Genomic DNA, 114,038 nt, shown 5'->3' with positions numbered 1-114,038 from the left:
CAGGACCACGTACAGGACGCGGGGTCACCCCGCCCGAGGCTCCTCCCCTGCTCACAGTTCCTCCCCTTGGCGGCGCAGCAGCCGCAGATAGCCGAGCGTGACGGCGAGCAGGATCAGCAGCGTCACCACGCCGATCGCCGAGCCCAGGCTGTACTGCGAGGACGCGAACGCCTTCTGGTAGGCGTAGACGTTCAGGACCAGGTTCTGGCCGGCGATGCCGCCGCCGTCGGTCATCACGTAGATCTGGGTGAAGACCTTGAAGTCCCAGATCACGGACTGGACGGTGACGATGACCAGGATCGGCCCGAGGGCCGGGGCCAGCACCGAGCGCCAGATCCGCCACTGTGAGGCGCCGTCCAGGGCGGCGGCCTCCAGTACCTCGCCCGGCACGGCGCGGATGCCGGCGTAGACGGTGACCATCACGAAGGGGAAGGAGCACCACACCACTTCGAGCAGGACCAGGAGAAAGGCGCTGTAACGGCCGTAGGTCCAGGAGAAGTCGCCGAGCCCGAGGAGACGGTCGACCGGGCCGAAGTCGGGGTCGAAGAGGAACAGCCAGACCGTGGAACCGGTGACCGTCGGCGTCGCCCACGCCCCCAGCGCGGCCAGCATCAGCGCGAGTCGCGGGACGGCGCGGACGCGGGTGAGCAGGACGGCGAGCGCGCAGCCCACCGCCAGCGTGGACAGCACGCAGGCCGCCGCGAAGCCGACCGTCGCCAGCAGCACCTGCCAGAACTGGTCGTCGGCGAACAGCTCGGTGTAGTTGGCCAGGCCCCGGAAGCTGGTCGGTTCGCCGCCGCTGACCTGGGCCTGGGTGTAGTGGAGCACGGACATCAGCCCGAGCTGGTAGACGGGGTAGACCAGCAGTCCGCCGAGGACGAGGAGGGCGGGGGCGAGGTAGAGCCAGGGGGTCCAGCCCCCGCGCGGGCGTGGCCACCGGCGGGGCCGCTCGGGAGCCGGAGCGTACGGCCGCGCCGACTTGCCCGAGGCGGGGACGGACGCCGTCGTCCGGCCCGGCCGCGTGACCCTCGGCCGTCCGGCGGTGGTCGTCGGGCCGCCCCGCTCCGGCGGGGGAGCGGCGTCGGTCAGCCGCGTCATCCCACGGATCCGAACGCGTCGTTCATCTTCTTCGCCGCGTCGGCGGAGGCGGCGGTCACGTCCTTCTTGCCGCTGACGATCTCCTGGAACATGGTCGGCAGCACCAGTGAGGAGTCGATCTGTGCCCACGCGGGCGAGGCCGGCACGAACTTGGTGCCGGCGGCGAGGGTCCGCACGAACGGCTTCACGTACGGCTTCTTGGCCGCGGCCTGCTGCCGTACGTCCGCGAACGTCGGGAGAAAGCCCATGGCGTCGAAGAGGCGGCCCTGCGTCCGCTTCGAGGCCAGCCGCTTCATCAGCTCCACGGCGAGGGTGCGGTGCGACGTGCTCTTCAGGACGCCGATGTTGTTGCCGCCCGCGAACGCCGGCGCGATCGAGCCGGGCTTCACCCCCGGCAGCGGCACCACCGCGTACTTCCCCCCGACCTTCCCGGCTTCCACCGCGGCATGGCTGAAGTCGCCACCGATCGCCATGGCCGCCTTGCCGGAGGCGAAGGCGGTCACCGTGTCGTTGCCGCCCATGCCCGCGCACTTGGCGGCGGGACAGTTGTCGTCGCCGAAGAGGGAGGTGTACGCCTCGATGCCCTTCCGGGCGGCAGGGCTGTCGATGACGGAGGCGTACGAACCGCTCTTGCCGGTGGCCAGTTCACCGCCGTGGGCCCAGATGAACGGCATCGCGCCGTACGTGTAGGCGCCGCCGACGGCGAGACCGTACAGGTCAGGTCTGGCGGCCCGGATCCGCTGCGCGGTGGAGACCAGCTCGGCCTGTGACCTCGGTACGCCGAGGCCGAGTTCGCCGAGTATGTCGGTCCGGTAGTACAGCGCCCGGACACCGACGAAGTACGGCGCCCCGTAGACCTTGCCGTCCACGGTGACCGACTGCCGGGCGGTCGGATCGGTGTCCTCGGCCTCGCTCCAGGCGTTGAAGTCCCGGGTGCCGTCCGCGAGTCCGCCGTCCCGTACGTAGCCGGCGGTGTCGGTGTTGCCGTACTCGATCACGTCGGGCGCGGACTTCGGGTCGTTGAAGGCGGCCTTGATGCGCTGGGCGCGGGTCTCCACCGGGATGTACTCGACGGTGACCTCGGCGCCCTTGTGCGCCTTCTCGAAGCCGGCGAGGACCGCGTCGACGACACGCTGCTTGGGCCGGTTGTCGACCTCCTGGAAGAGCCAGACGCGCAGAGTGCCGGTCTTCTCGTCCTTGCCCGAGGAGGAGTTGCCGGAGGTCTGGGGCGCGCAGGCGGTGGCCAGGGTGACGGCGAGCGCGGTGAATCCGGCAAGACGGACGGACAGCTTCATCGAGTACTCCTCCGAGGTGTATTGCAGTATGTGCAATGACGGTTTCGCTCTGCACAACACCAAGGAGGCTAGAGACATCATGAACACGCCCACAAGAGGTCTCAACCACTCTGTGACCGGCCGACGCACACCGTGCAACGCCCGAGCGGCACAAAGGGGTCAGGGCGCGCGAAAACCGCCGTCGCCGGGCGGCCGGCCCACTGACGGCATCGGTCGGCCGGGTGTCCAGGGTGCGGGGTGGGGGCCGGCGTGCCGGGGCCAGGGGCGTCGGCGTCGAGGCCGGCGAAGGCGGGCTCGCGCCCTTCGTGGCGAGCCGCGAACGCCAGTGACGCGGGTCGCCAACGCCCATGACGCGGATCGCGATGGCCGAGCGCGAACGCAGACGGGTGACGCCCGCCGGCTCTACGGTCACGCCGTCCCCGACCTGGCTCAGCCCGGTCACTCCGCATGGCGGAGAGCCAGATCCGTCCGTTCCGGGTAGTGCCGTAGAGAACGCCACCGCGGGTGGCCGACGAACACGAGGATCGGATGCGCGACATCGCGGGCACCGGCGGGCAGGCCCCCGGTCATGGCACACCTTTGCAGGGACGCGTCGCCGTCGTCACCGGAGCGGCCCGGGGAGTCGGTGAGGCGCTCGCCCGGCGCCTGTCCGGCGCCGGGATGAAGGTGGCGCTGCTCGGCCGTGAAGCGGAGACCCTGCGGCAGGCGGCCGCGGCCCTGCCCTCGCCGAGCCTCTGCGTCGAAGCGGACGTCACCGACCGTGCCGCGCTCGACCGTGCAGCCCGGCAGGTCGCCGAACAGCTCGGCCCGGCCAGCGTGCTCGTGGCCAACGCGGGCATCGCCGTCGGCGGCCCGTTCAGCCGCACGGAAGCCGGCCTGTGGCAACGGGTCATCGACGTCAACCTGGTCGGCGCCGCCAACACCGCCAGGGCCTTCCTGCCGCAACTCACCCGCACACGGGGCTACTTCCTCCAGATCGCCTCCACCGCGGCCTTCGGCTCCGCCCCCATGATGAGCGCCTACTGCGCCTCCAAGGCGGGCGTGGAATCCTTCGCCCAGGCGCTGCGCGGCGAGGTCGAACCCGACGGCGTCGCCGTCGGCATCGCCTACCTCCACTGGACCGGCACGGACATGATCAGCGGCATCGACGACCATCCCGTCCTGCGGGCCCTGCGCCAGAACCAGCCCTGGTTCGCACGCCGGGTCCACACGCCCGCGCAGGTGGCCGACTGGCTCACCACCGGCGTCCTGCACCGCGCCCACCACGTCTACGCCCCGCCGTGGCTGCGCTGGTGCCAGCCCTTGAGGCCGCTCTTCCCCGCCCTGGTCGCCCGGCTCGCCCGGCGCGAACTCCGGGCACGTTCCGGGGCGGGACTGGCGGACGACGTGGAAGTGCTGGGCGCCGGAGGGCACGCCGACTGGGACGCGTTCTCCGCCGCGCACCCGCGCCCCGGCCCACAGCGGTAGGAACCGTCCGGTCCCGTTCCCGGCCGACCACCGGCGCCGAACGGACACCGAACCGGTGTCCCGCCTGCCGGTCCGTTCCCAGGGCGCGCGCCACCGCCTGCAAGGCAGCGGCAGCGGGGCCGGCCACCGGCATCGCCTGCGGGACCGTCCCGGCAGTCCGCGTTGTGTGGGTGAACGCCGCCGGGGGCCACACGTACGACGACGCGGACGCCGCCGCGCGGACCCGGCTGGACCCTCCCTTCCCCTACGGCCGGCACCCGCACACCTGCGCTGCACTGCCCTGACGCACCGGCGAGTCGGTGATCTCGGTCGACGACGACGGCACCGTCCGCCGCTGCCACTTCGTGCGCGCCGGCCTCGGCAACCTCTACGACGGCTCCTACCGCGCGGCCCTGCGACCGTGCCCCTGCCCCCTGGCGGTGCGCGACTGTCACATCGGCTACGTCCACCTGGAGACGCTCCCGCTGTACGACGTCTTCGCCGGCGGTGTCCCGGAACGTGTCCCGGCGCACCGGAACGACCCTGCGCGTCCGCCCGTTGACGTAGCGTGGCCGGGAAGCGGACAGCGGCAACTCCACCACCCGGGAGAACGATGAGGGATCGTACGGAAGCGGTCGAATCGATGGAACAACTCACCGTCGTCTGGCGGGCGCTGGTGCTCGACCGCGACGCGGGCGCCGATGTGCGGGACCTTCCGGGCATCGCCGTCCGCTGGGCCGACTGCCGGTTCCCCTTCTGGAACTGCGTCACCCTGACGGACGTCGGCGCGGACGCCGCGCTCGCCGGGCGACGACTGAGCCGGGCCGCGGACATCATGCGCGCCAAGACACACCCCGGATTCCTGTGGCTCTTCGAGGACCTCCTCGGTGACGGGGCACTCGGGCACGTGCGGACGGCGGCCGAGCGGGCGGGCCTCGTGTACGCCTTCTCCGGCACCGGCATGGCCGGAGACCTCCTCCCCGTCCCCGAACCGTCCCACCCCGAGCTGACGTTCGTCCGCGTGACCACGGACGAACACCTCCGGGCGTACGCGGACCTGAACTCACGCGCCTACGGGTTCCCGCTGGAGGCCGGCCGCGACGGGCTGCTCGGGTCCGCGGCGTGGAAGAGCCAGGTGCACGCCTACCTGGGGGTACGGGACGGTGTCCCGGTGACGTGCGCGGGAACGGTCGAGGCGGAGGGCCGGCTCTTCGTCGTCCTCGTCGCCACCGCCCCGGGGTGGGAGCGCAGGGGCTACGCAGAGGCGGTGACGCGCAAGGCCCTGTACGAGGGCGCCCGCGCCACCGGCCTGACCCGCGCCACCCTGCACGCGACCGCGGCCGGGGCTCCCGTGTACCCCCGTATCGGCTTCCGGCCGAACTCGCCCGTCCACTTCTACGCCCTGAGCGAGACGAAGGTCTCGCCCACCTGACGGACACCGCGTTCAGCCCTCGCGGACACCCAGGGGCGGCGGACCCGGTCGGCGGGGCTGTGCGGGGATCATCGCCCGGTACCAGCGGTAGCTGTCCTTGGGGGTGCGTTCCTGGGTGTCATAGTCGACCCGGACGATCCCGAACCGCCTGCGGGGGTGTGGCGGTAGGTGTCCCGGATCGACGGGCCGCGGCCGTCCTCCCGCACCGCTCCCTCGATCTGGTACGAGGCGGTCGCGGCGCCGAGGACGAAGCCGGGCGGGAACATGGGGAAGTCACTCATGAGAGGGGCCCGTCCCGAAGGAGGTGCGGGTCACTTGACGGAACCGCCGGTGATGCCGGCGGCGATGTACTTCTGGGCGAGGACGAGCAGGATCGCCGCCGGCACCGCGGACAGGACGGACGCGGCCATCACCGAGCCCCAGTCGCCGACGTGCGCGCCGATGTACTGGTAGATGCCCAGCGTGACCGGCTTGACGTCGTCGGTGGTGTTCAGGGTCAGGGCGAACATGAAGTCGCTCCACGAGAACAGGAACGCGAACAGGCCCGAGGTGATGAGCGCGTTGCGGCTCATCGGCAGCACCACCCGCACGAACGTCCGCACCGGCCCGGCACCGTCCATCTGCGCCGCCTCGACGACCTCCCCCGGGATCGACAGCATGAAGGACCGCATCAGCACGATGGAGAACGGGATGCCGAGCGAGGAGTCCGCCAGCATCAGCCCGAAGTAGGAGTTGACCAAGCCCAGTTCGACGTACGAGTCGTACAGCGCGTTGGCGATGACGATGCCCGGGACCATCTGGGTGATCAGGGTGCCGAACACGATCGTCCGGGTGCCCCGCAGCCCGAACCGGGCCAGTCCGTACGCCGCCGGCGCGGAGACCGCCAGGCAGAGGACGACCGCGCCGAGCGAGACGGCCAGGGAGGTCAGCAGGTGCCCGCCCTGGTCACCGAGGGCCTTGGAGAAGCCGGACAGGTCCGGGCGGCTCGGCACCGGATCGACCTGGAGCAGTCCCGACGCGGGCTGGAGAGCGGTGTCGAGCATCCAGTACAGCGGGAAGAGCATCACGCACAGGATGAGCACACCGGCGAGGGTGGAACCCCAGCGGCGACCGGAAGTCGTGGGCGTACGGGAGGCCATGGACGTCACTTCCCCTCGCTGCGGCCGGCCCGCAGGTAGATGACCGCGAACACCGCGGAGACGAGAATCAGGACGTTGCCGACGACCGCGCCCGCCCCGAAGTCCAGTTGCACGAACGAGTTCTGGTAGGTCAGCGTGCCCAGGGTCTGGGTGGCGTCGGCCGGGCCGCCGTCGGTGAGCGCGAGGATCAGGTCGAGGATCTTCACCGTCGACATGAAGCCGAGGACCAGGACGACGGTGATCACCGGCCTGAGCATCGGCAGGGTCACGGAGCGGAACGTCCGCCAGGCCGAGGCACCGTCCAGCGAGGCGGCCTCGTACAGCTCCGCGGGGATCTCCTGGAGACCGCCGTAGAGGATGACCATGTTGAACGGGACACCGATCCAGATGTTGACCAGGATGACCGACAGCAGGGCCAGGTGGGGACTGGTCAGCCACGGGGTGTGGCCGCCGAGGCCGAGCGTGTCCAGGAACGAGTTCAGCACGCCCGTGTCCTGGTCCAGGATCCGCCGCCACACGATGCCCGACACCACCATGGGCACCAGCCAGGGCAGCAGGATCAGCGACCGCAGGACGCCGTTGAGCGGGAACCTGCGGCTGAAGAACACCGCGAGCGCGAGACCGGCGCAGAACTGCCCGAGCAGCGATCCGGCGGTGAACACGAGCGTGTGCCACAGCGCCCTGCCGAACAGGGCGTCCCGCAGGACGTGCGACCAGTTGTCGACGCCGTTGAAGGGGGCCCTGCCGGTGAAGAACGTCTCCGGTGTGTAGTGCTGGAAGCTCATCACGACATTGCGGACGAGCGGGTAGCCGAAGAACAGCAGCATGAAGACGACCGCGGGGGCGACGAACCCCCACTGTGCCAGGCGGCGCCGCAGGCGCAGCCGTCCCGGACCCGGGGCGCCGGCCGCCCCGCGCGCCGGGACGGTGACGGTGGACGTGGTCATGTGCGCGTACCTCAGTTCCCGCTCGTGGCCCGCTGCTGGGCCCGTGTCAGGGCGGCCTTGCTGGACTCGCCGGTCAGCGCGGACTGGAAGGCGCTCTGGAGGGCGAGCGACACGCCCGGCCAGCCGGCGCCCAGCTCGGCCGTGCGGGAGCGGGCCGTGGCCACCTGGTCGGCGAGGGCGTCCAGCTCGGGCACCCGCTCGCGCCACACCGCGGCGGCCTTCTCGGCAGCCGGCACCATCCAGCTATTGAGCGCGTACGTCAGCTGCTCCTTCGCACCGGACAGACATGCGACGATCCGCCCGGCCATCCTCTCCCGCGGCCTGTCCCCGGTGTTCGGGACCGTGAGAACCGCACCGCCGAGGGGACCCACCGACCTGTCCCCGGCCTTCGGCACCGGAATCCGTGCGATGCCCCAGTGCAGCGACTTGTGGGTGTTCAGCGTCTCCACCTGCCACGGCCCGTTGATCATCATAGCCGCGTTGCCCGCCATGAACCGGTCGTTGACGTCCGCCTGCGTCCAGCCGACCGTCGACCTCGACAGCGAACCGTCGTCCAGCAGGGACTTCCAGAAGTCCAGCGCCTCGACGACCCGCGGCCCGTCGAGATGCCTCTCGTCGCCGCCGTTGGACCACATGAACGGGGTGAACTGGAAGACGCCGTCCTCGGCGCCGCCCGCGCTGAGCGCCAGACCGTACCGCTTGCCGTGGGTCAGCTTCTTCGCCGCCGCGCGCAACTCGGCCCAGGTGCGCGGGACCCCGAGCCCCGCCCCGGCGAGGGCGTCCTTGTCGTAGAACAGCGCGAGCGTGTTCACCGAGCGGGCCGCGCCGTAGTACGTCCCCTTGTAGGAACCGAAGTCGACGATGCCCCGGGGGATGCCGTCGGTGCGCAGGCCCAGGGTCCTGAGGTCGATCAGCCCGCCGGCCCCGGCGAACGTCGGCATCTCGGAGGCGTCGAACTGGACGATGTCGGGCAGCGACTCGGAGGACGCCATGCGCAGCGCCTTCGTCATCACCTGCGCGGCCGGGACGCTTCGCTGCTCGACGGTGACGCCCAGCCGCCGGCCGCAGCGGGCCATCGCCCGGGCGTCCCAGCGATGGTAGGACTCGTCGGTCGAGGAGTTCATCACGGTGTAGACGTCGCTGTCGCGCTGCGAGCCGCATCCGGTCAGGGCCGCCCCGGCGACCAGGACGCAGACGGCGGCGAGCGGCGTCACGGCCCTGCGGGAGCGTGCGCGGCGCGCGGCAGCAGGAGTGGGTGCTGTCACGTGGGTGCCCTTGCGTGGGAGGGGGAGGGACGGGCGTCAGTGGGCGCCGCGAAGGCGGTGACGCATTTCGTTGAAGCGCTTCGACATGCTGCGGCCCTTGCTGTCGTGTCGTCGGCATCCTCACCGGTGCTTTTGTTCGCTGCGATGACTAATACGTCAGAACCCAGCCGTCCCGCTAGTCCCGTGCACGAATCCGTTCTCCCGCCCTCCGCCCTCACCCCTGTTGTCCATATCCGAATAAGCCCAGCTCCCACCGGGTTTTTCCGGCATCGGGTGCCGACGGCCCCCGCCCGCCGTGTGTACGATCCCCACGCCGGGACGACAGCCTCCGCAGTCCCCGCCGAACAGCCCTGCTCCCCCGAGGAAGACCATGAAGTTCACCAACGGGTTCTGGCGCGTCCGCGATGGCGTTCACATCGCCTACGCCGCCGAGGTGCGCGACGTGCGCATCGAATCGAAGCGCTTCACCGCCTATGCCGCCACACAGAAGGTGACGCGCAGAGGGGACACGCTCAACGCGCCGCTCCTCACCGTCGACTGCTTCTCGCCCGCCGAGGGTGTCATCGGTGTGCGCGTCACCCACCACGCCGGCAGGACGCGGCCGGGCCCGGAGTTCGACCTGGCGGCCGGGCCCGGCGGCGCGGGTACGGGCGAGATCCGGCGGGACGGCACCGTCACCGAGCTGACCAGCGGCCCGCTGACCCTGCGCCTGGACCGGGCCGCTCCCTGGGCCCTGACCTTCCACGACGCGGACGGACGGGAGCTGACCCGGGCCGGCCGCAAGGGCACCGCGTTCGCCACCACCGACGACGGTGCCCACCACGTCCTCGCCCAGCTTGCGCTCGGCGTCGGTGAGCAGGTCTACGGCCTCGGCGAGCGCTTCACACCGTTCGTCAAGAACGGCCAGACCGTCGATGTCTGGCAGGCCGACGGCGGCACCAGCAGCGAACAGGCCTACAAGAACATCCCGTTCTACCTGTCCTCACGCGGCTACGGCGTCTTCGTCAACCACCCGGGCAGGGTCTCCTTCGAGGTCGGCTCCGAATCCGTGGGGCAGGTGCAGTTCAGCGTCGAGGACCAGACGGTGGAGTACCACATCGTCGCCGGGCCCTCCCCTAAGGACGTCCTCACCCGCTACACCGCCCTCACGGGCCGCCCGGCCCTGCCGCCCGCCTGGTCCTTCGGCCTGTGGCTGACCACCTCCTTCACCACCGACTACGACGAGCCGACGGTGATGTCGTTCGTCGACGGCATGGCCGAGCGCGGCATCCCGCTGTCGGTGTTCCACTTCGACTGCTTCTGGATGCGCGAGTACCAGTGGTGCGACTTCGCGTGGGACCCCGAGGTCTTCCCCGACCCGGAGGGCATGCTCGCCCGGCTGAAGGCCAGGGGGCTGCGGGTCAGCGCCTGGATCAACCCGTACATCGCGCAGAAGTCCCCGCTGTTCGACGAGGCGGCCGCGCTCGGCCACCTCGTGCGCCGGCCCGACGGCGACGTGTGGCAGTGGGACCTGTGGCAGGCCGGCATGGGACTGGTCGACTTCACCAGCCCCGACGCCCGCGCCTGGTTCCGGTCCAAGCTGAAGCCCCTGCTGGAGCAGGGCGTGGACTGCTTCAAGACCGACTTCGGCGAGCGCGTCCCGACCGACGTCGTCTGGCACGACGGCTCCGATCCGCAGCGGATGCACAACTACTACACCCACCTGTACAACCGGACCGTGTTCGAACTCCTCGAGGAGGAGCGCGGAGCGGGCGAGGCCGTGCTCTTCGCCCGCTCCGCGACCGCCGGCGGCCAGCAGTACCCCGTGCACTGGGGCGGCGACTGCTGGGCGTCCTTCGAGGCCATGGCCGAGTCGCTCAGGGGCGGTCTGTCCCTGTCCCTGAGCGGCTTCGGTTTCTGGAGCCACGACATCGGAGGCTTCGAGGGCACCCCCGACCCGGCGGTCTTCAAGCGCTGGCTGGCCTTCGGTCTGCTGTCCTCCCACAGCCGCCTGCACGGCTCGTCGTCGTACCGCGTGCCGTGGGAGTTCGGTGCCGAGGCCGTCGACGTCGCCCGGCGGTTCACCCTGCTCAAGCACCGCCTCATGCCCTATCTGTACGGCGCCGCGTCCGAGGCCCACCACACCGGCGTCCCCGTGATGCGCCCCATGGTCCTGGAGTTCCCGCGCGACCCCGCATGCCGCCCGCTCGACCGGCAGTACATGCTCGGCCCGGACCTGTTGGTCGCCCCCGTGTTCGGTGACGACGGCCAGGTGGAGGTCTATCTCCCCGAGGGCACCTGGACCCACCTGCTCAGCGGCGAGCAGGTCACCGGCCCGGTGTGGCGCACCGAACGGCACGGCTACGACAGTCTTCCGCTCTACGTACGTGAGGGCGCCGTCCTGCCGCTGGCCACCGACGACCAGCGGCCCGACGGCGACTGGCTGGACAACCCCACCCTGCTCGTCCACCCGTCGGCCACCGCCGAGTACACCCACGAGGTCAGCGTCCCCGACCTGACCGGCTCGCCGGCCGCGCGGTTCCGCGTCCGGCGCGAGGGCGGCCTCCTGCGCGTCACCGCGGACGGTTTCGACCGGCCCTTCACCGTGCGGGTCGCCGGCGGCGCGCACACCGACGGCACGGGTGAGGTCACGGTCCCGCTGCGGTGACCGGCCGGCCCGGGGAGACCACCGCCGGCACCGACGGCAGGCGGGCCACCCCGCCGCGGGCAACACCGGCACGGGTATGGGCACCGGCATCTGCACCGGCACCGGGTGTCGGCCCGGCGGGTTCGTTCCGGCCGCCGGCCGCCGGCCGCCGGCCGCCGGCCACCGGTTTCGGGGGTCCGGCGTCCGGCTACCGGCGGTCGGGGCCGGCCCCGACCGGCAGGGCGCAGGCCGCCGTACCGCCCGGCAGCCGGTGCCGGTTGCGGGCGACGAGGCGGTAGACGCCGTGGGCGATCCAGCGCATCGGGGGGAGCCGCAGCAGTGCGCCGAGAACGCCCCAGCCGCCGCCCCGGCTGGACAGCAGCCGGGCGACCGCCTGGGCACCCCCGTACACGGTCCCGTCCGGGGTGACCCACAGCGCCTCGTACGCGGCTCGCCGCGTGGTGACGCCCAGTTCGTCCAGCGGTGCGTGCTGCTGGGCCACCACCTCGCAGCGAGGCTCGATCCACTTCCGGGCGAGCGCCAGGGAGGCCGTGCAGAAGCCGCAGTCACCGTCGTAGACCAGTACAGGTTGCGTCCGCATGCGTCCATGGTGCCGCACCCGCGCACCGGAACACCCGCGGCCACCGACGGAAGGGCACCACCGGTCCGGCGGAGAGTCCGCCGGGCCGGGGCCCTGTGGGCGGGAGGCCCTTCCCGGTGTCCGAGAAGGACCTCTCTCGCGCCCGACCGGGTCGCCCGGCGGGGCGCGCCGGTCAGGCGCGCGGTGCCGCTCCCTCGTCGACGGGCAGGGAGACGGGCTCGTCCGGCGCCGGGGCGCCCGCGCGGGGAGCGGCCGTGGCGCGGGCCTTCCCGGCCGGGGTATCGCGCCGGCCGGTCCGGCGCAGGGCCAGGTGGAGCGCCGGCATCACGACGCCGGTGATCGCGGCGCTGTACCAGAGCAGCGCGTCCAGTCGCCCCGCCGCCAGACAGGCACCCGCGGCCACCGCGGCCGCCGCGCACACGCCGCGGTCCACGATGCTCTCCACCGACAGCAGCGTGGCCCGCGGCGCGTGCACCGGGATGGCGTCGTTGATGAGCTTGCGCTGCACCGGATAGACGAACCCGGTGATCGCGGCGAACGCGCACAGCAGCGCGACCACGGTCCACGGGCCGCCTACTACGGTGCCCGCCAGAACGGCGGCCAGGGCCACGCTCAGCAGCGACACCCAGCCGGCGGGCGGCAGCCGGCGGCTCAGCCACTGGGGACGGGCCGACGCCACGGCCTCGGCGACCGTCATCGCCGCGAGCACACTGCCGTGCGCGCTCTCCTTGATGCCGTGCTCCAGCAGCACCGGCTGGAACAGGTTGACCTGGCAGATCCGCGACAGCGTGAACACGGCGACGCCCTGGACCATGAGCAGCGCCAGCCACGGCGACGACCACAGGGCGCGCAGGGCGGCGCCCGTGTCGTGCAGGACGCCGCCGCCGCGCCGCGCCGGGTCACGGCGGCGGGTGTCCGTGCCGCCCGTGGCGAGCCGCGGCAGGGCGAGGGCGCAGCCGAGGGAACCGGCCGCGCACGCCGCGCTGAGTACGTACGGTGTCTGCGGGGCCAGGGTCATCAGCGGCCCGACGAGCGGCCAGCACACGACCTTGGCGGCGAGCCCGAGGGCGCGCGCCGTGCCCTCCGCCTTGAGATAGTGGGCCTCCGCCCGCTCGGCGCGCAGCCCGTCGTACAGATAGGCGCTCGCCGCGCCCGACGCCAGGGAACGCCCGGCCGCGATGGCGAGGAAGTGCGCGAGGAAACCGGTGTACGTCGGGGCCAGCACCGGCGCCAGGTTCGCCGCCGTCATGACCACCGCTCCCGCGCGCAGGCAGTTGCGGGCGCCGATGCGGTCGGCGATGGCTCCGGTCGGTATCTCGAACAGGCAGAAGGCGATGTAGTAGATGCTCTGGATGCCGAAGATCTGCCCGTCGGACAGACCCGCGTCACGCTGGTAGGCGTAGAACACGGGCATCCACCACAGCAGGTTGAACAGCAACTGGAACCCGTTGTTGAGGCGGATGACGTGGCGCGCGGCCGGGGGCGGCGCCGGTACGGGGGGCGAGGACCGCAGGAGGGACATACGGCGCCTCACCGGGCGTAGGGGCGGACCTGGACCAGGTGGAAGGCCCCCTCCGCGGTCATGAGCCACTCGATGTCCAGGGCGCCGTCGGGATCGTCCTCGCTGAAGTGGGACTGCAGCAGACGTCCGACGAGGGCGAGTTCGGCCAGCGAGGCGCGTGTCGCCGCCGGGAGGTCCTGTCCCGACGAGCCGATGCCGACCGTACGCCCGCCGCCCTCCACGGTGTTGTAGAGGTACTGCTGCGGTAGCACCGTGCCGTCGACCACCTGCTCGGGCGAGCCGGGCGTGCAGTTCAGGTACACGTTGCGGAAGTCCTCGGGGCGGGTGGGATCGCAGGTCACGAGCACGCCCCCCAGACCGGCGGGCACGTACTCCTGGACGATCACGCCCATGTAGGTGTCGTCCAGGGGGATGCCGACCTGGTGCCGCAGGCGCACGCTGCGCGGCGACAACAGTGACGCCCACACCTGTCGTACGGCGTCCATGAGCTGGTCCGTGCCGCGCACGGTGGTCACCGAGTCGTAGATCCCGGCGGCCGAGAAGCCGGGCAGGTCCTCGGCATTGGAGGAGGAGCGCACGACCAGACGGCGTCCGTCGGCCATGAGCGCCGCCACGGAGGCGGTGATCGCCCGCGTCACCTCCTCGGGCATCGGCGTGCTGCACGTCAGGTGCTGAAGGTGCAGGGACAGCGGGTCGATCACGTCGAGGGCGTCGAGTTCGAGCGCCATCTTCAGCTTGCCGATGCCCTGTTGGAGGGCGGGGGAGGAGGTGAGGAACAGATGGTGCAGCCGGAACGGCAACGCCACGCCCCGCGGGGCGCGGACCGTCCGCGCCACGCGTTCGGCCGCCGCGGCGCGCAGCCGCCGAGGTGACGCTCCCGACTCGCCCAGCCGGGCGGCGAGGTGGCCGAGCAGATCGGGCCGCGGCGGACGCGGGCGCGCGTAGAACGCCGTCAGGTCCGCCGTGCGGCTGTCCAGGACGTGGTGCAGCTCCCCGAGGTTGGCCGCCTTGGTGCCGTAACTGTCCCGGTCGGCGCACCGCAGCCGGTGCAGCTCCAGGATCGGGGCCTCCTCCAGCAGCGGTGTCTCGATGCGGATGCGCTGCTGGTGCCAGGCGGGCCGTTCCAGAGCCGGTGCGTGGGGCAGCCGCTCCAGGGTGACGGCGTCCTCACGCACTCGGTAGCGCACCCACGCGCCGTCGAGGCCGTCCTGCCGGACGAGGGCGTCCAGGTCGCGGACGATCGCGTTCGGGATCCCCCAGCCCGCCGCGAGGACGTTGGTGTGCGAAAGCGGTGTCGTGGGGACCGTGTTGACGAGGCCGGCGGTCCGGGGCACGTCGTCGGGCAGCCGGGGCATCGCCACGATGTCCGACCAGCCCAGCTCCCCGGCCGCGCTCTCGTACTCCGCCGTGGTGCGGAAGTAGCGCAGCCGCCCCTCGGCCTCGCCCGGGTTGAGGCAGGTGCGGGTGCGGTTGCCGAACAGCTCGTGGCTGAGGACGCGCGGCACACGCGCCTCGCCGATCGCGGCCAGCTCGTGCTCCTGACCGTGGTTGGCGGGTTTGAGCAGCAGCGGCAGACGGCCGTCCACCCGTCCGCGCACGTAGTGGTAGAACTCCTCGAGCAAGGGCCCCGGCATGGTGTCCGCCTCGGTCGTCTCCAGCACGAGGAAGGGCCGCTCGGAGCCGTCGGCCTCCTCCTCGGTGTGCAGGGACACCACCCCGAGGAGGAACCGGCGTCCGGGGTCCATGTACACCGACGCGTTGAACGCGTCGAGGTCCGCGTCGAGTTCGTCCAGCGTCATGCCGAGGACGCGGGTCGCGATGTAGTCGACGTGGAAGGGATGCACCCGGGTGTCGAGCAGATGCCAGGTCTTCTCGGCACGATCCACGACGACCTTGAGGTAAGGGTGTCCGGCCAGTACCCCGGACAGCGAGCGGAACAGCGGCAGCGACAGGTTCGCGCCGACGACGGTACGGTCGCCGGTGGCGTCGGGCACGACCGCCCCGGCCGGTGCGTGCGTCATGCGCGGGCCTCCTCGGTGACATCCGTGGGCAGGATCCGCGGCAGGGCGTCCACCACGGCGGCGAAGTCGCGGACGACGGTCTGCGGCCGGTCGGCCGACAGCAGGCACACGGCCGCCATGGTGTTGGCGCCGGCGGCAGGGTCGTAGACCGGCACGGGCGCACCGTCGGGCAGGGCGCTCTCGGCCACGACGGACAGCGTGCTGCCCGCCCCGAGGGGAGCCGAACGGACGACCGTCGCGGAGTCCCACAGATGGCGACGGGTCCAGGGCGAACCGTCACCGTTCACGGCCAGCACCACCAGGGACCCGGCCGCGCCGACGGCGTCCTGAGGCGCCAACGCCCGGTCCGGCCAGGCGGGTGAGCCGCCGAGCAGGTGATCGGTGAACATGCCGGCCAGGTCCAGTCCGAAGACCTGCTCGATCTGCGGCACCGTCATCGCGCCGCCGAACCGCGCCGCCGTCTCGATCACCCACATACGGCCGTCCGAGCCCAGCTTGATCTCCGTGTGCGTGCCGCAGTCCTCCAGGCCCAGGGCGTCCACGGCGCGCCGGGCCAGTTCCACGATCCTGTCCTGGGCCTCGCTCCCGAGCGCCGCCGGGGTGATACCGGCGCGTTCGGTGAACGGCGCCACCGTCGGCATCCGGCCGCTCACGCAGACCGGGCGGAACACACCGCCGACGACCACGCCCTCCACGCTGACGTAGTCACCCCAGCCGGAACCGTCGAACCACTCCTCGGCGCATCCGCTGACGATCTCCTCGACGATGAAGTCCTCGCCGGCCCCGGCGACATGCAGCTCCGCTAACCCGAGCAGCGCCGACTCCGCCATCACCGCGCGCGACCGCTGCCAGGCGTTCTGCACGTCCCCGGGCGTCTCGATGATCTGGTGGGCGGTCGATCCGGCGCTCCACGCGGCCTTCAACAGCAGCGGGAACGACAACTCCGCCGCGGCGCGCTCCAGTTCGGCCGCGGTCGTGACCGCGCGGAACCGGGGCTGTGGTATTCCCCGGCGCTCCCACGCCGCGCGCATCAGCCGCTTGTCCCGGGCGAGCGCGGCGGCGGGCCCGGCACCGCGCAGTCCTGACCGCCGGGACGCCTCGGCGACCGCCACCACCGCGTACTCGGAGAAGGTGACGACCGCCTCCGCGCCCACCTCCCGGGCCCGGGCCGTGATGGCGTCCACCAGGTCGCGCCCCTCAGAGGCGGCGTGCGTGACCACCGAGTCGCACAGGCCGGCGGCCCGTTCCGCCACCGTGGCGGGCAGTTCGCTGAGTGCCAGCAGGTGCACCGCGGACCTCGCGGCCACCCGCGCGAGGGCATGTCCCACCGGGGGGCCGCCCTTGGCATGCACGTACAGCACCTTGCTCACCGATACCCAACTCCCTTGGTCGTCCCGAAGGCCCGGACGCGGGCCGCGCCCGGACGGGAAACGGCGGCCGGCGGACACTTCCGCCGGTGTGAAGCCAGTCGACCCGCCGTCTCCTTCAAGCGAACCAGCCCCAACTGCCCCCCGACACACGCTGCTAGGCGCTCCGTTCAGGCAAATGCCGGACTACCGCGACCAGTTGGCGACATGTGGAGACCGCGTGATGCGCTAGTGCCCGGTCGGTGCGCACGCGCACGGCATCCGCCCGCTCCGCATGTCTGCTCCGCCACGGGATACGCATGCTGTGTCACTCAACGTAATGTGGTGGACCATTGAAGGAGTTGGGTCGTGGACGAGGCCGATTTCAAGACGCTGCTCGCCCCCCTTCCGGTGTCCTGGTGGGAAGCCGACGGCGGGCTGGAAGTGGTCGACAGCGGGGGCGGCGCGTTCGACGACGACCGGACCGCACGCCGCTTCCTCGAAGCCCTCCGCGCCGACCGCGACGGGCCGTCCGGCACCCCCGACGCGCCCTACCGGGCGTGCTTCGAGGGCCGTACCTTCCACGTCAACTGGCCGGCTCGCCACGACGGCGCCGACCGCGACGGCAGCAGGGGGGTGGCGGTCGAGGTGAGCGGCCGGCCGGAGGACAACCCGTACGCCGCGTTCGCCGACCTCACCCCGGCCGCGGCCTTCGTGCGCGACGTCACCGGCCGCTACCTGTGGGCCAACCACGCCTACGCCCACCTGTACGGCACCACGCGCGACGCCGTGATCGGCCGCCACCTCGCCGACGTCGACGAACCGGGCGACGTCACCCGGTTCCTCGCTCTGGACCGGGCCGTCCTGGCCGAGGGCAGGCCCGTACGGCACACCCTCACCTACCGGCGCCCCGACGGAACCTCCGGGCAGGCCGCGGGGTACCGCTTCCCCGTCCGCTGGAGCGGGCGCCGCTGCGTGGCCGGCATCTACGTCGACGTCACCGACCACACCCGGGCGCTGGACCAGCGACGCCGGGCCGAGGAGGAGCTGAGGACCCTGCGCGACCACAGCGGCCTCCTCTGCGTCCGCCTGTCCACCGACGGACTGGTGGGGGAGGCCGGCACCGCGGTCGCCGAACTCCTGCGCGTCCGCCTCTCCGACCTGATCGGGCTGTCGGCCGACGCCCTGCTGGCGAGGACACCCGAACGCACCGCTGTGCACCGGATCTGGCACGACCTCGTCGGCGGCCGGCGCAGAAGCGCCCGGACCACGGCGGTGCTCGTCGACGGGGACAGCCGGCAGCGCCGCGTACGGGTCCATCTGAGCGCCGTGTGCCACGCCGCTGACCGCGTGCCCGGTGTGTGGGCCGTCATCACCCACGTCGGCCCGCGCCACGAGGCGCAACCGCCCCTGACGGCCAGCCAGGTACGCATCCTCGCCCTGCTGGCCGCCGGGCACAGCAACGCGGACATCGCGGGAACGCTGCACCTGTCACGGCAGACGGTCGACTACCACCTGAGCCGGCTGCGCGACCTGCTGGGCGCCGCCACCCGCCCGGCCCTGGTCGCCCGCGCCTACGTGCTCGGCATCCTCTCCCCCCAGGCCTGGCCGCCCCGGTCCGCCACGGCGGCCCATCCACTGAGTCCGGTGTAACCATCGGAGAATCGTTCATGCAGGTCCGGCCCGGCCGTCGGCACCTACTCGACGGCCGGGTCCTCCTGGCCCTGCCGGACAGCCTTCTGCACGGCCTGTTCCAGCTCGTGCTCATCGGCCCCGGTGGTCTCGGCGCGCCGGGTGACGGCCGCCCGCGCCGCCTCGGACGCCGCCCGCCAGCGGCGCCACTGCGCCTCGTACTCGTCACCGGTGAGGCCGGCGAGCGCGGCCCGTTCTTCCTGCGCGCTTCGTTCCAGCCTGATCAGCTCATCGGGGACGTCTGCCACGGGGACGTATCCTAATCGGCGCACGGGACGCGCCGACCGTCGGACGTGTCGCCCGATCGGGTGGACCTGCGGTCGCTCCCGGTGGCCGGCCGGTGCGGTCCGGGCGGGGGAGTGAGACACGGCCCGCCGGGCATGTGCTTCTGCGGGCTCGTCCGGCGCGGCCCGTACCCATCCGTCTCCCCGGCCCTACGGAGTACCTGCGTGATCCTCGACGGCATACCGGCAGCTCCCACCCGTGGCCCCGCGCCCGACGCGGCTGGCCGCAAGCAGCGCCTGCGCCGCCGCCTGGAGCGGCTGATCGGCATCGCCGCCACCGAGGGCAACGAACTGCTCCCCCTGCGCAACGGCGACAAGATCTTCCCCGCGATGCTCGGCGCGATCCGTTCGGCCCGGCACACGATCGACATGATGACGTTCGTGTACTGGCGGGGGCAGATCGCCCGTGACTTCGCCGCCGCCCTCGCCGACCGCGCCCGTGAGGGGATCCGGGTGCGCCTGCTGCTGGACGGTTTCGGTGCCAAGGAGATCGAGCGGGACCTGCTCGACCTCATGCACACGGCGGGTGTGCAGGTGGCCTGGTTCCGCAGGCCCGTCTGGCTGTCGCCGTTCAAGCAGAACCACCGCTGCCACCGCAAGGCCCTGATCGTCGACGAGCACACCGCGTTCACCGGCGGGGTCGGCATCGCGGAGGAGTGGTGCGGCGACGCCCGCGATCCCGGCGAGTGGCGCGACACCCACGTCCAGGTGCGCGGTCCGGCCGTGGACGGCATCGCGGCCGCGTTCGCGCAGAACTGGGCCGAGTGCCACGACGAACTCTTCGACGACCGCGACCGCTTCACCGAGCACCGTCAGGCCGGCTCGTCCGTCGTGCAGGTCGTGCGCGGTTCGGCGAGCATCGGCTGGCAGGACATGCAGACCCTCATCCGGGTCATGCTCACCTCCGCCGAGGAGCGCTTCCGCCTCGCCACCGCCTACTTCGCCCCCGACACGTACTTCATCGACCTGCTGTGCGGGACCGCCCGGCGCGGTGTGCGCGTGGAGATCCTGCTCCCCGGCCCCCACACCGACCAGCGTGCCTGCCAGCTCGCCGGCCAGCACCACTACACCCGCCTGCTCGAGGCGGGCGTGCATATCCGGCAGTACCAGCCGACCATGATGCACGCCAAGATCATCACGGTGGACTCGGTCGCCGCCCTGATCGGTTCCACCAACTTCAACCGCCGGTCCATGGACCACGACGAAGAGGTCATGCTCGCCGTCCTGGACGAGACGTTCACCGCCGAACTCGACCGTGACTACGACGAGGACCTGCGGCACAGCGTGGCCATCGACCTCGCCCGCTGGAGACGGCGCGCGGTCCTCCAGCGCGCCAAGGAGGCCGCCGTCACCCCGGTCCGACGGTTCCTGTGACCCCCCGGCCGCGTCCCCGTCCGTATCGAGGCCCCCGGACGGGATCGGCCCTGCCTCTTGCCCGGGCACGGGCGGGCGGGTACGAAGAAATTTCCCTCAGACAATAGTTGTCGGACCGTAACGGGCTCTTTCGGTCACCTCGGCTCCTACGATGGCCCGGCCGGCGGTGCTTGCCCGGCGGCTCGTCGGGTAACCGCGTTTGAATGAGGGTGGTATCCGTATGGGCAGGCTATTACTGAAAGCGAAGTGTTCGTGACTCGTCTCAGTGGCTCGGGGGACGACCGGCCGGGCGGACCGGGGGACGACGACCCTCTGTCCCTCGCGCTGGAGATCGCCGATGCCGCGGACGGTCTGGCGACCCTGTGGTCGGTGGCCGCCCAGGGGGCGAGCCTGCGGCTGTCGCCCCACCAGCTACGGGCCCTCAGGATCCTGGAGTCACAGCCGGGGCTCAATCTCACCGCTCTGGCCATGGGAATGGAGATAGGGCCACCGACCGCCAGCCGGCTGTGCGACCGGCTGGAGGCGGCCGGTCTGCTCGAACGGCTGCTGCATCCGCACAAGCGGCGAGAGGTGCGGCTGGTCCTCACCGGCCACGGCCGCAATGTCCTCAGCGAGGTGGCCGCGCGCAGGGCGCAGGCGCTCGCCGCGATCCTCGCGGCCATGGCGCCCGGCGAGCGGGACGCGCTGAGCCGGGGGATGCGGGCATTCCTGGCCGCTCAGGCCGACCCCGGCCGGGTGCCCGACGGCCCCGAGCCCTGAAACGCGCCGCGCCCGCCCCGGTGCTCCTCGGTGTCAGCTCGGGGGGCCGTGCCAGTCGAGACAGACCACGGCGGCGTCCGACATCAGCTCGCTGCTCCCGTGGTGCTCGATCAGTCCGGCGACGACAGCCCGGGCCGTCTCGTGCGGCGGTGCGGAGCGGGTGGCGCCGAGGATCAGACGCAGGGCCTGTTCGCCGAAGAGGTCACCGCCCGCGGAACGGGTGCTGTGCACACCGCTGCTGACCACGAGCAGCCGGTCGCCGGGCTCGACCTGGAAGGCCTGCTCCTCGTAGACCGTCTCCTCGAACATCCCCAGCGGCATCTGGGCCTCCAGCTCGATCCGCTCGGTGTGGCCGTCGCGCTCGCGGAACAGCTGGGGCGAGCCCGCGTCCACCGCGCGCGCCGCGCCGGTGGTCAGGTCGAACCTCAGCAGCAGGGTGGAGGCGTACATCTTGCCGCCGTACTGGGCGTAGACCGCCTGGTCGGCGAGGGACGCCTGGTCGGCCAGGCCGATGCCGGCGCGGCGGGCGTTGCGCAGGGCGCCCACGGTGAGGCTGGTGAGCAAGGAGGCGTCGATACCCTGCCCCATGCCGTCGGTGACGGTGAGGACGAGGTGGTCGGCGTCGGTGGACCAGTCGAAGTTGTCCCCGCCGATCGTGTAGGCGGGTTCCAGGTGGGCGCCGATGACGTACTCGTCGCGGGCACAGCCGCGGCCGGGCAGAAGCTGCCACTGCATCTCCGCGGCGAGGGTGAGACGGCGGGTGCGGCGGGCCTGGAGGTAGAGGTCCGTGTCGCGGCCGGCGGTGGTGACCTCATGGCCCAGCGCCGTGGCGAAGCGACCGAGCTGGAGCACCGTGTCCGGGCCCGCGGCCCCCGCCGGCAGGCGTACGGACAACACGCCCAGACGGTCGCCGCGCACCGTGATGGGCAGATGCACCAGATGGCCGGCCGGCTCCTGGAGGACCTCGATCACCGGGTTCTGGGTGAGGAAGGCGCTGCCCGCGGGGCCGTCGTGGGCCGATACCGGGGTACCGGTGTGCGGCAGGTGGGACACCGGCTGCAGAACCGTCAGGCCGTAGTCGGCGAGAAGGAGGGTGACCTCCTGCGCTCCGACACCCTCGGCGAGGATGCGGCGGGAGGTGGCGACCAGCGCGTGGGGCGCGGCCGCGCGCAGAAGCGCCTCCGCCGACGGGAGCGGTTCAGAAGCTTTCACGGCATCCACCCTCTCGCCTCGTGTCCTCCACGCTACCCCGAGGAGACCCACCTCCAGGACGCCGGGTGGGAGACGGGCCCCCGTCCCCCTCCCACCGCGGTTCCCCTCCGGCCGGCGTCATGGTGTGGCACATCAGCACGCAGACGTCGTCGTCGCGTTCGGAGTCGTGCAGCAGGGGCTTGAGCAGGGCGTCGGCCGCGGCGTCCAGGTGCTGTCCCAGTTCCGCGGTGGTCAGCGTGCCCAGTGCCCGGCCCAGACGCTCGATGCCCGGGTCGATGCCCTGCGCCCGGCGCTCGACCAGACCGTCGGTGTACAGCACCAGGGACGAACCGGCGGGCAGGTCCGCCCGTTGGTCCGCGTACGCGTAGGGCACGGGGATGCCCAGCATCACACCGGGCTTCGCGTTCAGCACGCGTACGGTGCCGTCGGCGTCGCGCACCACGGCGGGCGGGTGACCGGCCGAAGCCCAGACCACCCCCGGCTCGCCCGGCCGGAAACGGGCGATCATGGCGGTGGCGTACAGCTCCGGTTGCAGGTGCCGCAGCATGCGGTGCAGGTGCGTGAGGATGTCGCCCGGGCTGTCGTTCTCGACGGCGTACGCGCGCAGCGCGGTACGCAGCTGGCCCATGACCACGGCGGCGTGCAGACCGTGCCCGGTGACGTCGCCGATGACGGCCAGCAGACTGCCGTCGGGCTGGAGGAAGGCGTCGTACCAGTCGCCGCCGATGTTCAGGCCCCGGGTGGCGGGGAGGTAACGCGCGGCCAGGAGCAGACCGGGCACGGTGGGCAGATCGGTGAGCTGGGCGTGCTGCAGGGTCTCGGCGGTGTCGCGGTACTGCTCGTAGCGGCGGGCGTTGTCCAGGGCGACACCGACCCGGCGGGCGAGTTCGACCAGCATCACGGTGGTGTCCGCGTCGAAGCGCGGCCCGGGCGCGGTGAGGGTGAGGACGCCCAGTTGACGGTGCGCCACCAGGGGGATGGCCAGTACCGGGCGCCGCGGGGGCGGCGCGGAGGACGGGAGGTCGTCGGTGCCGGGCAGCTTCCCGGCGTGGGCGGCGGCGTGCTGGGGACGGCCGGTGCGGGCGGCGGCCACCGCGACGGCCGGCCGCTCCCGAAGGTGCTGCGCGTCCGCTCCGTACTCCTGCTGCTCCGCGTCCTCCTCGTCGAAGAGCCACACGTCGAGGTGTTCCGCGTACTCCGGGACCAGCATGCCGGACAGGCGCCGGAGGATGGCCGTATGGCTGAGCGACGCCGTGATGGCGGCGCTGGCGTCCCCGAGGAACGTCAGCAACCGCCGGGCCCGCTCCGCCTCGGCGCGCGCGGTCCGCTCGGCTTCGAGGAGTTCGCGCTGGGCCAGTACCGCGGCCTCCAGGTCGGAGTGCAGCGCCAGGACGCCCTGGTTGGTCTGGTGCAACTCCTCCAGGTGCAGCCGGACGAGGCGTTCCTGTTCGTCCAGGACCTCCAGTACGGCCGCGGTGTTCTCGTCGGCGCGCAGCAGGGCCTCGGGCAGCGTCCTGTCGACGGCCGGGCCGTCCGGGGCGGGCCGGTGCGGCAGGGCGCAGGCGAGGGCGGATTCGACGTCCGGGTCCGGCACCGGTGAGTCGGCCGGCCGCAGGGAGACCTCGAGCCGGCCTTCCCCGGCGGCCGCGGTCGGCCGGGCGTGGAGCCGGAGTTCCCACGTGCCGCCCTGGTCGAGGCAGCGGCGCAGCCGTGCCGTCAGGGACGTCAGCAAGCGGGCGCGGTCCAGCGCCGGCGCGCCGCCGGCCGTGGCGACGCGGTCGACGGCTGCGCGAGCCCGGGCCGCATCACCGACGGACGCGATCTTCCAGACATCGGGGGTTGCGGTCATGGACGTCCGTCCGGTGGGTCAGGGGTCAGTACGGCCACACTGCTGGCGTCGTCGTATGGGTGCACGGCGCTGCCGGCGTCCCGCGGGACGCGTAGTGCCACCGGCGCGTCCATGCCACGGTCGGGCGGGGCGATCCCCACGCACGGGGCGTTCTCCGCGAGGATGCCGGACCGGCCGGCCGTGCGGATGACGAGGTGACCGCCGCTCGCGTGCTCGACGAGGCCGGACGCCGGCCCGGTGGCGACCGGCACCGCGGCCGCCCTGGAACGCGCGTCCCGCCCGGTGCGGGCGCAGGCGTGCTCCGGGGCGACGCGGACGTCCCGCACCCTGGTGCCGCCCCGGACCGGAATGTGCCGGACCCCGCTCATGACGCACCCGTGCGGGGCGAGGGCAGGCCGGTGGCCCAGTCGGTGATGGTGACGGTGGTGCCCCGGCCGGGGCGGGTGTCGAGGGCGAACTCCCGGACGAGCCGCCGGGCCCCGCCCAGGCCGAGACCCAGGCCGCCACCGGTGGAGTAGCCGTCGGTCATGGCCCGTTCGACGTCCGGGATCCCGGGGCCGGTGTCGACGAAGGACAACCGCAGCCCGCGACGGGCACCGTCCCCGAGCAACGTCATCTCCATGTGTCCGCCACCCCCGTGGACGAGGGTGTTCCGGGCCAGTTCGCTGGCCGCGGTCACCAGCTTCGTCTGCGGAACCAGCCGGAAACCGAGGTCGGCAGCGGCCTGGCGCACCCGCTGGCGCACCCGCGAGAGATCCGCGTCCGAATCGATGGGCAGGCGCGTGGTCGGGGAGAGGGGATCATGCATCACGCACCCTCTTCCGTAAAAGCCGGGTGAGCCGGATGACCGGGGAGCGTCTGCGAGGGCGTGTCCTTCAGCAGCGACAGGGCACTTTCCACGTCCAGGGCCGTGACCAGGCCGGGCAGCATGAGCCCCAGCTCGACCAGGGTGATGGCCACGGCCGGGCGCATGCCGGACAGGACGGTCCGCGTGGCCAGCAGGCGCGCGCTCCCGGCGATCTCGGCCAGGACGCGGCCGAGGAAGGAGTCGACCGTCTCCACACCGGAGACGTCGATCACGACACCGCCCACCGGCGACGGGCCGGCCCCGATGCGACGGACGATGTCGTACCGCAGTTGTTCGGCCGCCTCGTCGCGCAGCTCTCCTTGCAGCGTGACCAGCAGGACATCTCCCAGCGCCAGTACCGGCACCGGACGGGTGGCGGGCGAGCGGGTCACCGCGGGATCGCTCCCGCGGCCGGGGCCGGAGAGACGACGATGCCCTGCCGGCCCAGCGCGTACGCCAGCGCGTCGGCGAGGCCGGCCCGCGTGATGATCGACCCGAGGTCGATGCCGAGCTGGACGATGGTCTGCGCGATGGCGGGACGTATACCCGAGACGATGCACTCCGCGCCCATCAGACGGGCCGCGGCGACGGTCTTCATCAGGTGCTGGGCCACGAGCGAGTCGACGGTCGGCACCCCGGTGATGTCGAGGATGGCGAACCGGGCCCGCTGGTCCACGATCGCCTCCAGCAGGCTCTCCATCACGGTCTGACTGCGGGCGCTGTCCAGGGTGCCGATCAGCGGTACGGCGACGACGCCGTCCCACAGCCGGATGACCGGAGTGGCCACCTCCAGCAGTTGATGGCGCTGCCGGGCGATCAGTTCCTCGCCCGCGCTCACCGCCGTCTCCATGACCACCAGGCGGAGCGTGCCCATCAGGACCGTCAGCGCGAGCCTGCACGCGTGCGCCTGCTCGTCGCCGGGGTCCGCGAACTCGGCGTCCAGCAAGGCGATCACCGGCTCGCGCAGGCCGGCGACCTCACCCGCGATCTGCGACGGGCTGGACCCGGCCCGGGCCCGGGAGGCGGACATCCGGCCGAGCTGCTCGCGCACCGCGGCGAAGCCGGTGGCCTCGATGTCCTCCAGCCGTCCGGTCCGGGCCACCTCGGCCAGGGCGTCGACCACAGCCTCGCACGCCTCGACCGCCTCGCCCCGGGAGACGATGAAGACGGTACGGAACAGGGTGGCGTCCGCCCACCGCTGGGCGATCTGCTCGCGGCGCCGTTCCAGGAAGCCGCCCAGCCGCTGCGGCACCTCGGAGGCCGCGTCGTGCTCCGCCACCTGCATCGTCTCCCTGCTGTGGGCTTCTGCGGCCGGCCGAACGACGAGCCATCAGACAATTATTGCTTTATGGCAAACATTAGCGCGAGGCCAGGAGGGGAACAACACGCGATCGGCGCAACCGCGCGGTCACACCGGTCACACCGGTCACCTGCCGGCCGGCCTCCCGTGCCGGTCCGGGCAGACGGTCACGGCATCGTCCAGCGGCCGGTCCCCGGGCTCGACCTCCCGCACCACGTAGTCGGTCCCCTCGACCATATCCAGCGGCAACTGGCCCTCGGAACCGACGTGTTCGACGACGCCGTACCGCAGCCTCCACAGCCGGGCCGCGGAGGACCGGTCCAAGCTTTGTGAAGGGACTGCGCCGGTCGCCCTGGAACATCTGTAGCCAGCGCATGTGCCTAGTACGCTGACAGGCGCCCCAGTGCCTGCGAGAGTGTGACCGTGACTGCCTTCCGCCGCCGTCCAGAGCCCGAAGAGGTCGCGCGTGTGACCACAACGGCCGTCGAGCTGCTGGAAGTCGTGTGGGGCCGCGCCTCCACCGCGCCCACGTCCGCGTCCCAGCTCCGCGTGCTGCACATCCTCGAACACCACGACGGCATCAACCTGCGCACCCTCGCCGAGTCCCTCGCGTCCACCCCGCCGTCCACCAGCCGCCTGTGCGACCGGCTGGTGGCCGCCGGGTTCGTCGAGCGGGCGGTGAGTGCACAGGACAGGCGTGAGGTGCGGCTTCATCTCAGCGGCCGGGGCCGCGCGTTCCTCGACGACCTGCGCGGCCGCAGGGAGAGGGAGTTGCGCAAGGTGCTGGCGGACATGCCCGCGGCCAAGCGGACCGCGCTGCTGGAGGGGCTGGAGGCGTTCTGCGCCACCGCGGCGACGCAGGTACTGGGCCACGGCGCCCCGGACTCCGGCAGCCGGACCGCCTGAACCGCCCGTGGCGGCCTCACCGCGGTCCCCGCCCGCCGGCGGCACGCGGAGCCCTGTCCGTCCGACGGGGCCACGCCCCGCCCTTCCGCAGTATCGGTCCGACACGGTCCCATTGTTGCCTGAGGACCATTATTGTCAAACACCAAGATCATGCCCGATACCGGACCCGTTACGCCCCCGGCCCGCGTACCCGTGCGATGTCGGACGCGGGACAACGCCAAGGAGACGGCCACGTGTCCGGCCCGCCGGGGGAGGGGCGTCAGACCCGCTTCAGGCGTCGGTGCGGCTGGCTGGGAAGCTGCACGCGGATAGCGTCGCCCGGACGCACCGCACCACCGTGCCTCACGACGCTCATGATCCCGGCCTTGAGCACGACGTGCCCGGTTTCGTCACGGCCGACGACCCGCTTCAGCAGTCCGTCCTGGAAGCGGTCGATCTGCCGGCACGGGTTGCGCAGGCCGGTCACCTCCAGCACCGCCTCGTCGCCGACGCGCAGCAGCGTGCCGACCGGCAGGCTGAGCAGATCGATGCCGCTGGTGGTGATGTTCTCGCCGAGGTCACCGGGTGCCACCCGGAATCCCTCCGCACCGACCTCGGCGAACAACTCCTCATGGATGAGGTGGACCTGACGAAGGTTCGGCTGGGTGGGGTCCTGGGCGACCCGGGAACGGTGCTTGACCGTCACGCCGGCATGTACGTCGCCCTCCACCCCGAGCCCGGCGAGCAGCGTGATGCTGTCCCGGTTCGGCTTGGTGAACGAGTACTCGCCGTTGCTGCTGACCGCCGTCACTGTCCCGTTCATCCTCGGGGCCCCCTCCTCGGTGACAATGCCCAGCCACGACTCTAACGCCGGTCGCGGGCCCCGCACCGGGGTGGGACGGCACGCCCGGGTGCCGTCGGCCGACGCCAGCGTGACGGCTTCGTTCGCCTGGCGTGATCGACAAGCACTCGCTCCCGGCCCTCGCCCTGAATCCTGGTGATGCTCTGCGCCTCCTGGGCCGCCCCGGCCGCTGAGGAGGCGGCGCGGGGTGCCAACTCGACGTCGTACCCGAGGGCGCTGCGGTCGTCGATCGAAACGGCGGCAACCGTCGGCTACGGGGACTTCCTCGAGGTCACTCTGTGGGGCAGGGTCGGTGTCGGCCGGCAGATCGCGCCGTGCGGCCAGGAGCATCCGCACCGCCGGTTCGGACGACGTGGACAGCTCCTCGACCTCGGCCGGAGTGGCGGCAGCGAGGCGCGGCAGCAGGGCCGGTCCGATCCTGACGGTGGCGGCCAGGTGGGCGAGGATGTCGAGCGGTACATGGGGATGGTGGGCGAGTCGCCCGCCTTTCTCGACCTCGGCGAGCTGCGCTCCGGCACCGCCCGCCGAGCCTGTGCCGCGTTCTGTGCCGGCCGGCTCCCTAACCGGCCCCTGGTGCGTCGGAGGAGAAGTCGTAGACGGCCCAGCCGGCAAGCGGGACGTAACCGATGCGCTGGTACAGGGCGTTGCTGGTGGGGTTGGCCGGGTCCGCGAAGAGCACGACGTCCGTCGCGCCCGCGGCCAGCGCGGCCCTGCTCACCTCGGCGGTCACGGCGCCCGCATAGCCGCGGCCCCGGAGGTGGGCCGGGGTGTACAGGGGTCCACCCGGACCATGCCGGCCACCATCGATGTCGCGGCAGCCATGGAGACGGGAGTGCCCTCCGGAGTCTCCCAGAACGTGAAGCGCCTGTCGGCGAAGCGCGAGCCGGCCCAGGAGTCGGCGTCCACGGCGGGAACCTCCCCGACGGCGTCGACGCCCCTGGCTCCTCCAGCCGGCCGAACACCGGGGCCCCGGCGCCGTGCCCACTCGCCCCGTTCGTGCGCAGCTTCTCGGTGACCGTCAGCGGCATGGTGTGCAGTGCGGGGCGCGAGCGCAGGAAGATGCCGGCGCGGGCGTGGAAGTCGTCGACGTCATCGGTGAGGTGCCAGTCATCCGGGCGCATGCCGCATGATCCCCGATGTACCCGGCTCGGGGGAGCCCCCGGCCGGAAACGAGTCGTGGCCGCGACCGGTCCGCTGTCCGGCGGCACTGTCCGGCGGCCATGTGGGCTGGGGGTCATGTGGGCTGGCGGCCAGGTGGGTGACCGGGGGGAGAGCCGCGCTGTCTGCGCATGCGAACCGTCCGCGGCGTCCATAGCCTGGTGGTGCTCGGGGTGCCCGCGAAAGGACAGCCATGCCCCGAACGATCTGGTCCGGCGCGATCTCCTTCGGTCTGGTCACGGTGCCCATCAACGTGGTCAGCGCCACCGAGGACCACAGCATCCGGTTCCACCAGTACCACCTGCCCGACCAGGGCCGGGTCCACTACCGCAAGGTGTGCGAACTGGAGGACCGCGAGGTCGCCCAGGAGGAGATCGGCAAGGGGTACGAGCTGACCAAGACCATGGTCATCCCCATCACGGACGAGGACCTGAGCAATCTGCCGCTGCCGACCGCGAAGGCGATCGAGATCGACGCGTTCGTGCCGCTGGACTCGGTGGATCCGATCCGGATCGCTGAGGGCTACTACCTCCAGCCGGCCGGCCAGGTCGCGGCCAAGCCGTACAAACTGCTCGTGAAGGCGCTCAGCCGTTCGGCCAAGGTGGCCGTGGCGAAGTACGCCTGGTCCGGCAGGGAACGGCTCGGACTGCTGCGGGTACGCGACGACGTCCTGGTCCTGCACGCCATGCGCTGGCCCGACGAGATCCGCGAGCCCAGCGAGCTGCTGCCGCCGCCGGTGGAGGTGTCCGAGGCCGAGATCGAGGGCGCGCTCGCCCTCATGGACACCATGACCGTCGACAAACTCGAAGGGGAGGAGTTCCAGGACCGGTACACCGAGGCCGTCGCGCGGATCATCGAGGCCAAGCGCGAGGAGAAACCGCTGCCGGAAGCACCGGCGCCGGAGCAGCCGGCCCAGGTACTCGACCTGATGGCGGCGTTGCAGGAGTCGGTACAGAAGGCCAAGGCGTCCCGCACCGGGGAGGCGGGGCCGGCCGACGTGCACGAGCTTCCCACGCCGAAGAAGAAGGCGGCCGCGAAGAAGCAGCCTGCGGCCAAGAAGACCGCGGCCAAAAAGGCTACGGCCAAGAAGACGACCGGACGCCGGCCGAGAAGTGCATGACCGCACGAGCGTCCCCGAGTCGGGCCGACGACGAGGACGCCACCGCACATGGGGCTCGCGCACATGGGACCACCGGACGTGGGGCCGCTGCACATGGGGCTGCCGCACACGGGGCTCCCGCACATGGGACCACTGGACATGGTGCCAACGGACATAGGGCCACCCCACATGACCGACCCCGGCCGCTACCACCTGCGGCTCTTCGCCGCCGGCAGACCGGTGCAGCACGGCTGGTGGGGCCGTGAGGAGACCGCGCGGGACAAATTCCGGCGCTGGGTCGGCGAGTACGGTGCCATGCCCGACGCACGCGTCACCCTCACGGACGAGGAGACCGGCGACGTGCTGGCCACCTGGCCCGGCCAGCGGTAGGCCGGGCGGGCCTCACCACGCCCCGCCCGGGCGCACCGCACCGCGTCAGCCTGCCCCGCCGCCCCGCCGCCCCGCCGCCCCGCCGCCCCGCCGCCCCGCCGCCCCGCCGCCCCGCCGTCCCGCCGTCCCGTGCGGTCGAGGTCAGTAGCGCTGCGCCTTGGCGAGAACGGGCGTGAGCTTCGGCTCCGGTGGCTGATGACTGAACGCGATGGGCTGCTTCTTCTCCCCGGGCTTCAGGTGTTCCGCACCCACGTACCGCGTCTCGACCACCTTGCCGGATGCGTTCTTGAAGTCGATCTGCACGGCATACGAGGCTTCGCTGTCCGTCGTATTGGTGATTTTGACCAGGACGGCGAGTACTCCGCCGGTCTGCGCTTTCGGCATCCCCGTCATGGCGACGTCGGACAGCGCGTTTCCTCGGCCCTGGACATCTTTCAGCGCCTTTTGCGCTGTCGTGCTCCTGCGCTGGGTCTCGGCGTCCACGGATGCCTCGAACTCGGAGGCCCGAGCCGAGGCCGACGACGCCGCGGCAGAGGCGGCGGCACGGGCAGAGCTGATCGCCGAAGAGGCGGCAGACGCCAATGCCGACGGCGGTGTTCCGGAGAACGACGAGGCATTCGGCGTGAGGGGAGTACTCGCCTGAGCCGAGGAACCGCTGTCCTGACCGCTCCCGCCGCCACAGCCCACGAGCCCACCCACGAGCAGAAGGATGCCGAGGGCACTCCCCATGGCCATCCGGCGCCGGCCCCCTCCAGAACCTCTGAGTCGTCTCACCGACATGCTGCCGTCCAAGGAATAGATGGTCGCGTCGCTCCATCCTCAGGGCCCAACCGACCCCTCGCGAGTCGGCCGCCCGGCACCGGACCCGCACCGGCCTGGCCACTCCGTCCGGCCAGGCCGGCGAGGGCGGGACCACGATCGAGTCCGAACGGGGCGCCAGATGGCCCAGTCGCCGCCGGTGGCACTGCCGCGCCACCCGAATTCGGTTGCGGTGGGGCCGGTGGGCCCGGTGAGGTGTTTTTGTGGGCGGTGCGACGGAGCAGGTTCGGCAGGCGCGGACGGGACGTGTCCGCGCGGACATGACGCGACCGGCTCCGTGGCGCAGGGCGGCGGTGTTCGTGGCCCTGATGCTGGCCGCCTTCACCTTCAACACCGCCGAGAATCTGCCGGTCGGCCTCCTGGAGCCGATCTCCGAGAGCCTGCGCGTGTCAGTGCCGGCGGTGGGTCTGCTGATCACCGGTTACGGCGGGACGGTGGCCGTCGCGTCCCGCGGCACCTTCCTCGCCGGGGAGCTGCTGACCACCGGCGCCGGTGCGGTGCTGTCCTACCCGGAGCTGCGGAGGATCTCCCTGATGACGTACCGGGCGTTGGCGGAGATGATCGGATTGGTCGTCCGGTAGTACGACAACTGGGTGACCGCCATGGACAGCGCCCAGCCCCGGCCGCGCGCCCAGGTCGCGTCGTCCACATCCACCGCCTGGCGGTACGCCCGCCGCGCCGGGGCGGGCAGCAGGTTCCACGCGGGGATGAGGTCGGTGGCCGGTTCGCCCATGCCCACGGCGCCGAAGTCGATGACCGCCGAGACGCGGTCGCCGGTGAGCAGCAGATTGCTCGGCATCAGGTCGGAGTGTGTCCAGCAGGCGGGGCCCGTCCACCGTGGTGCCGCGAGTGCCTCCTCCCAGGCCGCGGTCATCTCGTCCGCGTCAAACGGTTCGTCGGTGCCGCGCAGCGCCTCGATCGACGCCCGCGTCTCCCGATCCTCGGTGGTCAGCGGCTCGCCCCGGTGCGCGGGCGGACCGCCGGGAAGACCGATCTTGCGGAGGGCGACCGCGAACTCCGCGAGGTCACGGGCGACGAGTCCGGGCTCGGCCAGGTCGCCCTCGACCGGGGTGCGCCCCTCGATCCACCGGTGCACCGCCCAGGCCAGGGGATACCCCTCACCCGGGGCGCCGGTCGCCACCACCTCCGGGATCGGCAGCGGCAGCAGCGGGGCCAGCCGAGGGAGCAGACGTGCCTCCAGCACGATGGCCTCGGCGCCACCGGGACGCAACGGCAGCCGGACGGTCAGGTCCTCGCCGAGCCGGTAGATCGCGTTGACCGTGCCTCCCGAGGCGAGCCGGGAGACCGGCAGGTCGGCCCACCGGGGGAACTGAGCACGCAGCAGCCTCCGGACCAGACCGGCGTCGGTCTCCACCTCGTCCGCGTGCATCGTGCCCATCCGCCCACCAGATCACTCGGTTCTCCCGGTTCCTGCCGGGATCGTTGCACAGTCGGCCCGCGGCCCGCAGCCCCTTTCCGTCCGCCTCGTCGGAGCGTCCGGGCCGATCTGACGCCTGGTCACTTCCTCCAGAACAGGTGGTGCGTCACGCCGCTCGGGCTGGGAACGACGTCCAGGTGGAACCGGTCGAGCAGTTCATCAGGTGACTCCCACAGTCGTAGTCCGGAGCCGAGTTTCATCGGTGAGACCGCCACGTGCATGGTGTCGACGAGGCCGGCGTCGAGGAACTGCCGGATGGTGGTGACCCCGCCGCCCAGCCGGACGTCCTTGCCCTGTGCCGCCTCCCGCGCCCGCTGGAGGACCGCGGCCGGGTCGCCGGCGACGAAGTGGAACGTGGTGTCGGAGAGCGTGAGCGAAGGGCGCTCGTGGTGGGTCATGACGAACACCGGGGTGTGGAAGGGGGGTTCGTCCCCCCACCAGCCACGCCACTCGTCGTCGCGCCAGGGCCCGCGCTGGGGCCCGAACTTGTTGCGCCCCATGATCTCGGCACCGATGTTGCGTGCGTAGTCTCGGGTGAAGTAGTCGTCGAGGCCCCGGCTGCCCCCGGGATCGGTGCGCATGGGCCAGCTCGCCGTGGCGCCGGCCCAGGCGAACAGCCTTGCGGGATCGACGTGGCCGAACGGACGCTCGATGCTCTGGTCCGCGCCGGCACCGATGCCGTCGCTCGACACATTGAAATTCTGGACTCTCAGCAGCTGAGGCACGAGTTCCTCCTTCGATGGCGATGACGGTGAAGGGACTCTCCGGTCCGGGAAAACTCATCGTCTCCGGGAACCTCCTCGTCTCTGGGGGGAACACCGTCGCCACGCACGGCCGCCGGCGCGCGTCACGCTGCGCGAGTGTCACCCCGGCCGGCCGTCACCCCGCGGCCGGCCGGCGGCGTCGAGGCCGTCGGGTACGACGCCGACCCGGTCGGCTCACTGCATGCCCCGGAGCCGACGGCTCAGGCGACGACGACGAGGCCGGGGCCGGGCCGTCACTGCGGCCGAAGGTTCAGGACGAGGTCACGCGGCAGGCCGTAGGTGTCGTGGAGGTGGTGGAGGTCCTCCTCGCTCAGCGGGCCCCGGAACCGCGGTCGGGCCAGTACCTGCCGGCCACGTTCCAGGAGCCGGCCGAAACGGTGCTCCTCGTCCAGCAGCACCCGGCGCACGACGTCCGGATCCTCGTCCTGGCGGAAGCGGTCCAGGGTGTGCCGCACCAGCTCGTCCGGCAGATCTCCCAGGCCGCGCGACGGATCGTCCCGCCGCAGCACGGTGAGCACCCGCCGCAGCAGGCGGCGCAGCACGTAGCCGCGGCCGGTGCTGGCCGGGCGGACCCCGTCGCCGATCACCACAATGGCTGAGCGCACGTGGTCACAGACCAACCGCAGCGACACTTCGTCGAGCTGCCACAGGGCCGGCAGGAGGCGACGCCAGGGGTCGAAGACGTCGCACTCGAACACCGACGTCCGGCCCTGCAAGAGCGAGGCCAGTCGTTCCACGCCGAGTCCGGTGTCGACGTTGTGCTGGGGGAGTGGCACGAGTGAACCGTCGGCGAGCCGTCGGTAGCGCATCATCACGTGGTTCCATACCTCGACCCAGCGTTCGTCACCTGTGGGTGTCGACTCCGGCGGGGTGTCGCCGGTCCACAGGAAGATCTCCGAGTCGGGGCCGCACGGGCCGGTCGGTCCGTTGGACCACCAGTTGTCCTCGACGGTGAGTTCCACCGGCACCCCGCGTCCCTGCCACACCTCCAGGGAGGCGGTGTCCGGCCCGGTCAGGTCGTCGCCACCGAAGACCGTGACATGCAGCAGACCCGGATCGATTCCGAGGCCCTCGGTGAGCAGACCGTAGCCCCAGTCGAGGCTCGACGGGCCTCCGTAGTCCCCGAGGGACCAGGTTCCGAGCATCTCGAAGACGGTCAGATGGGTCCGGTCGCCGACCTCGTCGAGGTCTGTGGTGCGCAGACACCGCTGTACGTTGGTCAGCCTCCTGCCGAGGGGATGCGGGCGCCCCTCCAGGTAGGGGGTGAGCGGGTGCATGCCCGAGGTGGTGAACAGCACGGAGTCTCCCGGCGGAGGCAGCAGAGTCGAACCGGTGATCCGGCGGTGGCCGCGGTCCTCGAAGTACTCGAGGAACGTGCGTACGATCTGGTCGGTGTTCATGGGGTGGCTCCTTCGCGTGTGCAGCGGGGGAGGCACCGGACAACACGTCCGCACGGGCGTCGGAACCGGGGCGGAGAACGCCGAGGAACCACCGGCAGACCGTGTCCGGTCGCCGGTGGAACGGGGAAGTACGTCAGACGGCGGCAACCGGCGAGCTGGTCGCTCGCGCGGTCGCGGTGATGCTTCGGCCTGTGACGTTCATGACAGTGAAGATAACGCGTCCCGTCTGCCGGGGCACCCGATTACTTCGCGGGGGTACGGCGTGCGCCACCGCTGACCGGCACTGGGTGCCGTCAGTGGTGATCACTCACCGGCCGAATTGGGGGGACGGGTGGACCCAGCCACGACGCGCTGGTCGTCTCTCGGTGGCAGTCCGCTGACGGGCCTCCCCTGGAGCTTGCGGACCAGCACCACCAGCAGCGCGTAGAGGCACATCAGGCCGATGCCCACGAAAGCCGCGATCACGTGCGCCACCTGAGGGTTCAACTGCCCCAGCCAGCTCATCATCGGGCCGCCTTTCGGGCGAGGTTCATGCTTCCAGGGTCGTACCGCCGCGGTCGGACGCCAACTCCAGACCGGCCGGACACCCGCTGAGCCGGCACGACCGATGAGGCCCGACGCCTCGCCCGCCGCCCCGACCGGACCACCGGGCCGGTGATCGAAGTCGCCGCAGGCGCAGATCAGGCGCAATATCGGACCACGCCCGTCCCTCGGCCCGAGGCGGTGAGAAGTGAGGTGAGACGTCGCTCGTTCCGGAGCGCGGCGCAGTGGTTCGACGAGCCGCGGCAGAAGGAGCGCGTCGGTGTGCGTCGTCCTCGGTCCGTGCGCGAGATATGGCCGGCGCTCACCGTCTACGGCGCGGCCACGCTCCTGCACCTCGTCGTCCTGGCTGTCATGAACCCGCCGGACGGGCCCGGCCTCCGCGACCGCCTGCTCGCCTGGGACGGCCGGCTGTACACACAGATCGCCGCACATGGCTATCCCGACGGTTTCACCTACTCGTCCACGGGCTTGCTCACCGGTAACAATCTCGCGTTCTTCCCGCTGTTCCCCTTACTGATCCGCGCCGTCCACACCGTGACCCGCCTCGACTACGGCAACGCCGCGATCGTCACCGCCAACCTGGCCTTCGCCGCCGCGCTGATCACCGTCGACCTGCTGCTGACCCGCCTCCACGGACGGCGTACGGCCCTCATCGCGGTCGTACTGCTCGCCGCCGCACAACCCATGGCGCTCGTCTTCGTCATGGCCTACAGCGAGTCACTGTTCCTCGCCCTGTCCGCCGGCACCCTGCTGGCCGTCCATCGGCGGGCGTGGCTCACCGCGGGCGTCTCGGCCATGCTGGCCGGCCTGACGCGGCCGGCCGGCGTGGCGGTGGTGGCGGCTCTCGCCGTCGCCGTCGCCCTGTCCTTGGCGAGGACCCGCAGACCCGCCTGGCGCCCCCTCGTGGCGGTCGCTCTCGCCTGCGCGGGCACGCCCGGCTACCTCTGGTGGGTGGGTCGCCGGGCCGGGCGGCCGGATGCCTGGTTCAGCATCGAGCAGGCCGGGTGGGGCACCCGTTGGGACAGCGGCAGGTCCTTCGTGCGCTTCCTCGGCGAGACGCTGGCGCACGGTGACGGATGGGTGCCCGTCAGCACCGCGGTCCTCCTGCTGGCCCTCGTCGACGCCACGGCCGTCACCTGGCGCCGGGACACCTGGCCACCCCTGCTGGTCTACGGCTCCGGCATCCTGGTCCTGACGCTCGGGCAGACCAGCTTCTACCACTCCAAGCTGCGCCTCATGATCCCCGCCGTGCTCTTCCTCATCCCTCTCGCCCGTGCACTGGCCCGGGCACGCACCACCACGGCCGCGATCGCCGTGACCGGCGGCGCGCTGTTCGGCTGCTGGTACGGCGCCTACATGCTCACCGTCTGGCCGTACGCGATCTGAGGGGCGTGCCCACGCTGCTGCTGTGCCACGGCGAACTCGTACGCCGGCGGATCGACGCCGCACCCCTGCCGTCCCTCTCCGGCACGGCACCGCTCACCGATCACCCTATGAGGGCAGTTGTTCGCGTACCCATGCGGGATCGGGGTTGACATGCGGCCGGCCCGCCACGATGACGGTCGGCACGGTCTCATCGCCGTTGTTGACCGCTCTCACCGCTGCCGCGCCCGCCGGGTCCCGCCAGATGTCGACCCAATGCAACTGGCGGGCGCCGCGGCCCAACCGCAAGCGCAGCCGCAGGCAGTACGGGCACCCCGGCCGCCAGTAGACGACCGGCCGGCCGTCGTCCGCGCTGCGGCGTCGTGCCTCCAGCGCCCCTATCGATCTCGGGAAGACCAGAGATGAATTCAGGCCTGCGAGGAGCACGAACACCAGCAGGACCGATCCGGCCTCGCCGAGGCTGCCTTTGAACACCAGCCCCGTCACAACGACTGACCCGCACAGGAGAACCACTATCGGTAAGAACCAGGCTCGCGTCATGGTCAGGCAGGCTAGCGCGCGAAGCGCCCCGAGGCGGTCCTGCCCTGCGGCAGGGTGGCGTCCCGGGACGGATCCGCTGACGGCTCAGGGCATGAAAAGGGCGAGGAGTACAACCACCACGACTATCAGGAGGATCACCATCCACACTGACTTGCCACCCCGGCGGTTCCTCCGGTGGGTGTCTTCCGGTCCCCCTCCTCTCGGGCGGTCCTCCACGTACTGCGGATCGTCCGGGCGGTCACGTGTGTAGAAGTCGTCGTCAGCCATCTCGGGCTCCCCTTCGTCTCTGAGGGCCGAGTTCCCCATCAGGGACGGCATGCACATCGATGCATGCGGGCCGATGGTGGTGGTCAGTCGGGCAGTTCCGTGTGGAGGCGGACGGTGGTACCGGTCTGTGGGGTGGACCGTATCTCGACGAGGTCGCACAGCTAGTGCACGAGCCACAGGCCGCGTCCGCCGAGCTGGGTGCGGGTGGGCCTGGAGCGTCCCGCGAGGGGATCCTCGATGTACCCGGCGTCGCGGAACTCGCAGATCAGCCGGCGCTCCTCGCTCCAGGTGCGCAGCACGCCCTCGCCTCCGCCGTGCCGGATGCTGTTGGTGGCGACGTCGGTAGCGGCGAGGTGGAGTTCGTGCAGCCGCCGGCCGCCCAGCCCGTGGCGTTCGGCACAGGCCGTGATCTTCTCCCGCAGCGCGGGAAGGCTGCCGCGGGCGTAGGACAACTCGTCGTACGGGTCGCAGGGGTCGGTCAGCGCGGCGAAGTCGAAGGAGGCATGCGGGCTGTAGTCCGCGCACGCGCTTGTGCGACCGTCCGCGCGGATCTCGGGGTGGCAGCGGGTCATGCTCTCCAGCGCGGCCCTCTCGCCGCCGGTGTTGTAGGGGCACAGCAGCCACCAGGCGGGGCTGTGCGCGAAGGCCTTGCTGGGGCTCCGTTCGCGACGAAGGCCCGGCTGCGGTCCATGACATCGTCCGCTGGACCCAGTAGCTGGCAGACGTGGTCACCAGTGCCGACCTCGTCGAGTCTCGCCAAAGTGCGCGCCGCTCTCACCGCTCCTTCCCTCGGACCTCTCACCCTACTGGCACGCACGACACACCCAGCCGCCGAGTCGTCGTCCCTGTTCATCGTCCCCGCACGCTGGGCACCGGGGTGCCTGTCGGGCGCCGCCGCACCTCGGCTCCGCCCGCCCGTCCGCCGGACCCCCCTTCGGACGTGGTCCTCGGCGCGAAGCCGCCTGTCCGCGCGATCAGGCCACCTCGCTTCCGGGAGCGAGGGAGACTCCGCTGTCACGGTCAGCGACCGGGCCGGTCAGAGGCCGCTGCGCTCGGGGGCGTCGCTCCCGGCCTCCCGCGCGGCCTCCGCGCCGTCTCCCGGCAGCTCCGGGACGGCCGGTTCGGGCAGGGTGCGGAACAGCAGCCAGCTAATGGCGGGCATCGCGATCAGGGGCATCAGAGCTGTGCGCAGCGAGGTGGCGTCGGCGAAGCGGCCGATGACGGGACTGGTCAGGCCGCCGACGCTGACCGTGAGGCCCAGGGTGATGCCGCCGGCCGTTCCGACGCGCGTGGGCAGATAGTCCTGGGCGAGGGTGACCTGCAACGAGAAGGGGACGTACAGGCCGACCGAGGTCAGTGCCACGCACGGGTAGATCGCCGGGCCGGGCACGAAAACGACGCCGGCGACGGCCGCGACCGTGCTCAGGTAGGACGTCCTCACCACCGCGACCCGGTCCCAGCGGTGGGCCAGCCGGCTGCCGACGACCGTGCCGACGGCACCGCCGAGATAGAGGACGAACAGCGCGACCGTCCCCGCCGCCGTACCGCCGCCCGTCCGTGCCCGGACGTGGAAGGCGACGAACGTGCTCATCCCGACGAAGACGACCGACCTGCACACCACCGCGAGCGACAGCCGCACGAAGGACGCCCAGTCGTCCCGTCCCTTCGCGGCCCGCTTGTCACCGGCGGGGGACGGCGCCTCGTCCAGCGCCCGCAGCACCGGCAGCGTCAGCACGCTGCCGATCAGCGCGGGCAGGATGAGCAGGGGTGAGAACCGGAGTCCACCCGTGGCGATCACGACACTGACCAGGAGGGGAGCCGCCGCGAAGCCGACGTTGCCGCCCAGGGAGAACCACCCCATGGACCTGTGGCTGCCCCGACCGACGACCCGCGCGACCCGCGCGGACTCCGGGTGGTACGCGGCGACCCCGACTCCGGACAGCGCCACGAACAGCAACGTGAGCGGGTACGAGCCGCTGACCCCGCTCAGAGCCATGCCGAGCCCGCCGAGGACTGTGCTCACCGGCAGCAGCCAGGGGACGGCGTAGCGGTCGGTGAGCACGCCGAACAAGGGCTGCGCCACCGAGGACAACAGGCTGGCGGCCAGGACGAGGCCCGAGGCCGCGGCGTACGTGTAGGCACGCTCGGCGACGAAGAACGGAACGAGGGCCGCCACGGCGCCCTGGTAGACGTCCACACAGGCATGTCCGGCGGCCAACAGAACGATCGACTTGTTCTTCGGCATGGCGCCATGGTTGCCCGTGGCCGCCCTGTCGCACTTCCGATAATCTGCCAACCGATGACGCAAGTCCGCCACGAGCCGGTGGCACCGACCAGCGCCCGCCGGCTGGCAGCGGGGACGGGGATCGACGCCCACCGGCACGACGACCACCAGCTCGTCTACGCGGGCCGGGGCGTGCTCGTCGTCACCACCGGCGCCGGCTCATGGACCGCCCCAGCCACCCGGGCGATCTGGATACCGGGCGGCACCGTGCACTCCCACCAGGCGCACGGCGAGCTGGAGCTGCACCTGATCGGCCTCCCCGCGGACACCCACCCGCTCGGCACGGACAAGCCCACGGTGCTCCTCGTCAGCCCGCTGCTGCGGGAACTGATCTTCGCCTGCACCCGCGACCCGGCGGACGACAGCCCGGAACACCGGCGCCTGCGCGCCGTCCTGTGCGACCAGCTACGAATCGCTCCCCGGCAACCGCTGCACGTGCCGGCTCCGACCACGCCGCAACTGAAGGCCCTGTGCGAGATCCTGCACGCCGACCCGGCTGACAACCGCACCCTGGGGGCCCTGGGCAGACAGGTCGGCGCCAGCGACCGCACACTGTCCCGGCTGTTCAGGACCGACCTCGGAATGACGTTCCCGCAGTGGCGCACGCAACTGCGGCTCTCCCACGCGCTGGTGCTGCTGGCCCAGGACACGCCGGTGACGGTGGTGGCGCACCGGTGCGGGTGGTCCTCGGCGAGCGCGTTCATCGATGTCTTCCGCCGCGCTTTCGGTCACACACCGGGCCGAGCCGCGGACGCGGCGCGTAGCGCCCCTCTATGAGACGCGGAAGCCATCCTCAACAGCCCGGCCCCTGACAGCCGGTGGCAGACGGGCACAGTCGGCCCGTCCCGCGATGCGTCGTGTTCAGCGGCGAAGCCGAGGCAGACGAGCAGGGCCGGGAACCCTCGGAACGGCAGACGGCGCGCGGACCGGCATACGTGCTGCCCGTCTTCCCGCGCAGGGCCAATGGCGGGCCGGGGTCGGTGATCCCGCTCCCCTGAGGCCCGCGCCTTTCCCGCGGTTTCCGGGCCGTCCGGCCGCGCTGCTCGCCGTCCTAGCCACGGAGCGTCACCGGGAGCGATTCGAGTCCGCGCAGCATGGTCGTGTTCCGCCACGGCAGGTCCGCCTGGTCGACCGCCAGTGCCATCTGCGGGAACCGGCTTATCACGCCACCGAGCGCGATCTGGGCCTCCATGCGGCCGAGGAACGCACCGAGACAGCGGTGGATGCCGTGGCCGAACGCCAGGTGGCCCGGGTCGTTGCGACGCAACAGCAGCCGGTCGGGGTCGGAGAACCGCCGCGGGTCCCGGTTGGCGGCGCCCAGCGAGAGCATGACCAGTTCACCGGCCGGGATCTCCACACCGCCGATGTCGACCGGCTGGTCGGTGAACCGGACGGTGGCCATGCACACCGGTGCCTCGTACCGCAGGAACTCGTCGACCGCCAAGCGAGCCCTGCCGTCGGTCGCGGATCTCGACGAAGCCCGGACCGCGCCGGTAGACGCACTTGCACGGCAGATACTGTTCCTGCCACCGCCGCGTGACTTGCGGCGGGGCTCCCGCGATCGCCGCCGGCGGGAACAGGTGGAACAGCGTGCGGGTGCCGGCGCAGCCGTCATCGCAGGACGCGGTCCACCGCACCGCGGCGCCCAGACCGGTGAGCTCGCGCACGACCATCAGAGCCCGGACATCGCGCGCGTCGGCGTCCGTGCAGAGCCGGACCGGATCGCACAGGCGCACACACCGTCCGCCGGACTCGTACAACGCGGGCACACTCACGCTCAGCGGCGCGGAGAGCACCACCGGGCCGAGCGAGGAGCCGGGCAGCAGCCGGCTGCCGTGATCCCGCCATGCCTCGACAGTGATGTCCGGCATCGCGGTGGTGGCGGTCTCAGGTGCTGCGGCGGTCGCAGCCGGGCGGACTTCGGAGGCGATGTCCGCCTCGGCCGCTGGCACGATCGTGGTCGTCGGCTCAGTCATGGAGAGTCCCGTCATCGATCGAGGGCGTCACCGGCGAAGGCCGGACTCGGCGCCGAACCCGCGGCACAGGCGACTCCCGTGGTATCCGAAGGCGCCGGCGCGTCGAATTCGCCGGCCGTCCACCAGTCGTCGCGGCGTGCCTCGCGCTGCCGGGCCCGCATGAACAGCGGGTTGTCCGCGTCCACGGCCACATGCACCACGTGCCCGTCGTCGTGGAACAGCAGCCCGAGTACGGTCCAGCGGTCGAGCAGCACTTCGGCTTCGTGCTGTCCGCCGGGCACCCGGGCGCCGAGCGTGGCCGGATTCCGCGGCCGGGCCAGGGCCCGGAACAGTGCCAGCTCACCCGGCTCGCGCAACTCGAGCACCCGCCAGGAGTATCCGGGCCTGGTGTTCACCAGCACGATCCGGTCCCCGTGGTCCTCCTGGGTGAGTGAGCTGTACGGGTGGTTCGCGACCCACGCGTTCACCGCCGTGCCGAGCCGTTCCCCGAGCACCTCGTCGATGCCGCGCGGGGGCGCCACGAAGAGGTAGGCGAGCTGCGCCAGTTCCGATTCGGGCAGCCGGTAGGTGTGCCGGTACTGCACCGCCGGCTTCAGGAGGTCGAAGCCCAGCTCCGGTCGGGCCAGGGAGCCACCCGGTCGACAGCACGGAGTACGACTGCGCTGCCGCCACGCCATGCCCCGGTGCCCCGGACCCTTGAGGCGGCGCGCGAAGATCACCCCTGACATGCCGGGCCGGACCGCGGACGGGGGAGAGGCGGTCCTCGACTCCGGTCGGGAGTCCGCACGTGCTCGGGTCAGCGGCGGATGAGCCCGAGGTCGGTGGCGGTGGCGACGGCGGCGGTGCGCGAGTCGACGCCGAGCTTGACGTAGATGCGGGCCAGGTGGGACTTGACGGTCCCCTCGGTCAGGTGGAGCCGGCCGCCGACGGCCTGGTTGGACAGACCGTCGGCGACCAGGGCGAGGACTTCGGTCTCGCGCCGGGTCAGGGCAGTGCCCGGTGTGCGCAGCCGGTGCATCAGCCGATCCGCGACGGCGGGCGCCAACGTGCTGCGTCCGGCGGCGGCGGTGCGGACGGCGGCGGCCAGGTCCTCGGGTGGGGCGTCCTTGAGCAGGTAGCCGGTGGCGCCGGCCTCGATGGCGGGCAGAGTGTCGGCGTCGGAGTCGTAGGTGGTGACGATCAGCACGCGGGGTGCGCCCGGACGAGCGGTGATCCGGGCGGTGGCTTCGGCACCGCCCATGCCCTTGCCGAACTGCAGATCCATCAACACGACGTCGATGTCACCCTCGGCGGCGCGGGTGACGGCGTCCTCGGCGGTGGCTGCTTCGGCCACGATGACGAGGCCGCGTTCGGTTTCCAGCACGGCGCGCAGCCCGGCGCGTACGACGGGATGGTCGTCGGCCAGGAGGAGGCGGATAGGCGCGTCGTCGGTCACGGGCGGTCCTCGGACTCGGTCTCGGTGGGCGGGGGGAGGGGGAGCCGGGCGGCCAGGGCGGTGCCGTGGCCGGGCGCGGATTCGATGGTCAGGGTGCCGCCGAGGGCGCTCATGCGGGCGCGCATGGCCGCCAGACCGAAACCGCCGTTCTCGGGGTCGGGGGCGGGGAGTTGTCCGGGGTCGAAGCCGTGCCCGTTGTCGACGATGTCGAGGGCGATGCGGTCACCGAGGTAGCTGAGGGTGATCTCCGTGGCGGTGGCCTGGGCGTGGCGGACCGTGTTCGCCAGGGCGGATTGGGTGACGCGCAGGAGGGCGACCTCGTGGGCGGTCGGCAGCGGGGTGGGGTCACCGGTGAGGTGGAAGCGTGCGGTGAGGCGGTGGCGGGTGCCGGTGGTGGTGCACAGGCGTTCCAGGGCGTCGGCCAGGGTGGTGTCCTGCAGGGTGGGCGGGGTGAGGGCGGCGACGAAGCGGCGGGCCTCGGCGAGGTTGTCCACGGCGGCCTGGCGGGCCGCGTCGACGTGGAGGGCGGCGGTGTCGGGTCGGCCGGGCAGGGCTCGTTCGGCGGCGCGCAGCAGTAGCTGGATGCTGGAGAGGCCCTGGGCGAGGGTGTCGTGGATCTCACGGGCCAGACGCTCGCGTTCGGCGAGTACCCCGGCGGTGTGCTGGGCTTCGGCCAGGTCGGCCCGGGTGGCGGTGAGTTCTTCGATCAACTGCCTGCGCTGTTCGCTCTCCCGGTACAGGGCCTGGTACCCCCACACCACCGCGACGGCGACAGCGGCCCCGAGCGCGGGCCCGATCGCCATGGCCGGGCCGAAGGAGTGCCGGTGGGCGGCGAAGCCGGCGACGGCCGCCGCCGCGGTGGCGGCCACGGCGGCGAGCCCGGCCCGGCGCGGCAGCAGGTGGAGCTGGAGGAAGTACAGCGGGAAGGCCACCCATACCGCATCGGGGGAGAGGACCAGCAGCACCAGCCACACGGCGCCCACGGCGGTCAGCCACCAGGTGGCGGCGCGCTGGGAGAGACGGATGTGGGGCAGGAGCGGCCCGGCGGCGTACACCAGGCCGCACACCGCCGCCGTGGCGACGACCAGTCCGGCGTGGGGCCGGCCGGCGGCCACGGCCCGGCCGGGCGGCCAGAGCGAGCAGGCCGATGACCAGCAGGTGCAGGCACCAGGCCAGGGCCCGGGTGGTCGGGGTCAGGGCAGGGGCAGCGGTGTTCACAGTGCGTCCCAGGTTACGGAGGCCGCCACCCGGGGGCCTCCATCGAAAGTGAGAACCCGTGTGCCGCCCTTCGGCCCGCCAAGTGCTGTCCTGCGCCGGACGCGCACACGGGAGGGTGGCCGCGACGGTGGAGTCGTACCGCTTCCCCGTCGGAAAGGACAGACCGAGGCCGTGTTCGTCGCCTGGAGAGACCTGAAGTTCGCCAAGGGGCGCTTCGCCCTGATGGGGACCGTCATCGTGCTGATCACCCTGCTGGTCGGGCTGTTGTCCGGGCTGACGGCCGGACTGGGCCGGCAGAACATCTCCGCGATCGCGGGGCTGCCCGCCGACAAGGTCGCCTTCCAGGCTTCCGGCGGCAGTCAGGACCCGTCGTACTCCACCTCCACCGTCACCCGGCAGCAGTGGCAGCAGTGGTCCGGGACGGCCGGCGTCGAAAGCGCCGAACCCCTGGGCATCACCACGACCAAGGCCACCGCCGGTGACAGAAGCGCCGGGGTCTCGGCCTTCGGCGTCCGGCCCGGCTCCCGACTCGCCCCGGACGGCAGCAAGATCAATGGGAGCGCGGTGGTGCTGTCCGCCGCCGCCGCCGACGGCCTCGGCGTGAAGACCGGCGACTCCCTCACCCTGGCCGGTCAGCGACTGAAGGTGGCCGCCGTGCGGGGTGACGCCTACTTCAGCCACACCCCGGTCGTCTGGACCAGCCTCGGCGTGTGGCGGAGGACCGCGCCGCCCTCCGCCACCGGCGACGGCCCCATCGGCACCGTCATCGTCCTGAACACCACTGCCGCGGCCGATGTGGCGGCCGCCGACCAGCAGGCCGGCACCAGGACGCTCTCCATCGAGGACTCACTGTCCGCGATCGGCTCCTACACCTCCGAGAACGGCTCCCTCCAACTGATGCGCGGTTTCCTGTTCGCCATCTCCGCGCTCGTCATCGGGGCCTTCTTCACCGTGTGGACCATCCAGCGCAGCGGCGACGTCGCCGTCCTGAAAGCACTCGGCGCCTCCACCGCCGGCCTTCTCAAGGACGCCCTCGGCCAGGCCGTCGTCCTGCTCGCCGGCGGCACCCTGATCGGCAGCGGCATCGCCGCCGCCCTGGGCGCCCTCGTGGCCGGCTCGGCCGTGCCGTTCCTCCTCACACCCGCCACTGTCCTGCTCCCGGCCGCCGTGATGGTCCTCCTCGGCGCCGCCGGAGCCGCACTGTCCGTCCGCCGCATCACCTCCGTCGACCCGCTGACCGCCCTGGGGAGCATCCGATGAGCCTGTGCCTGACCGACATCACCCTCACCTACCCCGACGGCGGCACCACCCTGACCGCGCTCGACCAGGTGAGCCTGGAGGTTCCCAGGGGCAGCCTGACCGCCGTGGTCGGTCCCTCCGGCTCCGGCAAGTCCAGCCTGCTGGCCGTCGCCGCCACCCTGATCACCCCCGACGCCGGCACCGTCACCATCGACGGCACCTGCACCGACGGCCTGACCCGCGGCGAGCTGACCGAACTGCGCCGGCACAAGATCGGCGTCGTCTTCCAGCAGCCCAACCTGCTGCCCTCCCTCACCGCCGCCGAACAACTCCAGGTCATGGCCCAGATCGACGGCCGCGAACCCCGCACCGCCCGGAACCGCGCCCTGGAACTCCTCGACTCGGTCGGCCTGGCCGACCAGGCCGGCCGCCGCCCCCACCAGCTCTCCGGCGGCCAGCGCCAGCGCGTCAACCTCGCCCGTGCACTGATGAACGACCCCACGGTCCTCCTGGTCGACGAACCCACCAGCGCCCTCGACCACGAACGCGGCGCCGCCGTCATCGACCTGCTCACCCGCCTCACCCACCGACAGGCCACCGCCACCGTCCTCGTCACCCACGACCGCACCCACCTCACCGCCGCAGACCAGACCGTCGAAGTCCACGACGGCCGCCTCCACCTGCCGGCACCGGCTCGGGCATCGGGGTGCCTTCCGTGGCCGCGCCCCTAGAGGGTCCAACCTCCGGACACCGCAGCCGGGCGTCGCGCCGATCCGCTGCCGCCGAAGCCCCCGGCGCCGCCGGCCGGCCGAGCGCCACGCGGACGCGGTCGGGGCTTCCACGCCTTGCGGAACCGGTAGCGGCGTCGGCGGACCGTGCCGCGCATCGCCAGCCGGGGCACGGAGGCCCCCGGTCGCCTTGGCCGGCACCGCCGGGTCGTCGAACGCACCCTGTCCTGGCTCTCCGGTGGTCGCGGCCTTCACCGCCGCCACGAGCGCTACGTCGCCTTTGTCGGCGTCGCTGCGGCCTTCATCCGCTACCGGCGACTCGCCGCTGGGATGAGTTCCTGAAGCAGCTTGATCGCAGGCTGGTGGTCATAGCGCTCTGCCACGTCCATGGGAGTGTCCCCACAGGGGTGGCGCAGCTCAGGATCCGCTCCGAACGCGAGCAGTATCGCGGTGGTATGCACGGTCAGCGGCTGACGGCTCCGCAAGGCTCCGCAAGAGGCTCGCTGTGCCGCACCACCACAGGCAGCACGCGATGACAGGCCCGGTCGGCCTACGACGCCAACGCGCGCTCGGACGACCCGGGTCAGCCGGTGACCGTTGCGACCTGGGTGAGCCGCCCGGACGTACACGACAGGGTGCTCACCGTCCTGTGCGGCCGGACCGGAGCACGGTCGCGCGGAACGACGCGACCACGGGGCGCAGATCGACTCGGTGCCATGTCGCCCACAACTGGACGCACCTGCGGTGCCAGGGGAGTTCGCGTACTGCGACCGATTCCGACATGCCGCGGACCATGCTCTGCTGCACGAGCGCGAGTCCGAGCCCGGAGGCGACCAGACCGAGCGCGGTCAGTGGCTCCGCGGCTTCCATGCGGATGTCCGGAGTGAACCCGGACGCGGCGCACGAAGCGACGAAGGTGCCGCGCCAGCTCGGGTCCTGGGGGTTCTCGACGGCGATCCACGGCCGGCCGTCGAGGTCCTGCGGGCTCAGCTCCGCCCGGTCGGCCAGAGGATGGCCGACCGGCAGGGCGAGCAGCAGGGGGTCCTCCAGCAAGGGCGCGGCCAGCAGGTCGGGGTCGTCTCCCGGCGGGGGCGCGCTCGCTGAGACCGTTCCGGCGGCCTTCTGGACGGCGCTGCGCTGGGAAGGGCTGATCGCCGAGGACGCCCCCGTACCCACTGTCTGACCCCTTCCGTTCTCCCAGGAGGCGACCATGGCCCACACCACCGCGTCCCTCGGCATCCCCGCCGCTCCCGACCGGGTCTGGCAGCTCGTCGGCGGCTTCGGCTCGCTGCCGGACTGGCTGCCGTACATCCCGCAGAGCAGGCTCGGTGAGGGCGGTCGCGTCCGCACCCTCACCAACGAGGAGGGCGGCGTCATCGTCGAACGTCTCGAAGCGTTCGACAACGAGGCGCGCACCTACAGCTACTCCATCCTCCAGGCGCCCTTCCCCGTCACCGGCTACCGCTCGACGTTGACCGTGCACGGGGTGCCCGGCTCCGGGGGGTCCCGAGTGGAGTGGTCCGGCACCTTCACCCCCGCGGGGGTCGGCGACGACGAGGCGACCGCCCTCTTCCACGGCATCTACACCGAGGGGCTGACCGCGCTGAAGCAGACGCTCGGCGTCTGAGGACGTACGCGGGCAGCGCCCGTGCCGCCGGGCAGGCGACAGCCGCCCGGCGGCCGAGCCCGGTCTGCCGGACTCGGCGCTAGGCGTGCAGGGGTACGGAAGCCGTCAACTCCCCCGATGACCTGGTGCAGACGCGAGCCGACCAGGAACGCCACCTGCGCCGCGCTCGCCGCGCCCCACCGCCGTGACACCACCGGAGCCGCTGATCCAGCCGGTTCCGCGCATCCATGCTTGACGAGGGCTTGGCATGCGCATGCTTAGTTGGGTGTCGTGGTGCGGTTCCACCCGGAGTCCGCCGCGCATCTGCCGTTTCCTCCACCCCACAAGGAGACATGGTGTTACGACCACGAAGACTGTCCCTGGCGGGCCTGGCGCTGGCCACGGCCGCCGCGGGCCTCACCCTGCTGCCCGCGAGCGCCGAGGCGGCCCCGGTGAGCCACCTCCCCACGGCGGCCCACGCTCCCGCCCCGGCCGCCACCGCGCCCGACATCGACGTCACCAAGGTGCAGGCGCACCTCACCGAGCTGAACGCCATAGCCAGCCGCAACGGCGGCAACCGCAGGTCGACCGGGCAGGGTTACCGCGACTCGGTCGCCTACGTGAAGGGCAAGCTGCAGGCGGCCGGTTATACGGTCACCGAGCAGGCCTGCACCTCCGGCTGCGCCAGCGGCGCCGGACCCAACCTCATCGCCGAGTGGCCCCACGGTGACACGTCGAAGGTGTACATGTTCGGCTCACACCTGGACAGTGTCTCCGCCGGCCCCGGCATCAACGACAACGGCTCCGGCAGCGCCACCCTCCTGGAGGTCGCGCTGAAACTGGCCCAGAACGATCCGTCGATGGCGGCACGCGTCCGCTTCGGCTGGTGGACGGACGAGGAGCAGGGCCTGAACGGATCGGACTTCTACGTCCGTTCGCTCACCTCCGCCCAGCGCTCGGCGATCAAGGCGTACTACAACTTCGACATGGTCGCCTCACCCAACGGCGGCTACTTCATCAACCACATCACTTCCTCCGCCGCCGCGCCGATGAAGGCGTACTGGGACTCGCTGAACCTCCAGCCCGAGGAGAACACCGAGGGCGCGGGCCGCTCCGACGACTACTCCTTCGAGAACTACGGCATCCCGACCTCCGGCTACGCCATGGGCGCGAGCGCCGTCAAGACCTCGGCGCAGGCGGCCAAGTGGGGCGGTACGGCGGGCGCCGCGTACGACAGGTGCTACCACTCCTCCTGCGACACCACCAGCAACATCAACGCCGCCGGCCTGAACCGCAGCGCGGACGGCGTCGCCTACACGCTGTGGAAGCAGGCCGTCTCGGACACCGTCCCGGCGAATGACTTCTCGGTCTCGGTGAACCCCGCCACCGGCAGCGCCGACCCGGGCACCACGCTGACCGCCACGGTCTCCACGGCCACCACCAGTGGCTCGGCGCAGACGGTGAACCTGTCCGCCACGGGCGCCCCGGCGGGCGTCACGGCCTCCTTCAGCCCGGCCTCGGTGACCTCCGGCGCCTCGTCCACGATCACGGTCTCCGTCGGCTCCTCCGTACCGCCGGGCACCTACCCGCTCACCATCACCGGCACCGGCACCGGCACGCACAGCGTGTCGTACACGCTGACCGTCAAGGGCGCCGGCGGCTGCACGCCGTCCCAGGTGATCTCCAACGGCGGCTTCGAGAGCGGTACGGCACCGTGGACGGGTGACACCGGTGCAATCGGCACGTTCAGCGGCCAGTCCGCACACTCCGGGTCCCGGTACGCCTGGCTGGCGGGGTACGGCTACGCGGCCACCGACAGCGTCGGCCAGACGGTGGTCGTCCCGGCGGGCTGCACGAAGGCGACCCTGAGGTACTGGCTGCACATCGACACCGCCGAGTCGGGCACGACGGTGTACGACACCTTCCAGGTCAAGGTCAACGCAACCGCGAAGCAGACCTACTCCAACGTCGACGCGGCCACCGGGTACACCGAGCGCACCCTGGACCTGAGCCAGTACGTCGGCCAGCAGGTCACGCTGACCCTCACGGCCACGGAGGACTCCGGCCTCCAGACCAGCTTCGTCGTCGACGACGCCACCCTGACGACCGGCTGACCGCACCCGTGAGTCGAGGGGGAGCCGGACCACCCTGGCCCGGCTCCCCTTCCGCGGGGCCCCCGCACACCCGGCCGCACTCCGGCCCGCCACCGTCCCGGTCGGCCCAGCAGGCGCAGCGCCCGTCACCAAGGGCTCCGAGCCGACCGTCTCCGGCAAGCTGACCCGGGCTCACTGGGAAGACCTGACGTACTACGGGTTCACCGGGCAGAACGCGCAGTTCCAGTTCGAGGCAGCCGCAGCCGCCCGCTACCGCACCGTCAAGACGGTACGACGGGTACGTCCGGGCTGCTCGACGCCAAGGTCGCCGCCGCCTCGGCCGGCAGCCGGCGCTGGTACTTCCCCGGCACGACGACGACCGCACGGGTTGTGCCGGCCGGGCCGCGGGCCCGGCGGCTGCCGGCCGCTGCTCGCCTTACGCCTCAACAGCGTCCGGCTCCGAGGGCGGGTGATGCGTCGGAAGATCACCCCGGCAGGGTCGCGCTCCTGGAGCTGCTGGATACCGCTGACCACGATGGGCACCTGTGGCGTCGTACCGTCCGGGCGGTGACGAGGCGGTTCAGCAGGCGCCGAGGTCCTGCCAGACGCCCCATTGGCCCGTGGTGCCGGGCTCCTCGCCCGTCGTCCACCACTTGGCCTTCCAGGTGTGGCTCTTGTACGAGACCTGCTGACCGCCGGTGTAGACGGCGTCCTTGGCCCACGGGGTGGCCGTGCACTGGTTGCCGGAGCCGCCGGTGATGGTCAGGGAGTAGGTCGTCGAGTGGCTTCCCGCGGCGCCCGCGCCGGTCACGGTGACGGTGTAGGTGCCCGAGGGCGAGGCCGAGGTGGTGGCCAGGGTGAGCGTGGAGGAGCCGCCCGCGGTGACCGACGTCGGACTGAGAGAGGCGGTGACGCCCGCCGGGGCCCCGCTGACGCTGAGCTTCACGCTCTGGGCGGCACCCTTCGTCACGGCCGTCTTCACGGTGGCCGTGGCGGACTGGCCGGCCGTCACGGACCCGGAGGCGGGGCTGAGCGTGACGGAGAAGTCGTTGGACGGGGTGGTGGTGCCGCCACCGGTGAACGGCGCGAAGATGTGCGTGAAGTCCCACGTGTTCTGCTCGATGCCCGAGCAGTTGTCCGCGGCGGCCCCGCCCGCGCAGCTACCGTTGTCCCGCTGCAGCGCCCAGAAGGACAGGGTGTTGATGCCCTTGGCGACCGCCCAGTCGTACACGGTACGGGCGTTGGCCAGGGTGAAGGTCTCCGCCTTGCCGAAGTCGTCGACGCCCGGCATCTCGGTGACGCCGACCATGTTCCACAGCTCGGCCGGGGTCTTGCCCGGGTACAGTTGGGCGAGCAGGTCGTACAGGCCCTGGGCGGCGGTCTGGGTGTCCTTCGCCATGTCGTGGGCCTGGTTGTCGTAGTAGTCGAACGTCATGAGGTTCACGACGTCGACCCGGGCGCCGTTGCTCACCGCGTTGCGCAGCAGTGCCTCACCGTTGTCCGCGAGGCCGTGGGTGGTGGTCGGCAGGGTGTAGGAGATCTCCACCTTGCGCCCGTTGGCCGCCGCCCAGTCCTGGACCAGCTTGATGGCCTTGTTGCGGCGGTCGATGGCGGCGGTGTTGTCGAGCGAGTCGACCTCGATGTCCATGTCGAGTCGCGAGATGTCGTAGGTGGTGATGACCTTCTCGTAGGCCGCAGCGATCTGCTGGACGTCGGTGCAGCTGTCGGCGATCTCGGTGCCGGTGGTGTCGGCCGTGTAGCCCCCGAACGAGGGGATGACGTCGCCGCCGTTGCCCTGGATCGTCTTGATGTCGGCGCCGAAGGTCGAGGCGGCGACCGGCATGCTCGTGTCGCCGTTCCAGTACGGCGTGCAGGAGCCCTTGGAGGCGGTCTGCAAGAACGCCATCGTCAGGTGCTTGGCGCCCGACTGGGCGGACAGGGCGGCGGGGCTCTCGCCGGTCCAGGCCTCGAAGTAGGGGGCGAAGACGTGGTTCGGCAGTGGTGTCGCGGCCTGGGCGGTGCCGGTTCCCGTGAGGGCGAGGCCCATTGCGGCCGCCGTGGTGGCGGCTGCGGCGAGGGCCGCGCGGAAGGGAAGCACGAGTCTCATGTCAGTCCCGGTGTGTGGTGGGGTGGCCAATGTCCCTGCGCGGGGCAGGTGTTGCCGACTACTGGAATAACGCCCGCCAGACGGGCGGGTCAATGGTCTGGACCAAGAAGGGACTAGACCAATTTGCCGAGCCTGTGTGCCCAGTGCCTGTACAGGACGCCCGGCGGTGGACTGGACCACTCGCGAATGTTCTGCCAGGGCGCGTCGCCGACGACACGGCGCGGGCGGTACGGACGCCGGCCCGGGTCGGCTCGCGGGGACGGCCTGCCGGGTTACGGCGGTTACGCAGGTTCCGGCGTCGGAGCGGTTGCCCGACGCGCAACTGTCGACGGTGACTCCGGCCGCCCGCTCACGCGGCTGTCGGCGTGTTCCTGGACCACGTCCCGGTCGGCCCCCCGGTGCCCGACCGTCGTCGGGAGGGAAGCAGGGATGCCAGTGCCCAACGCCCCGGTCCGAGGGCCGCGATGAGGAGGAAGGACCAGCAGAACATGGCCGCCGGTTCGCCGCCGTTCTGGATGGGGAGGAGCCCGTGCGCCTGGTGCACGTCGAAGTAGGCGTACGCCATGGACCCCGGACACAGCACGGCCGCGACGCGAGTCCAGAGACCGCTCAGAACCAGTGCCCCGCCGACCAGTGGATGGCTGCGGCCTCGGGGGCGCTGCGCCGCGGTGGGGGCTGTGCGAGCTGGGTTGCGCTTGCGGGGGCGCCGGCCCGGACGGTGTCGGTGCGTTGCACTCGGGGCGGCGCTCCGGTGGATGGTGCGGGTGCGGGACTAGTGGGCGTCAGGTCCAGACCTGCGTCGGCCTCCGCCCTCGCCCAAGCTGCGGCGCGGTGCGACATGCGCCGCGTCGTCACCGTCCCCGCCTGCCTCGCCGGGCCCGGCGGGATGCGCGCCGGTGCGGACGGTGCCTCGTGCGCACGATCGGCGAGGCCGGACCTCAAAAGCGACGGTTTTGACACACACCGAAGGAAGTGGCACGGCAAGAACACGAAAAGACGAGCGGCTCTCACGATCGGCGCACTGGTCGCTCCGGTGCTCGCCGTCAGCCTCCCGGCGAGCACGGCCGGCGCCCACGGCTGGGTGACGTTGCCCACGAGCCGGCAGCAACAGTGTGCCGAGGGCATCGTCGACTGCGGTCAGATCAAGTACGAGCCGCAGAGCGTCGAGGGGCCGAAGGGCCTGCAGAGCTGCAGTGGCGGACACGCGGAGTACGCCGAGCTGGACAACGACAGCAAGGGCTGGAAGGTCACGCCGGTCGGCACGACGGCGACGTTCACGTGGCACAACACGGCCCGGCACTCCACCGTCAACTGGCAGTATTTCATCGGCGGTCGAAAGATCGCCGAGTTCGACGGACGCAACCAGCAGCCGGCCGCGGACGTCAGCCAGCAGGTGAACTTCGGCAACTTCACCGGCCGTCAGAAGGTGCTCGCCGTCTGGAACATCGCGGACACCGCCAACGCCTTCTACTCCTGCGTCGACGTCAACATCGGCGGCGGCACAGGCGGCGGCACCGGCGGTGGTGGTGGGGACATCTGCACCGTGTGGGCCTGGGACCCCGCACGCGTCTACAACGGCGGCGACACCGTCAGCTACGGCGGCCACACCTGGCGCGCCAAGTGGTGGGTGACGGGCGACAAGCCCGGCACCACCGGCCAGTGGGGTGTGTGGGAAGACCTGGGAGCCTGCTAGACCGCGATCCCGACCCGCCTCACCCCGGGCCGGCCGGCACGTTCACCCCTCGGCGGCAGGCCGCCGCAACATGCCGTGTCGGCGAGGATCAGCCCGGGCGAGTAGCCCGGGGAACCGTCCGCGGCGCAGTCGGCCCGAGCCGGCCACGCGGCCGCCATCACTCGAACGGCATGCGAAGTGATCCCTCAGCGGCGATCCCTGCCGCTGAACGGCCCTGCATGAGGTCGAGTCGATGCGGCCACAGCGTGTTTCTGGGTAGACGGGCCCCATGTTCTTCTTCAGCGACCGGATCGGCTGTCTGGGTTCCCTTCTCATCAGCGCGGTAGCGACCGCCATGCGGTTCATGATCTTCGCGCGCTGAGTCAGCCGCTCGTGGCCGGCTCCTGGGTGGGCACGGCTAACCGGACCAGTCTGGACTCACAACCACCGCTTGGCTGCTTCGACGCTGTCGCCACCGCTGGTGTTGAACGCGACCGCGGCCTTCGGCGCATGTCGTCGGACCAGGTTCACGGCGCGCTCGAAGAGCGGCAGGAGGGGTTCCGGCTTGCGGATCCCGCCACCGATGACGACGACGTCCCAAGCGCGTTCGGACAGGGCCGCGATCATCGTGGGCTCTGCTGACTCATCCAGCGCGATCAGCGCCATGGATGCTTCGATGGCATGGTCACCAAAACGTGCCAGTTCCTGGTCGAGCGCCGCACGGATGGCGTCCCCGTCCATGCCGGGCAACGTGGTCGGGTCTACTCCAAGGATGAGAACTGAGGGCATGTCCGAGAAGACGATCAGATGCCTGTGCCGGTTCCCCGACGTCCACGCCGGGAGCGGCACCGGTTGCCGGACGGTCTCCTGCAGGCTCGGCCTCAGTCCCTCGCCTTCTGGAAGGCGTCCGACATCGCCTCCGCGGCGCCGGACAGGACACCCTTGCTCATGCCGCGGGCGCCGGACTCCTTGAGCTGCCCGGGAAGCTCGGTGAGCCCGGCCGGCTTCCGGGGTCCCGATTCCAGGTCCAGACGGTTGCACGCCTCGGCGAAGCGCAGGTAGGTGTCGACACTGGCGACCACGATCCGAATGTCGATCTTGAGTATCTCGATACCGACGAGGGATACCCGTATGAACGCGTCGATCACCAGCCCACGGTCGAGAATGAGCTCCAGCACGTCGTAAAGGCCACTGGAACCACCGCCGCCGCCACCCCGCGTCGCCACGGTCATCACGACCAACCCCTAGTCATCAGTCCTGCATGATCCCGCCGACGCTGCGCACGACCGCGACGAAGGCTGCCCAGTCCGTGTGACCGCCACCCGTGCGGTCAAACACGTGTCCCGACTGGCAGCAGGCCTTTAGTCGCGGGGAGGTCGGAGACCTGGACGCCGACGGCGAGGGCGTTGCCTGCCCCTGAGGGCGGAGCCGGCTCGTGTGCCCGGGGACCTTCGGGTACGCGCCCGCCGGTTGCGTGAGTCCCAGCCGGGTCGGTGTGGGAGCAGGCGCAGGCAGGAACCACGTGCGGCCCGTCGCCGGCACCGGTGACTTCGGGCGCCTGCGGGCGCTAGGCGGCGAACGCGTCGACGCCCGTCAGCTCCGCCGACAGTTCCCACAGCCGTGCCGCCTGCTCCGGGTCGGTCGCCCACGCCTTGACGCCGGTGCGCTCCTCGCCCTCGGTCGCGGGCTCCGCGATGTCGCAGTCCTCCAGGTAGACGCCGCCCAGACCGTCCAGCTTGGGTGAGGTCGCCGCCCACACCTGGGTGGCCGCGCCCTGCGGCGGGGTCTTGAAGCCCTCGGGGTTGAGCACGTTGCCGTCCTCGTCGATCCAGCCGCGCTCGACCATCTCTTCCTTGGGCAGGTGCCGTTGCAGCGGGGTCATGATGCCGCCGGGGTGCAGGGCGAAGGCGCGGACCCCGAAGTTCCGGCCGAGCCGGTCGAGGTGGACGGCGAACAGGACGTTGGCGGTCTTGGCCTGGCCGTACGCTTCCCACTTGTCGTAGCCCTGCCGCCAGTGGACGTCGTCCCAGCGGATGCCGGAGAAGTGGTGGCCGCGCGAGGAGACGGAGACGACTCGGGCGCCGCCCGGCACGATCGCGGGCCACAGCCGATTGACGAGGGCGAAGTGACCGAGGTGGTTGGTGGCGAACTGGGCCTCCCAGCCGGACCCCACCCGGGTCTCCGGGCACGCCATGATCCCGGCGCTGCCGATCACGATGTCGATGGTCCGGCCGGAGGCGAGGAACCGCTCGGAGAAGCCGCGTACGCTCTCCAGGTCGCCGAGGTCCAGTTCGTCGCACTCGACGCCGTTGAGGCCGGCCAGCGCCTGCTCGGCGGTTGCTGGGCGGCGGGCGGGCACGACGACCTGGGCGCCGGCCTTCACGAGCGCTCGGGTGGTCTCCAGGCCGATGCCCGAATAGCCGCCGGTGACGAGGGCGAGCTTCCCGGTCAGATCGATGCCGCGCAGGACGTCGTCGGCGGTACTGGTGGCGCCGAAACCGGAACTGATCTTGTGCTGTGCAGTGCTCATGCCCGGAATGCTACGAATTCGAGCGCTCTCGAAGTCAAGCGGAGCCCCGAGCCGGGCGGGTGAGACGGGGCCGGGGCGCCGCCGTGGTCGACATCGCCCTGGGGGCCGTCGACGTCACCGCGATGCATGATTCAGACAGGCCATAGGTGTATTGACCCGCAGGGTTGTCCACGCGGGTGATGGGTGGCTGGCCGCCGAGTGCGGTGTGGCAGCGGAGACCCGGCCCCGGCTACGAGGGGTTCACCTGGGCGGAGTCGAGCATGCCGTCGCCGTACAGGTCCTCCAGCCAGTTGGTCTGGTAGATGGTGTCGAGGTAGCGCTCGCCGAGGTCGGGGGCGATGGCCACCGCGGTGAGGTCAGGGGTGCCGTGCCGGGCCAGCCAGGCCGTCGCCGCGCTGACCACCGTCCCGGTGGAGCCGCCGAACAGGAAGCCCCGTCGGGCCAGGCGGTGGCAGGTGCGGATGGTGTCGGCCTCCTCCACCCGGATCACCTCGTCCACGTACGTCTCGTCGAGGAGCGGGGGACGCATGCTCATGCCCAGGCCGGGGATCATGCGGCGGCCGGGCTCGCCGCCGAAGGCCACCGAGCCCACGCTGTCCACGGCGACGATCCGCACCGGGCGGTGCCACTCGCGGAAGTAGCGTGCGCAGCCCATCAGGGTCCCCGCGGTGCCCGTCCCGATGAACAGCGCGTCCAGACGCGGGAAGTGCTCGGCGATCTCCGGTGCCGTCGTACGGAAGTGCGCCCGCCAGTTCTGCGCGTTGGTGTACTGGCTGAGCCACACGTACCGGTCGTCGGACGCGCACAGCCCGCGGACGTAGTCGAGCCGTGTGCCCAGGAACCCGCCGTTCGTGTCCAGGTCGGCCACGACGTGCACCTCGCTGCCCAGGGCCTCCATCAGCAGCCGGGTCGAGAGGTTGCAACGGGAGTCCGTCACACACAGGAACCGGTAGCCCTTGCTCGCGGCGATCATGCTCAGGGCGACGCCCAGGTTCCCGGACGAGGACTCGACGAGGATGGAATCCGGGGTCAGGGTTCCGTCCCGCTCGGCGCCCTCCACCATCTCGTTCGCGGCCTTCAGCTTGATGGAGCCGGCGAAGTTGAAGCCCTCGCACTTGAGGTAGAGGCGGCATCCGAAGCTCGACTCCAGGTCGATGAAGAGGTTTCCCTCGTTGAAGGCGTGGGGAGCGGAGATGACGGGCACGGCAGGCCTCCTGGTCCCAGGGCTGAGGGCAACGGCCTCAGCCGTACCGGCGCAGATCGTGGAAGAAGTCGTCGATGAGGCGGAGTTCGCCCGCCCGGGCCACCTGGTCGTAGACGTACTTGCCGACGGCCAGGTCGAGGACGCCCAGGCCGAACGGGGAGAAGACCACCGGCCGGTCGCGGGGCGGGACGGCCCGGCCGAGCAGTACGTCGTTCAGCGTGCCGTCGAGGAAGTCACGGTTGCCGGTCAGCCGCTCGGCCAGGTGCGCAGAGGTGTCCGCCTTCAGGCAGTGCTCGACGTCGTCGACGTAGTTCGCCGAGGCGAGCAGTACCTCGGGAGCGAGGTCGCGCAGCGACACGTGCAGCACCAGGGGGTTGTGGCGGAACCAGCCGGGCGTCGTGACGTGGGGCCGGCCGGCGACGGTGGCGAAGACCACGAGGTCGCTGGAGCGCACGAGGTCCTCGGCGCTGTCGTGGACGGTGACCTGCTCGCCGGCGCCGGCCTGGCGCAGGTAGCCGGAGAAGCCGGCGGCGCTGTCGGCGGACAGGTCGTGCACGCCGATCGCGTCGAAGGTCCAGCCGGTGCCGGCCAGGAAGGTGTGGATGTACCGGGCGATCAGCCCCGTGCCGAAGAAGCCGACACGTCGGGGCCGGGGCCGGGTGCCGCTGAGCCGGTCGGCCGCCAGCGCGGCGGACGCCGCGGTCCTGGCCGCGCTGATGACGGAGCTCTCCAGACAGGCGAACGGGTAACCGGTGTCGTGGTCGTTGAGGATCAGCACCGCGGAGGCCCGCGGCAGCCCGGACCGTACGTTGTCGGGGAAACTGGAGATCCACTTCATGCCGTCCACCCGCACCGGGCCGCCGAGGGACGCGGGCAGCGCGATGATCCGTGACGCGGGGCGGTCGGGGAAGCGCAGGAAGTACGACGGCGGGTTGACCGAGTCCCCGGCACCGTGCAGCCGGTAGGTGGCCTCCACCAGGTCGACGAGTTCCTTCTCGCGCCCGTCGAGCGCCTGGTGCACCTGCTCGCCGGAGATCACCGCGAAGGTGGGCGCCGCAGCCGGGCCGGGCGGGGCCGACTGGGCGGGCGTCGGCAACAGATCGGTCATCGTCGGCTCGCCTCCGGGGTCGGGCAGTGGTCGGCCAGGCGGTGCGGATCGGCCAGGCCGACGACCACCTGGCGGTCGCCGGTGAAGGCCTCTCGGCTGTGCGCGGTGCCGATGTTGTCGACCAGCATCAGGTCGCCGGCCTGCCAGGGTGCGCGCCGGGTGGGCTCCTCGTACGTGTCGTTGAGGAGCCGCACGACGTACTCGTCGATCGGGGTGCCGTCCCCGTAGCGGGTGTTGAACGGCAGGCCGTCCGCGCCGTACTCGTCCAGCAGGTACTCGCGCACCTCGGGGGCGAGCGTCCACTCGTTGAGGAAGGCGATCTGGTTGAACCAGCAGCGCCGGCCCGTGAGCGGGTGCCGTACGACGGCGCTGCGACGCTGCTCGGTGCGCAGCGAGCCGTCGGCGCCCCAGGTGAGGTCGATGGCGTTGGCCTGGCAGTAGCGCTCGATCTCGTCCCGGTCGTCGGTGCCGAACGACTCCGCCAGGGACGCCCCTATCTCGTCGTTGTAGGTGCGCGTCAGCAGCCAGCCCTCGTGCTCGAACCGTTCCGTCAGCTCGCCGGGCAGGGCGTCGAGGACCTGCGCGGCGTCGGCGACCGCCGTCGCCCCGCCCTGCTCGGGCGCGGTCAGACACGCGAACAGCAGCAGGCCGGGCACCTCCAGCGGGTAACTCAGCTCGTGGTGCATGCACATCGGCTGGTTGGCCGGCCAGGGCGTGGATGAGTACAGCGCCGGACCGTGGGCCTCCCGCGGGGCGAACGCCTCCCGCTCGGGCAGCAGCCGGCCGGCCAGCCGAGTGAAGACGGCACCGGCTTGGTCCGTGTCCCGCAGGCCGAGGCCGCGGACGAGCAGCGCCCCGTGCTCGGCGACCCGCGCCCGCAGCGCCTCCCGGTGCTCGGCCGCCCAGCGCGCGGCGTCGTCGGGCGGGTCGACGCGCAGCATCGCAGGTCTGTCCGGCCGCAGCTCCACGTCGAGCGGTGCTGCCAGGGATGAGGACGTCATCTCGGTTTCCTTTCGGTCGCCCGTCGGAGGGAGGGTAGGGAGGCGCGCCGGCCTCAGGTCGGGGCCAGCGGGACGGCCGCGCTCAGGACGGCCCGCGCCGCCTCGGCCGGCCGGGTGCGCACGAAGTGGTGGCCGCCGTCGGCCAGTTCGCGCAGTTCGACGTGCTCGGCCAGGAGCAGCCAGTCGCGGTGCCGCTCGGCGTAGCCGGCCGTGTGCGGGTCGTCGGCGGCGACGACCACCGAGACCGGCGTGGACAGCCGCGCCGTCGGCGGGGTCTCCAGGGCCGCCTGGAAGTAGCGGTGCGCGGCCACGCAGTCGTGCCGGTACGCCGCGGCGATGTGCTCGGCGTGCGGCGCGTTCAGCTCGGCGAGTTCCGGATGACCGCCGTCCGCGGCCAGTTCCGCGGCGATCTCCGCGTCACCGCGGCCGGTCAGCTCGGCGACGGCGGCACGCCGGTCCGCCACGGTGCCGAGCAGGTGCGCGCCGAGAAACACCCGCGTCACCCGCACACCGCGCTCCGCGAGGGCAGTGGCCGTCTCCAACGCCGGGGCGGTGCCCGACGAGTGGCCCCACAGCATGACCCTGGTCAGGCCGCGCGCCGCGACCTCTGCGGCGACCCGGCCGGCCACGTCCGTGATCGACATGAACGGCTCACGGCGGGCCGCCAGATCGTGACCGGGCGGGTCCACCGCGAGAACCGCCAGGCCGCTGCCCGACAGCGCCGCCGCCAGCGGACGGTAGTTGACCGCGTTGCCCCCTGCGGACGGGAAGCACACCAGCGCGCACTCGGGCGCACCGCCCGCTTCCGACAGGGGCTGCAGCAGCTCCGCGTGCCGCCGGCCGGCGTCGTCGAGGAGGGTGGCCAGGTCGGCGAGGACAGGATGCCGGGTGATGTCCTTCAGCGACACCGCGCGGTCGAGCGCGATGCTCAGCTTGACTGCCGTCAGGGAGGTGCCCCCGGAGTCGAAGAAGTGGTCCGTCCGGCAGATCCGCTCCTCGGGCACCCCCAGCAGCCCGGCCCAGGCCGCCGCCACCCTCCGCTCGGCGGGGCTGAGGGCGTCCCCGGCCGCCGCGACCGGTCCCGCGGCCGGCTCCGACCGTCCGGCCTGCGCGGTCAGGGCCTTGCGGTCGGTCTTGCCGTTGGCGGTCAGCGGCAGGCCGTCCCGCCAGTGGAAGGCCGCGGGCAGCATGTAGGCGGGCAGCTCCGCCGCGAGCGCCTCGCGGAGCGTCTCGGGCTCGTGGCGTGTGCCGGTGTGGAAGGCGACCAGTTGCTTGTTCCCGCCGGCCCGCTCGACGACGACCACCGCACCGTCGCGCACCCCGTCCACCCGCAGGAGGGCGTTCTCGATCTCCCCGATCTCGATGCGGAAGCCGCGGATCTTGACCTGGCCGTCCCGGCGGCCGAGGAACTCCAGCTTGCCGCCGGGGTGCCAGCGGCCCCAGTCACCGCCCAGATAGAGCCGCTCCCCGGGCCGGTAGGGGTCCGTCCGGTAAGCCTCACGGGTCCGTTCGGGATCGTTGACGTACCCCCGGCCCACGCACACGCCCGAGAACGCGATCAGTCCCGGTGCGCCCAGCGGCAGCAGCGACAGCCGCTCGTCCACGACGTAGACGCGCACGTTGCCGACCGCACGGCCCAGCAGCACGCGGTCCGGCACCGAGTCGAGAACCTCGTGGTTGGTGTCGTCCGACGTCTCCGTCAGCCCGTAGGCGTTGAGCAGCCTGATCCCCGGCTGGACGGCGAACCAGCGCTGGACCAGCTCCCGTTTCAGCGCCTCCCCGGTCACCGACACCCACCGCAGGTCGGGCAGGGCGCGGGGGTGCCGCTCCAGGTACGAGACCACGACCTCCAGGTAGGAGGGCACCAGCTGGGTCACGGTGACCCGGCCGCGCACCACCGTGTCCAGGAACCGCTCCACGTCCACGATCTCGTCCTGGCCGACCAGCAGCGTCCGCCCGCCGACCAGCAGGGCGGACACCAGTTGCCAGAGCGAGATGTCGAAGCACTGCGGGGCCGTCTGCGCCACCACGGACCCCTCGCCGACACCCAGGTCGTCGATCTTGGCGTACAGGTGGTTGAGGAGGCCCGCGTGCTCGCACATCGCCCCCTTCGGCTCCCCGGTGGAGCCGGAGGTGAAGTAGATGTAGGCGAGCTGGCCGGGTCCGACCGGCACCCGGGGGTCGCTGTCGTCGTGCGGCTCCGCGTACGCCGTCCCGACCGGCAGCTTCGCGGCTCCCGGCACGGCCGCCAGTGCCTCGTCGAGGGTGTCGGTGCAGCCCGGCTCGGTGAGCACCAGCCGGCAGCCCGCGCGGGACAGCGTCGCCGCGATACGGCCGGCCGGGAAGTGCGGCTCGACCGGCAGGTAGACGCCGCCCGCCTTGAACACCGCGAGCGTCGCCGCCAGCCAGTCGAGGTCGCGTTCCATGACGACGGCGACGACGTCCTCCCGGCCCAGCCCGCGGGCCAGCAGCGCCCGCGCCAGCCGGTTCGCGCGCGCATTGAGTTCGCCGTACGTCCACTGCCGTTCGCCCTGCACGGCGGCCACCGCCCGCGGATGCGCCCGTACCCGCTGCTCGAACAGTTCGTGCGCGCGGGCATCCGGCAGCGGCCGGCGGGGCCCCGCCAGCCCTTCCAGTTGCTCGCGCACCTCGCCGGCCGACAGCACCCCCTGCTGCGCGTGGTCGGCGTCCGGGCCGGCCGCCAGCAGCGCGAGCGCCTTCAGGTGGTAGCCGCCGATCCGGGCCGCGCTCCCGGCGTCCAGCGCGTCCGTGCGGTACCGCAGGCGCAGCAGCAGCCGTCCGCCCCGGTCGCACCAGCGCACGTGCAGTACGGCGTCGTCGTCCGGCGCCTCCTCGGCGCCCGGCGGGCCGAACACCACCTCGTACGACGGATCGGTCAGCCCCAGTTCGCGCCGCAGCCCGGCCACCGGGAACCCCCGGTGCGCCAGCACCTCCGCCTCGGCGCGCCCGGCGGCCGACACCAGCGCACGCCAGGACCCCGCGGGCACGGCCAGACGGCACGGCAACGGCTCACCGCGCACTCCCGCGGTGTACCCCGTCACCACCTCCTGCTCGCCCGACAGCGCGGCCAGCACCTTGGCGTGCGCGGCCAACAGCAGCGCGCTCAGCGGCAGTCCGGACCGCCGCGCCAACCCGCGCACCGAGGCCGCCACGTCGTCCGGGACCGCCATCTGCTGCTCCCGCGCCCCCGGGGCCGGCTCCAGGGCCCACCGCGGCACGGCGGTGACGCCGCCGGCGGTCAGCATCCGGTGCCAGAACTCCCGGTCCGATTCCACGCGCGTGTCCATCGAATGGCCTTCCTCAACTCAGGGCGGACGCAGGGACGTCGGTCGCTTCCCCGGCCCCGCCCGGCCCGCGCGGCCGGCTGCCGGCCTCGGGCATGTCCACGGCCGGATTGCCACCCCACCGCGCGTCCGGCGGGACTTCCTCGCCCTTCATCAGGAAGGAGTCGGCCGCCAGCACCGCGCCGTCGCCCATGGTCACGCCGTAGTGCACATGAGCGCCGACGCCCAGCGTGCAGCCGGCGCCGAGCGTGGTGCCGTCGGACTTGAACGTGCCGTCCTCCTGCGAGTGGCACTGGATCTTGCTGCCGGCGTTCAGGACGCAGTCGTCACCGATGGTCGTGAGCGTGCGTTCGGTCAGGGAGCAGCCGTCGTCGAACACCCTGCTGCCGATGCGAACGCCCAGCATGCGCCAGACGAGGCTCTTGTACGGGGTGCCGTTGAAGACGTTGAGGTAGTGGTCCGGGACCTTCCACATCCGCTCGTGCAGCCAGAAACCCCGGTCGTAGATCGAGCACAAGGCGGGGCGCAGCCTGCGGAACGACATGAGGCAGCGCTCCACGAGCACGTAGTAAGCGGTGGAGAACGCGAGCGTCAGCGCCAGGTACGCGGCGATCACCACGTGCCCGAGTACGCCGTACAGGTCCACGGAGGCGAGAGCGAGCAGGGTGAGCGCGAAGACGTGGAACCAGCGCACGCACAGCATCATCGCCATCGAGCGCAGGTTGTAGCGGTTCTTCGCGGCGAGACGGCGGCGCAGCGTGTCGCCCGACCGGAGATGGTCGAACCGCGCGTCCCGGTCCACCGAGCGGGGGATCTCAAAGCACGGCGAACCGAGAAGTCCCACGTCCGCCCGGATCTCGCCGTCGAGGGGGATCATCACCTTGGAGGCGAGGAGGCAGTTCTCGCCGGTCCTGCCGCCCACGGGATAGGCGATGTTGTTGCCGAGGAAGTTGCGCGGCCCGATCGACACCCGGGACAGCCGGAACGACGTCGCGGAATACTCGGCGTTGAGCACGGACAGCCCGTCGGCCACCATCGTGCCGCTGCCTACGGAGACCAGGAAGGGCGTCTCGTGCTGCATCTCGGTACCGAAGTTCGACCCGGTCTGCTCGACGCGCGAGAGGTCGTACCCGAGGCCGCGCAGGTAGTGCACGATGTACGAGCTGTCCCCGAAGAGCCAGGCGAAGAACTTGATGTTCGTCATGCGGGTCGTCGCCCGGTGCACCGTGTAGTGGAATCCGTAGAGGGGATAGACCCGGCCGGGCCGGACGAACAGGCGCAGCAGCCGGGGAACGGTGTACAGGGCGACGAGGCCCACGACGACGAAGCCGGAGAACAGCACGAGCGAGACGGCCAGCGCGTCGGAGACCAGTTCCGGCCGGCTCAGCGCGGCCGTCTGCGGATCGAGCCGCTTGCCGATCGCCGGCACCTCGGTGAACAGCATGTACACCCCGCCGACGGCGAGCGGGACGTACAGGAAGAGCACCTGCAGCAACGTCACGCACCCGAACCAGGCCCGCCGCGCGGTACCGCACCCGGTCGGCGTGACCCGCACGTAGTCGACCGCCGTGGGTTCGGCCGGCGATCCGTGCCAGCGCTCGCCGTCCGGGACCGCCTGGCCACGGTGCAGCGCGGAGGTGTGGCCCAACTGCGCGCCGTCGCCCATCGCGGTGTCGATGTCCAGCACCGTCTTCTCGCCGACGAACACGTCCCGGCCGAGTGTGACCCGGCCGGTCTGGATACGGCCCGCGTGGCCCCGGTAGCCGAGGAAGAACGCCTCCTTGCGGATGACCGTCCCGGCGCCGATCGTCAGCAGATCGGTGCAGACCGGGACTGAACGGGACAGGATCGTGACGCCCTTACCGATCCGCGCGCCCAGCACCCGCAGATACAGCACGTACAGCGGAGTTCCGACGAGGAACACCATCGGGTTCGCGTGCAGCAGCACCTTGACGAGCCAGAAGCGCACGTACGCCGGCCCCCAGACGGGGAACTCGCCTTCCTTCCAGCGGCCGACGAGGAGCCATTTGGCGACGACCGGGAAGGCGCAGAGCACGACGAACCCGATGCCTCCGAACAGCAGCGAGCGCAGATAGATACCGGTCAATCCCGAACCGGCGGCGATCCACTCGTATCCACCGGCGGTGACGAACCCGGAGACGAGCGAGTACCCCAGGAAGACCAGCAGTTGGAACGCCCCGCACAACGGATGGGCGAACCGGTTCCGGCGCGCCGCCGGAGCCGGTGGCGCCGGAGGCTCCGCCGGTGCGGACGCGGCGGCAGGCCTGCCGCCGCCATCCGGCGCGGCCTGTGCGAGCGCGGCCGTCAGGCTCCGGATCGTGGGATGCCGGTAGATGTCCCGCATCGAGGGGGACGGCAGCTCCGGGTTCTTCCTGAGGCGCGCGCAGAACTGGGCCATCACCAGGGAATTGGCGCCGAGATCGGCGAAGAAGTGACGGTCTGCCGCGACCCGTTCGGCGCCGGTGACCTCGGCCAGTACCGCGGCGAGTCTCCGCTCGGTCTCCGTCTCGTTCTCCGCCTGCGCCGGCCCGGTGTCGCTCGTGGTGACGGCAGGCTCGTCCGGCCCGGCTATGGGGACCTCGGAGGGCTGCTCCACCATTCGATCTCCTGAGAACGTACGGATGGCCGATGGCGACCGGATGACGAGTGATCAGCGACCGCCGGTTTCAGTCTGGGCAGGCGTGCACCGGGCTGCCACTCAACATCGGCCCCCACGCACGCCGGAAAAACCCCGACGAGTGCCGCGCCCCTTGGTTTCCGCGCGACTCCGCGTACCCGACGATTCACCCGAACGGCGGCTGACGCTCGGCCGTGCGGCGGCATGCCCGGCGCTCTGGTTGTTGAGGGGGTTCGTGTGATTGAGACAGTGGTTCAGATGTTCGCTCAGGCTGCTGGGGGGACGGTGACCGCAGTGGGCACCGGGGCGGGGCAGCCGGTGTCGGACCTGGTGCGTGAGCGGCTTGCCCGAAGTGAGACGGGCCGCTCGGCGATACGTGCTGTCGAAGCCCAGCCCGCGGATCCGGGGGCCGCGGCCGGACTCCGGGCCCTCCTCCAGGCAGAGGTGGACGCCGATCCGGACTTCGCCCGGGAGATAGCCGCAGCTATGGCCGCCGGGCCCCCGCAGCCGGTGTCCGGCAGCATCACCCTCGACGGCTCCACGGTCAGGGGCCGTAACACCATCTCCCTGGGACCCGTGACCTTCAACCACACGCGCAACGCCCACTTCTCCCTGCTCGCCGCGGCGATAGTGTTCGTCGCCCTGGTGGCGCTGGGCCTGTACGGCGGGACCCGGCTCATCACCGCTGACGACCCGGGACAGGAGAAGGCCGTGACCCCGCTGAGCGATGCCGCCGCCTCCCAGGTGCTCCCCGACCTCGCCAGTCTGCCGGCGGGCTGGACACAGCCCGAAGCGCCCGACATCGGGGGAGCGCATGTGCCGAAGAGCGCGGGCCTCACCTACTTCGCGTCCGTCGGCTTCCTGATGGGCGATCCCGACGCCGACCTCCACGTACGGGTAGCCACCTTCGCCAGCGCGGAGAAGGCCCACGCCTTCCATCTGCAGACCGAGGACAGCTACACCAAGGAAGTCGGCAGATCCCCTGTGTCACTGCCCCGTGTCGGGGACGAGAACTACATCACCTCGTACCCCGCCGGGAACGGAGAGGGATCCGGCTCCACCCTGTCATTGCGTGTGGGTACGGTCCTGATGCTCGTCAGTGGTGAGGACGTCGAAGGGCGGCCGTTCAACGGCACCTGGCTCAAGATCCTGGGGAGAATGATGGCGGAGCGGGCGCAGCAGGCTCAGAACGGCCAGGAGCCCACAGCCACCGCGCGCAACGGCTGAAAGGCACAGCCGGACGCGTGGCCCCGGGATCCCGGGGCCACGCGCGGTTCGGCTCGACGGCCGGTGGACGCCGAAGCCGGCGAGCGTGTCCCGCAGGTCCTCGGCCAGCCCTCCACACCGTGCGTGGGGGTTGGAGATCCTCGCGCCGAGCTTCACGGCCACCGGCTCCGCCTCGCACGACCAGCCCCGGCCGCCGTGAGGAGGCAGCGCGGGACGAGTTCCGGCGCTGGACCTGCGAGGGCGCCGCGCCCCCTCGGCTTCACAGGTGGATGGGCAGGTGGCGGGGTCCGCGAAGCATCGCGTTCTGCCGGTAGGGGGGCGGGTCCTGAACCAGGCTCGCCGTCCCGAGGTGGGGAAGCAACGCGCCGAGCGCGGCGTAGGCCTCGACGCGGGCCAAAGGTCCCCCGTAGCAGATATGGATTCCGCTGCCGAAGCCGAGGTGTTGGTTGTCCGGGCGGGCGGGGTCGAACCGGTCGGGATCGCGGAACCGCTGCGGGTCGCGGTTGCCCGAGGCCAGGGCCAGGATGACGGAGGCGCCCTGGGGGACGGGGATACCGGCGACGTCCATGTCGGCGTGCGGGATGCGCTCGCGCATATGGACCGGGGGTTCATAGCGCAGCAGTTCCTCCACCGCTCGCGGCAACAGCTCCGGCTCGCGGCGCAACCGGTCCAGATGTTCGGGCTGGCGCAGCAGCGTGAGCGTCCCGTTGGTGATCAGATTGACCGTGGTCTCGTGTCCGGCGATGAGGAGCAGTACGGCGGTTTCCGCGAGTTCCTCCTGAGTGAGCCGCAGGGCCGGGTCCGCCTCGTTCACGAAGGCGGAGAGCAGGTCGTCGCCCGGCTCGCCGCGGCGCTGCTCGGCCAGGTTCAACAGGTACCCGCCCATCTCCATCCGCGCCTGGTCGCCGGCCTTGTCCGTCTCGGCCGATTCGTCGTCGGGCCTGACGTCGGCGGCCGCGACCAGGACGTCGGACCAGGCCCGGAACAGCGGTTCGTCCTCGCGCGGCACGCCGAGCAGCCGGCAGATCACGGTGACGGGCAGCGGGTAGGCGAAGTCGTCGACGATGTCGACCTGGCGGCCCACCTCGAAAGGCTCCAGCAGCTCCTCGGCGATCCGGTCGATCTCGTCGCGCATGCCGTCGACCCGGCCCGGGCTGTGCGGGGGACCGAACGGTCGCGTGGCCAGGGTGCGCAGCCTGTGGTGCTCGGGGTCGTCGAGCCGCAGGAACGGCGGCTTGCGGGTCACTTCGCCACGGGTGCGCGGGTCGGCGCTCATCCGTGGGTCGTGGAGCAGGGCGGCGATCTGGTGGTAGGTGCCGATCAGGTAGCTGCCGTCGGTCTGCTGGACCACGGGACCGGCCTCGCGGAGTTCCGCGTACAGCGGGTAGGGGTCGGGACGGCTGGCGTAGGCGGTGATCCGTGCCAGCAAGGTCGTGGAGTCCATGGTGGCTCCTCGTGGTGGGCGGACGTGGGCTACACCACTGTCAGTCGGCGGTCGGGAAGGTGACCGGTGAGCGCGACGGTCGGGCCGTGGGACAGCACGGAGGGATCCGGCACGGCGGAGGGGATCGGAATGTCGGCCGCGATCGCACGGTCCAGCGCACCCGGCGGCGGTGGGAACGGAGCGGCCGTCTCGATCAGGTGCCGGTAGTAGTCGAGCGACTTGGCCATGTCGACGGTGACCGCGGCGGTGACCCGGCCTCGGTAGCCGTAGACCATCGCCAGCCGGCGCGCCTCCAGGGACCCCTGGGCGATGACCACGTGGTCGGAGTAGGTGGGCACGCCGACCGACTTGATGTTGAGCCCGAACTGGGTCGACCAGAACACCGGGATGGCCAGATGCGGGCGCTGCAGGGGCCCGGGGCTGACCATGTTGTGGGCCGCGACCTCGGCCTGCTCGACCGCGTTGCCCCAGTGCTCCAGGGAGAGCATCTGGTAACCGAACAGCGGGTGGGGGAAGCGGGAGACGTCGCCGGCCACGAAGACATCGTCGGTGACGATCCCGTACATGTTGAAGGCCCGGCAGCCGGCGTCGCAGGCGATGCCGCGCGGGCCCGCCGCCAGCCCGGAGTCCGCCAGCCACTCGACGTTGCGGACGGCGCCCAGGGCCACGACGCACACGTCCGCCTCGACGCGGCTGCCGTCGGACAACTGCGCGCCGGTGAAGCTTCCATTGCCGTTCAGGGCGGTGACCGTCACCCCGGTGCGCAGGTCCACGCCGTGGTTGCGCTGCATGACGGCGGCGAGTTTGGACAGGGTGCCGCCGAGCGCACCCACCAGGGGTGCGGGGCCGCGTTCGGCGACGGTCACCTCGAGCCCCAGTTCCCGGCAGGCCGAGGCGATCTCCGAGCCGGTGAAGCCGCCGCCGATCACCAGCACCCGCTCCGGCCTCGCGGTCAGCCGCTCGGCCAGTCCCGCACCGTCCTCACGCGTACGCAGGGTGAACACCCCGTCCAGAGTGCCTTCCTCCGGGTTGGGCCAGGACCGGGCGCGTGTTCCGGTGGTGATCAGCAGCCGGTCGTACGGCAGGGACTCTCCGTCGTCGAGCATCACGCGCTTCGCCAGCAGATCGACGCCGGTGGCGCGTACGCCCAGCCGCCACTCGGCGTCCGGGTCCCAGCGCATCGGCAGCTCCAGAGTGTCCGCCGTCGCCTGGCCCAGCAGCACCTGCTTGGACAGCGGCGGCCGGTCGTAGGGCGGATGGGGTTCGTCCCCGACGACGGTCAGTGAGCCGGTGAAGCCCTCTTCGCGCAGTGCCTCCGCGGCCCTCAGCCCGGCCAGCGACGCGCCGACGATCACGATACGGCCGTCCTTGCGGTCAGCGGGCACCAGTGCTCACCTCTTCCCCGAGGAGGATCGCCTGCACCGGGCACGCCGCCGCGGCCTGGCGTACACGCTCCGCCTGGTCGTCGGGGACGGCCGTGGCGTACAGCAGCCCCTCCTCCCCGTGCAGCTCGAACACCTCCGGCGCGAGGAACACGCACTGTGCATAGCCCTGGCAGCGTGTGAGGTCGACAACGGTCCGCATCTCCATCACTTCTTCCTCCGTTGTCACACCCCCCTCATCTCCAGCATGGGGCCAGATCCGGGCATCTGCATGCCACGGGATCGAGGGCTGCAATGCGGGCCCGAGATCGGTGAACACCCGAGAAGGACCATCCAGTTGCTCATCAGCGTCGCTGATTCGTGTCGGTACCGGAGGCGGCCGGCACCATGCAGCGTAAGGAAGAGCTTGAACGGGCAACGTCAGGCGCTTCGCCGGGGGCACCGCTTCGGCCGCGACTGCCGCACCCGCGCACGTCCGGCGGTCGGCCGTCCGTGTCGACGCCGCCGACCACCGTCGGGACCGCGGCGTCGGCCACCTGATCGAACGGGGCTGTCGCTGGGACGGCGGTGGAACCACCACGCCGGGCGGCCGTCCGTGCGTCGCGGCCCGGGCTCGCCCGGCTGGGGGCGCGTCCCGGGCGCCAGCGCTTCAGGACCATGGAGGACTCAACGGCGGCCGACGTCCCGGCCGTCATCATCGGCGGTGAGCCGGCTTTCCAGGCCCGCGATCAGTGTGTTCATCACGAGGCGGAACATGTGGTCCTGGTCAGGGCCTTCAGGGCCTGCGCCCGTGGGGCGAGGCGCTGCATCCGTGGGCCGCTCCTCGCCGCTGTCGGGGCCGGGGGGCTTCAGGTTCGCCCACTGGTGGAGCGAGCCGTTGAGTTCGGCGGTGAGCGCACCGATGACGACGGCGACGATCAACGCGGCGATCTCCGGGACCTCTGGCTGCGGCACCCCGGCAGCCGCCACGATCGCGGTGAGCGCAGTCCAGAACGGGTCGTCGGGCTGGATGAAGTCCGGCTGGTGGCTGAACGAGTAGGCCATCAGTCCGGGGTGACGGTGCGCCAGCGTCCGGAAGTCCGCGGCGAGCAGACGGATGCGCTCCTGCCAGGGGGCGTTCTCCAGCGCCACGGTGCGGAACTGGGCTCCGACCGTTCTCGTCACGCCGCGCAGCACGGCTTCCTTGTTCGACACGTGGTGGTACAGCGACATCGGGTTCGCGTCGAGCGCGGTCGCGAGTTTGCGCATGGTGAGCGCCTCGGCCCCGTCCTGGTCGATGAGCCGCAGGGCCGCGGCATAGATCCCGGCCTCGGTCAGAGGCACGTCTCTCTTCCTTGTTCCCCGCGGGGCACGCCTGGGCTTTTCCATACCTCGTACGGTAGCAGTTCCGTACATGGTACGGAGATGACTTCGCCGCGGCGCTCGCTCACGCCGGCGCGGTTGCGTACCACTTTCCGTACGACGTATGGTAGCAATTCCATACGACGTATGGTTCGGTCGTGTACCGCGGCATCGACCGGCGCCCTGCCCCTCCCCACTCCGCCCAAAGGGAGCAAGTCATGACCATGCACTCCGCGAACGACCTTCGCCCCATCCGTTCCCCGCGCGGGATCCCCCTCCTCGGCCACACGCCGCAGATCCCTGACACCAACCCCGTCGAGTACTTCAACGAGCTGTCCAAGCAGTTCCCCGAGGGCCTCTACGGCATGGACATCGCCGGCATCGAGCAGGTCTTCGTCTATGACCCGGACCTGGTGGCCGAGGTCTGCGACGAGACGCGGTTCTTCAAGCAGATCGACAAGACACCGCTGAGCCATGTGCGGGACTACACCGGGGCGGGCCTGTTCACGGCCCACCAGCACGAGGAGGAATGGGCCATGGCGCACCGGATCCTCCTGCCGGCCTTCAGCCAGCGCGCCATGAAGGCCTACTTCGGTCAGATGCTGGAGATCGCCCAGAACCTGGTCGGCAAGTGGGAGCACCGGGAGGGGCAGCCGGTCCAGATCACCGACGACTACACCCGGCTCACCCTGGACACCATCGCTCTGTCGGGGTTCGGCTACCGGTTCCAGTCCTTCGGAAAGGAAGAACTGCACCCCTTCCTCAACGCACTGCTGGAGTCGCTGATCGAGTCGATGCGGCGCTCCCAGGAGCTGCCGATGATGACCAGGCTCCGCAAGGCGGACGACAAGAAGTACCGCGCCAACATCCAGCAGATGCAGGACCTGGTCGAGAGTGTGATCAAGGAGCGCCGTGAGGGGAAGGGCACCGGTGAGGAGGACCTGCTGGGTCTGATGCTGGAGGCCACCGACCCGGAGACCGGCAGGCTGCTGGCGGACGACAACGTCCGCGACCAGGTGGTGACCTTCCTGATCGCCGGTCACGAGACCACCAGTGGCCTGCTGTCGTTCGCCACGTACTCGCTGATGCGTAACCCGCACGTCCTGGCCCAGGCGTACGCCGAGGTGGACCGCCTGCTGCCCGGCGACACCGTCCCGGACTACGACACGATCATGCAGCTCGACGTGATCCCGCGGATCCTGGAGGAGACCCTGCGCCTGTGGGCTCCCATCCCGATGATCGCCAAGGCACCGATCGACGACACCGTCATCGGCGGCCGGTACGAGCTGAAGAAGGGAACCAGGGCCAACCTCCTCATGGGCGCGCTGCACTCCCACCCCAAGGCGTGGGAGCGGCCGGAGGAGTTCGACATCGACCGGTGGCTGCCGGAGAACCGTGCCGAGCAGCACCCGCACGCGTACAAGCCGTTCGGCAACGGCGTACGCGCCTGCATCGGCCGGCAGTTCGCGCTCACCGAGGCCCGCCTGGCCCTGGCGCTGGTGCTGCAGAAGTTCCGGTTCGCCGACACCGACGACTACAAGATGGACGTGCGGGAGGCGCTGACGCGCAAGCCCGGCGACTTCCAACTGGTCGTCCGCCGTCGTCAGGAGCACCAGCGGACCGTCTTCGGCGCCGTCGACCCGCAGACCGACGACACGCAGGCGCAGGCAGCGGTCAGCGGCCTCGGCGTGAACCTCACCGTCGCCTACGGCTCCAGCCTCGGCTCGTGCGAGGACCTGGCGCGCACCATCGCCGACCGCGGCGAGCGTTCCGGCTTCGGCACCACCCTCATCAGCCTGGACGAGCTGGGGGACAACCTGCCCACCGAGGGCCTGCTCACCGTCGTCGCCGCAAGCTACAACGGCAAGGCCCCCGACAACGCCCAGCGCTTCGACGACCTGCTCGCCGCCGGACTGCCCGAGGGCTCACTGTCGAACGTGCGGTTCGCCCTGCTGGGCGCCGGTAACACGCAGTGGGTGGCCACTTACCAGGCCTTCCCCAAGCGGATCGAGGAAGGCCTGCTGGCCGCCGGCGCGACCCCGATCGTCGAGCGTGGCACCGCCGACGCAGCCGGTGACTTCGACGGCATGGCCACCCGCTGGATGAACACCCTGTGGGCCACCCTGGCCGAGCAGTACGCCGCCGACACCTCCGAGGCGAGCGGCCCGCGCTACCAGGTCCAGCTACTCACCGAGGCGGACGTGCGCCCCGCCATCGTCTCCGAGCAGGCGTACCCCCTCACGGTGGTGGCCAACGAGGAACTCGTTGCCGACGCGACCGGCCTGTGGGACTTCCAGATCGAGCCGCCGCGCCCGTCCGCGAAGTCCATCACGATCGAGCTCCCCGGGGGCGTCACCTACGACACCGGCAACCACCTGGCCGTCTTCGCCAAGAACGAACCGGCCCTCGTCAACCGCGCCCTCGCCCGCCTCGGTGTCGACCGCGACCAGGCCCTGCGCCTGGACCAGCCGGCCGGTGGCCGCACCCACCTGCCGGTGGGCGCCCCGGTCACCGCCGGCCTGCTGCTCACCGAGTTCCTGGAGCTGCAGGACGTGGCGACCCGCTCCCAGATCCAGACGCTTGCCGAGCACACCGAGTGCCCATGGACCCGGCCGCAGCTCCAGGCCTACACGGCCGACACCGAGGAGGCCGAGGAGCGCTACCGGAAGGAGGTCCTCGGCAAGCGGCTCTCGGTGCTGGGCCTGCTGGAGCGCTTCCCCGCGGTCGAGCTGCCGCTGGCGGTGTTCCTGGAGATGACGGGCCCGATCCGTCCCCGCTTCTACTCCATCTCCTCCGCCCCGTCGGCCAACCCGCGCCATGTGCGCCTGACCGTCGGCCTGCTGGAGGGGCCGGCTCTGTCCGGCGACGGTCAGTATCGCGGCACCTGCTCCTCCTACATGGCAAGCCTGGAGCCGGGTGACGTCGTCTATGGCTACGTCCGTGTGCCCTCCCCGACGTTCGCCCCGCCGGCCGACCCCGCCACGCCGCTGATCCTGATCGGCCCCGGCACCGGCATCGCGCCGCTGCGCGGCTTCCTGGAGGAGCGCGCCTGGCAGCACCAGAACGGCACCCAGGTCGGCCTGTCCCAGGTCTTCGTCGGGTGCCGCCACCCGGAGCACGACTACTTCTACCGGCAGGAGCTGCAGGACTGGGAGCAGGCCGGGATCGCCCAGGTCCACACCGCCTTCTCCGCGGTGACCGGCCATCCAGCCCGGTTCGTGCAGAACGCCATCACCAATGCCGCCGACACGGTGTGGCAGGCCGTCGAGGACGGCGCGTACATCTACGTCTGCGGTGACGGCCGCCGCATGGCACCCGCTGTGCGCGAGGCCCTCGCGGCGATCCACCGCCGGCGGACCGGCAGCGACGACGAGACCGCCCAGCGGTGGCTCGCCCAGCTCGAGGCCGACGAGCGCTACCAGCAGGACGTCTTCGCCTGATCCCCCCAGACGCCGGGAGACGTGCGGCCCGTCCTGCCGCCCCGCACGTCTCCCGGCCACCACACGGCACCCACCGGCCCGAACCGCCGGACGGTGCCGCTCACGGAAAGCAGACCACCATGGACACCATGCTCGCCGGACGCTTCCACCTGGACAGCAAGAAGTTCGCCGTGGAAGAGGTCCCCATCCCCGTGCCCGGCCAGGGCGAGGTCCTCATCGAGGTCAAGGCCGCCGGCGTCTGCCTGTCGGACGTCCACCTCCTCGACGGCTCCCTCGTCCCGCTGTTCGCCACCTCCGACACGGTCACCGTCGGCCACGAGGTCTCCGGTGTGATCCACACGCTCGGATCCGGCCTCGAGCGCGGCCTGCCCGTCGGCACCCGCGTCACCCTTGAGGCCGGCAAGACCTGCGGCCGGTGCGCCGGCTGCCTGCGCCACCGCCCCTGCACCCGGATGCTCACCGCCGGCATCGACTACGACGGCGGCTGGGCCGAGTACGTGATCACCCGCGAGGACACCCTCGTCCCGATCCCCGACAGCCTTCCCTTCGACCAGGCCGCGATCATCCCCGACGCGGTCTCCACCCCCTACGCCGCCGTTGTGGCCACCGCGGGCGTCCGGCCCGCCCAGTCCGTCGGCGTCTGGGGAGTGGGCGGAGTCGGCGCGCACAACGTGCGCATCGCCCGCCTGGCCGGCGCCGCGCCGATCATCGCCGTCGACCCGCTGCCCAGCGCCCGGGAGCGCGCCCTGGCCTTCGGCGCGGACCACGCCCTGGACCCGGGCGCCCCGGACTTCGCCGACCAGGTACGTGCGGCCACCGAGGGACGGGGCCTGGACTTCGCCTTCGACTGCGCCGGAGTACCCGCCGTCCGCGAGCAGGCCGCCTCCGTGCTCGGTCTGGGCGGCTCGCTGATCCTGGTGGGCATCACACCCGAGCCGCTCACCATCACCGAGGGGCTGACCTTCAACTACCTGTGCAAGCAGGTGCGCGGTCACTACGGCGGCTTCCCCGAGTCCGTCTCCGAGCTGGTGCGGCTGAGCGCAGCCGGCCGCCTCGACCTGGCCCCCTCCATCACGGACCACATCCCGCTCGTCGACGCGGCCGACGCGGTCCACCGTCTGGAGAACAAGATCGGGGACCCGATCCGTCTCATCCTCGTCCCCTGACGCCCGTCAGCAGGACATCGAGCCACCTCGGGCAGGGGTGAGCGGGCGCCGGTGTTCGAGTCAGCACCGGCGCCCACGGTTTTCCGGCAGCCGGCATTCGTGGAGATGGAGCCATGGAGACGCCCGAAGCCGTGGGCCGCACCGCGCAGCGACGCTCGCACGAACCGTCGCCGCATTCACGCGACCGCTCGCCAGAAACCAAGCGGTTCAACAGGCGTTCGCCGCAGCCCGCAGCCCGCAGCCCGCAGCCCGCAGCCCGCAGCCCGCAGCCCGCAGCCCGCAGCCCGCAGCCCGCAGCCCGCAGCCCGCAGCCCGCAGCCCGCAGCCCGCAGCCCGCAGCCCGCAGCCCGCAGCCCGCAGCCCGCAGCCCGCAGCCCGCAGCCCGCAGCCCGCAGCCCGCGACCCCGGAGCTGGCCCGCTGGAGGCCATGGCGCGGATGGCCCTGGCGGCATGGGCGGTGGACGACCAGTACCGCATGCTCATCTCCTTGGCGCGCCGCCAGCTTGGAGAGGAGGCGATCCGCGCCACTTTGGCACCAGCCCGCCAAGAGGCCGTCGCGGCCATACGACGTGGCCAGCGTGCAGGCGTTTCATGACACATGTCCCCGCACCTGTCCGCGCCCAGGCGCCGGAAGCACTGATGCTGGCCCTTGCCCAGGAGAACACCGCGTCCACCTGGGCGGACCCCACGGGTGAGGCTGCGGCGACCGCGTTCCTCGTCGCCGCCGGCGTAGCACCCCAGGTCGCTGTGCTCCGGGTTCGGGACGTCTTGCGTGAGTCGGAGGGGCGTTGACGTCAGTCGAGATCGGGCAGTGGGCGCCGGGTGACCTCGTGGGCGTCGTCCCGGGAAAGGCCCAGCATGCGCAGGACCATCTCGGCCAGATCGGAGGCGGCCTCGTCGCCGTCGAGGTCGGGGCGGGCCAGCCTCAGCGCCACCAGCGACAGCAGGGTCCCGCCCAGAGCGGACAGGGCCGTGGTCGGGTCGGTGCCGGTGAAGCGGCCCGAGGCGATGCCGCGCTCCAGATCACGAAGTGCTCGCGGGGACAGGCCGCGCGCGGAGTGGATGTGGGCCAGGCCGCGATCGCGCAGGATCCGCAGGAGTTCGGGGTGGGAGTCGGCCATCCGGGCGGTGAGCCGGAAACCTGCCGCGACGAGCTCGGCGGGGTCCTCGATCCCCTCCACACGCTCGTCGATGACCTGGCCGAACTCCTCCAGAGCGTCCGTCACCGCGGCGTCGAACAGTTCCGTCTTGGACTCGAAGTGGTTGTAGAAGGAGCCGAAACCGACGTCCGCGCGCTCGGCGATGGCCTGGATGCTGGCGCTGGTGTCCCCGGTCTCCGCGAGGATCTGCCGGGCCGCGCGGACGAGTGCCTGACGGGTCTCGGCGCGGCGCCGTTCGAATCGGTTCCTGGGCGGGGCTGACGTCGGCATACGACTGAGTGTAACAACCGTAGCGATGGTCCCCCCATGACTGATGATTCTCTCAACTCTTAGGGCCTGCTCTATTGACGATGAGCAACGGCAGAGTTGATGATTTCATCATTACGGCAGTGTTGCTTGGAGGGCACCATGTCCCACACCCCCGTTGACAGGGCCGATCTCCTGACGCCCCATCGCGATCTTCACAATGAGTCGGGCGCCCTGCGCGGTGAGCATCCCGGCCGGTCCCGGAACCCCGTCATCAAGGTGGCGGACCTTGCCTGGCTGGAGTTCGAGAAGCCGGATCCGGACCGGGCCGAGGTGTTCGCGCGTGACTTCGGATTCGCGATCGCCGCCCGCACGGAGCGCGAACTGTGGCTGCGCGGCACGTTCGCGGGCTCGCCGTGCGTGGTCATCCGGCGGGGGCAGACGTCCCGCTTCATCGGGACGGCGTTCCACGCGGCGGAGCGCGCCGATCTGGACCGGCTTGCCCGCGCGACCGGCAGTGACGTCCGTGACATCGATGTACCCGGCGGCGGACAGTCGGTCGCCCTGCTCGATCCCTCGGGCTTCCCGGTCCGGGTGGTGCACTGCGCCCAGCAACTGCCGGCTCTGTCCGAGCAACAGCCGCTGGTCCTCAATACCGGCGTCGGGCGCCGTCGTACGAACGCCACCCAGCGGCCGCCCCGTGAGCCGTCGCGTATCCAGCGGCTCGGGCACGTGGTGCTGGAGACGCGGGTGTTCATGCGGGCCCTCGACTGGTACCTGGACACCCTCGGAATGATCGTCAGCGACTTCCTGTTCCTGGACGGGCAGCGCGGGCGCGGGCCGACCATGGCATTCATCCGCTGCGACCAGGGAAGCCTGGCCGTAGATCATCACACGCTGGCCCTGCACCTGGGGCCCGGCACCGGCTACGTCCACTCCGCCTACCAGGTCACCGACCTCGACGCGATCGCCGCCGGCGGCGAGTACCTGGCCGAGCGCGGCTACCGGCGCAGTTGGGGGATCGGCCGGCACATCCAGGGCAGCCAGCTCTTCGACTACTGGCGTGATCCCGACCGCTTCATGCTGGAGCACTTCGCCGACGGCGACCTGTTCTCCTGCGACCTCGAACCCGGGTGGGCGCCGATGTCGGCGAGCGGTCTGGCCCAGTGGGGCCCGCCGGTCACCCGTGACTTCCTGGGTGCCAACCCGTCCCCCTCCAGGCTGCGCGAGGTCATGACGGCCCTGCGCGGCGACAACGAACTCGACCCCGCGCGTCTGCTGGGTCTGATGAAGGCGATGAGCTCATGAGCACCAACGTTCTGCGCACCACTGACGGCTGGTGGGTCGTCCGGGACGAGCGCGCCGTCCGCGTCGAGACCGAGGCGGTCACCACCGCAGAGCTGCTCGCCGACCGCGACGCGGTCCGCGAGGCCGCCGCCTGCGACGGAAGCGGCACGCCCGTGGCCGACCTCGTGGCGCTGCCTCCGGTCACCACTCCCTGCCGGGTGGTCGCCCAGATGGTCAACTATCGTAGCCACGCCCGTGATTCGGGCTTTTCCGGCGACATCCCGCCGACCTTCTTCCGCAAGGCGTCCGGCTCGGTCAGTGGCCCGCACGAGACGATCGTCCGGCCCGCACATGTGAAGTTCCTCGACTACGAGGTGGAGCTCGGTCTCGTCATGGGAGCCCCCTTGCCGGTGGGCACCGTCGTCGCGGAGCGGGACCTGCCGTCGTACGTCGCCGGGCTGGTCCTGACCAACGACGTCAGCGCCCGCGACGTCCAGCTGACCAAAACCCAGTTCTACGAGAGCAAGTCCTACCCGACCTTCACCCCGACCGGGCCGTACCTGGCCCTGCTGGAGCCCGAGGACTTCGCCCATCTGCTGAACCTGCGGCTGAGGCTGTCGGTCAACGCCGTACCGCGCCAGGACCGCACGCTCGCCGACATGATCGTGCACCCCGCGCAGGCGCTCACCCTGCTAGCCCGCTTCCAGACCCTCGACCCCGGTGACCTGCTGCTGACCGGCACTCCGGGCGGCACCGCTCTCAAGGCCCCGCCCAAGCCGATCGCGAAGATCAGTGCGCTGCTGCCGCCCGCGGTGAGGTGGAAGGCATTCTTCAAGGCGCAGGCCAAGAACCCTCTGTACCTGCATGCGGGTGACGTCGTCACCGCCACGATCGCCACTCCGAACGGGCGGATCGACCTTGGCGAGCAGCGGAACCTTGTGACGGACGCGAGGTGAGCGCCGTAACCCGGACACCGGTGGTGATCATCGGTGCGGGGCCCGTCGGGGTCACGGCCGCGCTCCTGCTCGCCCGGCACGGAGTGCCCAGCCTGCTCCTGGAACGCCATCGGGACCTCTACCCGCTGCCACGTGCCGTCGTCGTGGACGACGAGGTCCGCCGGATCCTGCAGAGCGTCGGTATCCACGAACAGTTCGCCGCCCTCACCCGTCCCGCACGCGGGCTGCGGCTGCTGAATGCCCGGCATCGCGTGATCGCCGAGTTCACGCGCACCCGGACCGGGCGTCACGGCTTCCCGCAGACCAGCATGTTCGACCAGCCCGACCTGGAACGCCTGCTGCGTGACGCCCTGGCGCGCCGCCCGGAGTGCGAGCTGTGGGGCGGGGTGGAAGTCGTGTCCGTCAGCCTGCCCGCCGACGGTGCGGCTCCGGTGCGGGTCACCTTCCGCCGCGACGGCAGCGACGAGGAGGAGCACCTGTGGGCGGATGCCGTCCTGGGCTGCGACGGCGCGGGCGGCCTCACCCGCGACGCCATCGGCGCGGTGTGGGAGGACCTGCACTTCGAGGAGAGCTGGCGGGTCATCGACGTACGCACCAGCCGCCCTGTGCGCACCTGGGAAGGCGTCGACCAGATCTGCTGCCCCACCCAGCCCGCCACCTTCATGCGCCTCGGCGAGGACCGCTACCGCTGGGAGTTCCGGCTCGCCGACGAAGAGGACCTGGACGGCCCGGAAGGGCTGGAGCGCCTGCGCGAGCTGGTCGCCCCCTGGGTGGACTTGCCGCCCGTCGCCTCGTGGGGCGAGGACTTCGAGGTGATCCGGCAGGCGCGGTACACCTTCCGCGCCCGCCTCGCCGACCGCTGGCGCCGGGGACGCGTCTTCCTGCTCGGCGACGCCGCCCACCTCACCCCGCCCTTCATCGGGCAGGGTCTGTGTGCCGGCCTGCGCGACGCCCGAAACCTCACCTGGAAACTCGCCCGCGTCCTTCGGCAGGGCGCGGACGACCGGCTGCTGGACACCTACGAGCAGGAGCGCAAGCGGCACGCCCGCCACATGATCCGCCTCGCGGTCGCCGTCGGCTGGGCCATGACCGGCGGACAGGACCGCGGCGCGGCGCTCCGCCGGACCGTCGTGAGCGCGGTCTGCCGCATCCCCGGCGTGACCACGACGGTGAGCCGCGACCTCAGTCCCGCCCTGACCGCCGGTCCACTCGTACGGCGCCGCCCCGGGCTGACCGGCCGGGCACTGGCCGGAACCTTCTGCCCGCAACCCTGGGTGCTGCACGACGGCCGGCGAGTGCGCCTCGACGACGTCCTCGGGGAGTCCTTCGCCGTTCTGACCGCTGTGCCGCCCACCGCGCAGATGACGGCCGCGGCCACGGCACTGGGCGCATCCACCACCCACGTCGACGACCTGGGCGACGACGGCACCCTGGCCGCCTGGCTGGCACGCGGCCGGGCGGACGCCGTCCTGCTGCGCCCCGACCGCGTCGTACTGGACTCGGTCCCCGTAGGCACCGGCGCCTTCACCGACACCGCCGCCTGGGCCCCGCTGCTGCACACGGCCCGCCGCCCCGCCGAAGCCCGGCCCGCCCCCTGACGAGGAGCCTCGCACCATGACCACCCCGTACCCGGAGCCTTTCCTGGCGCCCGACCCGAAGGAGGCCGCCGGCAGCCGCATCGCGGACTTCGCTCGCTGGGCCGCCCGACACCGCGGCGCCGAAGGGAGTCCAGGACCCCACCGACTACCAGGCCCTGCACCGCTGGTCGGTCACCGATCTGGAAGGGTTCTGGGCCGCGGCGTGGGAATACTTCGAGGTCGACGCGACCACTGCGTACGAGCGGGTGCTTGCGGAGGGGACCATGCCCGGCGCCCGCTGGTTTCCAGGCGCCACCCTGAACTATGCGCACCACGCGCTGCGCAACCTGCACCCGGACGCTCCCGCGATCACCGCACTGGACGAGACGGGGAGCCGGCTACGAGATCACGGGCCGGGAGCTGCGCGCCCGGGTCGCCTCCGTCGCGGCCACCCTGCGCGACCTGGGCGTGGGGATCGGCGACCGGGTGGTCGGTTACCTGCCGAACACCCCTCACGCCGTCATCGCCTTCCTCGCCACCGCCAGCCTGGGCGCGGTGTGGTCGGTGTGCGGCCAGGACTACGCGCCCAAGGCCGCCGCCGACCGCTTCGCCCAGCTCGAACCCACGGTGCTCATCACGGCGGACGGCTACCTCTTCAACGCCACCACGCACGACCGCCGCGCCGCCTCGCTCGACCTGGCCGCCGCCCTGCCCACGCTGAAGGCCACGGTGCTCGTGGATCACCTGGACCTTGGCTGGCCCGAGGCCCGGACCGCGAGTCCGACGGTTCCCTGGGAGGACGCGGCCACCCGCACCGAGTACCTCACCATCGCCCCGGTGCCGTTCGACCACCCGCTGTGGATCGTCTTCTCCTCCGGCACCACCGGCCTGCCCAAAGGCATCGTCCACGGGCACGGGGGCGTCCTGCTGGAGCACCTCAAGATCCTTGGCCTGCACTGCGACCTGGGCGCCGGGGACCGCCTGCTGTGGTACACCACCACCCACTGGATGATGTGGAACCTGGTCGTCTCCACCCTGCTGACCGGTGCCGCCACCTGCACCTACGACGGCAGCCCCGCACCGGTGGCACGTCCGGACATCCTGTGGGAACTGGCCGCCCGCCACAAGGTCACCGTCTTCGGCACCAGCCCCCAGTACCTGCTGGCCATGGCCAAACTCGGCATCGAACCCTCCGCGCACGACCTGTCGGCCATCCGCGCCATCGGCAGCACCGGCTCCGCCCTGCCCGCCTCCGCCTACCCCTGGGTCCGCGACCACGTGGGCACAGGCATCCAGACAGCCTCCACCAGCGGCGGCACCGACGTCGTCTCCGCCTTCGCCGGCAGCGCCCCCACGACCCCTGTCTGGGCGGGCGAGCTGTCCGCCCCCCATCTCGGCGTGGCGCTCGCGGCCTACGACGGCGCGGGACAACCGGTCGTCGACCAGGTCGGCGAACTGGTCGTCACCCGGCCCATGCCCTCCATGCCGCTGTACTTCTGGAACGACCCCGATGGCAGCCGTTACCGCGACGCCTACTTCGGCGCCTACCCGGGCGTGTGGCGGCACGGCGACCGGATCACCCTCACCCCCCACGGCTCGGTGATCGTCCACGGCCGCTCCGACGCCACCCTCAACCGCAACGGTGTGCGCCTGGGCAGCGTCGACATCCACGACATCGTCGAACGCCTCCCGGAGATCACCGAAGCCCTCGTCATCGGCGCGGAGGAACCCGACGGCGGCTACTGGATGCCCCTGTTCGTCGTCCCCGCGCCCGGTGTGACCGTGGACGACACCCTGCGAGACCGGATCCGGGAGGCGATCCGCGCCTTCGCCTCACCCCGCCACGTCCCTGACGAGATCCTCGCCGTACCGGCCATCCCGCACACGAAGACCGGCAAGAAACTCGAGGTCCCCGTCAAGCGCCTCCTCCAGGGCGCCCCCGCCGAGCAGGTCCTCGATCCCTCGGCGGTCGACAACCCGGACCTGATCGCCTACTTCGCCGACCTGGGCGCCGAACGCCGGCAGCTCCGCCACCCGCACACCCCCGAGGGCGCCTCATGACCGGCAAGCGGCATCAGCAGCCCGATGCCGGCCGGGCCTCCGCACAGCGGTCGCCGTGATGACGCACGTTGGGTTGTCGGCGGACACTTGCGGCAGCAGGATCCGCCCTTGCTGCCGCCCACGCGCCACTCGGTCCTGTTAGCGAGCCCGCGGTGGGGCTGTCACACTGGTTCTGTGGTTCCGCTGATGGTCGCGGCGGGTCAGATTGCGTCCTCATCACTTACAGGCGCCAGTGTTGTGTCGGCTTGCGCACTGGTCTTCACCGTCGCGTCGTTCTGGTGGCTCAACGCCCGGCAGGGACGCCTGAAGGCGTGGGAGCCTCATTCCTTCGCAGCGATCGTCCGCTGTTCCACGGCTCGCCTGCGGCTCCCGCTCGTCCTTCACAACACCGGTCCCAAGCCGATAGTCGTCCAGGACCTCATCCTGACTTTCCCCCATGAGCCCGCCTCCCATCTGCCACTCCTGTGGGTGTCCTCGCCGTCTCGTCTCCAGCCGGGGCCGGACGGGGAAGCGAAGCTGCCGGCCGGTTTCGTTGTGGCCGGCAGAGAAGCGCGACAGCTCTTCATCGAGTTCGAGGCACCGTTTTCGGGATTTCTCCCGGAGGCCCGTGACTACAAGGCCCAGATACAAGTGAGGGTTGGCCACCGCAAGGGATGGCGCCCCCTGCTGATGTTCACCTTGCGGGCCGCCAACATCCTTGATCCCGATCGGTACACCGTCTACAACAACACGCCTCTCGAACTGACGAAGGAGGACCAGAAGAGGGCAGACGCTGCGCTCCTGGAGCTGTTGGACGGGGAGGGGGACGCATCGGACCCGGGCGAGAGGAAGCGGCGGGACCCTCCGGGTGACGATGGCAACACCGGAACGGGTCGCTAGAGACGCACAGCCACATGGGCAGCTCGTGGTGGTAACCGCATCCTGTGCAAGGAGAACCGGCAGCACGAGGACGCCATCCGGATCCGGGTGGACCGGTGCCACTCGGCCTGCCTGGAACGCGCCCGGACCCTCGACGGCCGTCCCGGCGCCGAGTCGGCCGCGGCCACCTGCCGCGCCCGCACGGCTTTCCTGGAGACGCTCATGTGAGGCCCCGAAACCTGTGCGGCCTCGCGACACGGACCGCCCGACGGCCGACTCGGGGCGGGTTCCGGCGAGGACATCTCTGCGGTCAGGGTCTCCGGCTCCGAGGCCATGGTGAGAGTCGGACCGGGCCCACCGGCGCCGCCGCGTCGGAGGGCCCGGGAGCGGGCCGCCTCCCGTGTCCCTCATGGCGACCGCTCGAACGGGCGCATCGTCCCGAACCCTTACCCGCTCTTCCGTGGTACCCACCCCGGCGGATGCGGCATCGTCGTCCGGAATCGCCGGACGACGATGCCGGCTGGGCCGGTCGGCGGGCCGGCTCCGGCTGGCTCCCGAGCCGCACCAGCGTGGCCAGGGCGCGCGAGGGCCGCAGCCCGGATGTCGGGTATCGAGCGGTCGTGTCCGTTCCCTGGCGTGAGCGCGGCAGAGTATGTACCAGGTTCAGCGATGATCCGCAGGGCCGCCTGCAGCCGCTCTCCGACGGTTGGGAGCGGTCACGGAGCCGGTCACCTCCACAGGTCCCGACTCGTGCACACGCGTGCGCCCATGTTCCGCTCCATCATCTGCAGTGCGGCCCGGGCGAGGTCCTCGTGAATGTGCGCTACGGCATCCATGGGAACGGTCACCTCGAAGTGACGGATGTGGGCGTCGAGAGCCGAGTAGAGCACGCACTGCTCGGTCGCCTGCCCGGTGAGCACCAGTTGGTCGATGTTCTGTTGCCGCAGGAGGTACTCCAGGGGGGTCTCGAAGAAGGCGGAGTGGCGGGCCTTCAGTACGAAGAGGGAACCTCCGTCGGGCTTCAAAGGCTCCACCAGGCAGCCGTGCGGTCCGCTCAGAGCCTGGTCCAGCAACTCGCCGTGGTGCGATCGCCACTCACCGAAGTTGTCGTTCACATAGATCACCGGTACCGAGAGACCTCGCGCGCGTCGCAAGACGTCCGCCACGACCGGAACCACCGTCCGAGCCGAGGAAAGCAGCAGGTCGGCGTCCTTGTGGTCGTAGGTGTTGATCATGTCGACGACCAGCAGTGCAGTTCTACTCACATCCACCGGGTTCCCTGATCGCACGTATGCCTCCTGTGTTCATACTGGGAATCGGGGATGGGCCCGGGGGAGTGCCGGCATCCGGCGATCGATCAGCGCGCTTGGTGGTGTGGATGCGGACCGGGGTGACGGGCCGGTGCCCGGTCGATTCGAACTCGTGACCGGGAGTCGCTGAATCGTTCATGGCCGATGACGTTTCCGTCCTTCTCGTTGGCGATCCGGCCGGGACGCCCGGTGCGAGCTGCCATGGTGGGGCCGCTCGCCTGGCCGGAGGGGCTGGCGGTCCACGCGTGGCTCGCCACCCACCGTGTGCCGACCGCAGCGCTGCGGCTGGGTGTGCTGCCTTCGCGGCCGGGTTCATAGCCGTGCACGGTATCGGCTCCCGCCAGGCAGCCGTGCTGCGTGACCAAGGCAATCACTGCATGGGCCTGCTCGCCGCCGCCCCGGCCACCGTGCGGCGCCTGCTGGGCAAGGAGGCCGGCCAGCCGCGCCTGCGGCATCGGCCCGCGCCCGTCGTCCCAGTGCCCTGCTGGCCTCCGCCTCCGCTTCACCCCACCCCCTGGGCGGCGTCAGCGTCCGGGCCGCTCTCCTGAACCTGGTGTCCGGCTAGAGCGTGTCTCTTTGGTGGGCTCATCAGTTGATCGGATGTGCCTGTCCGATCAGTGATCACTGATGCGATGTGGGACCGGATCGAGCCGCTGATGCCGGCCGATCCGGTTCGCGGACGGGGGTGGGCCGACCACCGCCGCACGCTCGGGGCCATCGCGTGGAAGTACCGCACCAACTCCCCCTGGCGGGACCTGCCCGACGAGCTGGGCTCGTTCCAGACCGCCCACAAGCGGCTGATCAGGTGGGCCGTCGACGGCACCTGGGAGAAGATCCTCACCGCCGTCCTCGCGGCAGCGGACGCCGTCGACGACATCGGCTGGACCGTGTCGGTGGACTCCACCGTCGTCCGGGCCCACCAGCACGCCGCCGGAGCACTCAAAAGGGGGCCGAAGGCCGCGACGAGCCGGCCGACCACGCACTCGGACGCTCCCGCGGCGGGCTGCGCACCAAGATCCGCCTCGCCGCGGACAGCCACGCGCGGCCCCTGGCTCTGGCCGTCACAGCCGGCCAGGCCGGCGACGCGCCCGCCTTCGAGACGGTCATGGCCCGCATCCGGGTGCCGAGAACCGGCCCCGGCCGGCCCCGGACCCGCCCCATCACGGTCCTGGCCGACCGCGCCTACTCATCCCGCGCGATCCACGGCCACCTGCGCCGCCGACAGATCCGCGCGGTCATCCCGCAGCCTTCGGACCAGACCGGCCACCGTCTGCGGCGCGCCCGCCAAGGCGGGCGCCCGCCCGGCTTCGACGCGGACGCCTACAAGCAGCGCAACACCGTCGAGCGGTGCATCAACCGCCTCAAACAACGGCGCGGCCTGGCCACACGATGCGACAAACTCGCCATCGCCTACCAGGCCGCACTCCACCTAGCCGACGTTGAGGTTGTCGTCCACGAGGAACTCCGGATAGCCGAAACGCTCTCCGAGGGCGGTGAACGCGTCGCAGCGGCCCTCGTCGATCGCCACGAAATACGCCTTCATGGACCTCAGGAACAGCCGGAAGCCGACGTCCGCACAGGCTTCGTCGACCACCTGCTCCAGTGCCGGGACCAGGCCGGGTACCGACCCGCCGACGGCTGCTTCTTCCAGGGCGTCGGCGACGGCACCGATCTGTTCCAGGACCGCACTGCGCAGCCTGGCGTCTGTCACGGCCTGCGGCGGCGACGGGCGGAATGTCGCGTCGGACCGCTGCATGCCGGTGGTCCACGCCGCTTCGATGCGGCGCAGCCAGTCCCGCCCTGTCAGGCCGTGCTGTGCGGGGTCGAAGTAGCGCTTCGTCGCTCCGAGCCATACGGTGCGGAGGACCTCGTCCGGCAGATTGCAGGCCAGCAGCCTCCGCACGTCCTCACCGATCTGCAGGACGATGGTGCGGCTGACCTCGGCGCCGGCGTCCTCCACCAGACGAAGCTGGACGTCCACCGGCCCGCTGCTCGGAATGAACCTGTCGTGGTCCTCGGCGGACAGCCACACCGGATAGCCGGACGTCATGGCCAACCAGCTCAGCCCGATATCCACAACGAATTCCTGCTGCCCGGCGCCTCCCTGCTCTGCGTCCGCCCTCGCCATGAGCGTCACCCTCTCACTCCGGGAAGGACGTGGTGTCGCATCAGGCAACGTTCGCCCTGTCCCCGTCTTCCGATGCCGGGGTGGTTGCGATCAATCGGTTCGTGATCTCCTCGGCGGTCAGCACGAGTGCGAAACCTTTGCGGAGGACGGCGAGTTCCGGTTCCTGGCGGGACTCGTCGTCGGTGGCCGTGGTGTCGGATCCGAAGACAACCTTGTAGCCGCGTTCGTATGCCTGCCGGGCCGTGGTGCCGCAGCAGTAGTTGGTGAGGGTGCCCGTGACAATGACCGTGTCGCGGCCGAGGTTGCGCAGCATCGTGTCGAGCGGGGTGTCGTAGAACGCGCCGTAGGAGGGCTTGCGGATCAGGGCCTCATCGGGGCGGCGGCCCATCGGAGCCCACACCTCGGCGGGGCCCGGGCGGCGCCAGTCGGTGTCGGCATGCGGGAGGAAGCGCAGGGCGTGCGGCCGGTCCAGTCCGAGATGGGTGTCGTCGAAGATGGTCCAGATCACCGGGATCGAGGCGGACCGGCAGTCTTCGACCAGCTGCCGCAGCCGGGGTGCCATCCGGGTGGCCGCGGGCACCCAGTAGGGGCTCCCCCCGGGGCGGACGAATTCGTCCTGCATGTCGATGACCAGCAGCGCCGTGCGCTCGGGCCGTACGTCGAACGATGCCCGGCCGTGCTCGTACGCGTCGCGCGCTCGCGTGACCACCCAATCCTCGGTATACGCCACCCTTGCCCCCTATGTCGATTCGAGGTACCTCGTTTCGATGTGCGAGAGTAACAGCATGCTGGAACTTGCGATCCTGGGATTCCTGGCCGCGGGGCCGCTGCACGGTTACCAACTGCGCCGCCGGATAGCGCACTTGTCCGGCCATGCCCGCCCGGTCAGCGACGGCAGCCTCTATCCGGCGATCAACCGCCTGGTCAAGGCTGAGCTGCTCGACCGCAGAGCCGAGCCGGGCGCCTCGGCCGTCCAGAGGCACACCCTGAGCCTGACCGCTGCCGGCCGCACCGAGCTGCTGCGCCGGTTGCGGGAAGCCGACGGCCTGGACATCAGCGACAGCACCCGATTCTTCACGGTCCTGGCTTTTCTCTCCCAGCTTCCCGACCGCGCCGACCAGCACGCGGTACTGCGTCGGCGACTGGACTTCCTGGAACAGCCCGCGAGCTTTTTCCACGATGGCGACCGCCTCCTGGGCGCCGAGGACACCGACGATCCCTACCGCCGCGGCATGCTCGCCATCGCCCGCACCACCAGCCGCGCGGAACGGTCGTGGCTACGGGAACTGCTGACCTGACACCGACACGGCGAGCCGGCCCGACCACCAAGCGGTGCAGGCCGACACCAGGCCGCAGCCCGGGCCTGCCCGTCCGTCGGGACGAACACCCGCGCGGCGACAGGCGAAGGCGGAGCCAGACAGTCAGGAAGCCGGGGCCCGGGGCCCGGGGGCGGGCCGGAGACGGTGGCACGGCAGCCGGGCGGCCGGCACGGGGCGGCACCGGACAGCCGGCGGCGTGCACGACCCGGAGGCAGCGGCGCGGAGCACGCGGCCGGCTCACCCGGTCGTGGTGGCCTTTGAGGACGATGCGGGTTCGCCTGTCCAGCGATCTTATTTTGGCAGCGAGCAGGTCACTACCTCCCCTGGATTGGGGCAGGGCCACGGGGGCACGTGCACCTCAGGACGGTGGAAGGGTGATCGACAATGGCCGAACGATCGACGGCGGCAGCGAAGCAAGGAGCCCGGACAGCGGACCGTGAGGACGCCCGGACGCCGCCGTTGCGACCCGGCGGCTACGAGCCGGCCGATTACGCGGCAGTGGTGGTGCGCAGTGCCCGGGAGGCCGGGGTCTCGCCCCTGCTCGTGATGACGGTGCTCCACAACGAGGCGTACAAGCCGCACCATCCGCTGCTGGAGCGGTTGTGGCAGTGGTGGAAGCCCGGGGCGTCCTTCGGCCTGGCCAACATGCACCGGGCGACGTTCGAGCGGGTCCAGCGGACGCACGGCCTGCCGGGGCGATGGCAGGACCTGCGCGACGACTCCGCCTTCGCCGTCCGCACGGCTGCCCTGCACCTGAAGGACCTCGACCGCAGCCTTGCGAGGCGGCACGTACGCCGTTACACCCGCGACGAACTCCTCGCCCTCGGCTACAACACGGGCGAACGCAACATGCGAGCCTTCGCCCGGGGCGTCCCGCCGGGCCCCATGGCACGGTCGTACCTGCGCCGCTTCCGCGCCTACCGAGAACGGGCCGCCGAGGCCCTGGCCGACGGCGGCGAGCCGCGCGACACGGTCACCGGCTGATCGACCACCTCGAGGACCGGCCGCCTGCGGCGGATGCCGACAGTTGCCGTAGTTCCCATGATCTCGGTCAGTGGTGCATCACGGTGGTACACGAGGGCCCTTCTGTCGGTGCAGACGTCGCAATCCGCACCGAACTGGAAGGCCCTCGTGTACCACGTAGTGCCCCGCTGACGCCGACCGGCAGGCTGAGCCTGGCCTGGTGTGTCGTTGACGACGGCTGGCCGTTGCGGCGGCCGCGGAACGCTTCCAGGCCAGCCACCCCACCACCGCCCGCTGGGCCCACCGCTACCGGCAGTGGGGGCGGACAGGATGCAGGTGCGGCGGTGCGCCAGGGTCTGTACGACTCAACCGCTCCTGCCGGCGGACGTGTGAGCGATCCGCCCCCGGCCCAAGTCACCTGGCCGGCCTTCGGTTGCGTTTCGGGCAACGTGCCCCGCCGAACGAAGTTGTGATCTTGACAGGCCCGCTTGTCGGCCTGGCTCCGCAGGCCGCCGCGCGGCAGCTCGACCACCTCACCCCTGGGGTGGTAGCCAACTCGCCATGCGGCGAAAGCGGTCGACCCTTCCCAGGCGCTGACAACCACGCGGGCAAGGTGCGCCAGCACCTCCATGTCGCCGCCGGCATCCTTCTGGCTGCCGCAACCGGAGACGGCCCCTAAGCCGGTGGCGGACAAGGCCGCCGCAGCCTGCGCAGCTCAGTGAGCGCGATGCCCTGATGCGCATGTGACTCCAAGAAGAGGGTGGCCGGCCTCGCTCGCCAGTGGCGGCCGTGACCGTCGTACAGCCCGCCGCACCGAGGCAGAGGACGAGCAGTAGGGTCAGTGATCGGTGGGACACGGCGCCGCTGTGGCCCCCCGGACGCGGCCGGTACCCGCAGCAGGCGCCCGGGCCACCGAGCGGATCGGGCTCCGTACGATCCCGGCGGCTCCGACGACCCCGGCGCACCGGCGGGCGGGGTTTCGCGCGACCCGGTCGGGCGCCGGGCAGGCGCGCGAGCTGCCCCTCCCTTCCGCGCCTTTGCCTTCTCTTTACAACCTGGTCTCGCCCCGCCTCGTCTCTCCGCTCGGAATTTGCAACCGCCCGCCGAACCGTGCGGGCGGCCGACGAGAGAGAGCCATCCGATGCGCCGAACCGTCCTCAGTGCCACGGCACTCGCGTGCACCACCGTGCTGGCGGCCATCGTGCCCGCCTTCGCCGACGGGACCAAGCCCACTCATGCCCCTGCCCCGGCCCCTTCCAAGGTGGCCACCTCCGTCCCCAGTGCCCCCGCCCAGGGCAGCACCAAGGACAGCCGCACGCCGGGCACCGAACCCACTCAGGCCCCGGCCCGCGACCAGGTCGACAAGGTGCCCGCGGGGGCACCCGACACCGGCGTCATCACCCCCGCCGCGGACTCCCACTCCCAGAACGGGCTGATCGGCGGCGCCGCCGGTGCGGCGCTGGTGCTGGCCGGCGGAGCCGCCTTCGTCGTCCGCCGCCGGGCGACCGGGGCATGACACCGCTCTCCAGGCGCGCGTTCGGCGGCGCGGCACTGACCGCGCTGCTGGCCGGTTGCGGCGGCGTCGGGACCGACCGGCCCGCACCCGTCCACCCGGAGGGCACCCACCACGGCACCCCGGGCGCCGAAGGCACCCCGCAGGCAAGCCCGTCGGGCACCGGCGACGCCCCGCGCCCGCTGCGCCGTTCGGTACCGGTCCGGCTCCGCATCCCGGCCATCGGGGTCGACACCCCACTGCTCAGCCTCGGCCTGGCACCGGACGGCACCGTGCAGGTCCCCCCGGTCACCGCACACGACCGGGCGGGCTGGTACCGACATTCGCCGACGCCGGGACAGCGCGGACCGTCGGTGATCCTCGGCCACGTCACGGTCGGCTCCTACGGCAACGGAGTCTTCCGCCACCTGGACCGGCTGCGGACCGGCGAGAGGATCGTGGCCCGCCTGGAGAACGGCACGCAGGCGGAGTTCGCCGTCACCACCACCCGCACGGTGGCCAAGGCGCACTTCCCGACCGAAGACGTCTACGGGAACGTGGACCGCCCAGAACTGCGGCTCATCACCTGCGGCGGCCTGCGCGACGGCCACGGCTACCGTGACAACGTGATCGTCTTCGCCACCGTCAGCTCCACCGGTCCGTGACGAACCGGCGCCCCGCGGCGGCGGCCGGGCCGGCGAACGCGACGCCGCCGACCCGTTCTCATCCCCCCCGCGGGGCGTCGGCCCGCCCGTAGCCCCCACCCGTGCCCGACCCGGCACCCCGACCCTGGAGAGCGTTGAAACGGTCCCGCGACAAGGCAGCGTCCGAACTGTTCGCCGCCCTGTACCCGCGCCTCGCCGGCTGGTGCCGCCGCCTCGTCGACGACGACGAGACGGCTCACGAAATCGCCTCCGAGGCGTTCACCCGGCTCTGGGCCCGCTGGACGTCCGTGGAGGAGCCCCGCGGCTTCCTCTACGTCACCGCGGCCAACATCATCCGCGACCACTGGCGCAAGCTCGAGCGCGAACGCCGGGCCGTACGCCGCGCCACCACCGAGGCCTCGCTCAGCCCCCACACCGAGCAGAGCGATCCCTCGGTGCGCCTGCTCGTGCAGTCCCTGCCGGAACGACTGCGCGTCCCGATCCTCCTCCACTACTACGCTGACATGCCGATCCGGGAGGTGTCCGCACTGACCGGACGCAAGGAAGGAACCGTCAAGGCCGACCTGCACGCGGCCCGGGAACTGCTCCGCGTTCACCTGAGGAGAAACCTTGACCACTCGCTTTGACAACGACCCGGAGTCCGCGCCCGACGACCCGCTCACGGTGATCCTCCGGCCGCCCGCCGACTACCTCGGCCCGCCACCCGGCCGCTACGAGGCGATCCGCCGCACGGCGGGCCGCCGCAGACTGCTGCGCGCCGCCGTCGGGGCGGCCCTGACGTGTGCGGCGGCCCTCGTCGCGCTGCCGCTGCACCTGTCCGGCCCGTCCGGCCCCGCGATGCCGACGGTTCCGCTCGCTCCGCCGCCCCCCGCGACCGCGCCGGGCCCCACACCCCCGCCGGGACCGACCGCACCGGCCTCGGACTCCGCCACCCCGAGCCCCCGCAAGAGCACCGGCGCCGGCGCGCCCCCGAGCCCCACGGCCACCCCCGGCACCCGTACGACTGCCCGGCCCGGCCCGGACCGCTCGGCACCGCCGCGGGAGCAGATCCCGGCGTACCCCACACCGGAGGGAACCAGCCGCAGGTAGCCGGCGGCGGGGGCGGGCCGCGTCCCGGGCTCAGGCGGTCGGCGTGCCCCTGGTGGAAGTACATCCGCCAACCCGTATCCGTCAGGCGCCACAGGCAGTTGCGCCAAGCCCGGCGCTTCGGTTCCGCGCCGAGCTGAGACACAACGTGGCAGTCCCGGGAACCAACACCTCCGCACGCGCCCCGAACGCCCCTCTCGCGGCCGATCCCCCGCCCCGACGGCTGAATCTCCCCCGTCAGGCCGGGTGATCAGCCCTCACAACCCCTTACAGCCGATCCAGAAGGGAACCTCCTATGGGTCTGGCCGCCGACCGCTTGGACCCCGCCGTGCAGCGTGCGTGCACCCGCCCCATCACGAAATCCGCAGGCGCGCAGATGCGTTACCTGGTGCGCCAGTTCAAGGGCACCTGCGGTCGCCGACGTGCCCGGCGTCTCCCAGCACACCGTGGAGCGCTAGGCCAGATCTACGCCCCGACCTGATCTCGCTCAGCGCCTGGCCGACGCCGTAGGCGCCCGCTCGCAGCCCGTATCCGCGAGGAGGCCCGCCGCCAGGCCGCCGTGGGCGCTGTGCCCGTCGACCACCCAGGACGATGTCGGGAGGCAGCAGCAACCGGTTGACGATGCTCACCCCGCAGGGGTGAGCCGATCGAGATGTGCTGGTGCGTCGCCGCTTCCATGTGGCTATCTGGCTCCATGACCGTGCTCGTGACCCGCCGCCACGTCGATTACGTGCGTGTCACCACCACGGGTTGTCCCGCCGTGAGCTGAGTCCGCTCCGGCCTTTCGAGCAGTGCTCTTCCCCACAGCACGGCACCGCATCGCCACAACGCGCCTTTCCCCGGGCCCGGTTCGCAGTATGAGGTTTCGCCGCGCTTTCTTCGCCCCCGTACCGCGGGCGTCCCCGTACCCCGGGCGCCCCCGTACCGCAGGCGTTCCCGCCCTCCGCACCAGGGAGCACGACATGAGCCAGCCCATCGATGCCGTCACCGCCGGCCACACCCTTGAGGAACATCCCCCCGGCCCCGACACCTCCGCCTGGTCGTTCGAGACCAAGCAGATCCACGCGGGACCCGCGCCCGACCCGACGACCGGTGCCCGGGCGACCCCCATCTACCAGACGACGTCATTCGTGTTCCGGGACACGCAGCACGTCGCCGACCTGTTCTCGCTGGCCGAGCCCGGCAACATCTACACCCGCATCCACAACCCCACCCAGGACGTCTTCGAGCAGCGCGTCGCCGCCCTGGAGGGCGGGGTCGCGGCCGTCGCGCTCTCCTCCGGGCAGGCGGCGGAGACCCTGGCGATCCTGACGGTGGCCAGCGCCGGCGACCACGTCGTCTCCAGCAGTTCGCTGTACGGCGGCACCTACAACCTGTTCCGGCACACGCTGCCGAAGCTGGGCGTCCAGGTGTCGTTCGTGGACGACCCGGGCGACTTCGAGGCCTGGCGGGCGGCGATCCGGCCGAACACCAAGGCACTGTTCGCCGAGACGTTGGGCAATCCGCGCGGTGACGTGCTCGACGTGGAGGCGGTCGCGGACGTGGCGCACGCGGCCGGGCTGCCGCTGATCGTGGACAACACCCTGCCGACGCCGTATCTGCTGCGTCCCGTCGAGCACGGTGCGGACGTCGTCGTGCACTCGGCGACCAAGTTCCTGGGCGGGCACGGCACAGCGATCGCGGGCGTGGTCGTGGACGGCGGGACCTTCGACTTCGGGGCGCACGCCAAGCGGTTCGCGGACTTCAACGAGCCCGACCCCAGCTACCACGGCCTGCGGTACTGGCCCGCGCTCGGCCCGGGCGCCTTCGCCGTCAAGCTGCGCGTGCAGTTGCTGCGTGACCTCGGCCCGGCCCTCTCCCCGCACTCCGCTTTCCTGCTGCTGCAGGGCGTGGAGACCCTGAGCCTGCGCATCGAGCGGCACTCCGCCAACGCGTTGGCGCTGGCCCAGTGGCTGGAGCAGCGGGACGAGGTGGCCGCCGTGCACTACCCGGGTCTCGAATCCAGCAAGTGGTACGAGGCGGGGCGCACATACCTGCCGCGGGGTGCGGGCGCGCTGGTCTCCTTCGAGCTGCGTGACGGCGTCGAGGCCGGCAAGCGGTTCGTGGACGCGGTCGAGCTGTTCAGCCACCTCGCCAACATCGGCGACGTGCGCAGCCTGATCATCCACCCGGCCTCCACGACGCACAGCCAGCTCGACGAGGAGCAACTGGCGGCCACCGGCGCCTCCCCGGGCCTGGTGCGCCTGTCGGTCGGACTGGAGAACCTCGCCGATCTGAAGGCCGACCTGGAGGCGGGGTTCCGCGCGGCGAAGGGCGCGTCCTGAACACCGTCTTGCCGCCTTCCGAGGTCCCCCTCCCGCCGGCCTCCGGGGCCTGGCGAGAGGGGGACCCGCCCGGGCGTCGCCAGTGGTACGAACGCGACGCACCGCTTGCGCTGGAGGCGGGCGGCGAGGTCCCGGGTGTGCGCATGGCGTTCGAGACATGGGGGCGGCTGGCGCCCGACCGCTCCAACGCGGTGCTGGTACTGCACGCCCTGACCGGCGACAGCCATGTCGCGGGCGCCGCCGGTCCCGGTCACCCCGGTCCCGGCTGGTGGGACGGGATCGTCGGCACCGGACGGGCGCTCGACACGGACCACTGGTTCGTCGTCGCCCCGAACGTGCTCGGCGGTTGTCAGGGCAGCACCGGGCCGTCCTCGCTCGCCCCTGGCGGACGCCGCTGGGGCAGCCGTTTCCCGTTCCTGACCCAGCGTGACCAGGTGCTGGTAGAGGCGGAGTTGGCGGAGGCGCTCGGCATCGACCGGTGGGCGCTGGTCGTCGGCGGATCGATGGGCGGGATGCGGGCGCTCGAGTGGGCCGTGTCCTATCCGGAGCGGACGGGGGCGCTGCTGCTGCTCGCCACGGCGGCCGCGGCGAGCGCGGAGCAGATCGCTTGGGCGAACATACAGCTACACGCCGTGCGCGGTGACCCGAATTGGCGCGGCGGCGACTACCACGGTGCGGACCCCGGACGCGGCCCGCACGCCGGGCTCGGCCTGGCCCGCCGTCTCGCCCACGTCACCTACCGCAGCGAACCGGAGCTGCAGAGCCGCTTCGGCCGCACGCCGCAGGCCACGGAGGACCCTTGGAACGGCGGTCGCTATCAGGTCGAGTCGTATCTCGACCACCACGCCGCCAAGCTGGTGCGCCGCTTCGACGCGGGCAGCTACGTCACTCTCACCGAGGCCATGAACAGCCACGACATCGGCCGGGGGCGCGGCGGTGTGCGCGCCGCCCTGAGCCGGGTGACGGCCAGAACGCTCGTCGCCGCAGTGGACACGGACCGCCTCTATCCACCTTCCCAGCAAACCGAGTTGGCGGCCGGCATCCCCACCGCAGGCCGCCTCCGGGTGATCGAATCCCCGTACGGCCACGACGGCTTCCTCATCGAGGTGAAGCAGGTCGCCGCGCTCCTCACCGAACTTCTCAGCCGGACCGCCACCTGACGGCGCCCTTCGGCTGCCACCGCCCCGCCGTTGAGCCGGACCGCATGAGCCCCCGGCGCCCGGTGGCGGATTCAGGCCGTGAGCTTCTTGCAGATCGCCTTCAAGCGGGCTCGGCGCTGGCGCGGGCCAGCGGCAGCCACACGCCTTCGGCGAGGTCCGTGCGGGCGAAGAGGCCGACGCCGGCCAGCGCTCCGGGCCAGGGGCAGCCAAACCTCGTCCGCGAGAGCGAAGCGGACGAAGTCACCGGCCAGGGGGTGCCGTTCCGATCGAGGTTGTGGCGTACCCGGTCGGCGGCCGAGGCCCGGATCGCGTCCGGCTCTGCCGCCGGGGCGGGGGCCGGCCCGGCGGGGGCCGGGGTGAGGAAGCGGGGCACGTAGCCGGTGGGCGGGATCGGCTCGGAGAGCCATGCGCGGTTCAGCGCAGCGGCCACCATACGCGGCCGTATCCGGTCGGCCCAGGGCAGGTGGACCGGATGCGCGGTGCCGGACCTAAGGAGGAGCGGCCCCGGGGAGTCAGCGGCGGGAGGGCTTGCGTTGAGGAGTGGTCGCTCTGCCAGAGCTGGCCGCCCCAGCGAGCGACCTGACGCAGGTGCGGTTCGCCGTCTCACCGATGTGAGAGGTCGCGCCCCGCTTCCTCACCAGCGCACCGGAAGGCTGCGCATCCCTCTCATCAGCAGGCCCGGCAGCCACTCGCCCGGCGAACCGTCGAGCGCGAGGCCGGAGGCGCGCTCCAGGAGTGTGCCGACGGCGATACGGCCCTCCAAGCGGGCCAGGGGTGCGCCCAGGCAGTAGTGGATGCCGTGGCCGAAGGTCAGGTGGCCGCGGGTGTCACGGCGGATGTCGAAACGGTGCGGGTCGCTGTAGCGGTCGCCGTCGCGCTGGGCGGCAGTGAGGCCGACCACCACCTGCTCGCCCTGCTCGATGGGCGTGCCGGCGATCTCCAGGGGCTCGCGGGCGTAGCGGAACGTGGCGCTCTGCACCGGGCCCTCGTAGCGCAGCATCTCCTCGACGGCGCCGTCGAGGAGGCTCATGTCAGCCCTGAGGGCAGCGAGTTGCCCGGGGTGGGTGAGGAGGGCGAGGACGCCGTTGCCGATGAGGTTGACGGTGGTTTCATGACCGGCGATGAGCAGCAGGTAGGCCATGCCGCGCAGTTCCTGCGCGGAGAGCCGGTCGCCGCCCTCGGCGGTGGCGCGGATCAGGTCGCTCAGCAGGTCGTCGGTCGGTCCGGCGGACCGCTTGTCCTCGATCAGTCCGGTGAGGTACTCGGCGAGGCGGACGATCGCGTCATACTCGGTGGTCCCGTTGGTCGGTGCGACCACCTCGGTGGACATCTTCCGGAACTCCGCGCGGTCCATGTCCGGGACGCCGAGCAGTTCGCAGATGACAGTGATGGGCAGCGGGAAGGCGAGGGAGTCGATGAGGTCGCCGTACCCGCGCGGCAGCATCTCGTCCAGCAGGTCATCGGTGATCTGCTGGATCCGCGGGCGGAGCTGCTCCACCCGGCGCATCGTGAACGCGCGGGTGACGAGGCCGCGCAGACGGGTGTGCTGAGGGGGGTCGGTTGCCAGCAGGTGCTTGCCGATCATCTCCTCGTCAAGGAAGGTCGCGCCGATCTTGGCGCCGTCCTTGGCCAGCCGGGGGTCGGCGAGGGCGGCGCGCGCCTCTTCATACCCCACGATCAGCCAGGTTTCGTAGTCCTCGCCCGCTCCCGGCAACCGGACGCGGTGCACGGGGCCCCGCTCACGCAGGCGGGCGTACACCGCATGGGGGTCGCGGCGGAGATCGTCCCCGGACTCCCCCAGATCGACCAGCCGTTGCCTGTCCATCGCTCCCCTTCCGGACTCCCCCCGAGGCCCCCGGGCGCATCCCGGTACCGGCACAACGCCTGCGGCGGTCGCTTAGTGCCCGTCCTCCAGCGGTCCCGCGTCGCACTTCGGCCCGATGTGCGTAGTGCTTCTTCCAGCGAGCCGTCGACGACGGTGACCTGCCTGCGCAGACCGATCCGGCGCTACTGGCCCGCTACGGCACCACCTTCGCCTACGGCATCGCGGTACAAGCTGCGAGTGGTGTCGGCCGGGATGAGCTACAGGAGCTGGCCGACGCCGCCCTCCGTAACTGGCCACTCTGAGCCCCCCCCGCGGGCACCGTGAGACACCAACTGGCTGAGACGCACCGACAGATCACACAACCCCGTCCAGCGCGGTGGCGTCCGGCAGCCGTGCGCACCCGGCCCCGACTTCCGGGAACGCCCCGGTTCTGTATCGAGTGACTTGTTGCTGCCTTGGCCGTTGCACAGTGGGTGATGAGGCACGTACGGCCGGCGGACGTGCGCTACATTGCCCGCCATGACTGAACGCGGGGCCGTCACCTGGCCACCTGCCCCGATACGGACCGCGCGGCTCGTGCTCCGGGAGCCCGCGGCCCGAGACCGCGCGGCGATCATCGAGCTGCTCGCCTCGCCGGAGGTGGGCGCCTACATCGGTGGTCCTCGACCGCGTGATGAGCTTGAGCGCGTGTTGCCTGAGACTCCCGAGAAGCGCCCCGGCCTTTTCGTGGTCGAGCTCGACGGAGCGATGATCGGCACCGTCGAACTCAACCGGCGCGACGCGGAGCATCGGAGTCATGTCCGCCCGGATGCGGGGGAGGCCGAGCTCGGCTACCTGTTCCTGCCCGAGGCATGGGGACGCGGATACGCCGCCGAGGCGTGCGCGGCGGCGCTCGACTGGTTCGCCGACGCGCTTCCCGGGGAGCCTGTGGTGCTCTGCACCCAGACCGCCAACGACCGCTCGATGCGCCTCGCGGCGAAGCTGGGGTTCACCGAGGTGCAACGGTTCGAGGAGTGGGGTGCCGAACAGTGGATGGGCGTGAGGTCCCCGGTCACGCCGTCCAGTTGAGATCGTTCTCGACATCGCGACCGACTTCCACGAAACCGCCGATCGGTCGTCGGCCGCGGCGCTTGACCGCGTGGAGCACGGCGGAGGGCTTCCGTCATGTTGCAAGCCCGGTCAGTTCGGCAACGGTTACTGCCTGAGCGTTCTCCGGCACGGGCCCCTCTGCACGCAACAGAACAGAGTCGAGAAAGGAAACCGGTCATGTCCGTCCCTGGCCGGGAGCGCGGCGGCACCCGCCCGCCCGCGTACACGGCGAACCGGGCGCGGTAGCCGTCCCATTTCGGCTCTGCTGCCCACCCGCTGGGCAGTGCAGGGCTGTCCACGGCCACGGTCGGCATCGGCTCGGGCAAGGACCACGTCATACGGTGATGCCATGTTCGCCGGCTACGTCCTCTTCGGCCGGGGCCTTGCCTACGTGCCCGGCCAGCACCGCCACCACCCTGTCCCTGCTCGAACCGGCCGTCACGGCCGCTCTCGCCGTCCTGAGCGTCGGCGAACGCCTTCCCGCGACCGGCTGGATGGGCACCGCCCTCGTCATCGCCTGCCTCGCCGTCCTCACCATCCCCACACCCACCCGCAACTCACGCGGACGGCTGCGGAATTCGGTCGACCACGACAGCGATCCTCCCGCGAGGGCGGCACGTGCAGCCTGAAGTGGTGGGCATCGAACGTGACCCGGCTGCGGCCGGAACAGCCTCGGGTGCAGGTCCGGGTCCAGGGGCCGTGGGGGCCAGAGCACGGAGGCGGTGACGGTGCTGGGCGACGCTCCGTTCGGCGGCCTCGCTCAAGTCGTGCCAGAGGTGTCACCGGTCCGCGACCTGGACGGCCCGCGGTGCACCGGCGGTGGCGCCCTCGGCGAAGAACGGCGCCCGGTCCCGGCACACGACCTCGACGCCGGGCCGATCGGCGAGCCAGGCCGCCAGGCTCGATGCCTCCCGGTCGGGCAGCGGGTCGACAGGACGGCGGGTTTCAACGCCGACGAGAACGGTGCCGTAGTGGCGGCCCTTGCGGGTGGCGTACTCGTCGACGCCGACCACGCTTGGGGCGGCCACTTCCGGCTCGGGAAGGGCGCCGACCGGCGCAGGACGGTGCTCCGGCTGACGGAGACCCCGAGCACGGAGCTCGGGCGAGCGCCGGCCCGGCCCGCCAGGGCGAGACCGACCGAGGGGTGGGGCACCGTGCTGCGGTTGGCCCCCTGCGGTGCGCTCCGCCCACTGACTGGAGGCCTTTTGAGGCGATGCCCCACTCCCAGCCGGCCAAGGAAGCTGACCTAACCGCCCACCGTGTCGGGAAGGTCACCGGCGTGGGTGTCGGCTATGAGTTCGGCGAGAGTGAAGTGGGCTTCCTCGACGCTGTCTCTCCTCTCGCTGTTATTCTCTGCGGGTTTCGTACGACTCAGGGGGAAGCCCGTGCTCACGTCGGTTGCCACGCAGTGGCTGTGGCTGCTGGCCGTCACAGCCCTCGTGCTCCACTGCTCCGCCATGGCGAAATGGATACCGGTCCAGAGGTTCTGGACGGTGTACCCCTTCATCTGGGTGGTGTGCGGCACCGGAGGGGTGGCGTACGGCGTATGGCGCGGCTTCGCCGTGGAAGACATGCTCGTCGTGTGCTCGTTCGCGCTCATCGGACTGACGATCGGCATGTACCCGACTCGCAAGCTGTTCGCGGAGTGGGCGCGGGAGATCAACAGGGGAGTGACACGCGAGCGGTACGACTACCCGCGCTCACATCTCGCGTTCTGTGGCGCATCGGTGCTCGTGATGTCGGCCGCCGCGATCCTGCTGGCCCGCTGACAGACCACAAGCGGTGGCAAGCGGATTCGCTCGCCTCGAGGAGACACGGCAGAGGGTGCGGTCGGTGGCTGGCCGGGCGTCCAGTGGCCTGTTGCCGGGTCGGTGCGGAGGGCCTGCTGACGGTGGGCAGTACCGGCCCGTCGAGGGCAAGTGGGACTCCTACTCCTCACCAGGCAGGGCGTACCACCCGGACGGCGTGACGGTGACGAACGCCGGCAACGACGTCGTGGTGATCCCCATGAAAGTGAAGGGCCACCTGAAGACGACAGCGAGGACTACGGCCTGACCGGACTGCCGGAGCAGCCGTGCGGCCGGCTCCTGGCCGCTCAGCCGGAAGAAAGTGCTCCCCGCGCCCGCAGGGATGGTGGGTCTTCACAGTTGAGCGGTGCGGAGGTGTCCGCGGGCTCGGCGGGTGGTGCCGCAGCGTGTGCGTAGGCGTTGGTTGGCGGGGTTGCGGAAGCCGAACGCGTTGCGGGCGATGAGCTTGATCACGCGGTTGATCCTTTCGCTCTTGGAACTTCCAGCGGAGGTTGCCGACTTGGTGGCGGTCGGCTCCGGTGCGGGCCAGGGCGAGGAGGGCGCGCAGGTTCTCCTTGGCTATCCAGGCCGTCAGCAGCGTCTGCCCGATCTTCCCCTCGCCCAGGAGCGCTGGTGATGGCGAGCCAGGCCAGGACATCGGCGACGGTGCGGCCCTCGACTTGTCCGAGCAGCCCGCCGTGGCCGAGGGCGTCGACGAAGCCGGCGTGCCACCGGTCCCGGGTCAGGCGCCACTTGCCGGTCTCCGCGTCCTGTTCCCGGCTCGGCCGTCCGCGGCGGGTCTCGTCGATGCCCAGGATTGTGACCTGCGGCAGAGGTGCCTCGGTGACGTCGCGGGCCTGCGTGTGGAAGGCTTCCATCACGGTCGGCCAGGACAGATGCAGATCCCGTGCGGCCTGGATGACCGTGGAGCCGGCATCCCGTATGCGGCGCCCGGCCGTATCCCGCAGCCGGGCGGTCAGCCTGGCACCGGCCGGGATCTGCGGGATCTGCTCGGTGAAGGACCGGCGAGGGCAGCCGGCCTCGCGGCACCACCAGCGGCGCTTGTGCCAGCGGAACTCCGATCCGCTCTCGCCGTAAGGAAGATCGCGTGGCCGGGTCACCGCCGAGCCCTTGACCCGGGTGGCGAACACCCCGCAGGCCGGGCAGACTCTGGCTGTCTCGTCGGCCGTGATCAGGAGAACTCGGCGCCTTCCGTCGGCCGGCCGCTCAACCCGCGCGACGGACACCCCGTCGACGTCGAGCAGCAAGGTCGAATCGTTGACCAAGCCCGTGGCTCCTGCATGATCGTTCTGCGTCGAGAACAGAGATGATCACGCAGGCCCACGGGCATCCCGCATCCGGGGCCGTGCCGAATGCCTCATGACAATCGGCCGAGTGTGGTTCGCTGCTGGGGTGACTCAGGACTTGGAGATCGTCGCATTCGAATCCGCCGAGGCATTCCAGGCATGGCTCGGCGAGAACCACGCCGTCTCACCCGGCATCTGGCTCAAGCTTCGCAAGAAGGGCCCCGGAATCGCCGGGCTGGACTACACCCAGGCGCTGGACGTGGCACTCTGCTACGGCTGGATCGACGGCCAGAAGGCAAAGTTCGACGACCAGTGGTGGCTCCAGCGGTTCACCCCGCGCAAGCCGCGCAGCAAGTGGTCCAAGGTCAACCGGGACAAGGTGGCCGCCCTGATCGAACAGGGCCGGATGCATCCGCCGGGACAGGCCGAGGTCGACCGCGCCAAGGCAGACGGCCGCTGGGAAGCGGCCTACGACGGCGCGAAGACCGCCACGGTGCCGGACGACCTCACGGTGGCCCTGACCGCCGACCCGGCCGCGGCGGAGTTCTTCGAGACACTGGACCGGCAGAACCGCTACGCGATCCTGTACCGGATCGAAGACGCCAAGAAGGCCGAGACCCGGGCGCGCCGGATCGAGGAGTACGTAGCGATGCTGGCGAAGGGCGAGAAGCTGCACCCGTAGTCACGGAGAGGGACCGTGGCCGTGTACTGCCGTGGACTCCCGGCGCGCCTGCGGCCCCGGCAGCAGCCACCAACCGCCATCGCTGAGCGTAACGAAACGTCAGAGGCCCTGAGCAGGCGCACCGCTCAAGATCGAAGACCCGGGATGGTTCCCGACCCCGCCCACACCCGCGCCGGCGTGTGGCGAAGGGTGGACGGCTCCGGCGCCGAGGGGTTCGGTCCCTCCCAGACCTCCAAGGCCAGGACCCTCGTTGATCGTGTGGCCGCGGTCTGTGGCGGAGGCACCGGAGCGCGAGCCGAACCGGAACAGCCCAGTTGGACGCGCGGCGCCGGCGGGTCGGTGTCGTGCGTGCGGGACGTGTCGGCGTGGCTGGGAGAACACCGGAAGCATCTCCTTCACCGCCGTCGGCCGCGCCAGTCTCGGTTGTGAAGCGCCTTCGGTCCTCGGGCAGCGGGACGACGAAGTGACGCGTCGGTCGGCGGCACGCCGACCGACGCGCGGGGGGCCACGGAACGAGCCGGCGCTGCCGGCCTTCCTGGTTGACCCGGGTGGGCCCGGAGCCGCATGGCGCGGGCACCGTGCCGGGAGCGTCAACCTCGCTGGTAGCCGATTCACCCTGGGAGAGCGTGAGCGCACGAGGTGCAGCGAGGGCATCCGGTCATGACGTGTGGGGTGGGAGCGAGTGCGGAGGCGTCTGTTGCAGGAGTGGTCCGCCGATCCGGCGTGGGCGACGGCGTTCCAGGCGTGGCTTTCGCAAACCTGTTGTACCAGGTTGGCTGACCTCAACCACCTGTCACTTTACGTGTTTGTGCGTTACGCGATCCGCTACTGACTGTTTCGGCTCCGCCCCGGCCTCACATCGATGCGGCGGTCAGCGGTTGCCTGCCAGCAGTGTCGACGCAAGGGGACGAACCATGACCACGCCTCCCGCTGTCCCGCTCCGGGTTTCCCTGGTCAACGGCAGCTTCGAAGAGCCCGCCGTCACCAACTACGAGATCCTGCCGGACTCCTCACAGACGCAGGCGTCCAAGCGGGTTCCGGGCTGGCTCACCACAGCCTCCGACCACATGATCGAGCTGTGGCGGTCGGGCTTCAGCGGGGTCCCGGCGGCCGAGGGCGCCCAGTTCGCCGAGCTCAACGCGAACCAGGTCTCCACGCTCTACCAGGACCTGCCGACCACGCCCGGTACGAAGCTGTACTGGCGGCTGTATCACCGTGGCCGCCAGGGCGAGGACACCATGGCGCTGGACATCGGCGCGCCGGGCTCCCTGGCCGAACAGAGGCGCTTCACCGACGGCAACACCGCCTGGGGTTACTACACCGGCGCCTACACCGTCCCGGCGGGCCAGACGCTGACGCGCTTCGCCTTCCGTTCCATCTCCGCCGCCGGCGGCAACCGCGGCACCGGCAACTTCCTGGACGGCATCTTCTTCGGCACCGCTCCCCATGTGCTGCTCGCCAAGACCGCGATTCCGGCGGGGCCGCTGGAGGTGGGCGACGTCGTCACCTACCGCGTCACCGCCAAGAACGAGGGCGGTGGCGGAGCCGAGAACCTCGTCCTGACCGACACCGTCCCGCAGGGCACCACGTATCTGCCCGGTTCCCTGCGCATCGTCGACGGCCCGAACGCCGGAGCGAAGAGTGACGTGAAAGGTGATGACCAGGCGTACTACGACGCCGCGGCGAACCAGGTCGTGTTCCACCTCGGCAACGGCGCGTCCGGCGCGGCAGGAGGCAGCCTGCCCAGCACCGAGACCCAGCCCGCGGGGACCACGGTGGAGTACCGGGTCACCATCGACCGGGCCAGCGGCGGCAAACAGCTCAGCAACATCGCCACCGCCTCCTACGACAACCGGCTCGGCTCGAGGCCGGAGCCGCTGACGTCCACCTCCAACGAGCAGGTCACGCAGGTCAAACCGGCTGCCGACCTGACCGTGGCGAAGGCAGCCGACGAGACCACCGTCACCGTCGGCCAGACGGTGACCTACCGCATCACCGTTCACAACACCGGCCCGAACGATGCCACCGGCGTCACCGTCACCGACCGGCTCCCCGACAGCCTCACCTTCCTGTCCGCCGACGGCACACCCGGAATCCACGACCCGGCCACCGGACAGTGGGCCGTGGGCGACCTCGCCGACGGCGCCACCGCCACGCTCGTGCTGCGGGCCAAAGCCACCAAGGCCGGTCTGATCGGCAACACCGCCACCGCCACCGGCAACGAAAGGGATCCCGACACCACCAACAACACGGACACCGTCACCGTCTGCGTCGAACCGGCCCCCTCCTGCTGCGACCCCTGCTCCGCCGAGAAGTAGCCCCCCGGCATGTGCCGGGGCGGGCTGCTGCGAACTCGTGCACGAGCTGTGCCGGTACGCCGACTGCTTCCCGCTGCCGCCACCGGATGCCGACAGGACGGTGCGTCTGGCCCGGTCCCGGCCGGACGCGATCGAGAGCTTCGACCACGAGAAGCGGCTGTGGCACCGCCTCTACCCGCCGAGCGGCCGGGAGGACCTGCGCCGCCGCTTGCGTTCATGTTCGCGGACACCACGGACGCGAAGGTCGACAACACGGTCGCCGTGCTGGAGAGCGCGGGCCGCCGCTCCTGGGCACCGCGCCGGTACGACACTTACCACCGGGGCATCACGGCCCGGGACTACGGCCAGGCCGTGCCCGCCCTCGTCACCACCCCGGAGAAGCTGAAGGACGACGGCGCGGGCGAGGCGGTGTGGCGGCGGCGGGGACGGACAGGCGAGCAGACGCTGACGGCCGCACCCGACAACCCCGACGGCGAGGACCTCTACCGCAGCCGGGCCACCCGCGCCGACGCGGAAGAGGAGCATCGCCGGGCGGCTGAGCGGGAGGCGCGGCGGCCGGTGTGCACGCGGTGCGGGGAAGAGTTCACCGACCAGCGCTGGGAGGAGACCACCACACCCGGGTACGCCTGGGAGGCCGGCAACCCGTTCATGTGCCACAACTGCTACGCCGACTACCTCGCCGGCAGGGAAGCCGCCGCCCGAGCCGCCCGCCTCCAGGGCACCGCACCGCCCAAGCCGGAGGACGACCACGACCAGGAGCCGGGCAAAGCCCTCCGCGGCCTGTTCCGCCGCCGCGGCTGACCACACACGGGCGGTGCCGCTGCGGAGCACCGGCCGGACGGCCATGATCGGGGCGACCACGGACCCCGAGCACGCCGGGCCGGACGGGCGGAGGCGTGTCCAAGATGACAGCCGTCTGCCGCTGTCCGTACGCCTGTGGTGGCACCCGTACTGGGACACCGCCCGCTCGGTGCCGGCGGCGCACACCGAGCTGCGGCGGCTGGCTCGCACATGGGGAGCAGCGCGTCACGAACCGCGCCTCGGCGTTCAGGTGGTCCCTGCCGCTGGAAAGGGAGCTCTCCGGTGCCAGGAGAGTCGCTCGGCCGGGTGACAGGGCAGCGATGTCACCGGAGTCCTGGCGGTGAAGGTGGCTAGGTTCGAGCCTTGGCCGTGTCGTGACATTCCTGGGGGCACACCCACCTGGGTGACGCCCGCGCCAGATCACTTGCCGTTTGCTGCTGGTGACAGGATTCTTCCCCCCCGATCGGCCAGCCCGCTGAAGGGTGCCGCAGACAAGCAGTCGGGGGCCGACGCCGTCTTGGAACGTCTCGAACCCAGTGGTCACAGGGCCGCGTATGGTCTCAACGCAGGATCGCCGGTTCGGCCTGCTGTCCACCCAAGGCACGACCTTGACCGGCGTCGAGATCTTCCGCATCGGGTGTCGAAGTCTGGGCCGACCGCATCAGTGTCCTCGTTCTTGTGAATCCTCGTCTGCGGGCGTGGCCTGCAGCGGGCGCGGCGGTACTACCACTACGAGGACGTCACCCTGGGCGCCTTCACCGTCCTCGGCCGCTCCTGGTCGGCGACGCACCTACCAGCCGGCTCGTGGAGTCGGTCGACTCCGGCGACCGGCTCAGGTGGGCGCCGTCAACCCGACCAAGGGCAAGGGCGGAGTCCTGGGCCCCAATTCCGCACCTCGGTCCGGAACTCCGACGGGATACGCAGCAGAGAAAGGCTGAAGCATGTACGAAGCAGGAGACACATCGACGGGCCGCAAGCGCGGCGCCATGATGCCGGTGCCGCGGATGCGGCGAGGGGCACGAGGAGCAAGCGGGCTGGGGGTAGTTGTCGCGGCGATGCTGCTGGGGGCGTCGCTGCCGGGAAGCGCTGCCGCAGCGCAGGGACAGCCCGCCGCGGCGGCGCGGGCCACGGCAGCGCACGCACCGGAGTGCATCCAGCAGGGGAACGCGGCGCTCAACCCCCGGTTCTACTGGCGGAACGTGATCGGTACCCGGCTGGGTGAGGGCGTGATCCACGAATCGTCGGCGCCGAACCCGTTCGGTGGGCGGATCGCGCCGGGGTCGACGTTCTCGTTCTGGTGGCGTCCGGACACCACACGCAACCCGGTGGGGGCGCAGTACCACACCCAGCGGGTGAATCTGGCATCGATCATGGCGGTGGCCGACGTGCAGTCGGTGACGGGGCCGGGCAGTCTCGCCGGGACGACACTGAGCGCTCAGGAGACGCCGCCGCAGAAGCTGGGGGACACCGTGGTGACGTTCCGGATCAGGCCGGGGACGGAGGGACGGACGGCCACCCTGTCCTCGGCTCACCACAGCCTCACCACGAGGTGGCTGTTCGCCAACATCAACAACCTCTGGGAGAACACCGCAAGCATCTCCTTCACCGTTGCCAGTCGCGCCAGTCTGGGCTGTGACTCGTCTTCGGTTCTCGGATAGCGGGACGACGAAGTGACGCGTCGGTCGGCATGCCGCCGACCGACGCGCGGGGGCCACTGAACACTGTCGGACTGGAGCAAGGAGCAAGGCTCAAGGAGCAAGCGGGCCGAAGGGCAACGCCTGGCTCGTGGCCCTCAAGATGTCTGACCGTCTGCCGGCCCCTGCCAGCTCAGCGCGCGGCGAGGGCGGGGCCCGAAGGCCCCGGATCCGGGCGGGCAGGAAGACCTTGGACGTCGGTGCTCGGCTGAGCCACCGGGTCTACACGGCCATGCCCGCGGGCTACGTCCTGCTTCCTGACTCTGCCCGATGGGCTATGAACATCGGGACGCCATGTCGTCCCAGCCCGCGGATATCTTCAGCGCGTGCCCCGCTCGTCTGCCTTCGCGACCGTCGGGAGGTGCTCCACGGACTCCTGGCCGGTCTTGCGGGCCTTCTACCTCGACGGCACGGAGAAGGCCACGGGCGGACGGCTCCTCACCGTACAACTGGAGGCGGCGATTGGATTCACCAGGTGGAGACCGGACGCAGTCCCTCACCGATTCCTGGTGCGCACGCCCGGATCCACGATGGCGTCCAGAACCTGCCCTAGCCGAGTCCGCGCGCGGAGTACAGGGTGCGCTTCTCCTCGCTCCGGCCAAGGCCGTAGCGGCGGGAGCGTCCCCCATGTGGAGCACCAAAATCAAGGTCTGACGCGGTCAGTCGATGACGATGAAGAACAGAGGACACCTGTTGGCTCGAAGGCTGGTGTCGCGGCGTAGAGACTGCCGTGCCGAAGCCGTGCGCGAGGCGGGTGTCAACGGTCCGGGTGCTTTCACCACCCTCGGCCCCGCTTCTTCCCGTGCCCCGTGCCCCGAGCCCTGGCCGCCGCGACGGCCCGCCGGCTGATCCGCCCCCCGTTCCACGCCCCCGACGGAACACCGTCCGAGACCGGAGACCCCATGGCCACTCAAACCAGTCCCGCAACCCTCACGGGCACGTCGCCCTTCCCCGTCACCGAGTCGTTCAGGAACAGCAGCCCGGACAACCCCGGCTGGCGGATCCTCGGCTCCGCCGTCCTGAACGGCTGTCTTCAACTCACCCCGAACGCCTCCACCACGGCCGGGACCGCCCTCTTCGACCAGGCGTTCCCCTCCGCCCTCGGCGTCGCCATCGACTTCGACTACGAGATCGAACGCGGCGCCAGTCCCGGTGACGGGTTCAGCGTCTACCTCATCGACGGCGCGGCCACCACCCAGCCAGGAGCCGTCGGAGGCGCGCTCGGCTACTCACGGATCCCCGGTCACCAGCCGGGCGTCACCAGGGGATACGTCGGCATCGGTTTCGACCACTTCGGGAACTACGCCACCGGACAGGCCGGCTCGGGCGGCCCCGGCTTCACGCCCGACATGGTGGGCATCCGAGGTTCCGGCAACCTGCACGACGGCTTCGGCTGGCTCACCGGTGCCAAGCTCACCCGCCCGCTCGCGGCCCGCTGGACGGACGGGGCGCACGTCCAGATCGTCATCGCGAACGACAGGATCACCGTACGGCTGTCGAGCAACGCGGATCCCAACGGAACCACCGTCATCGACGGTTTCCCCCTCCCGACGAACGGCCAGGCGCCCAGGCCCGCCACCTTCAAACTCGGCCTGTCGGCGGGCACGGGCGCGGCCACCGCCGCCCATCGCATCCGCGATCTGAAGGTCGCCCTTCCGGCGGACATGCCCTTGGGCGTCACCGGACCCGCGCAGGCGTATGCGGGGACCAAGGTCTGCTACCCGATCACCGTCCGCAACGACGGACCGAACGACGCTTCGGACGCGGTCGTGGAGGGGGCGCTCCCCGCGCAACTGTCGAAAGTGACGCTGAAGGTGGAGACCCAAGGGGGAGCGCAGGCCGGGAAAGGGACGGCCGCCGGCACGCTCCGCCAGCCGGTGAACCTGCCCCGGGGCGGTTCGGCGACGATCACGGTATGCGGCACGGTGGACCCGAAGTACACCGGACAGCTCACCACCACCGCGAGGATCACCTCTCCCGGCCGGGCGAACACCTCGGCGCGGCAGAGCGGCCAGGCCACCACGGCCATCCTCGTCCCGCCCCCCGAGACGGGCATGAGGGTGTGGCAGGAGGGTGGCGTCGATGACGCGCCCGGCGGCGGGGGGACGCAGCTCACGGTCTGTGCGACGAGCCGCGAGTTCGGCAAGACCATCGACCCGGGACCGATCACCCACGTGTTCACCGCGCCGACCGGCTTCCGGTGGAACGGGTTCGTGGCCCCCAACTACACCGCGGCCGACATGAGCGTCCGCGGCGATCTGCCGCCGGTCGAACCCACCGTGAGCGCCGACGGCAGGACGCTGACGTTCACCTACAACCCCCACGTCTACACCACCGACCAGGACCGGGATGTGATCACCTACGCCTGCGGTCTCGAAGCCGTCCCCGGCGCGACACCCGGCCGGTACACCGACGGCGAGGCCCGCATCGGCGCCGCGCCCCCGGCCAGACTCAAGGCCTCCGTCATCGACCCCGACGAGGACTGACGGCCGCCCCGCAGAACGAACCAACCGCGCAGCGACCGACCCGGACGGAAGGAATCCCCATGGCCACCGAGACCCAGCTCCCCGTACAGGCGGGATCTGAGAAAGACCTGCTGATCTGGCAGCAGGGCATCATCGAGGACGCCCCCGGCGGCGTGATGACCATCATGTCCATCGGCCTCACCCGCGAGGGCAAGCACCCCACCAACCCGGGCGAGGTCACCCACACCCTGACATCCCCCTCCGGCTTCGTGTGGAACGGCTGGACCGCCTACGCCTACTACAGCGCCGACCAGAAGGTCCGCGGCAGCATGGCCGAGATCAATGCGAAGGTCACCGCCGACGGCAGGAAACTGACCTTCACCCACAACCCCCACGTCTACACCGACGACCACGACCAGGACGCCCTCGTCTACATCCTCGGCGTCGGCGCCACCGACGACGCCGAACCCGGCCGGTACACCGACGGCCAGATCCGCGTGGGCAAGGCCAAAGCCGTCAAGCTCAAGGGCCGCGTGCTCGACCCGGACGAGGACTGACAGAGCAGGACGTGACGCAGCTCCTCCGGCGCGGAGTCCGGCCGTTGCCCCGACGGCCGGGCCCGCATCGTCGTCGCGCTCCCGGCCAGGCGCAATGCCACCCCTTCTCGACGTGAAGAAACTGCTACGCCTAGTGCATTGAGCTGCTCCTGGTGCGTCTGCAGAACTTCGGTGAGCGGCACCAGGTGGTCAATGTCGATCCTCCTACTGCGACGCCCCTGACATTCGCGGCTCCGGACGCGGCAGGGTACAGCGTCTGTCTCTTCGTCGAACACGCCCACAGCGACGAGTACGACGACGCCGACCACTGGCGCACCGAACTCCTGCACCACCGGTTCGCACCCGACCTGCTGTGCGGCGACCGCTCCACCGCCCCCGTGCTCAGCCCACCCGGCATGGACCCCATCCACTCCCACATCGTCCACCAGCACCACCCGGAGATCGGCACCGTGCCCCTGCCCACCTTCCCCCTGGTCGGCCACCTCCCTCAGCTCACCTCGCTGCCGTAACCGCCACGCGCGCGCCTGCCGTCTCACCATGCCCGGCTCGGCCACGTTCGGGTATGGTCCTCCCTCCGGAATGCGGACACGCCTCCCGCACCGGTGCTCCCCGCGCCCTCGGGGAGGGTGCCCGGCGCACCTTCGGCAAGACCACGAACGAGTGGTGCTCCCCGCGCCGGCCTCGCCGCGGATCTGCCGGCCGTCCTTGCTCACCTGCGCGACCTCGCCGAGCCCCTCGCTCGCCCCGTCGGCCTGCCACCGCCCGCGCACGGCCGGGACGAGGCCGCCCCGGCCTCCGCAGACGCCGGCCTCGCCGGCGACGGTGCCGGCGGGGAAGGTGAGTTGGCCGGTGACCTGCTGGGCTCACACCCGGCGGTGCGCGCGTTGGGCTGTCTGTTTCGAGTACGCCGCCGGCCGGGCCCCCCGCGGGCGGCGAGATGCTTGGTGACGTCTTTTCCCTGCTCGCCGACGTCCTGACCGCCCGCCCCGGCGACGAGTCCGTCGCCGGCGCGATCGGCGTGCGGCTGCTGGTTCCGCACCGCCGCGCCCCGCCTTCACCGCCGCCCACCCCGATGCCAGCAGGCCGGCGATGCTCAGATGTGGCTGCGCTCAGCCCGTCCGAAGCGGGGCCGGCGTACACGCCGACGGCTCCCGTCCTGCGAGCAGGAGGGAGCCGTTCAGGTGCGTCGGAGGCGTGTGCCTTCAGTGGGTCATGCGTGGCGGTGCGAGTGCCGGTTACCGATGACGAGGCGGTAGAGGAGCAGCAGGATGAGAGAGCCGACGATCGCGGCGATCCAGGTGGAGAGGTTGAAGAACCCGTCGACGGAGTCGACGCCGAAGATCACCTTGCCCAGCCACCCGCCGAGGAGACCGCCGGCGATACCGATGAGCATGGTGACGATGATGCCGCCGGGGTCCTTGCCCGGCATCAGGGCTTTGGCGATGGCGCCGGCGAGCAGGCCGATGATGATCCACGCGATGATGCCCATGGTGCGTCTCCGTTTCGTCGTCATTTAAAGGCTGTGTTAGCTCATCGTCTGCACCGAGCGCGCCCGAGTAAACGTCTTCGCCAGTCGCAACCTGGTCGGCTCGTGCTCCGTGAGGGGAGGAGTTGCGATGCCGTGGCTTGTTGTAGCGGTTATGGGGCGGGGGATCTGACGAATCGCGAGTGGTCGCCTCTGGAGCCGAACCTGCCGCCGTCCGGCGGTCGGGGCGGTCGGTGGAACGACCACCGCACGACCACCGCACGGTGGTCAACGGGATCCTGTTCCGGATCCGCACCGGTGTCCCGTGGCGTGACCTGCCGGAACGCTACGAGACGTGGAAGTCCGTCTATGAGCGACATCGCCGCTGGTCGGCGGACGGCACCCGAACCGGATCCTGTAGGCGGTCCAGGCCGCCGCCGACCTCGCCGACCTCGCCGACGGGGTCGACTGGTCGATGGTCGGCGTCGAACCGACGTCCTGCCGGGCTCACCAACACGCGGCCGGCGCCCGCAAGGCCCGGACGCGGGTCCCGAAAAATGGGACGACGCCCCGGCACACCGCCCCGACGAGGCGCTCACCCGGTCCAGGGGCGGCCTGACCTGCAAGATTCACCTTGCCGGTGAAGGCGGCTTTGGCACGCCTGTAGGTACGCCGGGGTGTCGGCCGATGTGCTGGGGCCGGGGCAGCGTTGGATCAGGCAGGCCGTCCACCAGGGCCGCCGCCCGCCTGCTCGCGCAGGATGCGTGCTCACCGGCCTGCGCCCGTCCGGCCTGCGCCCGTCCGGCCCGCGCCCGTCCGGCCCGCGCCTCAGGCCCCCACCCATTACCCCCACCCTCCACCCCCGCGGCGCCCGCGGCCCCTGCCGGCCCCCGCCGGTCGGACAAGCGCCCAGTCGGTGAAATCACCAGTTTCGGGCGGTCCGCCTGGTGGGCCATGGTCCCAGAGGCGCAGGAGCTATGGTCCGGGATGTCGGAAGCAGCCAGTAGCCTCAGGCGCCATGGGGATTCAGATAGAGGCAGTGGTGGGATACCCGATCAACGATGAGGTGGAGAGGGTGCTCGGGTTGGCCGAGGCGGTCGGCGAGCCCGTCACGGTCACGTTCATGTGGGAGGGGCGCGATGAGGCGGAGCGCGCGGTGCTAGTGCCCGCGGCCACGTTGGCGCTCTGGGAGCATTGGGCCCCCACCGCCTACCCGGCGAGTGGTGTTGAGGACGAGGAGCCGGCTGAAGCGGAAAAGCCGGAGCTGGCCCACCCGGCGGAATTCGGCGCGTTCACGCTCTTTCGTCGTCGCGTGGGAGGCCGCACGGCGGTCGCTCGTGGAGGCGTGGTGGTCGCCGAGCTACTGGTCCCCGACGAGGCGCACTGGCTCCAGGAGCAGGCCCGCAATGTCCGTCAAAGCTTCATGGATCCGAAGCAGAAGGCGGCGTTCGAGGAGTTCCTTGCCCGCCAGGCATCGCTCGATGAGCAGTGACGCGCCGACTCATGCTTCCCGGCCTTGCAGTTGCACTTCGGGCTGAGCGTTACGAGCCGGTCGCCTCCCCGCGCATCGGCCTGCGCCGGCAGGCCCCGGTGGTGCGGGCCGCGCTCGCCGAGGCCGTCGCCGCCCGGGTCGTGGACCGGCCGGTCAGCGCCGGCCTGGCCGGGCTGGACTTCACCACGCTCGCGTGCCTGGCCGCCCAGCGGGGGCC

At 71.4% G+C, this 114,038-nt stretch carries 100 protein-coding genes and 13 pseudogenes (2 of these 113 only partly in view); 52 read left to right on the top strand and 61 right to left on the bottom strand.

The window, feature by feature from the left end; translation table 11 throughout:
- The 3 genes in view from D9753_RS01435 to D9753_RS01425 are tightly spaced (at most 23 nt apart) and all read right to left on the bottom strand, a layout consistent with a single transcriptional unit that may run on beyond the window.
- A protein-coding gene (locus tag D9753_RS01435; protein WP_121785351.1) for a carbohydrate ABC transporter permease crosses the window boundary here: on the bottom strand, positions 1-28 show its 5' end (the start). It extends 824 nt beyond the left edge of the window; the window shows 28 of its 852 coding nt (coding positions 1-28); its start codon is at positions 26-28; the stop codon falls past the left edge of the window.
- 23 nt (positions 29-51) lie between these two features.
- Positions 52-1,098 (bottom strand): carbohydrate ABC transporter permease, encoded by a 1,047-nt coding sequence (locus D9753_RS01430; protein ID WP_240467990.1) that lies wholly within the window; start codon positions 1,096-1,098, stop codon positions 52-54.
- A complete protein-coding gene (locus D9753_RS01425; RefSeq protein WP_121785350.1) occupies positions 1,095-2,393 on the bottom strand; it encodes an extracellular solute-binding protein in 1,299 nt (432 codons plus the stop codon). Before D9753_RS01425 ends, D9753_RS01430 begins: the two co-directional genes overlap by 4 nt.
- Before the next feature lie 528 nt (positions 2,394-2,921).
- On the opposite strand from D9753_RS01425, the gene D9753_RS01420 reads away from it, so the two are divergent.
- The 3 genes and pseudogenes from D9753_RS01420 (at position 2,922) to D9753_RS01410 (ending at position 5,271) form a co-directional block, all read left to right on the top strand.
- Positions 2,922-3,860, top strand: coding sequence for an SDR family oxidoreductase (locus D9753_RS01420; RefSeq protein ID WP_121790824.1), 939 nt, complete (start codon positions 2,922-2,924; stop codon positions 3,858-3,860).
- 164 nt (positions 3,861-4,024) lie between these two features.
- Positions 4,025-4,456, top strand: a pseudogene (locus D9753_RS01415) (STM4011 family radical SAM protein); the annotation flags it as partial.
- A complete protein-coding gene (locus tag D9753_RS01410; RefSeq protein WP_121785349.1) occupies positions 4,453-5,271 on the top strand; it encodes a GNAT family N-acetyltransferase in 819 nt (272 codons plus the stop codon). The pseudogene D9753_RS01415 and the gene D9753_RS01410, both read left to right, overlap by 4 nt.
- 12 nt (positions 5,272-5,283) lie before the next feature.
- On the opposite strand, the gene D9753_RS39195 is transcribed toward D9753_RS01410, so the two are convergent.
- The 5 genes and pseudogenes from D9753_RS39195 to D9753_RS01385 form a co-directional block, all read right to left on the bottom strand.
- Positions 5,284-5,409 (bottom strand): hypothetical protein, encoded by a 126-nt coding sequence (locus D9753_RS39195; protein ID WP_121790823.1) that lies wholly within the window; start codon positions 5,407-5,409, stop codon positions 5,284-5,286.
- Positions 5,409-5,552, bottom strand: a pseudogene (locus D9753_RS01400) (family 1 glycosylhydrolase); the annotation flags it as partial. The gene D9753_RS39195 and the pseudogene D9753_RS01400, both read right to left, overlap by 1 nt.
- A 30-nt stretch (positions 5,553-5,582) precedes the next feature.
- Positions 5,583-6,410 carry a carbohydrate ABC transporter permease gene (locus D9753_RS01395; protein WP_121785348.1) on the bottom strand — a complete coding sequence of 276 codons (828 nt, stop codon included), beginning with the start codon at positions 6,408-6,410 and terminating at the stop codon, positions 5,583-5,585.
- A gap of 5 nt (positions 6,411-6,415) precedes the next feature.
- Positions 6,416-7,357 (bottom strand): carbohydrate ABC transporter permease, encoded by a 942-nt coding sequence (locus D9753_RS01390; protein ID WP_121785347.1) that lies wholly within the window; start codon positions 7,355-7,357, stop codon positions 6,416-6,418.
- An 11-nt stretch (positions 7,358-7,368) separates the two neighbouring features.
- Complete coding sequence (locus D9753_RS01385; protein WP_121785346.1) at positions 7,369-8,622, bottom strand: ABC transporter substrate-binding protein; 1,254 nt, start codon at positions 8,620-8,622, stop codon at positions 7,369-7,371.
- A gap of 370 nt (positions 8,623-8,992) precedes the next feature.
- Here D9753_RS01385 and yicI point away from each other — a divergent pair, with 370 nt between their 5' ends.
- The gene (gene yicI / locus D9753_RS01380) at positions 8,993-11,269 is read left to right on the top strand and encodes an alpha-xylosidase (protein WP_121785345.1); all 2,277 of its coding nucleotides are present in this window, start codon (positions 8,993-8,995) and stop codon (positions 11,267-11,269) included.
- A gap of 187 nt (positions 11,270-11,456) precedes the next feature.
- Here the strand turns inward: yicI and D9753_RS01375 are convergent, their stop codons facing one another.
- The 4 genes from D9753_RS01375 to D9753_RS01360 form a co-directional block, all read right to left on the bottom strand.
- Positions 11,457-11,849 (bottom strand): thiol-disulfide oxidoreductase DCC family protein, encoded by a 393-nt coding sequence (locus D9753_RS01375; RefSeq protein ID WP_121785344.1) that lies wholly within the window; start codon positions 11,847-11,849, stop codon positions 11,457-11,459.
- 172 nt (positions 11,850-12,021) lie between these two features.
- A complete protein-coding gene (locus D9753_RS01370) occupies positions 12,022-13,371 on the bottom strand; it encodes an MFS transporter (protein WP_121785343.1) in 1,350 nt (449 codons plus the stop codon).
- A gap of 8 nt (positions 13,372-13,379) precedes the next feature.
- Positions 13,380-15,392 (bottom strand): PEP/pyruvate-binding domain-containing protein, encoded by a 2,013-nt coding sequence (locus tag D9753_RS01365; protein WP_121785342.1) that lies wholly within the window; start codon positions 15,390-15,392, stop codon positions 13,380-13,382.
- The gene (locus tag D9753_RS01360; RefSeq protein WP_121785341.1) at positions 15,389-16,762 is read right to left on the bottom strand and encodes an ATP-grasp domain-containing protein; all 1,374 of its coding nucleotides are present in this window, start codon (positions 16,760-16,762) and stop codon (positions 15,389-15,391) included. Before D9753_RS01360 ends, D9753_RS01365 begins: the two co-directional genes overlap by 4 nt.
- Positions 16,763-17,107: 345 nt before the next feature.
- Here D9753_RS01360 and D9753_RS01355 point away from each other — a divergent pair, with 345 nt between their 5' ends.
- Positions 17,108-18,391, top strand: coding sequence for a PAS domain-containing protein (locus tag D9753_RS01355; protein ID WP_121785340.1), 1,284 nt, complete (start codon positions 17,108-17,110; stop codon positions 18,389-18,391).
- A gap of 44 nt (positions 18,392-18,435) precedes the next feature.
- Here D9753_RS01355 and D9753_RS01350 read toward each other — a convergent pair whose 3' ends face one another.
- Positions 18,436-18,678, bottom strand: a complete 243-nt coding sequence (locus D9753_RS01350) for a hypothetical protein (protein ID WP_240467989.1) — start codon at positions 18,676-18,678, stop codon at positions 18,436-18,438.
- Between the two features lie 201 nt (positions 18,679-18,879).
- Here D9753_RS01350 and D9753_RS01345 point away from each other — a divergent pair, with 201 nt between their 5' ends.
- Both D9753_RS01345 and D9753_RS01340 read left to right on the top strand, forming a co-directional pair.
- The gene (locus tag D9753_RS01345) at positions 18,880-20,088 is read left to right on the top strand and encodes a phospholipase D-like domain-containing protein (RefSeq protein ID WP_205614026.1); all 1,209 of its coding nucleotides are present in this window, start codon (positions 18,880-18,882) and stop codon (positions 20,086-20,088) included.
- A gap of 252 nt (positions 20,089-20,340) precedes the next feature.
- On the top strand, positions 20,341-20,847 hold the full coding sequence (locus tag D9753_RS01340; RefSeq protein WP_121790820.1) for a MarR family winged helix-turn-helix transcriptional regulator: 507 nt from the start codon (positions 20,341-20,343) through the stop codon (positions 20,845-20,847).
- Positions 20,848-20,880: 33 nt separating this feature from the next.
- On the opposite strand, the gene D9753_RS01335 is transcribed toward D9753_RS01340, so the two are convergent.
- The 7 genes from D9753_RS01335 to D9753_RS01305 form a co-directional block, all read right to left on the bottom strand.
- Positions 20,881-22,068, bottom strand: a complete 1,188-nt coding sequence (locus D9753_RS01335; RefSeq protein ID WP_121785339.1) for a PP2C family protein-serine/threonine phosphatase — start codon at positions 22,066-22,068, stop codon at positions 20,881-20,883.
- Positions 22,046-23,908 carry a PP2C family protein-serine/threonine phosphatase gene (locus D9753_RS01330; protein WP_121785338.1) on the bottom strand — a complete coding sequence of 621 codons (1,863 nt, stop codon included), beginning with the start codon at positions 23,906-23,908 and terminating at the stop codon, positions 22,046-22,048. The genes D9753_RS01335 and D9753_RS01330 overlap by 23 nt, the downstream gene beginning before the upstream one ends.
- Positions 23,905-24,276 carry a hypothetical protein gene (locus D9753_RS01325; RefSeq protein ID WP_121785337.1) on the bottom strand — a complete coding sequence of 124 codons (372 nt, stop codon included), beginning with the start codon at positions 24,274-24,276 and terminating at the stop codon, positions 23,905-23,907. Before D9753_RS01325 ends, D9753_RS01330 begins: the two co-directional genes overlap by 4 nt.
- Positions 24,273-24,716 carry an anti-sigma regulatory factor gene (locus D9753_RS01320; protein WP_121785336.1) on the bottom strand — a complete coding sequence of 148 codons (444 nt, stop codon included), beginning with the start codon at positions 24,714-24,716 and terminating at the stop codon, positions 24,273-24,275. Before D9753_RS01320 ends, D9753_RS01325 begins: the two co-directional genes overlap by 4 nt.
- Positions 24,716-25,147 carry an STAS domain-containing protein gene (locus D9753_RS01315; protein ID WP_121785335.1) on the bottom strand — a complete coding sequence of 144 codons (432 nt, stop codon included), beginning with the start codon at positions 25,145-25,147 and terminating at the stop codon, positions 24,716-24,718. The genes D9753_RS01320 and D9753_RS01315 overlap by 1 nt, the downstream gene beginning before the upstream one ends.
- Positions 25,144-26,040: an STAS domain-containing protein gene (locus tag D9753_RS01310; RefSeq protein WP_121785334.1), complete on the bottom strand. Its 897-nt coding sequence runs from the start codon at positions 26,038-26,040 to the stop codon at positions 25,144-25,146. The genes D9753_RS01315 and D9753_RS01310 overlap by 4 nt, the downstream gene beginning before the upstream one ends.
- 141 nt (positions 26,041-26,181) lie before the next feature.
- A complete protein-coding gene (locus D9753_RS01305; RefSeq protein WP_121785333.1) occupies positions 26,182-26,379 on the bottom strand; it encodes a hypothetical protein in 198 nt (65 codons plus the stop codon).
- A gap of 144 nt (positions 26,380-26,523) precedes the next feature.
- On the opposite strand from D9753_RS01305, the gene D9753_RS01300 reads away from it, so the two are divergent.
- Positions 26,524-26,961, top strand: coding sequence for a MarR family winged helix-turn-helix transcriptional regulator (locus tag D9753_RS01300; RefSeq protein ID WP_121785332.1), 438 nt, complete (start codon positions 26,524-26,526; stop codon positions 26,959-26,961).
- A 259-nt stretch (positions 26,962-27,220) separates the two neighbouring features.
- On the opposite strand, the gene D9753_RS01295 is transcribed toward D9753_RS01300, so the two are convergent.
- Positions 27,221-27,763, bottom strand: coding sequence for an MOSC domain-containing protein (locus D9753_RS01295; RefSeq protein ID WP_121785331.1), 543 nt, complete (start codon positions 27,761-27,763; stop codon positions 27,221-27,223).
- Positions 27,764-27,934: 171 nt separating this feature from the next.
- On the opposite strand from D9753_RS01295, the pseudogene D9753_RS37500 reads away from it, so the two are divergent.
- Positions 27,935-28,093: pseudogene (locus tag D9753_RS37500) on the top strand (voltage-gated potassium channel); the annotation flags it as partial.
- Positions 28,094-28,361: 268 nt separating this feature from the next.
- On the opposite strand, the pseudogene D9753_RS01285 reads toward D9753_RS37500, so the two are convergent.
- A pseudogene (locus tag D9753_RS01285) lies at positions 28,362-28,923 on the bottom strand (GNAT family N-acetyltransferase).
- A 230-nt stretch (positions 28,924-29,153) separates the two neighbouring features.
- Here D9753_RS01285 and ku point away from each other — a divergent pair.
- Both ku and D9753_RS01270 read left to right on the top strand, forming a co-directional pair.
- A complete protein-coding gene (ku, locus tag D9753_RS01280; protein ID WP_121785330.1) occupies positions 29,154-30,080 on the top strand; it encodes a non-homologous end joining protein Ku in 927 nt (308 codons plus the stop codon).
- A gap of 168 nt (positions 30,081-30,248) precedes the next feature.
- Positions 30,249-30,449, top strand: coding sequence for a hypothetical protein (locus tag D9753_RS01270; protein ID WP_121785329.1), 201 nt, complete (start codon positions 30,249-30,251; stop codon positions 30,447-30,449).
- Positions 30,450-30,590: 141 nt separating this feature from the next.
- Here D9753_RS01270 and D9753_RS01265 read toward each other — a convergent pair whose 3' ends face one another.
- The gene (locus D9753_RS01265) at positions 30,591-31,184 is read right to left on the bottom strand and encodes a hypothetical protein (RefSeq protein ID WP_240467988.1); all 594 of its coding nucleotides are present in this window, start codon (positions 31,182-31,184) and stop codon (positions 30,591-30,593) included.
- 344 nt (positions 31,185-31,528) lie between these two features.
- Between D9753_RS01265 and D9753_RS39595 the strand changes: the two are divergent.
- Positions 31,529-31,717, top strand: a pseudogene (locus D9753_RS39595) (MFS transporter); the annotation flags it as partial.
- A gap of 56 nt (positions 31,718-31,773) precedes the next feature.
- Here D9753_RS39595 and D9753_RS01255 read toward each other — a convergent pair.
- The 4 genes from D9753_RS01255 to D9753_RS36270 all read right to left on the bottom strand — a co-directional run bounded on the left by D9753_RS01255 (position 31,774) and on the right by D9753_RS36270 (position 35,377).
- Positions 31,774-32,658 carry an aminoglycoside phosphotransferase family protein gene (locus D9753_RS01255; RefSeq protein ID WP_121790819.1) on the bottom strand — a complete coding sequence of 295 codons (885 nt, stop codon included), beginning with the start codon at positions 32,656-32,658 and terminating at the stop codon, positions 31,774-31,776.
- Between the two features lie 128 nt (positions 32,659-32,786).
- Entirely contained in the window at positions 32,787-33,431 is a 645-nt protein-coding gene (locus D9753_RS01250) for a dihydrofolate reductase family protein (RefSeq protein ID WP_121785327.1), read from the bottom strand.
- Positions 33,432-33,703: 272 nt separating this feature from the next.
- Entirely contained in the window at positions 33,704-34,870 is a 1,167-nt protein-coding gene (locus tag D9753_RS01245) for an alanine--tRNA ligase-related protein (RefSeq protein ID WP_121785326.1), read from the bottom strand.
- A 303-nt stretch (positions 34,871-35,173) separates the two neighbouring features.
- Positions 35,174-35,377: a hypothetical protein gene (locus D9753_RS36270; RefSeq protein WP_163010580.1), complete on the bottom strand. Its 204-nt coding sequence runs from the start codon at positions 35,375-35,377 to the stop codon at positions 35,174-35,176.
- A gap of 228 nt (positions 35,378-35,605) precedes the next feature.
- Between D9753_RS36270 and D9753_RS01235 the strand changes: the two genes are divergently transcribed.
- Complete coding sequence (locus D9753_RS01235; protein ID WP_240467987.1) at positions 35,606-36,799, top strand: hypothetical protein; 1,194 nt, start codon at positions 35,606-35,608, stop codon at positions 36,797-36,799.
- Positions 36,800-36,904: 105 nt separating this feature from the next.
- On the opposite strand, the gene D9753_RS01230 is transcribed toward D9753_RS01235, so the two are convergent.
- The 4 genes from D9753_RS01230 to D9753_RS01210 form a co-directional block, all read right to left on the bottom strand.
- On the bottom strand, positions 36,905-37,336 hold the full coding sequence (locus tag D9753_RS01230) for a glutaredoxin domain-containing protein (RefSeq protein ID WP_121785324.1): 432 nt from the start codon (positions 37,334-37,336) through the stop codon (positions 36,905-36,907).
- Between the two features lie 84 nt (positions 37,337-37,420).
- Complete coding sequence (locus D9753_RS01225; RefSeq protein ID WP_121790817.1) at positions 37,421-37,603, bottom strand: hypothetical protein; 183 nt, start codon at positions 37,601-37,603, stop codon at positions 37,421-37,423.
- A 161-nt stretch (positions 37,604-37,764) separates the two neighbouring features.
- Positions 37,765-38,175 carry an ATP-binding protein gene (locus D9753_RS01220; protein ID WP_240467986.1) on the bottom strand — a complete coding sequence of 137 codons (411 nt, stop codon included), beginning with the start codon at positions 38,173-38,175 and terminating at the stop codon, positions 37,765-37,767.
- 464 nt (positions 38,176-38,639) lie between these two features.
- Positions 38,640-39,848 carry an MFS transporter gene (locus D9753_RS01210; RefSeq protein WP_121785323.1) on the bottom strand — a complete coding sequence of 403 codons (1,209 nt, stop codon included), beginning with the start codon at positions 39,846-39,848 and terminating at the stop codon, positions 38,640-38,642.
- 54 nt (positions 39,849-39,902) lie between these two features.
- On the opposite strand from D9753_RS01210, the gene D9753_RS01205 reads away from it, so the two are divergent.
- Positions 39,903-40,664, top strand: a complete 762-nt coding sequence (locus D9753_RS01205) for an AraC family transcriptional regulator (protein ID WP_121785322.1) — start codon at positions 39,903-39,905, stop codon at positions 40,662-40,664.
- 274 nt (positions 40,665-40,938) lie between these two features.
- On the opposite strand, the gene D9753_RS37495 is transcribed toward D9753_RS01205, so the two are convergent.
- The 5 genes and pseudogenes from D9753_RS37495 to D9753_RS01185 all read right to left on the bottom strand — a co-directional run bounded on the left by D9753_RS37495 (position 40,939) and on the right by D9753_RS01185 (position 44,516).
- The gene (locus D9753_RS37495; RefSeq protein ID WP_240467985.1) at positions 40,939-41,289 is read right to left on the bottom strand and encodes a cytochrome P450; all 351 of its coding nucleotides are present in this window, start codon (positions 41,287-41,289) and stop codon (positions 40,939-40,941) included.
- A complete protein-coding gene (locus tag D9753_RS37490; RefSeq protein WP_240467984.1) occupies positions 41,225-41,878 on the bottom strand; it encodes a DUF5825 family protein in 654 nt (217 codons plus the stop codon). Before D9753_RS37490 ends, D9753_RS37495 begins: the two co-directional genes overlap by 65 nt.
- Complete coding sequence (locus D9753_RS01195; protein WP_163010579.1) at positions 41,875-42,591, bottom strand: hypothetical protein; 717 nt, start codon at positions 42,589-42,591, stop codon at positions 41,875-41,877. The genes D9753_RS37490 and D9753_RS01195 overlap by 4 nt, the downstream gene beginning before the upstream one ends.
- 68 nt (positions 42,592-42,659) lie before the next feature.
- Positions 42,660-43,298: a response regulator gene (locus D9753_RS01190; protein WP_121785319.1), complete on the bottom strand. Its 639-nt coding sequence runs from the start codon at positions 43,296-43,298 to the stop codon at positions 42,660-42,662.
- A pseudogene (locus D9753_RS01185) lies at positions 43,295-44,516 on the bottom strand (sensor histidine kinase). The gene D9753_RS01190 and the pseudogene D9753_RS01185 overlap by 4 nt, the downstream one beginning before the upstream one ends.
- A gap of 171 nt (positions 44,517-44,687) precedes the next feature.
- On the opposite strand from D9753_RS01185, the gene D9753_RS01180 reads away from it, so the two are divergent.
- Entirely contained in the window at positions 44,688-45,776 is a 1,089-nt protein-coding gene (locus D9753_RS01180) for an ABC transporter permease (protein ID WP_121785318.1), read from the top strand.
- Positions 45,773-46,486: an ABC transporter ATP-binding protein gene (locus D9753_RS01175; protein ID WP_121785317.1), complete on the top strand. Its 714-nt coding sequence runs from the start codon at positions 45,773-45,775 to the stop codon at positions 46,484-46,486. The genes D9753_RS01180 and D9753_RS01175 overlap by 4 nt, the downstream gene beginning before the upstream one ends.
- Before the next feature lie 636 nt (positions 46,487-47,122).
- Here the strand turns inward: D9753_RS01175 and D9753_RS01165 are convergent.
- A pseudogene (locus tag D9753_RS01165) lies at positions 47,123-47,575 on the bottom strand (LysR family substrate-binding domain-containing protein); the annotation flags it as partial.
- Positions 47,576-47,693: 118 nt separating this feature from the next.
- Between D9753_RS01165 and D9753_RS01160 the strand changes: the two are divergent.
- Together D9753_RS01160 and D9753_RS01155 are read left to right on the top strand one after the other, a co-directional pair.
- Positions 47,694-48,110 carry an SRPBCC family protein gene (locus D9753_RS01160; RefSeq protein WP_121785315.1) on the top strand — a complete coding sequence of 139 codons (417 nt, stop codon included), beginning with the start codon at positions 47,694-47,696 and terminating at the stop codon, positions 48,108-48,110.
- Between the two features lie 335 nt (positions 48,111-48,445).
- Entirely contained in the window at positions 48,446-50,203 is a 1,758-nt protein-coding gene (locus D9753_RS01155; RefSeq protein ID WP_394346794.1) for a M28 family peptidase, read from the top strand.
- A gap of 559 nt (positions 50,204-50,762) precedes the next feature.
- Here the strand turns inward: D9753_RS01155 and D9753_RS01150 are convergent.
- Both D9753_RS01150 and D9753_RS37475 read right to left on the bottom strand, forming a co-directional pair.
- Positions 50,763-52,289, bottom strand: coding sequence for a glycosyl hydrolase family 18 protein (locus tag D9753_RS01150; protein WP_121785313.1), 1,527 nt, complete (start codon positions 52,287-52,289; stop codon positions 50,763-50,765).
- 349 nt (positions 52,290-52,638) lie between these two features.
- A pseudogene (locus D9753_RS37475) lies at positions 52,639-52,923 on the bottom strand (DoxX family protein); the annotation flags it as partial.
- 399 nt (positions 52,924-53,322) lie between these two features.
- Here D9753_RS37475 and D9753_RS01140 point away from each other — a divergent pair.
- Positions 53,323-53,982 (top strand): lytic polysaccharide monooxygenase, encoded by a 660-nt coding sequence (locus tag D9753_RS01140; protein ID WP_240467983.1) that lies wholly within the window; start codon positions 53,323-53,325, stop codon positions 53,980-53,982.
- 417 nt (positions 53,983-54,399) lie between these two features.
- Here D9753_RS01140 and D9753_RS01135 read toward each other — a convergent pair whose 3' ends face one another.
- The 8 genes from D9753_RS01135 to D9753_RS01100 all read right to left on the bottom strand — a co-directional run bounded on the left by D9753_RS01135 (position 54,400) and on the right by D9753_RS01100 (position 65,729).
- Positions 54,400-54,750, bottom strand: a complete 351-nt coding sequence (locus D9753_RS01135; RefSeq protein ID WP_121790815.1) for a hypothetical protein — start codon at positions 54,748-54,750, stop codon at positions 54,400-54,402.
- A 92-nt stretch (positions 54,751-54,842) separates the two neighbouring features.
- The gene (gene gvpJ / locus D9753_RS01130) at positions 54,843-55,193 is read right to left on the bottom strand and encodes a gas vesicle protein GvpJ (protein WP_121785312.1); all 351 of its coding nucleotides are present in this window, start codon (positions 55,191-55,193) and stop codon (positions 54,843-54,845) included.
- 335 nt (positions 55,194-55,528) lie between these two features.
- A complete protein-coding gene (locus D9753_RS01125; RefSeq protein WP_121785311.1) occupies positions 55,529-56,491 on the bottom strand; it encodes an SDR family NAD(P)-dependent oxidoreductase in 963 nt (320 codons plus the stop codon).
- A gap of 229 nt (positions 56,492-56,720) precedes the next feature.
- Positions 56,721-57,695, bottom strand: coding sequence for a 2,3-diaminopropionate biosynthesis protein SbnA (sbnA, locus tag D9753_RS01120; RefSeq protein ID WP_121785310.1), 975 nt, complete (start codon positions 57,693-57,695; stop codon positions 56,721-56,723).
- 37 nt (positions 57,696-57,732) lie between these two features.
- Positions 57,733-58,803 carry a 2,3-diaminopropionate biosynthesis protein SbnB gene (gene sbnB / locus D9753_RS01115; RefSeq protein WP_121785309.1) on the bottom strand — a complete coding sequence of 357 codons (1,071 nt, stop codon included), beginning with the start codon at positions 58,801-58,803 and terminating at the stop codon, positions 57,733-57,735.
- Positions 58,800-59,804, bottom strand: coding sequence for a TauD/TfdA family dioxygenase (locus D9753_RS01110; protein ID WP_121785308.1), 1,005 nt, complete (start codon positions 59,802-59,804; stop codon positions 58,800-58,802). Before D9753_RS01110 ends, sbnB begins: the two co-directional genes overlap by 4 nt.
- Positions 59,805-59,857: 53 nt before the next feature.
- Positions 59,858-63,112 (bottom strand): non-ribosomal peptide synthetase, encoded by a 3,255-nt coding sequence (locus D9753_RS01105; RefSeq protein WP_121785307.1) that lies wholly within the window; start codon positions 63,110-63,112, stop codon positions 59,858-59,860.
- 13 nt (positions 63,113-63,125) lie between these two features.
- Positions 63,126-65,729: a Pls/PosA family non-ribosomal peptide synthetase gene (locus tag D9753_RS01100; RefSeq protein ID WP_121785306.1), complete on the bottom strand. Its 2,604-nt coding sequence runs from the start codon at positions 65,727-65,729 to the stop codon at positions 63,126-63,128.
- 276 nt (positions 65,730-66,005) lie between these two features.
- On the opposite strand from D9753_RS01100, the gene D9753_RS01095 reads away from it, so the two are divergent.
- Positions 66,006-66,974: a hypothetical protein gene (locus D9753_RS01095; protein ID WP_163010577.1), complete on the top strand. Its 969-nt coding sequence runs from the start codon at positions 66,006-66,008 to the stop codon at positions 66,972-66,974.
- Positions 66,975-67,233: 259 nt separating this feature from the next.
- On the opposite strand, the gene D9753_RS01090 is transcribed toward D9753_RS01095, so the two are convergent.
- The 4 genes from D9753_RS01090 to D9753_RS01075 form a co-directional block, all read right to left on the bottom strand.
- Positions 67,234-68,418 (bottom strand): cytochrome P450, encoded by a 1,185-nt coding sequence (locus D9753_RS01090; RefSeq protein WP_121785304.1) that lies wholly within the window; start codon positions 68,416-68,418, stop codon positions 67,234-67,236.
- A gap of 29 nt (positions 68,419-68,447) precedes the next feature.
- Positions 68,448-69,803: an NAD(P)/FAD-dependent oxidoreductase gene (locus tag D9753_RS01085; RefSeq protein ID WP_121785303.1), complete on the bottom strand. Its 1,356-nt coding sequence runs from the start codon at positions 69,801-69,803 to the stop codon at positions 68,448-68,450.
- Positions 69,793-70,002 (bottom strand): ferredoxin, encoded by a 210-nt coding sequence (locus D9753_RS01080; RefSeq protein ID WP_121790814.1) that lies wholly within the window; start codon positions 70,000-70,002, stop codon positions 69,793-69,795. The genes D9753_RS01085 and D9753_RS01080 overlap by 11 nt, the downstream gene beginning before the upstream one ends.
- A gap of 464 nt (positions 70,003-70,466) precedes the next feature.
- Positions 70,467-71,123 (bottom strand): TetR family transcriptional regulator, encoded by a 657-nt coding sequence (locus D9753_RS01075; protein WP_240467982.1) that lies wholly within the window; start codon positions 71,121-71,123, stop codon positions 70,467-70,469.
- A gap of 236 nt (positions 71,124-71,359) precedes the next feature.
- On the opposite strand from D9753_RS01075, the gene D9753_RS01070 reads away from it, so the two are divergent.
- The 3 genes from D9753_RS01070 to D9753_RS39185 all read left to right on the top strand — a co-directional run bounded on the left by D9753_RS01070 (position 71,360) and on the right by D9753_RS39185 (position 76,442).
- Positions 71,360-74,581 (top strand): bifunctional cytochrome P450/NADPH--P450 reductase, encoded by a 3,222-nt coding sequence (locus tag D9753_RS01070; RefSeq protein ID WP_205614025.1) that lies wholly within the window; start codon positions 71,360-71,362, stop codon positions 74,579-74,581.
- A gap of 119 nt (positions 74,582-74,700) precedes the next feature.
- Entirely contained in the window at positions 74,701-75,747 is a 1,047-nt protein-coding gene (locus tag D9753_RS01065; RefSeq protein WP_121785301.1) for a zinc-binding dehydrogenase, read from the top strand.
- Between the two features lie 113 nt (positions 75,748-75,860).
- Positions 75,861-76,442, top strand: a complete 582-nt coding sequence (locus D9753_RS39185; RefSeq protein WP_205614024.1) for a hypothetical protein — start codon at positions 75,861-75,863, stop codon at positions 76,440-76,442.
- A gap of 99 nt (positions 76,443-76,541) precedes the next feature.
- On the opposite strand, the gene D9753_RS01055 is transcribed toward D9753_RS39185, so the two are convergent.
- On the bottom strand, positions 76,542-77,177 hold the full coding sequence (locus D9753_RS01055; protein ID WP_121785300.1) for a TetR/AcrR family transcriptional regulator: 636 nt from the start codon (positions 77,175-77,177) through the stop codon (positions 76,542-76,544).
- Between the two features lie 138 nt (positions 77,178-77,315).
- Here D9753_RS01055 and D9753_RS01050 point away from each other — a divergent pair, with 138 nt between their 5' ends.
- From D9753_RS01050 to D9753_RS01030, 5 genes and pseudogenes are all read left to right on the top strand, one after another.
- Positions 77,316-78,461, top strand: coding sequence for a VOC family protein (locus D9753_RS01050; RefSeq protein ID WP_121785299.1), 1,146 nt, complete (start codon positions 77,316-77,318; stop codon positions 78,459-78,461).
- Complete coding sequence (locus D9753_RS01045) at positions 78,458-79,396, top strand: fumarylacetoacetate hydrolase family protein (RefSeq protein ID WP_121785298.1); 939 nt, start codon at positions 78,458-78,460, stop codon at positions 79,394-79,396. Before D9753_RS01050 ends, D9753_RS01045 begins: the two co-directional genes overlap by 4 nt.
- Positions 79,393-80,994 (top strand): bifunctional 3-(3-hydroxy-phenyl)propionate/3-hydroxycinnamic acid hydroxylase MhpA, encoded by a 1,602-nt coding sequence (mhpA, locus tag D9753_RS01040; protein WP_121785297.1) that lies wholly within the window; start codon positions 79,393-79,395, stop codon positions 80,992-80,994. Before D9753_RS01045 ends, mhpA begins: the two co-directional genes overlap by 4 nt.
- A gap of 16 nt (positions 80,995-81,010) precedes the next feature.
- Positions 81,011-83,034 (top strand): annotated as a pseudogene (locus tag D9753_RS01035) (acetoacetate--CoA ligase).
- Between the two features lie 174 nt (positions 83,035-83,208).
- Entirely contained in the window at positions 83,209-83,913 is a 705-nt protein-coding gene (locus D9753_RS01030; protein WP_121785296.1) for a hypothetical protein, read from the top strand.
- A gap of 707 nt (positions 83,914-84,620) precedes the next feature.
- Here the strand turns inward: D9753_RS01030 and D9753_RS01025 are convergent.
- Together D9753_RS01025 and D9753_RS36265 are read right to left on the bottom strand one after the other, a co-directional pair.
- Complete coding sequence (locus D9753_RS01025) at positions 84,621-85,157, bottom strand: cysteine hydrolase family protein (RefSeq protein ID WP_121790812.1); 537 nt, start codon at positions 85,155-85,157, stop codon at positions 84,621-84,623.
- 92 nt (positions 85,158-85,249) lie between these two features.
- Positions 85,250-85,657, bottom strand: a complete 408-nt coding sequence (locus D9753_RS36265) for a hypothetical protein (RefSeq protein WP_163010576.1) — start codon at positions 85,655-85,657, stop codon at positions 85,250-85,252.
- Between the two features lie 147 nt (positions 85,658-85,804).
- On the opposite strand from D9753_RS36265, the pseudogene D9753_RS01020 reads away from it, so the two are divergent.
- Positions 85,805-86,643, top strand: a pseudogene (locus D9753_RS01020) (IS5 family transposase); the annotation flags it as partial.
- Here the strand turns inward: D9753_RS01020 and D9753_RS36260 are convergent.
- Together D9753_RS36260 and D9753_RS01015 are read right to left on the bottom strand one after the other, a co-directional pair.
- Positions 86,632-87,279: a hypothetical protein gene (locus D9753_RS36260; RefSeq protein WP_163010539.1), complete on the bottom strand. Its 648-nt coding sequence runs from the start codon at positions 87,277-87,279 to the stop codon at positions 86,632-86,634. The pseudogene D9753_RS01020 and the gene D9753_RS36260 sit on opposite strands and share 12 nt — an antisense overlap.
- Positions 87,280-87,370: 91 nt before the next feature.
- Positions 87,371-88,039 carry a cysteine hydrolase family protein gene (locus tag D9753_RS01015; RefSeq protein ID WP_240467981.1) on the bottom strand — a complete coding sequence of 223 codons (669 nt, stop codon included), beginning with the start codon at positions 88,037-88,039 and terminating at the stop codon, positions 87,371-87,373.
- 76 nt (positions 88,040-88,115) lie between these two features.
- On the opposite strand from D9753_RS01015, the gene D9753_RS01010 reads away from it, so the two are divergent.
- The 9 genes and pseudogenes from D9753_RS01010 (at position 88,116) to metX (ending at position 96,339) form a co-directional block, all read left to right on the top strand.
- Entirely contained in the window at positions 88,116-88,628 is a 513-nt protein-coding gene (locus tag D9753_RS01010) for a PadR family transcriptional regulator (protein WP_163010575.1), read from the top strand.
- Between the two features lie 405 nt (positions 88,629-89,033).
- Entirely contained in the window at positions 89,034-89,633 is a 600-nt protein-coding gene (locus D9753_RS01005) for a lytic transglycosylase domain-containing protein (RefSeq protein ID WP_121785293.1), read from the top strand.
- 134 nt (positions 89,634-89,767) lie between these two features.
- Positions 89,768-89,925, top strand: a pseudogene (locus D9753_RS01000) (IS481 family transposase); the annotation flags it as partial.
- A gap of 828 nt (positions 89,926-90,753) precedes the next feature.
- Positions 90,754-91,128 carry a Tat pathway signal sequence domain protein gene (locus tag D9753_RS00995; protein ID WP_121785292.1) on the top strand — a complete coding sequence of 125 codons (375 nt, stop codon included), beginning with the start codon at positions 90,754-90,756 and terminating at the stop codon, positions 91,126-91,128.
- Positions 91,125-91,769 (top strand): class F sortase, encoded by a 645-nt coding sequence (locus D9753_RS00990; protein WP_121785291.1) that lies wholly within the window; start codon positions 91,125-91,127, stop codon positions 91,767-91,769. Before D9753_RS00995 ends, D9753_RS00990 begins: the two co-directional genes overlap by 4 nt.
- Positions 91,770-91,903: 134 nt before the next feature.
- Positions 91,904-92,395: an RNA polymerase sigma factor gene (locus D9753_RS00985; RefSeq protein ID WP_121785290.1), complete on the top strand. Its 492-nt coding sequence runs from the start codon at positions 91,904-91,906 to the stop codon at positions 92,393-92,395.
- Complete coding sequence (locus D9753_RS36915) at positions 92,379-92,858, top strand: hypothetical protein (protein WP_205614023.1); 480 nt, start codon at positions 92,379-92,381, stop codon at positions 92,856-92,858. Before D9753_RS00985 ends, D9753_RS36915 begins: the two co-directional genes overlap by 17 nt.
- Positions 92,859-93,817: 959 nt before the next feature.
- On the top strand, positions 93,818-95,179 hold the full coding sequence (locus D9753_RS00965) for a bifunctional o-acetylhomoserine/o-acetylserine sulfhydrylase (protein ID WP_121785289.1): 1,362 nt from the start codon (positions 93,818-93,820) through the stop codon (positions 95,177-95,179).
- Positions 95,176-96,339, top strand: coding sequence for a homoserine O-acetyltransferase MetX (gene metX / locus D9753_RS00960; RefSeq protein WP_121785288.1), 1,164 nt, complete (start codon positions 95,176-95,178; stop codon positions 96,337-96,339). Before D9753_RS00965 ends, metX begins: the two co-directional genes overlap by 4 nt.
- A gap of 100 nt (positions 96,340-96,439) precedes the next feature.
- Here the strand turns inward: metX and D9753_RS36910 are convergent, their stop codons facing one another.
- Both D9753_RS36910 and D9753_RS00950 read right to left on the bottom strand, forming a co-directional pair.
- Positions 96,440-96,772 (bottom strand): hypothetical protein, encoded by a 333-nt coding sequence (locus tag D9753_RS36910; RefSeq protein ID WP_205614022.1) that lies wholly within the window; start codon positions 96,770-96,772, stop codon positions 96,440-96,442.
- Between the two features lie 201 nt (positions 96,773-96,973).
- Positions 96,974-98,164 carry a cytochrome P450 family protein gene (locus tag D9753_RS00950; protein WP_205614021.1) on the bottom strand — a complete coding sequence of 397 codons (1,191 nt, stop codon included), beginning with the start codon at positions 98,162-98,164 and terminating at the stop codon, positions 96,974-96,976.
- Between the two features lie 131 nt (positions 98,165-98,295).
- Here D9753_RS00950 and D9753_RS37465 point away from each other — a divergent pair.
- The 3 genes and pseudogenes from D9753_RS37465 to D9753_RS00930 all read left to right on the top strand — a co-directional run.
- Positions 98,296-98,466, top strand: a pseudogene (locus D9753_RS37465) (TetR/AcrR family transcriptional regulator); the annotation flags it as partial.
- A gap of 217 nt (positions 98,467-98,683) precedes the next feature.
- Positions 98,684-99,232 carry a GNAT family N-acetyltransferase gene (locus D9753_RS00940; protein WP_121785287.1) on the top strand — a complete coding sequence of 183 codons (549 nt, stop codon included), beginning with the start codon at positions 98,684-98,686 and terminating at the stop codon, positions 99,230-99,232.
- A 404-nt stretch (positions 99,233-99,636) separates the two neighbouring features.
- Complete coding sequence (locus D9753_RS00930) at positions 99,637-99,882, top strand: EamA family transporter (protein ID WP_338057955.1); 246 nt, start codon at positions 99,637-99,639, stop codon at positions 99,880-99,882.
- Positions 99,883-100,032: 150 nt separating this feature from the next.
- On the opposite strand, the gene D9753_RS37460 is transcribed toward D9753_RS00930, so the two are convergent.
- Positions 100,033-100,281: a transposase gene (locus D9753_RS37460; protein ID WP_240467980.1), complete on the bottom strand. Its 249-nt coding sequence runs from the start codon at positions 100,279-100,281 to the stop codon at positions 100,033-100,035.
- A gap of 357 nt (positions 100,282-100,638) precedes the next feature.
- On the opposite strand from D9753_RS37460, the gene D9753_RS37455 reads away from it, so the two are divergent.
- The gene (locus D9753_RS37455; RefSeq protein WP_240467979.1) at positions 100,639-101,022 is read left to right on the top strand and encodes a hypothetical protein; all 384 of its coding nucleotides are present in this window, start codon (positions 100,639-100,641) and stop codon (positions 101,020-101,022) included.
- 488 nt (positions 101,023-101,510) lie between these two features.
- On the opposite strand, the gene D9753_RS00915 is transcribed toward D9753_RS37455, so the two are convergent.
- Positions 101,511-102,326, bottom strand: coding sequence for a helix-turn-helix domain-containing protein (locus D9753_RS00915; protein WP_205614020.1), 816 nt, complete (start codon positions 102,324-102,326; stop codon positions 101,511-101,513).
- A gap of 94 nt (positions 102,327-102,420) precedes the next feature.
- Between D9753_RS00915 and D9753_RS00910 the strand changes: the two genes are divergently transcribed.
- From D9753_RS00910 to D9753_RS00870, 7 genes are all read left to right on the top strand, one after another.
- Positions 102,421-103,029, top strand: a complete 609-nt coding sequence (locus D9753_RS00910) for a YdeI/OmpD-associated family protein (protein WP_205614019.1) — start codon at positions 102,421-102,423, stop codon at positions 103,027-103,029.
- 914 nt (positions 103,030-103,943) lie between these two features.
- Positions 103,944-105,347 carry an isopeptide-forming domain-containing fimbrial protein gene (locus D9753_RS00900; RefSeq protein ID WP_121785284.1) on the top strand — a complete coding sequence of 468 codons (1,404 nt, stop codon included), beginning with the start codon at positions 103,944-103,946 and terminating at the stop codon, positions 105,345-105,347.
- A 216-nt stretch (positions 105,348-105,563) separates the two neighbouring features.
- On the top strand, positions 105,564-106,148 hold the full coding sequence (locus tag D9753_RS00895) for a hypothetical protein (protein ID WP_240467977.1): 585 nt from the start codon (positions 105,564-105,566) through the stop codon (positions 106,146-106,148).
- Positions 106,149-107,089: 941 nt separating this feature from the next.
- On the top strand, positions 107,090-107,806 hold the full coding sequence (locus D9753_RS00885; protein WP_240467976.1) for a hypothetical protein: 717 nt from the start codon (positions 107,090-107,092) through the stop codon (positions 107,804-107,806).
- Between the two features lie 938 nt (positions 107,807-108,744).
- Entirely contained in the window at positions 108,745-110,328 is a 1,584-nt protein-coding gene (locus D9753_RS00880) for a lectin-like domain-containing protein (RefSeq protein WP_121785281.1), read from the top strand.
- 59 nt (positions 110,329-110,387) lie between these two features.
- Positions 110,388-110,864 carry a hypothetical protein gene (locus tag D9753_RS00875; RefSeq protein ID WP_121785280.1) on the top strand — a complete coding sequence of 159 codons (477 nt, stop codon included), beginning with the start codon at positions 110,388-110,390 and terminating at the stop codon, positions 110,862-110,864.
- Between the two features lie 152 nt (positions 110,865-111,016).
- Positions 111,017-111,373, top strand: a complete 357-nt coding sequence (locus D9753_RS00870) for a hypothetical protein (protein ID WP_121785279.1) — start codon at positions 111,017-111,019, stop codon at positions 111,371-111,373.
- Between the two features lie 701 nt (positions 111,374-112,074).
- Here the strand turns inward: D9753_RS00870 and D9753_RS00865 are convergent.
- A complete protein-coding gene (locus tag D9753_RS00865; RefSeq protein ID WP_121785278.1) occupies positions 112,075-112,353 on the bottom strand; it encodes a GlsB/YeaQ/YmgE family stress response membrane protein in 279 nt (92 codons plus the stop codon).
- Between the two features lie 132 nt (positions 112,354-112,485).
- Here D9753_RS00865 and D9753_RS00860 point away from each other — a divergent pair.
- The 3 genes and pseudogenes from D9753_RS00860 to D9753_RS00850 form a co-directional block, all read left to right on the top strand.
- Positions 112,486-113,019: pseudogene (locus tag D9753_RS00860) on the top strand (IS5 family transposase); the annotation flags it as partial.
- Positions 113,020-113,347: 328 nt separating this feature from the next.
- Positions 113,348-113,821: a hypothetical protein gene (locus D9753_RS00855; protein ID WP_121785277.1), complete on the top strand. Its 474-nt coding sequence runs from the start codon at positions 113,348-113,350 to the stop codon at positions 113,819-113,821.
- Positions 113,822-113,832: 11 nt separating this feature from the next.
- Positions 113,833-114,038: the 5' portion of a hypothetical protein gene (locus tag D9753_RS00850; protein ID WP_163010574.1), read on the top strand. It continues 139 nt past the right edge of the window; 206 of the gene's 345 nt are visible here — the first part of the coding sequence; the start codon lies at positions 113,833-113,835; the stop codon falls past the right edge of the window.

The sequence above is a fragment of the Streptomyces dangxiongensis genome, from assembly GCF_003675325.1.
Classification (GTDB): Bacteria; Actinomycetota; Actinomycetes; order Streptomycetales; family Streptomycetaceae; genus Streptomyces; species Streptomyces dangxiongensis.
This window is presented reverse-complemented; position numbering and strand designations above follow the sequence as displayed.

Coding starts and splice junctions, on each gene's coding strand:
- D9753_RS01055 (WP_121785300.1), bottom strand. CDS start 77,177: ATGCCGACGTCAGCCCCGCCCAGGAACCGATTCGAACGGCGCCGCGCC.
- D9753_RS01135 (WP_121790815.1), bottom strand. CDS start 54,750: ATGCCCTCAGTTCTCATCCTTGGAGTAGACCCGACCACGTTGCCCGGC.
- D9753_RS01320 (WP_121785336.1), bottom strand. CDS start 24,716: ATGCATGATCCCCTCTCCCCGACCACGCGCCTGCCCATCGATTCGGAC.
- D9753_RS01395 (WP_121785348.1), bottom strand. CDS start 6,410: ATGGCCTCCCGTACGCCCACGACTTCCGGTCGCCGCTGGGGTTCCACC.
- D9753_RS01050 (WP_121785299.1), top strand. CDS start 77,316: ATGTCCCACACCCCCGTTGACAGGGCCGATCTCCTGACGCCCCATCGC.
- D9753_RS36910 (WP_205614022.1), bottom strand. CDS start 96,772: ATGGTGGCCGCTGCGCTGAACCGCGCATGGCTCTCCGAGCCGATCCCG.
- D9753_RS01220 (WP_240467986.1), bottom strand. CDS start 38,175: ATGACCCGCTGCCACCCCGAGATCCGCGCGGACGGTCGCACAAGCGCG.
- D9753_RS01080 (WP_121790814.1), bottom strand. CDS start 70,002: ATGCGGACCGTTGTCGACCTCACACGCTGCCAGGGCTATGCACAGTGC.
- D9753_RS00895 (WP_240467977.1), top strand. CDS start 105,564: ATGTTCGCGGACACCACGGACGCGAAGGTCGACAACACGGTCGCCGTG.
- ku (WP_121785330.1), top strand. CDS start 29,154: ATGCCCCGAACGATCTGGTCCGGCGCGATCTCCTTCGGTCTGGTCACG.
- yicI (WP_121785345.1), top strand. CDS start 8,993: ATGAAGTTCACCAACGGGTTCTGGCGCGTCCGCGATGGCGTTCACATC.
- D9753_RS01005 (WP_121785293.1), top strand. CDS start 89,034: ATGGCCGAACGATCGACGGCGGCAGCGAAGCAAGGAGCCCGGACAGCG.
- D9753_RS01375 (WP_121785344.1), bottom strand. CDS start 11,849: ATGCGGACGCAACCTGTACTGGTCTACGACGGTGACTGCGGCTTCTGC.
- D9753_RS01410 (WP_121785349.1), top strand. CDS start 4,453: ATGAGGGATCGTACGGAAGCGGTCGAATCGATGGAACAACTCACCGTC.
- D9753_RS37490 (WP_240467984.1), bottom strand. CDS start 41,878: ATGACGGGACTCTCCATGACTGAGCCGACGACCACGATCGTGCCAGCG.
- D9753_RS01210 (WP_121785323.1), bottom strand. CDS start 39,848: ATGCCGAAGAACAAGTCGATCGTTCTGTTGGCCGCCGGACATGCCTGT.
- D9753_RS00880 (WP_121785281.1), top strand. CDS start 108,745: ATGGCCACTCAAACCAGTCCCGCAACCCTCACGGGCACGTCGCCCTTC.
- D9753_RS01430 (WP_240467990.1), bottom strand. CDS start 1,098: ATGACGCGGCTGACCGACGCCGCTCCCCCGCCGGAGCGGGGCGGCCCG.
- D9753_RS00965 (WP_121785289.1), top strand. CDS start 93,818: ATGAGCCAGCCCATCGATGCCGTCACCGCCGGCCACACCCTTGAGGAA.
- D9753_RS01390 (WP_121785347.1), bottom strand. CDS start 7,357: ATGACCACGTCCACCGTCACCGTCCCGGCGCGCGGGGCGGCCGGCGCC.
- D9753_RS01110 (WP_121785308.1), bottom strand. CDS start 59,804: ATGACGTCCTCATCCCTGGCAGCACCGCTCGACGTGGAGCTGCGGCCG.
- D9753_RS01325 (WP_121785337.1), bottom strand. CDS start 24,276: ATGAGCGGGGTCCGGCACATTCCGGTCCGGGGCGGCACCAGGGTGCGG.
- D9753_RS01125 (WP_121785311.1), bottom strand. CDS start 56,491: ATGAGCACTGCACAGCACAAGATCAGTTCCGGTTTCGGCGCCACCAGT.
- D9753_RS00900 (WP_121785284.1), top strand. CDS start 103,944: ATGACCACGCCTCCCGCTGTCCCGCTCCGGGTTTCCCTGGTCAACGGC.
- D9753_RS01245 (WP_121785326.1), bottom strand. CDS start 34,870: ATGAACACCGACCAGATCGTACGCACGTTCCTCGAGTACTTCGAGGAC.
- D9753_RS01205 (WP_121785322.1), top strand. CDS start 39,903: ATGACGCAAGTCCGCCACGAGCCGGTGGCACCGACCAGCGCCCGCCGG.
- D9753_RS01045 (WP_121785298.1), top strand. CDS start 78,458: ATGAGCACCAACGTTCTGCGCACCACTGACGGCTGGTGGGTCGTCCGG.
- D9753_RS01070 (WP_205614025.1), top strand. CDS start 71,360: ATGACCATGCACTCCGCGAACGACCTTCGCCCCATCCGTTCCCCGCGC.
- D9753_RS01105 (WP_121785307.1), bottom strand. CDS start 63,112: ATGGACACGCGCGTGGAATCGGACCGGGAGTTCTGGCACCGGATGCTG.
- D9753_RS01100 (WP_121785306.1), bottom strand. CDS start 65,729: ATGGTGGAGCAGCCCTCCGAGGTCCCCATAGCCGGGCCGGACGAGCCT.
- D9753_RS01255 (WP_121790819.1), bottom strand. CDS start 32,658: ATGCACGCGGACGAGGTGGAGACCGACGCCGGTCTGGTCCGGAGGCTG.
- D9753_RS01150 (WP_121785313.1), bottom strand. CDS start 52,289: ATGAGACTCGTGCTTCCCTTCCGCGCGGCCCTCGCCGCAGCCGCCACC.
- D9753_RS01365 (WP_121785342.1), bottom strand. CDS start 15,392: ATGACGCACGCACCGGCCGGGGCGGTCGTGCCCGACGCCACCGGCGAC.
- D9753_RS01010 (WP_163010575.1), top strand. CDS start 88,116: ATGCTGGAACTTGCGATCCTGGGATTCCTGGCCGCGGGGCCGCTGCAC.
- D9753_RS00940 (WP_121785287.1), top strand. CDS start 98,684: ATGACTGAACGCGGGGCCGTCACCTGGCCACCTGCCCCGATACGGACC.
- D9753_RS01230 (WP_121785324.1), bottom strand. CDS start 37,336: ATGACGCGAGCCTGGTTCTTACCGATAGTGGTTCTCCTGTGCGGGTCA.
- D9753_RS00865 (WP_121785278.1), bottom strand. CDS start 112,353: ATGGGCATCATCGCGTGGATCATCATCGGCCTGCTCGCCGGCGCCATC.
- D9753_RS37495 (WP_240467985.1), bottom strand. CDS start 41,289: ATGGCCACCGTCCGGTTCACCGACCAGCCGGTCGACATCGGCGGTGTG.
- D9753_RS01425 (WP_121785350.1), bottom strand. CDS start 2,393: ATGAAGCTGTCCGTCCGTCTTGCCGGATTCACCGCGCTCGCCGTCACC.
- D9753_RS01095 (WP_163010577.1), top strand. CDS start 66,006: ATGTTCGCTCAGGCTGCTGGGGGGACGGTGACCGCAGTGGGCACCGGG.
- D9753_RS01175 (WP_121785317.1), top strand. CDS start 45,773: ATGAGCCTGTGCCTGACCGACATCACCCTCACCTACCCCGACGGCGGC.
- D9753_RS00950 (WP_205614021.1), bottom strand. CDS start 98,164: ATGGACAGGCAACGGCTGGTCGATCTGGGGGAGTCCGGGGACGATCTC.
- D9753_RS00885 (WP_240467976.1), top strand. CDS start 107,090: ATGTACGAAGCAGGAGACACATCGACGGGCCGCAAGCGCGGCGCCATG.
- D9753_RS01330 (WP_121785338.1), bottom strand. CDS start 23,908: ATGACCGCAACCCCCGATGTCTGGAAGATCGCGTCCGTCGGTGATGCG.
- D9753_RS01225 (WP_121790817.1), bottom strand. CDS start 37,603: ATGGCTGACGACGACTTCTACACACGTGACCGCCCGGACGATCCGCAG.
- D9753_RS36270 (WP_163010580.1), bottom strand. CDS start 35,377: ATGATGAGCTGGCTGGGGCAGTTGAACCCTCAGGTGGCGCACGTGATC.
- D9753_RS01295 (WP_121785331.1), bottom strand. CDS start 27,763: ATGAACGGGACAGTGACGGCGGTCAGCAGCAACGGCGAGTACTCGTTC.
- D9753_RS01310 (WP_121785334.1), bottom strand. CDS start 26,040: ATGCAGGTGGCGGAGCACGACGCGGCCTCCGAGGTGCCGCAGCGGCTG.
- D9753_RS00990 (WP_121785291.1), top strand. CDS start 91,125: ATGACACCGCTCTCCAGGCGCGCGTTCGGCGGCGCGGCACTGACCGCG.
- D9753_RS00910 (WP_205614019.1), top strand. CDS start 102,421: ATGACAATCGGCCGAGTGTGGTTCGCTGCTGGGGTGACTCAGGACTTG.
- D9753_RS00855 (WP_121785277.1), top strand. CDS start 113,348: ATGGGGATTCAGATAGAGGCAGTGGTGGGATACCCGATCAACGATGAG.
- D9753_RS01065 (WP_121785301.1), top strand. CDS start 74,701: ATGGACACCATGCTCGCCGGACGCTTCCACCTGGACAGCAAGAAGTTC.
- D9753_RS00995 (WP_121785292.1), top strand. CDS start 90,754: ATGCGCCGAACCGTCCTCAGTGCCACGGCACTCGCGTGCACCACCGTG.
- D9753_RS36265 (WP_163010576.1), bottom strand. CDS start 85,657: ATGCCGCAGGCGCGGCTGGCCGGCCTCCTTGCCCAGCAGGCGCCGCAC.
- D9753_RS01420 (WP_121790824.1), top strand. CDS start 2,922: ATGCGCGACATCGCGGGCACCGGCGGGCAGGCCCCCGGTCATGGCACA.
- D9753_RS01370 (WP_121785343.1), bottom strand. CDS start 13,371: ATGTCCCTCCTGCGGTCCTCGCCCCCCGTACCGGCGCCGCCCCCGGCC.
- D9753_RS01195 (WP_163010579.1), bottom strand. CDS start 42,591: ATGTCAGGGGTGATCTTCGCGCGCCGCCTCAAGGGTCCGGGGCACCGG.
- D9753_RS39185 (WP_205614024.1), top strand. CDS start 75,861: ATGGAGACGCCCGAAGCCGTGGGCCGCACCGCGCAGCGACGCTCGCAC.
- sbnB (WP_121785309.1), bottom strand. CDS start 58,803: ATGACCGATCTGTTGCCGACGCCCGCCCAGTCGGCCCCGCCCGGCCCG.
- D9753_RS01160 (WP_121785315.1), top strand. CDS start 47,694: ATGGCCCACACCACCGCGTCCCTCGGCATCCCCGCCGCTCCCGACCGG.
- D9753_RS01265 (WP_240467988.1), bottom strand. CDS start 31,184: ATGGCCATGGGGAGTGCCCTCGGCATCCTTCTGCTCGTGGGTGGGCTC.
- D9753_RS00875 (WP_121785280.1), top strand. CDS start 110,388: ATGGCCACCGAGACCCAGCTCCCCGTACAGGCGGGATCTGAGAAAGAC.
- D9753_RS01270 (WP_121785329.1), top strand. CDS start 30,249: ATGACCGACCCCGGCCGCTACCACCTGCGGCTCTTCGCCGCCGGCAGA.
- D9753_RS01090 (WP_121785304.1), bottom strand. CDS start 68,418: ATGGACTCCACGACCTTGCTGGCACGGATCACCGCCTACGCCAGCCGT.
- gvpJ (WP_121785312.1), bottom strand. CDS start 55,193: ATGACCGTGGCGACGCGGGGTGGCGGCGGCGGTGGTTCCAGTGGCCTT.